Source organism: Brachybacterium sp. sponge (genome assembly GCF_001613775.1).
In the GTDB taxonomy this organism is placed as follows: domain Bacteria; phylum Actinomycetota; class Actinomycetes; order Actinomycetales; family Dermabacteraceae; genus Brachybacterium; species Brachybacterium conglomeratum.
In genome coordinates this window covers 566693-679068 of record NZ_LRMP01000002.1, presented here as the reverse complement: position 1 = coordinate 679068, position 112376 = coordinate 566693, and the positions used below count along the sequence as shown (strand labels likewise).

At 73.2% G+C, this 112376-nt stretch carries 101 protein-coding genes and 3 tRNA genes (2 of these 104 running past the window's edge); 29 read left to right on the top strand and 75 right to left on the bottom strand.

Features of this window, described 5'->3' with window-relative positions; translation table 11 throughout:
• Positions 1 to 587 carry the end of a L,D-transpeptidase family protein gene (locus A4A78_RS11100; protein WP_062949192.1) on the top strand. The gene continues 949 nt to the left of window position 1, outside the view, so the window shows 587 of its 1536 coding nt (coding positions 950-1536); the start codon falls outside the window, past its left edge; its stop codon occupies positions 585 to 587.
• A gap of 115 nt (positions 588 to 702) precedes the next feature.
• Here the strand turns inward: A4A78_RS11100 and truB are convergent, their stop codons facing one another.
• The 7 genes from truB to rimP form a co-directional block, all read right to left on the bottom strand.
• Positions 703 to 1650: a tRNA pseudouridine(55) synthase TruB gene (gene truB / locus A4A78_RS11095; protein ID WP_062949190.1), complete on the bottom strand. Its 948-nt coding sequence runs from the start codon at positions 1648 to 1650 to the stop codon at positions 703 to 705.
• Positions 1647 to 2171, bottom strand: a complete 525-nt coding sequence (gene rbfA, locus A4A78_RS11090) for a 30S ribosome-binding factor RbfA (protein ID WP_062949188.1) — start codon at positions 2169 to 2171, stop codon at positions 1647 to 1649. The genes truB and rbfA overlap by 4 nt, the downstream gene beginning before the upstream one ends.
• On the bottom strand, positions 2168 to 3277 hold the full coding sequence (locus A4A78_RS11085; RefSeq protein ID WP_062949186.1) for a TRM11 family methyltransferase: 1110 nt from the start codon (positions 3275 to 3277) through the stop codon (positions 2168 to 2170). Before A4A78_RS11085 ends, rbfA begins: the two co-directional genes overlap by 4 nt.
• Before the next feature lie 65 nt (positions 3278 to 3342).
• Complete coding sequence (infB, locus tag A4A78_RS11080; protein WP_062949184.1) at positions 3343 to 6240, bottom strand: translation initiation factor IF-2; 2898 nt, start codon at positions 6238 to 6240, stop codon at positions 3343 to 3345.
• A gap of 96 nt (positions 6241 to 6336) precedes the next feature.
• On the bottom strand, positions 6337 to 6564 hold the full coding sequence (locus A4A78_RS18360) for a YlxR family protein (protein ID WP_231881021.1): 228 nt from the start codon (positions 6562 to 6564) through the stop codon (positions 6337 to 6339).
• 278 nt (positions 6565 to 6842) lie between these two features.
• Entirely contained in the window at positions 6843 to 7829 is a 987-nt protein-coding gene (nusA, locus tag A4A78_RS11075) for a transcription termination factor NusA (protein ID WP_010551373.1), read from the bottom strand.
• Between the two features lies 1 nt (position 7830).
• Entirely contained in the window at positions 7831 to 8472 is a 642-nt protein-coding gene (rimP, locus tag A4A78_RS11070; RefSeq protein WP_062949182.1) for a ribosome maturation factor RimP, read from the bottom strand.
• 127 nt (positions 8473 to 8599) lie between these two features.
• Between rimP and A4A78_RS11065 the strand changes: the two genes are divergently transcribed.
• Positions 8600 to 9694: a DUF4439 domain-containing protein gene (locus A4A78_RS11065; protein WP_062949180.1), complete on the top strand. Its 1095-nt coding sequence runs from the start codon at positions 8600 to 8602 to the stop codon at positions 9692 to 9694.
• Positions 9695 to 9716: 22 nt separating this feature from the next.
• Here A4A78_RS11065 and A4A78_RS11060 read toward each other — a convergent pair whose 3' ends face one another.
• The gene (locus A4A78_RS11060) at positions 9717 to 11501 is read right to left on the bottom strand and encodes a proline--tRNA ligase (RefSeq protein ID WP_062949178.1); all 1785 of its coding nucleotides are present in this window, start codon (positions 11499 to 11501) and stop codon (positions 9717 to 9719) included.
• Between the two features lie 147 nt (positions 11502 to 11648).
• Here A4A78_RS11060 and A4A78_RS11055 point away from each other — a divergent pair, with 147 nt between their 5' ends.
• Together A4A78_RS11055 and A4A78_RS11050 are read left to right on the top strand one after the other, a co-directional pair.
• Positions 11649 to 13127, top strand: coding sequence for a hypothetical protein (locus tag A4A78_RS11055; RefSeq protein WP_062949176.1), 1479 nt, complete (start codon positions 11649 to 11651; stop codon positions 13125 to 13127).
• Between the two features lie 95 nt (positions 13128 to 13222).
• On the top strand, positions 13223 to 14101 hold the full coding sequence (locus tag A4A78_RS11050) for a class I SAM-dependent methyltransferase (RefSeq protein ID WP_062949174.1): 879 nt from the start codon (positions 13223 to 13225) through the stop codon (positions 14099 to 14101).
• A 27-nt stretch (positions 14102 to 14128) separates the two neighbouring features.
• On the opposite strand, the gene A4A78_RS11045 is transcribed toward A4A78_RS11050, so the two are convergent.
• From A4A78_RS11045 to rpsB, 11 genes are all read right to left on the bottom strand, one after another.
• Entirely contained in the window at positions 14129 to 14950 is an 822-nt protein-coding gene (locus tag A4A78_RS11045; RefSeq protein ID WP_231881020.1) for a DUF4081 domain-containing GNAT family N-acetyltransferase, read from the bottom strand.
• A gap of 34 nt (positions 14951 to 14984) precedes the next feature.
• A complete protein-coding gene (ispG, locus tag A4A78_RS11040) occupies positions 14985 to 16145 on the bottom strand; it encodes a flavodoxin-dependent (E)-4-hydroxy-3-methylbut-2-enyl-diphosphate synthase (RefSeq protein WP_062949170.1) in 1161 nt (386 codons plus the stop codon).
• Positions 16146 to 16340: 195 nt separating this feature from the next.
• Positions 16341 to 17684, bottom strand: a complete 1344-nt coding sequence (locus A4A78_RS11035; protein WP_062949168.1) for an RIP metalloprotease — start codon at positions 17682 to 17684, stop codon at positions 16341 to 16343.
• A gap of 2 nt (positions 17685 to 17686) precedes the next feature.
• Positions 17687 to 18892: a 1-deoxy-D-xylulose-5-phosphate reductoisomerase gene (gene dxr / locus A4A78_RS11030; RefSeq protein WP_062949166.1), complete on the bottom strand. Its 1206-nt coding sequence runs from the start codon at positions 18890 to 18892 to the stop codon at positions 17687 to 17689.
• Entirely contained in the window at positions 18889 to 19437 is a 549-nt protein-coding gene (locus A4A78_RS11025; protein ID WP_010551362.1) for a DivIVA domain-containing protein, read from the bottom strand. Before A4A78_RS11025 ends, dxr begins: the two co-directional genes overlap by 4 nt.
• Positions 19438 to 19547: 110 nt before the next feature.
• Complete coding sequence (rlmN, locus tag A4A78_RS11020) at positions 19548 to 20822, bottom strand: 23S rRNA (adenine(2503)-C(2))-methyltransferase RlmN (protein ID WP_062949164.1); 1275 nt, start codon at positions 20820 to 20822, stop codon at positions 19548 to 19550.
• Positions 20819 to 21718 (bottom strand): phosphatidate cytidylyltransferase, encoded by a 900-nt coding sequence (locus A4A78_RS11015; protein WP_062949162.1) that lies wholly within the window; start codon positions 21716 to 21718, stop codon positions 20819 to 20821. The genes rlmN and A4A78_RS11015 overlap by 4 nt, the downstream gene beginning before the upstream one ends.
• Before the next feature lie 45 nt (positions 21719 to 21763).
• Positions 21764 to 22330, bottom strand: a complete 567-nt coding sequence (frr, locus tag A4A78_RS11010) for a ribosome recycling factor (RefSeq protein ID WP_010551359.1) — start codon at positions 22328 to 22330, stop codon at positions 21764 to 21766.
• Positions 22331 to 22415: 85 nt separating this feature from the next.
• Positions 22416 to 23168 (bottom strand): UMP kinase, encoded by a 753-nt coding sequence (gene pyrH / locus A4A78_RS11005; protein ID WP_062949160.1) that lies wholly within the window; start codon positions 23166 to 23168, stop codon positions 22416 to 22418.
• A gap of 144 nt (positions 23169 to 23312) precedes the next feature.
• Entirely contained in the window at positions 23313 to 24137 is an 825-nt protein-coding gene (tsf, locus tag A4A78_RS11000) for a translation elongation factor Ts (RefSeq protein WP_062949158.1), read from the bottom strand.
• Positions 24138 to 24237: 100 nt separating this feature from the next.
• Positions 24238 to 25140, bottom strand: coding sequence for a 30S ribosomal protein S2 (gene rpsB, locus A4A78_RS10995; RefSeq protein WP_029360685.1), 903 nt, complete (start codon positions 25138 to 25140; stop codon positions 24238 to 24240).
• A 398-nt stretch (positions 25141 to 25538) separates the two neighbouring features.
• Here rpsB and A4A78_RS10990 point away from each other — a divergent pair, with 398 nt between their 5' ends.
• Complete coding sequence (locus A4A78_RS10990; RefSeq protein WP_062949156.1) at positions 25539 to 26303, top strand: murein hydrolase activator EnvC; 765 nt, start codon at positions 25539 to 25541, stop codon at positions 26301 to 26303.
• A gap of 138 nt (positions 26304 to 26441) precedes the next feature.
• Here A4A78_RS10990 and A4A78_RS18175 read toward each other — a convergent pair whose 3' ends face one another.
• The 18 genes from A4A78_RS18175 to ffh form a co-directional block, all read right to left on the bottom strand.
• Positions 26442 to 27704 (bottom strand): tyrosine recombinase XerC, encoded by a 1263-nt coding sequence (locus A4A78_RS18175; protein WP_062949154.1) that lies wholly within the window; start codon positions 27702 to 27704, stop codon positions 26442 to 26444.
• A 56-nt stretch (positions 27705 to 27760) separates the two neighbouring features.
• A complete protein-coding gene (dprA, locus tag A4A78_RS10980) occupies positions 27761 to 28987 on the bottom strand; it encodes a DNA-processing protein DprA (RefSeq protein ID WP_062949152.1) in 1227 nt (408 codons plus the stop codon).
• Entirely contained in the window at positions 28984 to 30516 is a 1533-nt protein-coding gene (locus A4A78_RS10975; RefSeq protein ID WP_062949150.1) for a YifB family Mg chelatase-like AAA ATPase, read from the bottom strand. Before A4A78_RS10975 ends, dprA begins: the two co-directional genes overlap by 4 nt.
• A gap of 1 nt (position 30517) precedes the next feature.
• Positions 30518 to 30964 carry a YraN family protein gene (locus A4A78_RS10970; protein WP_082835298.1) on the bottom strand — a complete coding sequence of 149 codons (447 nt, stop codon included), beginning with the start codon at positions 30962 to 30964 and terminating at the stop codon, positions 30518 to 30520.
• 112 nt (positions 30965 to 31076) lie between these two features.
• On the bottom strand, positions 31077 to 31379 hold the full coding sequence (locus A4A78_RS10965; RefSeq protein WP_010551350.1) for a DUF2469 domain-containing protein: 303 nt from the start codon (positions 31377 to 31379) through the stop codon (positions 31077 to 31079).
• Positions 31376 to 32158 carry a ribonuclease HII gene (locus tag A4A78_RS10960; protein WP_062949148.1) on the bottom strand — a complete coding sequence of 261 codons (783 nt, stop codon included), beginning with the start codon at positions 32156 to 32158 and terminating at the stop codon, positions 31376 to 31378. Before A4A78_RS10960 ends, A4A78_RS10965 begins: the two co-directional genes overlap by 4 nt.
• Positions 32155 to 32991, bottom strand: coding sequence for a signal peptidase I (gene lepB, locus A4A78_RS10955; RefSeq protein ID WP_062949146.1), 837 nt, complete (start codon positions 32989 to 32991; stop codon positions 32155 to 32157). The genes A4A78_RS10960 and lepB (A4A78_RS10955) overlap by 4 nt, the downstream gene beginning before the upstream one ends.
• Positions 32992 to 33022: 31 nt before the next feature.
• Positions 33023 to 33592, bottom strand: coding sequence for a signal peptidase I (lepB, locus tag A4A78_RS10950; RefSeq protein ID WP_062949144.1), 570 nt, complete (start codon positions 33590 to 33592; stop codon positions 33023 to 33025).
• A gap of 28 nt (positions 33593 to 33620) precedes the next feature.
• The gene (gene rplS / locus A4A78_RS10945; RefSeq protein WP_010551346.1) at positions 33621 to 33971 is read right to left on the bottom strand and encodes a 50S ribosomal protein L19; all 351 of its coding nucleotides are present in this window, start codon (positions 33969 to 33971) and stop codon (positions 33621 to 33623) included.
• A 354-nt stretch (positions 33972 to 34325) separates the two neighbouring features.
• Complete coding sequence (gene trmD / locus A4A78_RS10940) at positions 34326 to 35054, bottom strand: tRNA (guanosine(37)-N1)-methyltransferase TrmD (protein ID WP_062949141.1); 729 nt, start codon at positions 35052 to 35054, stop codon at positions 34326 to 34328.
• 7 nt (positions 35055 to 35061) lie between these two features.
• On the bottom strand, positions 35062 to 35646 hold the full coding sequence (rimM, locus tag A4A78_RS10935; RefSeq protein WP_062949139.1) for a ribosome maturation factor RimM: 585 nt from the start codon (positions 35644 to 35646) through the stop codon (positions 35062 to 35064).
• Positions 35643 to 36635 carry a hypothetical protein gene (locus A4A78_RS10930; protein WP_231881019.1) on the bottom strand — a complete coding sequence of 331 codons (993 nt, stop codon included), beginning with the start codon at positions 36633 to 36635 and terminating at the stop codon, positions 35643 to 35645. Before A4A78_RS10930 ends, rimM begins: the two co-directional genes overlap by 4 nt.
• A gap of 43 nt (positions 36636 to 36678) precedes the next feature.
• Entirely contained in the window at positions 36679 to 36921 is a 243-nt protein-coding gene (locus A4A78_RS10925; RefSeq protein ID WP_010551342.1) for an RNA-binding protein, read from the bottom strand.
• Between the two features lies 1 nt (position 36922).
• Positions 36923 to 37405: a 30S ribosomal protein S16 gene (gene rpsP / locus A4A78_RS10920; RefSeq protein WP_062949135.1), complete on the bottom strand. Its 483-nt coding sequence runs from the start codon at positions 37403 to 37405 to the stop codon at positions 36923 to 36925.
• Between the two features lie 242 nt (positions 37406 to 37647).
• Positions 37648 to 39075, bottom strand: a complete 1428-nt coding sequence (locus A4A78_RS10915) for an Nramp family divalent metal transporter (RefSeq protein WP_062949133.1) — start codon at positions 39073 to 39075, stop codon at positions 37648 to 37650.
• Positions 39076 to 39297: 222 nt separating this feature from the next.
• The gene (locus A4A78_RS10910) at positions 39298 to 40419 is read right to left on the bottom strand and encodes an amidohydrolase family protein (RefSeq protein ID WP_062949131.1); all 1122 of its coding nucleotides are present in this window, start codon (positions 40417 to 40419) and stop codon (positions 39298 to 39300) included.
• A gap of 144 nt (positions 40420 to 40563) precedes the next feature.
• A complete protein-coding gene (locus tag A4A78_RS10905; protein ID WP_062949129.1) occupies positions 40564 to 41469 on the bottom strand; it encodes a DUF559 domain-containing protein in 906 nt (301 codons plus the stop codon).
• A gap of 324 nt (positions 41470 to 41793) precedes the next feature.
• Positions 41794 to 43407 (bottom strand): signal recognition particle protein, encoded by a 1614-nt coding sequence (ffh, locus tag A4A78_RS10900; RefSeq protein ID WP_062949127.1) that lies wholly within the window; start codon positions 43405 to 43407, stop codon positions 41794 to 41796.
• Between the two features lie 98 nt (positions 43408 to 43505).
• Between ffh and A4A78_RS10895 the strand changes: the two genes are divergently transcribed.
• The 3 genes from A4A78_RS10895 (at position 43506) to A4A78_RS10885 (ending at position 46666) form a co-directional block, all read left to right on the top strand.
• Positions 43506 to 44459, top strand: a complete 954-nt coding sequence (locus tag A4A78_RS10895) for a LysR family transcriptional regulator (protein WP_062949125.1) — start codon at positions 43506 to 43508, stop codon at positions 44457 to 44459.
• 180 nt (positions 44460 to 44639) lie between these two features.
• On the top strand, positions 44640 to 45638 hold the full coding sequence (locus A4A78_RS10890; RefSeq protein WP_062949856.1) for a putative oxygenase MesX: 999 nt from the start codon (positions 44640 to 44642) through the stop codon (positions 45636 to 45638).
• Entirely contained in the window at positions 45635 to 46666 is a 1032-nt protein-coding gene (locus tag A4A78_RS10885) for a methionine synthase (RefSeq protein ID WP_062949123.1), read from the top strand. The genes A4A78_RS10890 and A4A78_RS10885 overlap by 4 nt, the downstream gene beginning before the upstream one ends.
• Before the next feature lie 117 nt (positions 46667 to 46783).
• Here the strand turns inward: A4A78_RS10885 and A4A78_RS10880 are convergent, their stop codons facing one another.
• Genes A4A78_RS10880 through A4A78_RS10870 form a run of 3 tightly spaced genes read right to left on the bottom strand, consistent with a single transcriptional unit; the run spans position 46784 to position 50878 of the window.
• A complete protein-coding gene (locus A4A78_RS10880; RefSeq protein ID WP_062949121.1) occupies positions 46784 to 49138 on the bottom strand; it encodes an HD domain-containing protein in 2355 nt (784 codons plus the stop codon).
• A complete protein-coding gene (locus A4A78_RS10875) occupies positions 49128 to 49466 on the bottom strand; it encodes a P-II family nitrogen regulator (protein WP_010551331.1) in 339 nt (112 codons plus the stop codon). The genes A4A78_RS10880 and A4A78_RS10875 overlap by 11 nt, the downstream gene beginning before the upstream one ends.
• A complete protein-coding gene (locus tag A4A78_RS10870) occupies positions 49463 to 50878 on the bottom strand; it encodes an ammonium transporter (RefSeq protein ID WP_062949119.1) in 1416 nt (471 codons plus the stop codon). The genes A4A78_RS10875 and A4A78_RS10870 overlap by 4 nt, the downstream gene beginning before the upstream one ends.
• A 287-nt stretch (positions 50879 to 51165) precedes the next feature.
• On the opposite strand from A4A78_RS10870, the gene A4A78_RS10865 reads away from it, so the two are divergent.
• Positions 51166 to 52557, top strand: a complete 1392-nt coding sequence (locus A4A78_RS10865) for an acetamidase/formamidase family protein (RefSeq protein WP_156488607.1) — start codon at positions 51166 to 51168, stop codon at positions 52555 to 52557.
• A 68-nt stretch (positions 52558 to 52625) separates the two neighbouring features.
• Here the strand turns inward: A4A78_RS10865 and ftsY are convergent, their stop codons facing one another.
• From ftsY to A4A78_RS10845, 5 genes are all read right to left on the bottom strand, one after another.
• Positions 52626 to 54161, bottom strand: a complete 1536-nt coding sequence (gene ftsY / locus A4A78_RS10860) for a signal recognition particle-docking protein FtsY (protein WP_062949117.1) — start codon at positions 54159 to 54161, stop codon at positions 52626 to 52628.
• Positions 54162 to 54297: 136 nt separating this feature from the next.
• Complete coding sequence (locus tag A4A78_RS17800; protein ID WP_156488606.1) at positions 54298 to 54462, bottom strand: hypothetical protein; 165 nt, start codon at positions 54460 to 54462, stop codon at positions 54298 to 54300.
• Between the two features lie 108 nt (positions 54463 to 54570).
• Positions 54571 to 54996, bottom strand: coding sequence for a nucleoside-diphosphate kinase (gene ndk / locus A4A78_RS10855; RefSeq protein ID WP_062949115.1), 426 nt, complete (start codon positions 54994 to 54996; stop codon positions 54571 to 54573).
• A gap of 35 nt (positions 54997 to 55031) precedes the next feature.
• Positions 55032 to 55436: a DUF4233 domain-containing protein gene (locus A4A78_RS10850; protein WP_062949113.1), complete on the bottom strand. Its 405-nt coding sequence runs from the start codon at positions 55434 to 55436 to the stop codon at positions 55032 to 55034.
• Between the two features lie 5 nt (positions 55437 to 55441).
• Positions 55442 to 56791 carry a folylpolyglutamate synthase/dihydrofolate synthase family protein gene (locus A4A78_RS10845; protein ID WP_062949111.1) on the bottom strand — a complete coding sequence of 450 codons (1350 nt, stop codon included), beginning with the start codon at positions 56789 to 56791 and terminating at the stop codon, positions 55442 to 55444.
• A 330-nt stretch (positions 56792 to 57121) separates the two neighbouring features.
• Here A4A78_RS10845 and A4A78_RS10840 point away from each other — a divergent pair, with 330 nt between their 5' ends.
• Positions 57122 to 58735: an alpha/beta hydrolase gene (locus A4A78_RS10840; RefSeq protein ID WP_062949109.1), complete on the top strand. Its 1614-nt coding sequence runs from the start codon at positions 57122 to 57124 to the stop codon at positions 58733 to 58735.
• 73 nt (positions 58736 to 58808) lie between these two features.
• Here A4A78_RS10840 and A4A78_RS10835 read toward each other — a convergent pair whose 3' ends face one another.
• The 3 genes from A4A78_RS10835 to ileS all read right to left on the bottom strand — a co-directional run bounded on the left by A4A78_RS10835 (position 58809) and on the right by ileS (position 64448).
• Positions 58809 to 59249 carry a hypothetical protein gene (locus tag A4A78_RS10835; protein ID WP_062949107.1) on the bottom strand — a complete coding sequence of 147 codons (441 nt, stop codon included), beginning with the start codon at positions 59247 to 59249 and terminating at the stop codon, positions 58809 to 58811.
• Positions 59250 to 59409: 160 nt separating this feature from the next.
• Positions 59410 to 60870 carry an S-layer homology domain-containing protein gene (locus A4A78_RS10830; RefSeq protein WP_062949105.1) on the bottom strand — a complete coding sequence of 487 codons (1461 nt, stop codon included), beginning with the start codon at positions 60868 to 60870 and terminating at the stop codon, positions 59410 to 59412.
• A 281-nt stretch (positions 60871 to 61151) separates the two neighbouring features.
• Positions 61152 to 64448: an isoleucine--tRNA ligase gene (ileS, locus tag A4A78_RS10825; RefSeq protein ID WP_062949103.1), complete on the bottom strand. Its 3297-nt coding sequence runs from the start codon at positions 64446 to 64448 to the stop codon at positions 61152 to 61154.
• A 472-nt stretch (positions 64449 to 64920) separates the two neighbouring features.
• Between ileS and A4A78_RS10820 the strand changes: the two genes are divergently transcribed.
• Both A4A78_RS10820 and A4A78_RS10815 read left to right on the top strand, forming a co-directional pair.
• Entirely contained in the window at positions 64921 to 65181 is a 261-nt protein-coding gene (locus A4A78_RS10820) for a hypothetical protein (protein ID WP_062949101.1), read from the top strand.
• A gap of 90 nt (positions 65182 to 65271) precedes the next feature.
• Positions 65272 to 65544: a 2Fe-2S iron-sulfur cluster binding domain-containing protein gene (locus tag A4A78_RS10815; protein ID WP_053917460.1), complete on the top strand. Its 273-nt coding sequence runs from the start codon at positions 65272 to 65274 to the stop codon at positions 65542 to 65544.
• Between the two features lie 22 nt (positions 65545 to 65566).
• On the opposite strand, the gene A4A78_RS10810 is transcribed toward A4A78_RS10815, so the two are convergent.
• The 5 genes from A4A78_RS10810 to A4A78_RS10790 all read right to left on the bottom strand — a co-directional run bounded on the left by A4A78_RS10810 (position 65567) and on the right by A4A78_RS10790 (position 71275).
• On the bottom strand, positions 65567 to 65842 hold the full coding sequence (locus A4A78_RS10810; protein ID WP_231881018.1) for a hypothetical protein: 276 nt from the start codon (positions 65840 to 65842) through the stop codon (positions 65567 to 65569).
• A 211-nt stretch (positions 65843 to 66053) separates the two neighbouring features.
• Positions 66054 to 67055, bottom strand: a complete 1002-nt coding sequence (locus tag A4A78_RS10805) for an alpha/beta hydrolase (protein ID WP_082835297.1) — start codon at positions 67053 to 67055, stop codon at positions 66054 to 66056.
• 25 nt (positions 67056 to 67080) lie between these two features.
• A complete protein-coding gene (locus A4A78_RS10800; RefSeq protein WP_231881017.1) occupies positions 67081 to 68994 on the bottom strand; it encodes an ABC transporter ATP-binding protein in 1914 nt (637 codons plus the stop codon).
• Complete coding sequence (locus A4A78_RS10795; RefSeq protein WP_062949099.1) at positions 68994 to 69773, bottom strand: SDR family oxidoreductase; 780 nt, start codon at positions 69771 to 69773, stop codon at positions 68994 to 68996. Before A4A78_RS10795 ends, A4A78_RS10800 begins: the two co-directional genes overlap by 1 nt.
• A gap of 191 nt (positions 69774 to 69964) precedes the next feature.
• Positions 69965 to 71275 carry a dicarboxylate/amino acid:cation symporter gene (locus A4A78_RS10790; RefSeq protein ID WP_062949097.1) on the bottom strand — a complete coding sequence of 437 codons (1311 nt, stop codon included), beginning with the start codon at positions 71273 to 71275 and terminating at the stop codon, positions 69965 to 69967.
• Positions 71276 to 71457: 182 nt separating this feature from the next.
• Here A4A78_RS10790 and A4A78_RS10785 point away from each other — a divergent pair, with 182 nt between their 5' ends.
• The 8 genes from A4A78_RS10785 (at position 71458) to A4A78_RS10750 (ending at position 80764) form a co-directional block, all read left to right on the top strand.
• Positions 71458 to 72252, top strand: a complete 795-nt coding sequence (locus A4A78_RS10785) for an ABC-2 family transporter protein (protein ID WP_062949095.1) — start codon at positions 71458 to 71460, stop codon at positions 72250 to 72252.
• Between the two features lie 73 nt (positions 72253 to 72325).
• Positions 72326 to 73111: an ABC transporter permease gene (locus A4A78_RS10780; protein WP_062949093.1), complete on the top strand. Its 786-nt coding sequence runs from the start codon at positions 72326 to 72328 to the stop codon at positions 73109 to 73111.
• The gene (locus A4A78_RS10775) at positions 73108 to 74160 is read left to right on the top strand and encodes an ATP-binding cassette domain-containing protein (RefSeq protein ID WP_197466669.1); all 1053 of its coding nucleotides are present in this window, start codon (positions 73108 to 73110) and stop codon (positions 74158 to 74160) included. Before A4A78_RS10780 ends, A4A78_RS10775 begins: the two co-directional genes overlap by 4 nt.
• 201 nt (positions 74161 to 74361) lie before the next feature.
• Complete coding sequence (locus A4A78_RS10770) at positions 74362 to 75657, top strand: hypothetical protein (protein ID WP_062949091.1); 1296 nt, start codon at positions 74362 to 74364, stop codon at positions 75655 to 75657.
• 147 nt (positions 75658 to 75804) lie between these two features.
• Positions 75805 to 76863 (top strand): biotin/lipoate A/B protein ligase family protein, encoded by a 1059-nt coding sequence (locus A4A78_RS10765; RefSeq protein WP_062949847.1) that lies wholly within the window; start codon positions 75805 to 75807, stop codon positions 76861 to 76863.
• Between the two features lie 186 nt (positions 76864 to 77049).
• Complete coding sequence (valS, locus tag A4A78_RS10760) at positions 77050 to 79716, top strand: valine--tRNA ligase (protein WP_062949089.1); 2667 nt, start codon at positions 77050 to 77052, stop codon at positions 79714 to 79716.
• A gap of 20 nt (positions 79717 to 79736) precedes the next feature.
• Positions 79737 to 80252 (top strand): hypothetical protein, encoded by a 516-nt coding sequence (locus tag A4A78_RS10755; protein ID WP_062949087.1) that lies wholly within the window; start codon positions 79737 to 79739, stop codon positions 80250 to 80252.
• Positions 80249 to 80764: a hypothetical protein gene (locus A4A78_RS10750; protein WP_062949085.1), complete on the top strand. Its 516-nt coding sequence runs from the start codon at positions 80249 to 80251 to the stop codon at positions 80762 to 80764. The genes A4A78_RS10755 and A4A78_RS10750 overlap by 4 nt, the downstream gene beginning before the upstream one ends.
• 67 nt (positions 80765 to 80831) lie before the next feature.
• Here the strand turns inward: A4A78_RS10750 and A4A78_RS10745 are convergent, their stop codons facing one another.
• Positions 80832 to 82142, bottom strand: a complete 1311-nt coding sequence (locus A4A78_RS10745; protein ID WP_062949083.1) for a hypothetical protein — start codon at positions 82140 to 82142, stop codon at positions 80832 to 80834.
• Positions 82143 to 82405: 263 nt separating this feature from the next.
• Between A4A78_RS10745 and A4A78_RS10740 the strand changes: the two genes are divergently transcribed.
• Positions 82406 to 82882, top strand: a complete 477-nt coding sequence (locus A4A78_RS10740; RefSeq protein WP_062949845.1) for a hypothetical protein — start codon at positions 82406 to 82408, stop codon at positions 82880 to 82882.
• 95 nt (positions 82883 to 82977) lie between these two features.
• Here A4A78_RS10740 and A4A78_RS10735 read toward each other — a convergent pair whose 3' ends face one another.
• The 3 genes from A4A78_RS10735 to A4A78_RS10725 all read right to left on the bottom strand — a co-directional run bounded on the left by A4A78_RS10735 (position 82978) and on the right by A4A78_RS10725 (position 86490).
• On the bottom strand, positions 82978 to 84786 hold the full coding sequence (locus A4A78_RS10735; RefSeq protein WP_062949843.1) for a SelB C-terminal domain-containing protein: 1809 nt from the start codon (positions 84784 to 84786) through the stop codon (positions 82978 to 82980).
• Positions 84786 to 86201: an L-seryl-tRNA(Sec) selenium transferase gene (locus tag A4A78_RS10730; protein ID WP_156488623.1), complete on the bottom strand. Its 1416-nt coding sequence runs from the start codon at positions 86199 to 86201 to the stop codon at positions 84786 to 84788. Before A4A78_RS10730 ends, A4A78_RS10735 begins: the two co-directional genes overlap by 1 nt.
• A gap of 194 nt (positions 86202 to 86395) precedes the next feature.
• Positions 86396 to 86490: transfer RNA gene (locus A4A78_RS10725), tRNA-Sec, on the bottom strand.
• Between the two features lie 97 nt (positions 86491 to 86587).
• On the opposite strand from A4A78_RS10725, the gene selD reads away from it, so the two are divergent.
• Positions 86588 to 87583 (top strand): selenide, water dikinase SelD, encoded by a 996-nt coding sequence (gene selD, locus A4A78_RS10720; protein WP_369816763.1) that lies wholly within the window; start codon positions 86588 to 86590, stop codon positions 87581 to 87583.
• Between the two features lie 22 nt (positions 87584 to 87605).
• On the opposite strand, the gene nrfD is transcribed toward selD, so the two are convergent.
• From nrfD to A4A78_RS10680, 7 genes are all read right to left on the bottom strand, one after another.
• Positions 87606 to 88721, bottom strand: a complete 1116-nt coding sequence (gene nrfD, locus A4A78_RS10715) for an NrfD/PsrC family molybdoenzyme membrane anchor subunit (protein ID WP_062949079.1) — start codon at positions 88719 to 88721, stop codon at positions 87606 to 87608.
• Positions 88718 to 89719 (bottom strand): 4Fe-4S dicluster domain-containing protein, encoded by a 1002-nt coding sequence (locus A4A78_RS10710; protein ID WP_062949077.1) that lies wholly within the window; start codon positions 89717 to 89719, stop codon positions 88718 to 88720. The genes nrfD and A4A78_RS10710 overlap by 4 nt, the downstream gene beginning before the upstream one ends.
• Entirely contained in the window at positions 89716 to 93012 is a 3297-nt protein-coding gene (gene fdnG, locus A4A78_RS10705; protein ID WP_231881016.1) for a formate dehydrogenase-N subunit alpha, read from the bottom strand. Before fdnG ends, A4A78_RS10710 begins: the two co-directional genes overlap by 4 nt.
• A 60-nt stretch (positions 93013 to 93072) precedes the next feature.
• The gene (locus A4A78_RS10695) at positions 93073 to 93417 is read right to left on the bottom strand and encodes a chorismate mutase (protein ID WP_062949071.1); all 345 of its coding nucleotides are present in this window, start codon (positions 93415 to 93417) and stop codon (positions 93073 to 93075) included.
• Positions 93414 to 94754, bottom strand: coding sequence for an ATP-dependent Clp protease ATP-binding subunit ClpX (clpX, locus tag A4A78_RS10690; RefSeq protein WP_062949069.1), 1341 nt, complete (start codon positions 94752 to 94754; stop codon positions 93414 to 93416). The genes A4A78_RS10695 and clpX overlap by 4 nt, the downstream gene beginning before the upstream one ends.
• A gap of 36 nt (positions 94755 to 94790) precedes the next feature.
• The gene (locus A4A78_RS10685) at positions 94791 to 95939 is read right to left on the bottom strand and encodes a bifunctional glycosyltransferase family 2/GtrA family protein (protein ID WP_197466668.1); all 1149 of its coding nucleotides are present in this window, start codon (positions 95937 to 95939) and stop codon (positions 94791 to 94793) included.
• A 101-nt stretch (positions 95940 to 96040) separates the two neighbouring features.
• The gene (locus A4A78_RS10680) at positions 96041 to 96979 is read right to left on the bottom strand and encodes a phosphodiester glycosidase family protein (RefSeq protein WP_062949063.1); all 939 of its coding nucleotides are present in this window, start codon (positions 96977 to 96979) and stop codon (positions 96041 to 96043) included.
• Positions 96980 to 97170: 191 nt separating this feature from the next.
• On the opposite strand from A4A78_RS10680, the gene A4A78_RS10675 reads away from it, so the two are divergent.
• The 3 genes from A4A78_RS10675 (at position 97171) to A4A78_RS10665 (ending at position 100287) form a co-directional block, all read left to right on the top strand.
• Positions 97171 to 97854 (top strand): DUF4956 domain-containing protein, encoded by a 684-nt coding sequence (locus A4A78_RS10675; protein ID WP_062949061.1) that lies wholly within the window; start codon positions 97171 to 97173, stop codon positions 97852 to 97854.
• Positions 97841 to 98686, top strand: a complete 846-nt coding sequence (locus A4A78_RS10670; RefSeq protein WP_062949059.1) for a VTC domain-containing protein — start codon at positions 97841 to 97843, stop codon at positions 98684 to 98686. The genes A4A78_RS10675 and A4A78_RS10670 overlap by 14 nt, the downstream gene beginning before the upstream one ends.
• Before the next feature lie 119 nt (positions 98687 to 98805).
• A complete protein-coding gene (locus A4A78_RS10665; RefSeq protein WP_062949057.1) occupies positions 98806 to 100287 on the top strand; it encodes a carbohydrate-binding domain-containing protein in 1482 nt (493 codons plus the stop codon).
• Positions 100288 to 100447: 160 nt separating this feature from the next.
• Here the strand turns inward: A4A78_RS10665 and A4A78_RS10660 are convergent, their stop codons facing one another.
• The 4 genes from A4A78_RS10660 to A4A78_RS10645 form a co-directional block, all read right to left on the bottom strand.
• Positions 100448 to 102112, bottom strand: coding sequence for a cell wall metabolism sensor histidine kinase WalK (locus tag A4A78_RS10660; RefSeq protein ID WP_062949055.1), 1665 nt, complete (start codon positions 102110 to 102112; stop codon positions 100448 to 100450).
• Positions 102109 to 102876: a response regulator transcription factor gene (locus A4A78_RS10655; protein ID WP_062949839.1), complete on the bottom strand. Its 768-nt coding sequence runs from the start codon at positions 102874 to 102876 to the stop codon at positions 102109 to 102111. Before A4A78_RS10655 ends, A4A78_RS10660 begins: the two co-directional genes overlap by 4 nt.
• A 30-nt stretch (positions 102877 to 102906) precedes the next feature.
• On the bottom strand, positions 102907 to 103575 hold the full coding sequence (locus tag A4A78_RS10650; protein WP_062949837.1) for an ATP-dependent Clp protease proteolytic subunit: 669 nt from the start codon (positions 103573 to 103575) through the stop codon (positions 102907 to 102909).
• An 82-nt stretch (positions 103576 to 103657) separates the two neighbouring features.
• The gene (locus A4A78_RS10645) at positions 103658 to 104233 is read right to left on the bottom strand and encodes an ATP-dependent Clp protease proteolytic subunit (protein ID WP_062949835.1); all 576 of its coding nucleotides are present in this window, start codon (positions 104231 to 104233) and stop codon (positions 103658 to 103660) included.
• 399 nt (positions 104234 to 104632) lie between these two features.
• Between A4A78_RS10645 and A4A78_RS10640 the strand changes: the two genes are divergently transcribed.
• Positions 104633 to 105469, top strand: coding sequence for a C40 family peptidase (locus A4A78_RS10640; RefSeq protein ID WP_062949053.1), 837 nt, complete (start codon positions 104633 to 104635; stop codon positions 105467 to 105469).
• 58 nt (positions 105470 to 105527) lie between these two features.
• Here the strand turns inward: A4A78_RS10640 and A4A78_RS10635 are convergent, their stop codons facing one another.
• The 3 genes from A4A78_RS10635 to A4A78_RS10625 form a co-directional block, all read right to left on the bottom strand.
• Positions 105528 to 106196 (bottom strand): dihydrofolate reductase family protein, encoded by a 669-nt coding sequence (locus A4A78_RS10635; protein ID WP_062949051.1) that lies wholly within the window; start codon positions 106194 to 106196, stop codon positions 105528 to 105530.
• 143 nt (positions 106197 to 106339) lie between these two features.
• Positions 106340 to 107878 carry a trigger factor gene (gene tig / locus A4A78_RS10630; protein WP_062949049.1) on the bottom strand — a complete coding sequence of 513 codons (1539 nt, stop codon included), beginning with the start codon at positions 107876 to 107878 and terminating at the stop codon, positions 106340 to 106342.
• A gap of 85 nt (positions 107879 to 107963) precedes the next feature.
• A tRNA-Pro gene (locus A4A78_RS10625) sits at positions 107964 to 108037 on the bottom strand.
• Positions 108038 to 108175: 138 nt separating this feature from the next.
• On the opposite strand from A4A78_RS10625, the gene A4A78_RS10620 reads away from it, so the two are divergent.
• Positions 108176 to 108249: transfer RNA gene (locus tag A4A78_RS10620), tRNA-Gly, on the top strand.
• Between the two features lie 108 nt (positions 108250 to 108357).
• Here A4A78_RS10620 and A4A78_RS10615 read toward each other — a convergent pair.
• Both A4A78_RS10615 and A4A78_RS10610 read right to left on the bottom strand, forming a co-directional pair.
• The gene (locus tag A4A78_RS10615) at positions 108358 to 109002 is read right to left on the bottom strand and encodes a response regulator transcription factor (protein WP_062949047.1); all 645 of its coding nucleotides are present in this window, start codon (positions 109000 to 109002) and stop codon (positions 108358 to 108360) included.
• Positions 108999 to 110099: a sensor histidine kinase gene (locus A4A78_RS10610; RefSeq protein ID WP_231881015.1), complete on the bottom strand. Its 1101-nt coding sequence runs from the start codon at positions 110097 to 110099 to the stop codon at positions 108999 to 109001. Before A4A78_RS10610 ends, A4A78_RS10615 begins: the two co-directional genes overlap by 4 nt.
• Before the next feature lie 119 nt (positions 110100 to 110218).
• Between A4A78_RS10610 and A4A78_RS10605 the strand changes: the two genes are divergently transcribed.
• Both A4A78_RS10605 and A4A78_RS10600 read left to right on the top strand, forming a co-directional pair.
• Complete coding sequence (locus tag A4A78_RS10605; RefSeq protein ID WP_062949042.1) at positions 110219 to 110974, top strand: ABC transporter ATP-binding protein; 756 nt, start codon at positions 110219 to 110221, stop codon at positions 110972 to 110974.
• The gene (locus tag A4A78_RS10600) at positions 110971 to 111768 is read left to right on the top strand and encodes an ABC transporter permease (protein ID WP_062949040.1); all 798 of its coding nucleotides are present in this window, start codon (positions 110971 to 110973) and stop codon (positions 111766 to 111768) included. The genes A4A78_RS10605 and A4A78_RS10600 overlap by 4 nt, the downstream gene beginning before the upstream one ends.
• Before the next feature lie 70 nt (positions 111769 to 111838).
• Here A4A78_RS10600 and A4A78_RS10595 read toward each other — a convergent pair whose 3' ends face one another.
• Positions 111839 to 112294 (bottom strand): DUF1801 domain-containing protein, encoded by a 456-nt coding sequence (locus A4A78_RS10595; RefSeq protein ID WP_062949036.1) that lies wholly within the window; start codon positions 112292 to 112294, stop codon positions 111839 to 111841.
• Positions 112295 to 112325: 31 nt separating this feature from the next.
• On the bottom strand, positions 112326 to 112376 hold the 3' portion of the coding sequence (locus A4A78_RS10590) for a VOC family protein (RefSeq protein ID WP_062949034.1). It continues 381 nt past the right edge of the window; 51 of the gene's 432 nt are visible here — the last part of the coding sequence; its start codon lies off the right edge, out of view; it ends in the stop codon at positions 112326 to 112328.

The window sequence follows — 112376 nt, the reverse complement described above, 5'->3', positions numbered from 1 at the left end:
CCGACGCCGTCGCCGATGAGCTGATCACCGCGCTGAAGGGCACCACTCCCCTGGAGGCCGCCTTCGAGACCAAGAAGCTCGAGGCCGAGGTCGACAAGGTCGACGCGCCGAAGGACGAGGAGGAGAAGGACGAGGAGAAGTCCTCGGACGACGAGAAGAAGGACGAGGAGTCGAAGGACGAGGAGCCCGCCGCCGAGCCGACCGGCGAGAAGTGGATCGACGTCGACCTCACCAACAAGACGGTCACCGCCTACGTGGGCGACACCCCCGTCTGGGGCCCGCGCTCGATGGTCGACGGCAAGGAGGGCAACGAGACCCCCACCGGCACCTACGAGATCTACCTGCGCTACGACCGTCAGGACATGACCAACGCGGCGTACTACCCCGAGGGCCATCCGAAGTACTACTACACCCCTGACGTCCCCTGGGTGCAGTACTTCCACCACGGGTACGGGTTCCACGGCGCGCCGTGGCGCTCCTCCTTCGGGTACTCCGGCTCGCACGGCTGCATCAACCTGCCGGTCTCCGATGCGAAGTGGCTGTACGACTGGGCCAGCATGGGCACCAAGACGGTGGTGCACCGCTGAGCGGTCCCCGCTCCCCCGCACGGCAGTGAGAGAGGGCCCCTCCCGGGAACGGGAGGGGCCCTCTCTCCGTGCGAGCCCTGGTGCGGCGATCCCCGCCCACGGGGGGCGCGGCGGCTCAGCGGCGGGTGTCCTCGGGCACGACGAGCCGGGGGTGCCAGTCCCGTCCCTCGCGCTGCAGGACGGCCACCAGGCGGCCGGCCGTATCGAGGGCCGCGACTGAGGCGTCCTCCGGTCCGGCGTGCGCGGGATGGGGCCGGGAGGGCGCTCGCAGCTCCTGCGCGGAACGGATCCGCTTGCCCGTCCCGAGCGCCGCGGCCTCGTCCTCCGAGACCTCCAGCACCGGCAGCACGCGCGCGGCGATCTCGCCGAGCCCGTGCAGGGGCAGGTCCACGTCGTCGCCCTCCCCGCGGGCGGGGACGTGCACGCCGTCCTCGACCACGAAGGGGCCGACGGCGGTGCGGCGCAGCGCGGTGAGGTGCCCGCCGACGCCGAGGGCGGCGCCGAGGTCGCGGGCGAGGGCACGGACGTAGGTGCCCGAGGAGCAGTCGACCACGGCCTCGAGGTCGAGGTGCCCGTCCCGCTCGGTGCGGGAGAGGATCTCGAAGCGCGGCACGCGCACGGGCCGGGCGGCGAGCTGCACGTCCTCCCCCGCGCGGGCGCGGGCGTAGGCGCGCTTCCCGTCGATCTTGATCGCGCTGACCGTCGAGGGGACCTGCTGGATGTCGCCGCGGAGCCCGTCGAGGGCCTCCTCGAGGCGGGCGGCCTCGATCCCGGTGGCATCGACCCGCTCGCCCAGCGGCTCGCCCTCGCGGTCGTCGGTCGTGGTGGCGCTGCCCAGCCGGATCGTGGCGAGGTAGGTCTTGTCCAGGCCGACGAGATGAGTGAGCAGCCGGGTGCCCTGCCCGACGCCGAGCACGAGCAGGCCGGTGGCCATCGGATCGAGGGTGCCGGCGTGGCCGACCTTCTTGGTCCCCAGCAGCCAGCGCACGCGGGCGACCACGTCGTGGCTGGTGCGGTCCTCGGCCTTGTCGACGAGAAGGATGCCGTGGGGTGCGGAGGTCACGCCCGCTCGTGCCCCGGGGCGGCGCCCTCGTCGTCGTCGAGGTCCTCGACGTCCAGGTCCTCGTCCTCCAGGTCCGCGTCGTCGAGGTCCTCGTCCTCCTCGTCGCGGGGCTTGCGGTAGGGGTCGGCCTCGCCGGCGTAGGCGGCGCCCTCCTTGGAGCGGGCGAGCTCCGCGTCGCGGCCGCGGGCCTCGCTGAGGAGGTCCTCGATGACCCGCGCGTTCTCGGGCACCGCATCGGCGATGAACTCGAGGGTGGGGGTCAGGCGCACGCCGGTCTGTCGGCCGACCTCGCGGCGGAGCATGCCGGTGGCGCTGTGCAGCGCGGCGGCGGTGCCCTCGCGCTCCTCGTCGGTGCCGAAGACGGTGTAGAAGACGGTGGCGTGCTGGAGGTCGCCGCTGACGCGTACGTCGGTGATGGTCACGAAGCCGAGCCGCGGGTCCTTGACCCGGGTGTCGAGCATGGTGGCGACGATGACCTTGATGCGGTCGGCGAGCTTGAGAGCGCGGGGGTTGTCGTTCATGGGATGGGATCCTCCTGGTCGGCGCCGAGAGCGGCGAGCTCCTCGGCGCGGGGATGGTCGAAGGGGACCGCGAGCAGGATGTCACGGTCGATGGACTGGTCGACGCGGTGGCGGAAGGCGCCGTCGGCGCTGAGCACGCGCAGCCCGGCGTCCGCGAGCACCGCGCTCGCCTCGGCATGGTCGAGGGTGCGACGGTTCACCGCGAGCGCGACCCCGGCGCCGTCGCGCAGCAGCGAGCGCCACCCGGGCGCCGCCTCGCGCAGCACCTCGAGCGGGGAGCGCTGCCAGGCGCCGCCCGCGCGGGAGCCGTGCTGGACGCCGTAGGGCAGGTCCCCGACGAGCGCGTCGACGGAGCCGCCGGGCAGCACCTCGCCCAGTCGGGTGGTGTCGCAGCCGAGCAGGGTCAGGCGCTGCCCTCCGCCGGCGCGCAGGGTCTGCTTGTCGGGGGCGAGCTCCGCCTCGGTCCGGCTGCCCAGCTGCTCGCCGTGCACGGTGAGCCGCGTGGTCTCCAGGGTGTGCTTGAAGCGGTGGGTGCGCAGCCAGGTGCCGAGGAACGCCCGGTAGGCCTCCACGTCCTTGCGGTCGATCTCCGCGCCGACGGGGCTGAGCCCGAGGCGCAGCGCCCGGTTCAGCGTGGTGCCGCGTCCGCACAGCGGATCGAGCAGGTCGAGGGTCCCGTCGAGGATCCCTGCGCGGCGGGTGGACAGGGCCGCGGCGAGGTTCACCAGCAGGGCGGTGAACTGCTCGTTGGTCTTGCCGGTGTAGCGCAGGGTGGTCTCGAGGTCGGAGGGGTGGCGCAGCACGGCGGGCAGGGTCCGGGGGCGCAGCAGCGGCCGGTCCTGGTCCTCGGGGTCCTCCTGCTGCACGTCGAGCACGCCGAGGGTGCCCGAGAGCATCGCCAGCAGCGCCTCGGAGCGCTCCCCGCTCGCGGCGCCGCGCACCTCGAGCCCCGCCATCCCGCCGACCTCCCGGTCCCGCAGGGCGGGCACCGCACCGAGATGGGCGCCGAGCACCCAGTGCGCCTCGGCGCGCGAGAGCGCCCCCGCGGCCTGCGCGTAGACGCGATTGGCCGAGGGGGCGCGGAGCAGGAGGGACACCTCGCTCATCGTGGTCTCCTCCCCCGCCGGCGCGGCCGGGCGCCCCGGCGAAGGGGTGCCCGGCCGTCGCAGGATCAGCTGCGGGGCTTCTCCTGCATCTCGTAGGTGGTGATGAGGTCCTCGAGCTGGAGGTCGTTGAAGGACCCCAGGTTGATGCCGCACTCGTAGCCCTCGCGGACCTCGGTGACATCGTCCTTGAAGCGTCGCAGACCGGCGATCTCGATGTTCTCCGCGATGACCTTGCCGCCACGGGTGATGCGCGCCTTGGCGCCGCGCTTGATGAGGCCGCCGCGCACGATCGAGCCGGCGATGTTGCCGAACTTGGAGGAGCGGAAGATCTCGCGGATCTCCGCCGAGCCGAGCTCGACCTCCTCGTACTCCGGCTTGAGCATGCCCTTGAGGGCCTGCTCGACCTCGTCGATGGCGTTGTAGATGACCGAGTAGTACTTGATCTCCACGCCCTCGCGGTCGGCGTACTCCGCGTTCAGGCCCTCGGCCCGGACGTTGTAGCCGATGATGACCGCGTCCGAGGCGACGGCGAGGTTGATGTTGTTCATCGTGATCGCGCCGACGCCGCGGTCGATGATCCGCAGGTCCACGCCCTCGCCGACATCGATGCCCAGCAGCGACTCCTCCAGGGCCTCGACGGCACCGGCCGCGTCGCCCTTGAGGATGAGGTTGAGGGTCTCGATCTTGCCGTCGGCGACGTGCTTGTTGAGGTCCTCGAGCGAGATGCGCTTGCGGGCCTTGGACAGCGAGGCGGCGCGCTTGGCGGCCTCCCGCTTCTCGGCGATCTGACGGGCGGTGCGCTCGTCCTGGGCGACCAGGAAGGAGTCACCGGCGCCGGGCACCGAGGTGAGGCCGAGGACCTGCACCGGGCGGGACGGACCCGCCTCGGTGACGTTCTCGCCGTTCTCGTCGAGCATGGCGCGCACTCGGCCGTGGCCGATCCCGCACACGATCGCGTCGCCGACCCGCAGGGTGCCCTGCTGGACCAGCACGGTGGCGACCGGGCCGCGTCCCTTGTCCAGGTTCGCCTCGATGGCCACGCCGCGCGCGTCCTTGTCGGGGTTCGCCGAGAGCTCGAGGGCGGCGTCCGCGGTGAGCAGCACCGCCTCGAGGAGGTCGTCGATGTGCAGGTTCTCGCGAGCGGAGACGTCGACGAACATCGTCTCGCCGCCGTACTCCTCGGCGATCAGGTTGTACTCGGTCAGCTGCTGCCGGATCTTCTCCGGATTCGCCTCGGGCTTGTCGATCTTGTTGACCGCGACCACGATCGGCACGTTCGCCGCCTGGGCGTGGTTCAGCGCCTCGATCGTCTGGGGCATCACGCCGTCGTCCGCCGCGACCACGAGGATCGCGATGTCGGTGACGTCCGCACCACGGGCACGCATGGCGGTGAACGCCTCGTGGCCCGGGGTGTCGATGAAGGTGAGCTGACGCTCGGCGCCCTCGTGCTCGACGTCGACCTGGTACGCACCGATGTGCTGGGTGATGCCGCCGGCCTCACCCGCACCGACCTTCGCCTTGCGGATGGTGTCCAGCAGGCGGGTCTTGCCGTGGTCGACGTGACCCATGACGGTGACGACCGGGGGCCGCGGCATGCGGTCCTCCTCGTCCTCCTCGGCGAGCTCCGCGTCGAGATCGATGTCGAACTGCTCGAGCAGCTCGCGCTCCTCGTCCTCCGGGGAGACGATCTCGATCTTGTAGCCGAGCTCATTGCCGAGCAGCTCGAAGGTGTCCTCGTCCAGCGACTGGGTGGCCGTGGCCATCTCGCCCATCGCGAAGAGCACCGTGATCAGCGACGCGGGGTTGACGTCGATGCGATCGGCGAAATCGGACAGCGAGGCGCCGCGGCGCATGCGGATGGTCGCGCCGTTGCCGCGGGGCAACGAGACGCCGCCCGGGGCGGGAGCCTGCTGCTGCTCCCATTCCTGGCGCTTCGCGCGCTTCGACTTGCGGGAGCGGGCCGGCTTGCCGCCGCGCCCGAAGGCGCCCTGCGTCGCGCCGCGACCGCCGCGACCGCGGGGGCCGGGACCGCCGCCACCGCCCGGACGACCGCCCGGACCGCCGCCACCGCCGGGACGTCCGCCCGGGCCGCCGCCGCGACCGCGGCCGCCGCCCTGGTTGGCGTCGGCGAGGCCGCCGTGGGAGTGCTGGCGCATGATGCCCGGGGTGGGCATGCCGGGACGGGGACCGCCCGAACGCGGCGCGCCGCCGGGACGGGGAGCGCCCTCGCGGGGAGTGCGACCGCCCTGCTCGGCGCCGGCGCCGCCGCCCTGGCCGGGACGCGGCGGACGCTGGCCCGGACGGGGCATGCCCTGCGAGGTGGCGAAGGGGTTGTTGCCGGGACGGGGACCGCCCGGGCGCGGGCCGCCCTGGCCGCCGCCCTGACCGGGCTTGCGGCCGGGACGGGGCATGCCCTGCGAGCTGGCGAAGGGGTTGTTGCCGGGGCGCGCGGCGCCGGGGCGCGGCGCGGGGCGCTCGTTCCCGGGCTTGGGCGCGGACGACTTCTCGCCGCCGGGCTTCGGCGCCGGGGCACCGGGCTTGGGGGCCGGGGCGCCGGGCTTGGCCGAGGGAAGGGGTGCCTCCGCCGCGGGCTTCTCCGCGGCGGGCTTCTCCGCCGCGGGCTCGGCAGGGGCCGCGGCCTTCGGGGTCGGCGCGGCGGGGCCGGGCTTCTGCGGCGCGTTCTGGGGGCCGGGCTTCTGCGCGGCGGGGGCCTCGGCGGCGGGCTTCTTCGCGGCGGGCTTCGCACCGGGCTTCGGCGCGGAGCCCGGCGTGGGGGCGCCGGAGGTCTTCTTGGGGGCGCTGTCGGCCGCCGGGAACTCCTGGCGCAGACGACGGGCGACGGGTGCCTCGATGGTCGAGGAGGCGGAACGGACGAACTCGCCCATGTCCTGCAGCTTCTGCAGGACGACCTTGCTGGGCTGTCCGAGCTCCTTGGCGAGCTCGTGGACGCGGACCTTAGCCACTTTTCTCCTGTCTCGGTCCGGCCGACAAGAGGGCTCGGACCATTAGTTCCTGAGGGTGCTCATGAGTGAGTACTCATCGGATGTCCATGGGTGCTTCTACCTGTTCCACGTACGGGTGGGTTCGAAGGCCTCGAGGTCCCGGGCGAGGAGCCCGGTGTCGACCCTGCCGCGGAAGGACCGGGCCGGGCCGCCTCGCCGCAGGGCGAGGTCGAGACATGATGCGTCGGGGTGGAGCCATGCCCCGCGGCCGGGCGCCGATCCCGTGGGATCGACGCGGACGCGTGGGACGACGCCGTCGGGAGCGGACTCCCGGACCAGTCGCACCAGCTGCTCGCGCTTAGCCGCCTGGCGGCAGCCGACGCATGTGCGCTCGGGGCGGTGTGCGGTGGAGCGTGCGATGACGCGACCTCCTCCGTTCCGAGCGCCTCCGCCCGGACGGGAGGGCGGTCGACGGGGGTCGATCGCGGTCTCCACTGGGCGAACAGCCTCCCCAGTGTAGCGGACGGGTGCGTCCCGGGCCGCAGCGGGGAGGCGTGCGACACACCTCGGCGTCCCGCGGGCCCCGGCGGGGGCTCGGCGTCGGACGCCGCGGTGCGCGGCGCTCAGCCCTCGGCCGGCACCTCTCCCCCGCCCTCGGGGCGGATGTCGATCTTCCAGCCCGTGAGCTTCGCGGCCAGGCGGGCGTTCTGCCCGTCCTTGCCGATCGCCAGGGAGAGCTGGTTCTCGGGGACCACGGCGCGCACGGCCCGGCCCACCTCGTCGATCACGGTGACGGAGGAGACCTTCGACGGGGAGAGGGCGCCGGCGACGTACGCCGCGGGGTCCTCGTCGAAGTCGACGATGTCGATCTTCTCGCCGCCGAGCTCGTTCATCACCGAGCGGACGCGCGCGCCCATCGGGCCGATGCAGGCGCCCTTCGCGTTCACGCCCGGGACCGTGGCGCGCACCGCCATCTTGGTGCGGTGGCCGGCCTCGCGGGCGAGCCCGGCGATCTCGACGGTGCCGTCGGCGACCTCGGGCACCTCGAGCGCGAACAGCCGGCGCACGAAGTTCGGGTGCGAGCGCGAGAGCATGATCTGCGGGCCCTTCGGGCCGCGGCGGGCCTCGGTGACGTAGGCGCGCAGCCGTCGGCCGTGGGAGTAGTCCTCCCCCGGCACCCGCTCGTGCGGGGGCAGGACGGCCTCGACCTCGCCGAGGTCGACCAGCACCATGCGCGGGTCGCGGCCCTGCTGGATGATCCCCGAGACGATGTCGTCCTCGCGGTCGGCGTAGGTGCCCAGCACCGCGTCGTCCTCGAGGTCGCGGATGCGCTGGAAGATGACCTGGCGCGCGGTGCTCGCGGCGACGCGGCCGAAGTTCTCCGGGGTGTCGTCCCACTCCTCGAGGACTACGCCGTCGGCGTCGCGCTCGCGGGCGATGACGGCGACCTCGCCGGTGCGCTCGTCGATCAGCACCTCGGAGTCGCGGACCGGATGGTCCGTGTGCAGGTAGGCGGCGTGCAGCGCCGAGCGGATCGCGTCCAGCAGCACGGGCAGGCTGATCTCGCGCTCGCGCTCGAGGGCCCGCAGGGCACCCATGTCGATGTCCATCTCAGCTCTCCTTCGTCGCGGTGGTCCCCGCGGTGGTCTCGGCGGTCGTGGTGTCCGGGGCGGCGGGGCCTGCCCCGGGGAGGTCGGCGGCGGCGTCGGCCAGCAGCTGCTCGAGGTCGTCCGGCGGGTCGAACTCGACCTCGACCCGCGCCGCGTCGAGCTCGTCGATCCGCAGCGCGAGGCGCTCGGCGGTGCCGGCGGGGAGCTTCCGGGGCCGGCCGCGGTCGTCCCGGCCGGGCTCCTGGCGCAGGTGCAGGGTCTCCCCGTCGACGGCGAGGAGCCGGGCGCGGTGCTCGGTCCCGGCGGCGGTGCGCAGGGCGAGGAGACGGCCGCGGCTGCGGCGGAAGTGGCGGGGCGCGGTGAGGGCGCGCTCGACGCCGGGGGTGGTGAGCTCCAGCAGCACCGGCTCGGGGCCCAGCAGGGAGTCGTCGGCGTCGATCCGGGCCGACAGATCGCGGGAGGCCTCGGCGACGGTGTCGAGGTCGGCGCTGCCGAGCTCGTCCTCGGGCAGGTCCACGACCAGGCGCAGGCGCGGCATCCCGCCCTCGCGCCCCAGCTCGACCTCCTCGAGCACGAGCCCGTGGGCGTCCAGCACGGCGGCAGCGGCCTCCCGCAGGTCGGTGTGGTCCTCGAGTGCGCTCATGGACTGATCGCCTCCTGCTCATATGGGTGACTTCGCCGCCCGGGACGTGCCCCGGAGCGTCGGCACCAGGATAGTGTCCGCGCGGCGTCCGCGCTGTCCCGGGGCGCGCAGATGCGAGAATCCTCCCGTGCCCGACTCCCTCCGCCCCTCCGATCCCCCGCCCCTGCTCGGCCGGCGGCGACTGCTGCGCACCTCCGTCCTCGCCCTCGCGACGGGAGCGCTCGGCGCGGGGACGCTCGGCGGCTGCGGACGGATCGCCCTGGGCGGCCCCGAGGAGTACACCCCTCCCCCACCGGGCATCGACGACCTCTACCGCCGGGACCTGCTGGCCATGCTCGAGCGGGCGATCGCGGGCGCCGAGGCGCTCACGAGCACCTCGAGCGGCGGGGACCCGGCACTGGCCGCGGACCTCACCGTGCTCGTCGCGGCGCTGCCGGTGCAGCGTCGCGCCCTGCTCACGGGGGCGGAGCAGGAACGGGAGGTCGAGGCGTCCGAGGACCCCGATCCGGAGGCGACCACGGCGCCCGCCCTGACGGACGTCCCCGACGACCTCCCCGCGCTGCTCGCCGTCCTGGTCGAGCTGCGGGACCTCGCGGCCGACGCCTCCCGCCAGGTCTCCGGCTCCCTCGCCCGTGCGACCTCGGCGCTCGCCGCGCACTCGGCCTGGATCGCGCTGCGCCTGCGCACCTCCTCGGGGACGGGAGAGGTGCCCGCCTCCCCGTCGGCCGAGGACCTCGTGCCGCGCCGCGACGTGCCCGCCACGGATCCGCCCTCGATCGGGGCGGAGGAGGACTACCGCAGCGCGATCGAGCGGGCCCAGCAGGAGGAGTGGTACGCGGGCTACGTCCACGAGGTGCTCGCCGCGCGCTCGGAGGACGAGGAGCGGGAGGCCCACCTGGCGCGGACCGAGCTGCACCGCACCCGTGCCGAGCAGCTCGTCGCCGTCGCCGAGGAGGACGGCGCACCCGTGGTGGTCCGTCAGGCGGTCTACGGGCTGCCCGGCGGTCAGCTCGACGAGGCCACCGCCGGCACGCTCCCGACGACGCTCTCCCAGGGGCTACTGCTGGACCATCTCGCGCTCGCGGGCGCAGCGCCCTTCGAGCGGCGGCCGCTGTCCATCGGGGCGGCCCTGGCCGAGGCGGAGCTGCTGGCCGGACGGGTCGACCGGATGGACCCGCTGCCGGGCCTGGTCGCCGAGGACCCGCCGCCCGCGGACGGCTGAGCGCCGCCGCGGACGGACACGGTCAGGCCCCGCGCACCTCGGCGAGGACGGCTTCGACGACCTCCGCCGGCGAGACCTCGCGGATCGTGCCGCTCGCCCGGTCGCGCACCTCGACGGTGCCCTCGGCCAGGCCCCGCCCGATCACCACGGAGGTGGGCACGCCCAGCAGCTCGGCGTCCTTGAACTTCACGCCCGGGGAGACCTTCGGCCGGTCGTCGTAGAGGACCTCGAGGCCGCGCGCCTCGAGCTCCGCGGCGGCCCGCTCGGCCTCCTCGAAGACGGCCGCGTCCTTGCCGGTGGCGACGATGTGCACGTCGGCCGGGGCGAGCTGCCGCGGCCAGACCAGGCCCTTTTCGTCATGGTTCAGCTCGGCGACCGCAGCGACCGCGCGGGTGACGCCGATCCCGTAGGAGCCCATGGTCACCACCACGGACTTGCCGTTCTCGTCGAGGACCTTCAGCCCCAGCGCCTCGGCGTACTTCCGGCCGAGCTGGAAGATGTGCCCCATCTCCATGCCGCGGGTCAGGCGCAGCGGGCCCGAGCCGTCGGGCGCCGGGTCGCCGTCGCGCACCTCGGCCGCCTCGATGGTGCCGTCGGAGGTGAAGTCGCGGCCGTAGACGAGGTCGTAGGCGTGCTTGTCCTTCTCGCCGGCGCCGGCGACCCAGGAGGTGCCGGGCACGACGCGGGGGTCCACGAGATAGCGGATCCCGGACGGCGCCTCCAGGCCCAGGCCCTCGGGGCCGATGTAGCCCTTCTTCAGCACGGGATGCGCGGCGAAGTCCTCGTCGGTGAAGGCGGTCGCGATCGCGGGGGCGACGGCGGCCTCGAGGCGCTTGGGGTCGACCTCGCGGTCACCGGGCAGCGCGATGACCAGCGGCTCGGTGGTGCCGTCGGGGTGGGTGAGGAGGTAGACGAGGTGCTTGAGCATCTCGTAGCGGGTCCACTGCCCGTCCTCGGCGACGCGGCCCTTCCCGGGGAACGCCCCGTTGGAGAAGTCGGTGAGCTTCGCGATGGTGCTCGCGCCGGGTGTGTCCTCCAGGTGCATCGCGGGCAGGGCCGCGATGGCGGCCTCGTCCAGTGCCTCCGGGGGCAGGGTGGTGACGGCCTCGACGTTCGCGGCGTAGCCGCCGTCGGAGACGACGAAGGTGTCCTCGCCGACCTCCGTGGGGTGGAGGAACTCCTCGGAGCGGGAGCCGCCCATAGCGCCGGCGTCGGCCTGGCAGATCACGGTGGGCAGGCCGATGCGCTCGAAGGTGCGCTGGTAGGCCAGGCGCTGCTTCTCGTAGGAGGCGTCGAGCCCGGCATCGTCCACGTCGAAGGAGTAGGCGTCCTTCATGATGAACTCGCGGGTGCGCAGCAGGCCCGCGCGGGGACGCGCCTCATCGCGGAACTTGGTCTGGATCTGGTACAGCATCGCCGGGAGGTCCTTGTACGAGGAGTACAGGTCCTTCACCGTCAGGGTGAACATCTCCTCGTGGGTGGGGGCGAGGAGGTAGTCGTCCTCGCGACGGTCCTGGAGCCGGAACAGCGTGGGCCCGTACTCCTCCCAGCGGCCGGTCGCCTCGTAGGGCTCGCGCGGCTGGAGCGCGGAGAAGAGCACCTCCTGGCCGCCGATCGCGTCCTGCTCCTCGCGCACGATCTGCTCGACCTTCCGCAGCACCTTCAGGCCCAGCGGCAGCCACGTGTACACCCCGGCGGCGGAGCGGCGGATGTAGCCCGCGCGCACCAGCAGCCTGTGGCTGGCGACCTCGGCGTCGGACGGGTCCTCCCGCAGGGTGCGGACGAACAGCGTGGACAGACGGAGCATGGGGCGGCCTTTCGGGATGCGAGGGGGCGCGAGCCGGCGATGGGCCGCGCGGGGCCATGCTACTGGTCGGCGCGGTCCCGGCGGGGCGAGGAGTGACGCTGCGGACGTGCATGCGGCACTGCGGCGGCCCGTCGGTACGCTGACGGCATGCAGCGACGACAGCGGCAGGCCACCGCCGCGGCGGGAGCGGCGCGCGAGGCACGAGGAGGACCGGCGGGCGCCGGTCCCCCGAGCCGACGGCGGCTCCTGCGCGGCGCGGGCGCCGTCGCCGGTCTCGGCGTGCTCGGGGCGCTCGGCACCGGCGCGGTCGCGGCAGGGCGCTCGACCTGGAGCGCCGTCGACCCGCGCACCGAGATCCCGCTGCACGCCGGGACCGTCGCCGTCGGCGCCGACGGCGAGCGGGTGCTCGTCGGCGGCCGCGCCCCTGACCTCGCCCTGAGCCCCGGCACCCGGCTCGCCGCCGCGCTGCCGGAGCACTCGCCCGCCCGGGACCGCGCCGCGGAGTTCGTCGCACGGATCGCCGCCTGGCGCGAACGGCTGCGCACTCGGCTGACGGAGGGCGGCGGCTCCGCCACGGGGGTCGGCAGCTCCCCCGCCGGGGCCGAGGTCTCCGCCGCGGGGACGAGCAGCGACGCCGGGGACGCCGACCTGCTCGTCGACCTCGCGGACACCGCGCTCGCGGACCTCTGGGTGCTCGACGACGACCTGCCCGCCCCCGTCGCCGGCTGGACCGCGAACTGGCGGTACGTGTGGCCGCGCGATGCGGCGTTCTGCGCCGTCGCCCTGGCCCGGATCGGCGCGGTCGATCGCGCCGCCGACGTGCTCGCCCATCTCCAGGACCTCCAGCAGGCCGACGGCTGGTTCGAGGCGCGCTACGTGCCCGGCACCGACCGCGCCCCCGACCGCCGCGCCCCGCAGTTCGACGGGACGGGGCTGCTGCTGTGGGCGAGCGCCGAGGCGGTCGCCGCCGCGGGCGCCGAGAGCGGGGCCGTCGCCGACCGGCTCGCACCGCTGGTGACGACCTCGCTCGCGGCGCTGCACCACGCCACCTCCGGCGGGACCGCGCTGCCGCCCGCCTCCCCCGACTACTGGGAGGTGCGCGAGGGCGCCGCGACCCTGTGGGGCGCGGGAGCGACCCTCGCCGGGCTGCGCGCCGGGGCGGAGCTCACCGGCTCCACCGGCGCGGTGGAGTCCGCGCAGGTCTTCGCGCACCTGCTCGAGGGGACCTTCGGGCACGGCGGCTGGCAGCGCTATCGCGACGGCGGCGGCGCCGACTCCGCACTCGCCCTGTTCGACGCGACGGGCCTGCACGACATGATCGATCCGGCACGCCTGAGGGCGCTGCGGAGCGAGCTGTCCCGGCCCGCCGGCGGCATCGCGCCGGGCGCGGCCTGGAAGCAGGACGGGATCAGCTGGACCCCGTCGACCAGCCTGCTGGGCCTGGGCCTCGCCCGGGCCGGGGAGCACCGGGCCGCCCGCGAGGTCCTCTCCTGGCTCGCCGCGCACCGCACCGAGCAGGGCTCCCTGCCCGAGAAGGTGCTGCACGACGGCCGCCCGGCCCAGGTCGCGCCGCTGGCCTGGACCGCCGCGAACACGCTGCTGGCCCTCGACGCGCTCGCCGCCTGAGCAGCGCACCGACGCGCTCGCGCTCCGCGCCGCGCACCGGGGCGGCGCGATAACTCGCTGGCACCCCGGCCCGGGCGTGCCCTAGCGTGCCCGGCATGGACACCACCGGCACGCCCCACCGCACCGGCGCCGACGACGCACCGGCACGACAGCGCCTCTTCGAGGACAACCGCACCAACTGGGACGACCGCGCCGCGCTCCACGTCGCCTCCGGCTACGGCATCGAGGAGCTCGTGGCCGACCCCTCGCTGATCAGCCCCGAGGTCGCCCAGGACCGCGGACGGCTCGGGGACCTCACCGGCCTCGACGTCGTCCACCTCCAGTGCCACCTCGGCACGGACACGGTGAGCCTCTCCCGGCTCGGGGCGCGCCGGACCGTCGGCGTGGACCTCTCCCCCGGCTCCCTCTCCCGTGCACGGGAGATCGCGGACCGCGCCGGAGCCGGGATCGAGTTCGTCGAGGCGAACGTGTACGACGCCCGGGAGGCGGTGACGGGCGACTTCGACCTCGTGTACACCTCGATCGGGGTGCTGTGCTGGCTGCCCGACGTCGCGGCGGGGGCACGGGTCGTCGCCTCGCTGCTGCGGCCGGGCGGCCGCTTCCTGATCCGCGACGACCACCCGATGTTCATGGCGGTGGGCGACGACGTCTCCGACGGGCTGAGGATCGAGCAGCCCTACTTCCAGCGGGAGCAGCCGATGACCTGGGACCAGGAGGGCAGCTACGTCCCGGTCCCCGAGGGCACGCCCCGCATGACCCACACCGTGAGCCACGAGTGGAACCACTCGATCGGGGAGATCCTCACCGCGCTGCTGCAGGCCGGCCTGGTGCTGGACTCCTTCGAGGAGGTCCCGTTCGCGGCCTGGTGCCCGTGGCCTGATCTGATGGTGCGCGAGGGCGACCGCTACCGGCTGCGGGACGACCCGGACCGGCTCGCGCTGCAGTACGTGCTCACCGCCCACCGTCCCGCCTGAGCCGACGGGTCGCACAGCGCGGCGCGCTCAGAAGAGCAGCGTGGTGAGCTCCCCGACCTGGCGGAAGCCGGAGGCGGCGTAGGCGCGCCGGGCCGGCTCGTTGAAGTCGTTGACGTAGAGGGAGACCTGCGGGGCGTGGTCGCGGCGCACCTGGGCGACGAGCTCGGCCATCGCGGTGCGGCCCAGCCCGTGGCCGCGACGGTCCGGGCGCACCCACACGCCGTGGATCTGGGCGACGGGGCCGAAGAGCGCGCCGACATCGGCCTTGAACAGCACCTCGCCCTCCTCGACCACCACATAGGTACGACGCTGCCGGATCAGCTCCCCCACCCGGTGACGGTAGGAGCGGCCGCCGTCACCGAGCAGCGGGTCGATCCCGACCTCCTCGCGGAACATCGCCACCGCGGCCGGGAACACGGCCGCCGCGTCCTGCGGCTCGGCGGCCCGCAGCCCGGCGCCGGGCAGGGAGGGCATCAGCGCCGGCGGGTCCGCGAGCAGCAGCGGCTGGCTCCAGCGGTGCTCGCGCACCTCCCGGTCCCAGGAGCGGCCGAGGGTCTCCCACAGCCGTTCGATCGCGGCCCGCTCCCCCACCACCGAGCTGGCCCGGCGCGGCCTGCCCGCCAGATGCGTCCCGAACTCGTCGAGCGCGCGCGGGGTCGCGGACAGCGGCGAGAGGTTCACCCCGTGCCAGAGCACGCCCTCGGGCAGGCGGTCATCGCCCACCAGGGAGAACTCCTGGGCGAGAGAGGCGGAGCGGGCGGTCTCCCGCAGCCGGGCCCCGCCGAGCGCGTTGGTGACCGGGTCCCGCAGGGCGAGATCCAGCGCCGCGTCCACCGTGCCGGGGCGCACTGCGCGCAGGCGCCCGCCCCGCCGGAACACGGCCTCAGCCCACGGAGACGGAGGGGGCGCCGCCGGCGGGCACGTCCTCGCCCATCTCGGCGGCGATGCGGTTCGCCTCGGCGAGCAGGGTCTCCACGATGTCCGCCTCCGGCACGGTCTTGATGACCTCGCCCTTGACGAAGATCTGGCCCTTGCCGTTGCCGGAGGCGACGCCGAGATCGGCCTCGCGCGCCTCGCCGGGGCCGTTGACGACGCAGCCCATGACGGCGACGCGCAGCGGGACCTCGAGGTGCTTGAGGCCCTCGGTGACCTCGTCGGCGAGGGTGTAGACGTCGACCTGGGCGCGGCCGCAGGAGGGGCAGGAGACGATGTCGAGCTTGCGCGGCTTGAGGTTCAGCGACTGCAGGATCTGGTTGCCGACCTTGACCTCCTCCACCGGCGGGGCGGAGAGGGAGACGCGGATGGTGTCGCCGATGCCCTCGCCGAGCAGAATGCCGAAGGCGACGGAGGACTTGATGGTGCCCTGGAACGCGGGGCCCGCCTCGGTGACGCCGAGGTGCAGCGGCCAGTCGCCCTCCGCGGCGAGCTGGCGGTAGGCCTCGACCATGATCACGGGGTCGTTGTGCTTGACGGAGATGCCGAAGTCGTGGAAGTCGTGCTCCTCGAAGAGGGACGCCTCCCACTTCGCGGAGGCGACGAGGGCCTCGGGGGTGACGCGGTCGCCGGTCATCATGCGCTTGTCGATCGAACCGGCGTTCACGCCGATGCGCAGCGCGGTGCCGTGGTCCTTCGCGGCCTTGGCGATGTCCTTCACCTGGTCGTCGAAGCGGCGGATGTTGCCGGGGTTGACGCGGACTCCCGCGCAGCCCGCCTCGATCGCGGCGAAGACGTACTTGGGCTGGAAGTGGATGTCGGCGATCACCGGGATCGGGGACTTCGCGGCGATCGCGACGAGCGCGTCGGCGTCCTCCTGGCGCGGGCAGGCCACGCGCACGATGTCGCAGCCGGCCGCGGTCAGCTCCGCGATCTGCTGGAGGGTCGCGTTGATGTCGTGCGTCGGAGTGGTGGTCATCGACTGCACGGTGATCGGCGCGTCGCCGCCGACGTACAGGTCGCCCAGCTTCACCTTGCGGGTCGTCCGCCGGGGGGCGAGGACCGGCGGGGGCGTCTTGACGGAGGGGATGCCGAGGCTCACGGAAGTCACCCCTCCATTATGGACCGCCGACGGGCTCCGGCGAGGCGAGGTGCGACACCTCCACCGCTCCTGCACGCACGACGTGGCCCGGGGCACAGCCCCGCGGGGTCCGGTGCGCGCCGCGGACGAGCCGCCGTCGATCGAGCCGACGCCCGTCGGACCGGCGCCTGTCGGGCTGGCCCCGGAGGACCGGGCGCGCTGCGGTCAGGGGAACAGCGTGATCGGCTTGACGATGTCGGCGTAGAGCAGCAGCAGCGTCATCACGATGAACACGAGCGCGACCGCATTGGTCAGCGGGAGCATCCGCGACATGTCCACGGGGCCGGGATCCGGGCGTCCCCGCAGCCGAGCGATCCGGCGTCGGATCCCCTCGAGCAGCGCCCCGGCGACGTGCCCGCCGTCCAGCGGCAGCAGCGGGACGAGGTTGAACACGAACAGCGCCATGTTCAGCGAGGCGAGCATCGAGATCATCGTCCCGACCTTCTCGCGCAGCTCGAAGCCGGGCTCGTCGGCGGAGGCGACCTCGCCGGCCAGCCGCGAGACGCCGACGACGCCGAGCGGTCCGTCCGGGTCCCGCTCGGCGCTGCCGAAGGCGGCCTGCGCCACCTCGTACAGTCGCACCGGGAGGGTCACCACGATCTGTCCGGTGCGCACGAAGGCGTCCCACGCCATCGCGGGCACCTCGGTCGGGGACTGCGGGACGAGGTCGGGGGTGCCGGCCACGCCGAGGAACCCGACCTCCTCGGTGACCAACCTCCCGTCGGCGTCGCGCACCGCGGCGCCGGCCTGGTCCAGGACGGGCCGGGCGTCGATCACGAGGGTCGCCTCGAGCGGGATCTCCCGCCCGTCGCGCTCGACGACGACCTCGATCGTGCGGTCGTCCGCGGCGCGGACGGCCTCGGTGACGTCCTCCCAGCGCGTGATCGGGGCGCCGTCGATCTCGCGCAGCACGTCGCCGGGACGGATCCCGGCCTCGAGCGCGGGGGCCGGGGGCCGTCCCTCGCAGGAGACGTCCGCCGGCGCGTCGGCCGGTACCACGCACTCGGAGACGCTCTGCACCGTCGGCGTCACCGAGGGCAGGCCGATCCCGCTGACCAGCACCACCATCAGCAGCACGGAGATGAGCAGGTTCATGGCGGGCCCGCCGAGCATGACCACGAGCTTCTTCGGCACCGACAGCGCCACGAAGGTGCGGTGGGCGTCCTCGGGCCCGTACTGGGCGGACTCGTACGCCTTCGCGTCCTCGGACATCTCCGTCATCTGCTGGAGCAGGCCGGTGGAGTCCTCGCGGATCGTGCCCTCGGGCTCGCCCTTATGCGGCGGGTACATGCCGATCATGCGGATGTAGCCGCCCAGCGGGATGGCCTTCAGCCCGTACTCTGTCTCGCCGCGGGTGCGGGAGAGGACCGTCGGCCCGAAGCCGATCATGTACTGGGTGACGCGCACCCCGAACAGCTTCGCGGGGACCAGGTGCCCGATCTCGTGCAGCGCGATCGAGAGGGCGAGCCCCGCCGCGATGACGAGGACGCCGAGCGCGAACAGCAGCATGCTCAGCGCGCCCGGGCCGCGAGGAGCTCGGCCGCGGCGGCGCGCGCCCAGGACTCGAGCTCGAGGAGGGCCTCGACGCCGTCGGCGCGCTCCGCGCGCGGCCGCGTCGGGAGCTCGAGGACCGCCCGGATCAGCCCGGTGATGCCGAGGAAGTCGAGACGCCCGTCGAAGAAGGCGTCGACCGCCTCCTCGTTGACGGCGTTGTACACGGCCATCGCTCCCCCGCCCTCGCGGTGCGCGGCGCGGGCCAGCGCGATCGCGTCGAAGATGTCCTCGTCCACGGGCTCGAAGGTCCAGGCCTGGGCGGCGGAGAAGTCCAGCGGGGCGGCGAGGCCGGGGAGCTTCTCGGGATGGGCGAGGGCCCAGCCGATCGCGTGGCGCATGTCCGGCGGGCTCGCCTGGGCGATGGTGGAGCCGTCGACGAGCGTGACCATCGAGTGGACGATCGACTGGGGGTGGACGACCACCTGCACGCGCTCCTCCGGCAGGTCGAACTGGAAGCAGGCCTCGATCACCTCGAGCGCCTTGTTCACCAGGGTCGCGGAGTTCGTGGTGATGACCCGGCCCATCGACCAGGTGGGGTGGGCGAGCGCCTGCTCGGGGGTGACGCCGTCGAGCTCGGCGCGGGTGCGGCCGCGGAAGGGCCCTCCGGAGGCGGTGACCACGAGGTGGTCGATCTGGTCGTGGCGCACCCCGGCCAGGGCCTGCGCGATCGCGGTGTGCTCGGAGTCCACGGGGAGGATCTGCCCGGGCGCGGCGGCGCCCGTGACCAGGTCTCCGCCGACGACGAGGGACTCCTTGTTCGCCAGCGCGAGCCGGGCCCCGGAGCGGAGCGCGGCGAGGGTGGGCAGCAGGCCGACGGAGCCGGTGATCGCGTTGAGGACCACGTCCTGCGCGCCGAGGGACCCGGCGAGCTCGACGACCGCCTCGGCGCCCGCGCTGATCCGCGGCGCGGGGAGTCCGGCGGCGGAGCAGGCCGCCTCGACGGCCTCGCGCACCGCGACGACCCGGGCGGGGTCGGAGACGACCAGCTCGGCGGGGCGGTGCGCGAGCACCTGCTCTGCGACGAGGCCGGGCCGGGTGCCGCCGACGGCGAGGCCGTGGAGGGTCGCGACGTCCCCGTAGCGGGCGAGGACGTCGAGCGCCTGCGTGCCGATGGAGCCGGTGGACCCCAGCAGGACCAGGCGCCGGGGGGCGGCGCCGGTCACGGCACGGAGGCCATCACGTCCGCGACATGGTCGAGGTACACGTCGACCACGGCCTCGCGGTAGCCCTCGGGGCCGCGGCGGCGGCCGAAGGCGGCGCGGCGCACGTCGTCCACGCTCATCGGGTGGCCGTCGGTGAAGTAGGCGACGAGCTGGTCGCACAGGGCGTCGACGTCGCCCTTGTCGTAGGCGGGCTCGCCCTGCGCGGCCGGGGCGAAGCGGTCGCCCGCGGGGCGCTCGAGCCGCTCCTTGAGGGTCTCGGCGCGCTCGGTGAGCTGCGCGACCCATGCCTCCTCGCCCTGGGCGGCGATGGCGTCGTCGCGGGCCTGCAGCGCGAACGCGTCGGAGAGGCGGTCCAGCGCCTCGTCGACCACGCGCATGTCGTAGCCGCCGCGCTCGGTGCCGAAGCTCGCCGCGGTGATGTCGGAGCCGTCGAAGGACGGGTCGCGGCCCTCGTAGGCCTTGCGGGCGCGGGAGAGGAACTCGTCGACCTCGCGCATGTCGTATCCGACGCTGAAGCGCGAGACACGCTCGAACGATGTGCTCACCTGGTGGTCCTTCCTCGGTGCTGTCGGTGTCCCACTGTAGCGGCGCGGGAGAGGTGTGTCGGGGAGGCGTGCAGGGCGCCTGCGGTCCCGGACGGGGCCGGGTCGCAGCGTCAGTCGGCGACGGCCGAGGCGACCGTCTCGACTCGGGCGACGCGCGCCTCGCGGTCCTCGCGGTGGGCATCGGACTCGATCACCTCGGCGGCGAGCTGGCCGCAGGCGCCGTCGATGTCGGAGCCGCGCGTGTCGCGGATCGTGGCGGAGATGCCGTTGTCCCGCAGGATCTCCACGAAGCGCTTCTCGACCAGGGGATCCGAGGCGGTCCACTTCGAGCCCTTGACGGGGTTCAGCGGGATGGGGTTGACGTGGATCCAGTGCGCCCCGCCCTTGGCGATCAGCCGGTCGGCGAGCAGCTGGGCGCGGTGGGCCTGGTCGTTGATGTCCCGGATCAGCGCGTACTCGATGGAGACCCGTCGGCCGGTGGTCTCGAAGTACTCCCAGGCCGCATCGAGGATCTCGTCGACGTCGAAGCGGGTGTTGATCGGCACCAGCTCGTCGCGCAGCGCATCGTCCGGGGCGTGCAGCGAGACCGCGAGGGTGACCGGGATCTTCTCCGCGGTGAGCTTGCGGACCGCCGGGGCGAGGCCGACGGTGGAGACCGTGATGTGGCGGGCGCCCATCCCGAAGCCCTCCGGGGCCGGGGCGTTCAGCCGCTTGCAGGTGGTCGCGACGGGGCGGTAGTTCGCCAGCGGCTCCCCCATGCCCATGAACACGATGTTCGAGACGCGGCCGGGGCCGCCGGGCAGCTCGCCGCTCGCGAGCATCCGGTTCGCGATCCGCACCTGCTCGAGGATCTCGGCGGTGGAGAGGTTGCGGGTCAGGCCCATCTGCCCGGTCGCGCAGAAGGGGCAGTTCATGCCGCAGCCCGCCTCCGAGGAGATGCACAGGGTGACCCGGTCGCTGTAGCGCATCAGCACGGACTCGACCATCGGGCCGTCGAACAGCTTCCACAGGAACTTCTGCGTCGCGCCGTGGTCCGCGCTCTGGCGCGAGACGACGCTCAGCAGCGGCGGGAAGAAGCGGTCCACGAGCTGCTGGCGGAGGTCCTTGGGGATGTCGGTGAGGTCCTCGGGATCCGTGGTGAAGTGCTCGAAGTAGTGCACCGAGAGCTGCTTGGCGCGGAAGCCGGGCAGGCCCATCTCCTTCACCGCCTCGATCCGCTCCTCGAGCGTGAGATCGGCCAGGTGCGCCGGCGGCTTCCCACGACGGGTGGGACGCAGCTGCAGCTGGCCGGGGGCGAGGGCGACCTTCTGCCCGGGGACGGCCTCGCGGGAGAGGTCGGGGTTGCTCGTCCCTGCGGCAGGGGTGCGAGGCGGGGTCTCGTTCATGGCAGCAGTACCTCCAGCATGACGTAGGTGGTGGGGGCGGCCAGGAGGATCGAGTCCACCCGGTCCAGCACGCCCCCGTGGCCGGGCAGCAGGTGCCCCATGTCCTTGATCCCGAGGTCCCGCTTCAGCAGGGACTCGGCGAGGTCCCCGCAGGTGGAGACCACGACCAGCACCGCACCGATCGCGACTCCCACCCACCAGGGAAGCTCGAGCGCGAGCACCGCGATCAGGGTGACCATCGCGGTGCCGAGCACGAGCGAGCCCGCGAAGCCCTCCCAGCTCTTCTTCGGGCTGATGCCGGGCGCCATCGGGTGGCGGCCGAAGAGCACCCCGGCGATGTAGCCGCCGACGTCGTTGCCGACGGGTCCGAGCACGGCGAGCAGCACCAGCATCGCTCCCTGGTCCCGCTGCATCAGCAGGAGCAGGAAGCAGCCGAGGAACGGCACCCAGGCCAGGGCGAACACTCCCCCGGCGACGTCGCGCAGGGCGGTCAGGCCCATCGACTCGCTGACCCGCCACAGGATCAGCACGCAGACCGCGGCGGCGGTGGAGAGCATCAGCCCCTCCGCCCCGAACACGACCGTCGAGACGACCATCCCGATCACGCCGACCAGCAGCGGCACGGCCGGGACCTCGAGCCCTCCGTGGGCGAGCGCCCGGGTGAGCTCGAGCACCGCGGCGACCATCGCGATGGCCGCGACGACCGGGAACGCCTGCGGCACCACCAGCACGGACAGCGCCAGCACCGCCACCAGCGCGAGGCCGACGCCGATCGCGGCGGGGAGGTTCCTGCCGGGGCCGCGCCGCTTGGCGTGCTCGCCTTCCGGCGCGACAGCGACCGCCTCGACGGAGGTCGAGGCGGTCGCTGCGGCGGAGTCCGGCGCGGAGGTGCTCATCGCGGAGCGCTCACGGTCTGCACGGCGGGGTGGTGGCTCCGCGACTCAGACGGTCTCGAGCTCGGTCTCCTTGAGGGCGAGCGCCTCGTCGACCTGCTCGATGAACTTCTTGGTCAGGGCCTCGAGGTCCTTCTCGGCGCGTGCGCCCTCGTCCTCGCCGATCTCCCCGTCCTTCACCAGCTTCTCGATGGCCTTCTTCGCATTGCCGCGGGAGCCGCGGATCGCGATACGGCCGTCCTCGGCCTTGGTGCGGGCGAGCTTGACGTAGTCGCGGCGGCGCTCCTCGGTCAGCGCCGGCAGCACCACGCGCAGGGTGTCGCCGTTGTTGGTGGGGTTCACGCCGAGATCGGACTCGCGCAGGGCGGTCTCGGTCGCGGACATCGCCGTCTTGTCGTAGGGGGTGACGATGACGGTGCGGGCCTCGGGGAACTGCAGCGAGGCCAGCTGGTTCAGCGGGGTCGGCGCGCCGTAGTACTCGACCGTGATCCCCTGGAACATCGCGGCGCTCGCCCGGCCGGTGCGGATCGCGGTGAACTCGTCCTTGGTCACCTCGACAGTCTTGGTCATCTTGGACTGGGCGTCCTTCAGGATGCTCGCAGTGTCGTCGCTCACGGGGTGCTCCTCGGTTGTCGAAGGGTGTTCGGGTCCATTGTCCCGCACGTCGCGGCGTCCGGGCGCCGCGACCTGCGGGCCGGTGTCACTTGGTGACGACGGTGCCGATCCGGTCGCCGCGCATCGCCCGGGTGATGTTCCCCGGGGTGTCGAGGCCGAAGACCATCATCTGCTGGGCGTTGTCCATGCAGAGGCTGAAGGCGGTGGAGTCCACGACCTTGAGGCCGCGCTGGAGCGCGTCGCCGTAGGTGACGTGCTCGAGCTTCGTGGCGTCGGGGTTGGTGCGGGGGTCGGCGTCGTAGACGCCGTCCACGCCGTTCTTCGCCATCAGGACCTCCTCGCAGCCGATCTCGAGCGCGCGCTGGACGGCGACGGTGTCGGTGGAGAAGTAGGGCATGCCGGCGCCCGCGCCGAAGATCACCACGCGCCCCTTCTCCAGGTGGCGCACCGCGCGCAGCGGGATGTACGGTTCGGCGACCTGGCCCATCTCGATCGCGGTCTGGACCCGGGTGGAGACCCCGCGCTGCTCGAGGAAGTCCTGCAGGGCCAGGCAGTTCATGACCGTGCCGAGCATTCCCATGTAGTCCGCGCGACGGCGGTCCATGCCGCGCTGGGACAGCTCGGCGCCGCGGAAGAAGTTGCCGCCGCCGACGACGATCGCGCACTGGACGCCCTGGGCCACGCCCTCGGCGATCTCCGCCGCGATGCGGGAGACCACATCGGGGTCGACGCCCACGGCGCCTCCGCCGAAGGCCTCGCCCGAGAGCTTCAGGAGGACGCGTCGCCCGTCCTGTCGCTTGGGCAGAACAGGGATGGGGGACGTGAACGTCTGGGTCATGGGAGGGGTCCTTCCGCGCGGGGTCCTCGGCGATGATACCGGCGCGGCCCCGCACCGATGGTGCGGGGCCGCGGGGCGGTGGCCACGCTCACGTGGCCGGCGGGCGGGGAGGGCGCGCAGCGCGCCCGGCCCGGCCCGGTGGCGTCAGTTGCCGACGCGGAAGCGGACGAAGCCGGTGACGGTGCCGCCGGCCTCCTCGACGACCTGGCCGACGGACTTCTTCGGGTCCTTCGCGAAGGCCTGGTCGAGCAGGACGTTCTCCTTGTAGAACCCGTTCAGGCGGCCCTCGACGATCTTGGGGATCGCCTTCTCGGGCTTGCCCTCGTTCTCGGCGGTCTCCTGCGCGATGCGGCGCTCGTTCTCGACGAGCTCGGCGGGGACCTCGTCGCGGTTGAGGTACGCGGGGGTGAACGCGGCGATGTGCATCGCGACGTCGCGCGCGACCTCGGCGCCGGCCGCGTCGGTCGCGACCAGCACGCCGACCTGCGGGGGCAGGTCCTTGTTGGTGCGGTGCATGTACTCGGTGACGGCCTCGCCGGAGACGCGGCCGATGCGGCGCACCAGGATCTTCTCGCCCATGGAGGCGCCGGCGTTGGTCAGCGCCTCGCCGAAGGGGGTCTCGGCGAGCTGCTCGGGCTCGGTGGCGCCGGACTCGACGGCGGCGGCCACGGCCTCGTCGCCGAGCGCCACGAACTTGTCGTTCTTGGCGACGAAGTCGGTCTCGGAGTTGAGCTCGACGAGGGTGCCGGTGCGGCCCTCGGCGCTGTCGCGGATGTCGAAGGCGATGAGGCCCTCGGAGGCGGTGCGGCCCTCGCGCTTGGCGATGCCCTTGAGGCCCTTGACGCGGATGACCTCGACGGCCTTGGCCTTGTCGCCGTCCGCCTCGTCGAGCGCCTTCTTGACGTCGAGCATGCCCGCGCCGGTGGCCTCGCGGATCTCCTTGATGTCTGCTGCCGTGTAGTTGGCCATGTTCCTCTTCCTTGTGGGAGCTGCTTCGGGAGGTGGCGGGAGGCGATCGGCCTCCCCGTGGAGGGGCCCGGGACCGACGTGTCGATCCCGGGCCCGCGGATCACTCGGCGGCGGGGGCCTCGGTGGAGGTCTCCTCGGAGGACTCCGCGGCGGGGGCCTCCTCGGCGGGCTTCTCCTCGGCGGCGGCGACGGACTCCTCGGCGGGAGCGTCCTGGGACTGGACCTCGGACTGCTTGAGCAGCTCCTGCTCCCACTCGGCCAGCGGCTCGGCGTCCACGGCGGAGACGTTCTTCTCGCCGCCGGTGGACTTGGCGTGACGCTCCTGGAGGCCGGCGGCGACCGCGTCGGCGACCACGCGGGTCAGCAGCGTGACGGAGCGGATCGCGTCGTCGTTGCCCGGGATCGGGTAGGTGATCTCGTCGGGATCGCAGTTGGTGTCCAGGATCGCGACGACGGGGATGTTAAGCTTCTGCGCCTCGTCGACGGCGAGGTGCTCCTTGTTGGTGTCCACGACCCAGAGGGCGGAGGGGGCCTTGCCCATGTCGCGGATGCCGCCGAGGGTCTTCTCGAGCTTGTCCTTCTCGCGACGCATCATGAGCAGCTCCTTCTTGGTGCGGCCGGAGGAGGCCACATCGTCGAAGTCGATCTGCTCGAGCTCCTTGAGGCGGTTGACGCGCGCGGAGACGGTCTGCAGGTTGGTGAGCATGCCGCCCAGCCAGCGCTGGTTCACGTAGGGCATGCCCACGCGGGTAGCCTGCTCCTGCACGGACTCCTGCGCCTGCTTCTTGGTGCCGACGAACAGGATGGTGCCGCCGTGGGCGACGGTCTGCTTGACGAAGTCGTAGGCCTTGTCGATGTACGACAGGGTCTGCATGAGGTCGACGATGTAGATGCCGTTGCGCTCGGTGAAGATGAAGCGACGGACCTTCGGGTTCCAACGACGGGTCTGGTGACCGAAGTGGACGCCGCTCTCCAGGAGCTGGCGCATGGTGACGACTGCCATGATGGTGTCCTCTGTTCTCCGGTCCTGGGCTCGCACGGCGCGCCCGAAGGCGTCCGCGGTCATCGCGCAGGACCTGCTTTCTCGGTTGTTCCCCCGCCACCGGTCGGTGCGGGGCCTGGTGCCCGGGTGCCGGCCGCCCTGCACCTGCCTCCGCACGGGGCGGGGACGGGAAGGACCGATGGCCGACGAGCCCTGGTGGGCACGCGAAGTCATCCGGACGGACCGGATGCTGAGTGGAGTCTATCGGACGCCGCCGCCTCATCGCGCGCGTCCTGCGTCACCTCCGTCCCGGCGAGTCCTCGCCGGGTCCTCGTGCGACCTCTCCTCCACAGACCCCGTGATTCCACCGTCGCCGGGCGGGGCTCGCCGGGCCGCGGCGGGGCGCGGACGATGCCGACATGATCCCCTCGCCGGCGCCTCCACCCTCTCCCCCGCCCCTGTCCCTGCCCGCCTCCCCGGCCGCGCGGGTGCTCGCGCTGCTGGTGCTGCTCCTGCCGGTGCTCGTGATGCCGTCCGCCGCGGCACGGGCGGACGGTCCGCGCTGGCAGTGGCCGGTTCCGCCGCCGCACGAGGTGATCGCCCCCTTCGACGCGCCGGCGACGCCCTACGGCCCCGGTCATCGCGGGATCGACATCGCGGTCCCGGGCGGCGGCGAGGTCCGGGCGGTCGAGGGCGGGACCGTGCGGTTCAGCGGGTCGGTCGCCGGGCGCGGCGTCGTCTCGGTGGTGCATGCCGACGGGCTGATCTCGACCTACGAGCCGGTCGACGGTGGGGTGAGCGCCGGGGACCCGGTCGGGGCCGGTCAGGTGCTCGGCACCCTCGAGGGCTCCTCGCCCGCCTCCCACTGCGCCGGTCGGGACTGTCTGCACCTGGGTGCTCGACGGGGCGAGCTCTATGTCGACCTGCTGCTGCTGCTCGGCGGGCGCGGGCCGAGCGTCCTGCTGCCCTGGGCGGGCGGCGCCTCCGGGGGCGGTGCGGGAGCGGTCGGGCCGGGGGCTTCCCGCGACGCCGGGGCAGGGCCTGCGGGGACGGCGGCGGGGGCAGGAGCGAGTGCGGGGCCTGCAGCAGGGGCGGGAATGCCGTCCCGGGCGGTCGCTCCGGTCAGCGCTTCGGTCGGCGCTCAGGTCACACGGCACGGGGCGCGGGCGGTCGCCCTGGCCTGACCGTGCCCGGGACCGCCGGGGCGGCACGGCCCGGGACCGTCGGGACCGCGGGGGCCGCCGAGGCTCCCGGGCCCAGGACCGTCGGCGATGGTGGCGCACCCGGCGCGACATGCGCGGGCGCGGCGCGTCTACCGCAGATCAGGCGCGCGGATGCGCCTGCTCGACGGTGCTGCGCAGGCGTTCTGCGCTGACGTGGGTGTAGATCTGCGTGGTTGCGAGCGAGGAGTGCCCGAGGAAGTCCTGGACGCTGCGGAGGTCCGCGCCGCCCTCGACGAGGTGGGTGGCCGCGCTGTGCCGCAGGGTGTGCGGGGTGACGTGGCGGGCGATCCCGGCGCGGGCCGCGTAGCGGTCCACGAGGGTGCGCACGGCGCGGTCCCCGAGCCTCCCGCCCCGCACCCCGAGGAAGAGCGCCCGCCCCGGCGCCTTCGCTCGGCGCGCCGCCGAGGTCCCGGCCCGGCCGTTCCCCGAGGCCTGTGCCGTGCCTCCACCGGCGGCGGTCGCTCCGGCGAGCACCGGCCTGCCCTCCGTCTCCCAGCGGCGCAGCGCCTCCAGGGCGGGGACGCCGACGGGGACGATCCGCTCCTTGTCGCCCTTGCCGCGCACGCGGACGGTGCCCTGGGCCATGTCGATCCCGCCCAGGTCGAGGGCCACGAGCTCGGAGACGCGCAGACCGGAGGAGTAGAGCAGCTCGAGCACGGCGGCGTCGCGCAGCTGCACCGCGCGCTGGACGGGATCGACCTCGGACGGCTCCTCGGCGGGCGCTCCGCCTGCGGCGGTGCCCTCCCCTGCCGTGTCGCCCGCCGTCGCGGTCCCGTCCCGCGTCACGGCGCCGTCCCTGGTCGCCGTGCCGCCCAGCGTCGCGGCGCCGGCCGACATCGGAGCGCCGCCCTGTGTCGAGGTGCTGCCCGGCGTCGGGGTGCCGCCTCGTGCCGGCGCGGCGTCCTCGGAGTCCGCGTCGGCGCCCGGTGCCGGGACGTCGCTCCTCCTCGGTGCGGGCTCGGTGACGATCCCGTCGAGGAGCGCGCCGGCCTGCTCGTCGGTGAGGACGGTGGGCAGGTGCCGGCCGCGGCGGGGCGCGCGGAGCCGGCCGCCGACGTCGTGCGGGATCCTGCCGGTGGAGGCGAGCCAGGTGGTGAATGTCCGCGCAGCCGCGGCGGAGCGGGCGAGGGTGCTCGCGCCGGCCCCGGTCTCCGCGCGGGCACCGAGCCAGGAGCGCAGCGCTGTCACATCGAGCTCGGCCGCGGCGATCCGCTCGACCTCCCGCAGATGCGCCAGCAGCGCCGCGGCCTCGCGGCGGTAGGCCCGGACGGTGTGCTCGGACCTGCCTCGTTCGAGGTCGAGATGGGCGGCGAAGGCGTTGACGATCTGCTCGTCGGTCTCCGTCGCGCGCTCCGTGCTCATCCCGTCATTCTCGCCCATCGTCGCGGCCGGGGGCAGCGCTCGCGCCAAGCCGGCCGTCAGCCGGTGCGGCGGGTGCGCCGGATCCGCTGCCCTCCCTGCTCGATCAGGCCCAGCAGCTCGAGCCGGGCCAGCGCTGCCCCGACCTCCCGCGGGGCGAAGCCGATCTCGTCCGCGAGACGCCCCGGGGAGATGCCCGAGCGGGGCGGCACGGCATCGAGCACACGCCGATCCGCTGGTGAGAGCAGATCGAGCTCGTCCTGGCGGGCGAAGCTCCCCTCCCCTGCGGCGGGGCCTCCGGGCAGCAGGTCCAGCAGCTCGGCGGGTTCGGTGACGAGCACCGCGCCGCGTTCGCGGATCAGGCGGTGGCAGCCGGCGCTGGCCGCGGAGGTGACCGGACCGGGCACCGCTCCGACCGGTCGGGAGAGCTGATCGGCGAGCCGCGCCGTGGACAGCGCCCCGGAGCGCCAGGCCGCCTCGACGATCACCACCGCTCGGGACAGGGCGGCGATCAGCCGGTTGCGGGCCAGGAACCTCCACCGTGTGGGGGCGGTGCCCATCGGGGCCTCGCTGAGCAGCAGATGCTGCTCGCGGATCCGCTCGAGCAGCTGCGTGTTCCCGCGGGGATAGAGGCGGTCGAGCCCGCCGGCGAGGACGGCGAGGGTCGCGCCGTCCTGGGCGGCGAGCGCCCCGCGGTGCGCCGCGGCGTCGATGCCGTACGCGCCGCCGGAGACGACGGTCCCGCCGGCGCCCGCGAAGGCCGCGCCGAGGGAGGAGGCGACATCCTCCCCGTAGGGGGTCGAGGCGCGGGAGCCGACGAGCGCCGCGGCGCGCTCCCCGGCCAGTCGGTCGAGCCGGCCGGGACCCTGCACCCACAGGCAGTGCGGGGCGGTCTCCTGGAGGTCGTCGAGGGCGCTCGGCCACTCCTCGTCCCCGGGGATCAGGACCCGGATCCGCCGCCGGTCGGCGTCCTCCAGCACGGCCTCGACGTCGACGGCGGCGAGCCGGCCGCGCCAGCGCTGGAGGGCGCGGGAGGCGCGGGCGTCGGGCGTGCCCGTGCCGGGGTCGGCGGCCTCGGCCGGCACCTGTCCGTCCAGCGCGGCGAGCAGCTCGGTCGGCGTCGCCTCGCGCGCCAGCTCGAGCGCGGCGCGGGGTCCGAGTCGTTCCCGGGCCAGCAGCGCGACGGCGTCGGAGGGCTCGGCGAGCAGGGACCAGGTGAGCCGGGCCCGGCGCTCGGTCTCGTGGGTGATGTCGGGGTTCTCGGGTCCGTCGGGGTTCTCGGTCATCGGACGTCCGCCTGTCGCAGGGTGAGGGCCTCGCCGATGTGCAGGGCGTCGGGCCGGTCGGCGCCGCCGAGGTCGGCGAGGGTCCAGGCCAGGCGCAGCACGCGGTCGTAGCCGCGCAGGGTCAGCCGGCCCTGGCTGAGGGAGTGGCGCAGCAGCGCGAGGTCCACCGGGGCGGGGGCGAACTCGGTGCGCAGCAGCGGGCCGGGCAGGTGGGCGTTGGTGCTCCAGCCGCGTCCCTCGTAGCGGCGGGCCTGGCGGGTGCGGGCCCGGCCGACGCGGGCGGCGATCGCGGCGCTGGGCTCGGCGGGCTCGGTGCCGCTGAGGTGGAGGTCCACCGGTCCGACGTCCACGCGCATGTCGATCCGGTCCATCACGGGGCCGGAGAGCCGGGAGAGGTAGCGGCGGCGCTGCAGCGGGGTGCAGGTGCACTTCTCGCCCTTGCCCCAGGCGTTCCCGCAGGGGCAGGGGTTCGCGGCCAGTACCAGCTGGAAGCGGGCCGGGTAGCGGGTGACCCCGCGTGCCCGGTGCAGGGTGATGTCCCCGGTCTCCAGGGGTTCGCGCAGCGCCTCGAGCACGCGGGCGGAGAACTCAGGCGCCTCGTCGAGGAAGAGCACCCCGCAGTGGGCACGGGAGATCGCGCCGGGCCGGGCGAGTCCTCCTCCCCCGCCGACGATCGCGGCGGCGGTGGCGGTGTGGTGGGGGCTCTCCAGCGGCGGGGTGCGCAGGAGGCCGTCGCGGGCGTCGAAGCGGCCGTCGAGCGAGTGCACGGCGGAGACTTCCAGGGCGTCCTCGGTGCTGAGCTCGGGCAGGATGCCGGGCAGGCGCGCGGCGATCATCGTCTTGCCGGCGCCGGGCGGTCCCTGCAGCAGCAGGTGGTGGGCGCCTGCGGCGGCCACCTCCGCGGCACGGCGGGCCTGCTCCTGGCCGATCACGTCGGCGAAGTCGACCGTGCTGCCCGCGCCCCGCTCCACCGCGGCGCCCGCGGGCAGCGGCTCGCGGGCGGGGGACGGCGGGACGTCCGCGCCGAAGCGATGCAGGAGGGTGGTGAGGTCGGGCGCCGCATCGACCTCGATGCCGCCCACGAGTCGGGCCTCGGCGAGGTTCGCCTCGGGGACCACGGCGCGGGAGAGCCCCAGGCCGCGGGCGGCGAGCAGGGCGGGCAGCACCCCGGGGATCGGACGCAGCCTCCCGTCCAGCCCGAGCTCGCCGAGCAGCACGGTGTCGGAGGGGACGTGGGTGAGCAGGTCGCCCTGCGCGTCGAGGACCGCGAGCGCGATCGCGAGGTCGAAGCCGGAGCCGTGCTTGGGCTGCCAGGCCGGGGTCATGTTCACGGTGATCCGGCGCTGAGCGAGGCGGAGGCCGCTGCGGGCCGCGGCGGCGCGGACCCGGTCCTTGGCCTGGAGGGTGGAGGAGTCCGGCAGGCCCACGAGCGAGAACGCGGGCAGGCCCGGGGAGACGTCGGCCTCGACCTCGACCAGGGTGCCCTCGAGGCCGGTGAGGCTGATCGAGAGGGTGCGCGCCTGGCCCATCTCAGTACACCCCTTCGAGGTGCTCGAGGGAGAAGACCCCGTCCAGGTGGGCGTACACGGCGATCACGTCGATCCGCACGTCGCGGTGCGGGGTCGAGCGCTCCATGAGGTACTCCCCCGCCAGCCGGCGCAGCCTGCGCAGCTTCGCGGGGGTGACGGCGGCCTGCGGCACCCCGGTGACGAAGGAGCGGCGGGTCTTGACCTCGACGAAGACGAGGGTCGTGTGCGCGAGGGCGACGATGTCCAGCTCGCCGTGCTCGAGCCGCAGGTTCCGCTCCACGATCTGCCAGCCGCACGCCACCAGGTGGTCGGCGGCGAGGTCCTCCCCGGCGCGTCCGAGCTCGAGGGTGGTCATCTCCCGCACGCGGGGCGGTGCCGGGGCCGGGCGGGGCCTGTCGGTGGGGCGGGAGGCGGGCGGGGTGCCGGGGACGGGAGCGAGGCTGTTCATGCCCGTCAGCCTCGCCGGAGCGTCCCGGGCGGGGAAGCGGCCCCGAGATCCTGGGGACGACGGGGCGCTGTGGAGGAGAGGTCGCGCGGCGTCGGAGGGCCGCGCCCCGGGCTCAGGGCAGGGAGATGTCCTGCTTGTTGAGCTCCTCGATGTTGACGTCCTTGAAGGTCACCACCCGCACCGAGCGCACGAAGCGGTTGGAGCGGTAGATGTCCCACACCCACACGTCCGCCAGGCGCAGCTCGTAGAACACCTCGCCGCCGCCGGAGCGGACCTGCAGGTCCACCTGGTTGGCGAGGTAGAAGCGGCGCTCCGTCTCCACGACGTACGTGAACAGGCTGACCACGTCGCGGTACTCACGGAAGAGCTGGAGCTCGAGGTCGGACTCGTAGTTCTCGAGATCCTGGCTGCTCATCGGCGCTCCTCCTCGTCCTGCGGGCTCCACGGGCCCTCCCACAGTACGCCAGCGGAGCCGGGCGTCGGGCCGGTGCCCGCGGCGGGTGCCGGACCGGGGCGGGCGGTGCGGGCGGCGGCAGGCGCGGAGCCGAGTCGCCAGCTGCGGCGATGGTGCTCGTGCACGCCGATCCGGTCGATCGCCGCGCGGTGCACCGCGGCGCCGTAGCCCTTGTTCGAGACCCAGCCGTACTCGGGGGCCTCCGCGTCCAGCTCGACCATCCGCGCGTCCCGTGCGACCTTCGCGAGGATGCTCGCCGCGGACACGCTCGCGCAGTCCCGGTCGGCGGCGACCCGCAGCTGGACCAGCGGCGCGGGGCGCTCCGCGGCGGTCAGCGCCGGGGTGAGCACGTCCGCGTCCCCGTCGAGCAGCAGCGCGTCGGCCTCGACACCGAGCCCCTCGAGGGCGCGCAGCGCGGCGCGGGTCAGGGCGGCCATGATCCCGATCTCGTCGACCTCGTACGCCTCCGCCCAGCCCACGGCGCCGGCCAGCGCCGACTCGCGGATCGGGGCGACGAGCGCCTCGCGGCGGCGGGCGGTGAGCTTCTTGGAGTCCCTCACCCCGTCGGGCAGAGGTGCGACCTCGCCGTCGGTGATCTCGAGGGCGACCGCGCCGACGGCGACGGGGCCGGCGAGGGCGCCTCGGCCCACCTCGTCCAGCCCCACCACGACTCGGCGCCCGCGGCCCGCGCGGCGGGCGAGCTCGCGTTCGAGGTCGAGGGTCGGTGCGGGGGCGGTCACGGCTGGTCGGGCACGTCGGCGAACGCGTCCGACCCGTCCCCGAGGCCGGTCCAGCGGCTCGCGGGCCAGAACACGACCTCGGCGCGGCCGGTGATGTCCGACTCGTCGACGAAGCCGCCGTCGCCCTGCACCTCGTGCCAGGCGGAGTCCGCGGAGGCGTAGCGGTTGTCGCCCATCACCCAGACCTTGTCGTCGGGGACGGTGACGTCGAAGGCCGCCTGGCAGGCGGGGGTCTCCGGGTTGATGTACGGCTCGTCGAGGGTGGTGCCGTTGACCTGCAGGGCGGCGCCCTCCTCCTCGCACATCACGTGATCGCCGGGCAGGCCGATCAGCCGCTTGACCAGGTGGTCCTGGGAGGGGTCGGGGGCGAGTCCCACGAGGGACAGAGCCATCATGACCCGCACCCGGGGGGTGGGGTTCTCGGTCGCGTCGCCGGGGATCCAGTCCGCCGGGTCCTCGAAGACGATGACGTCGCCGCGCTCGAGGTCGAACACCCCAGGGCTGAGCTTGGAGACGATGATCTTGTCGTCCTCCAGCAGCGTGGGGTTCATCGAGGCGGAGGGGATGTAGAACGGCTGGATCAGGAAGGTCTTCACGAGCACGGCGATGACCAGCGCGACCACCATGGTCACGAGGGTGTCCAGCCACAGCGGCATCCGCTGCCTGCGGCGGTGGGTGCGACCCTCGGCGTCGGGGCGGTCCGGCGACGCGGGGCGGTCGTCGCCCTGCGGGGCGCTGCCCTCGGACGCGGTCGTCGCGGGCGCGGCGTCCTCGGCGGGAGCGGGGTCCCCGGTCGGGGAGCCAGCTCGGCGGTTCTCGTCGGACGCATTCATCGCGGCAAGGATAGCCGCTGGGGGCTGGGAGTCAGAGGGAGCCGCCACGAGGTGGTGGCCACACGATCCGCTCGACCCTGCCGACCACCCGATCCACGGGGATCATCCCGCCGCCGGGGGCGCCGAGCAGGTGTCGGGAGTCGGTGGAGTCGGGACGGTTGTCGCCGAGCACGAACATGCGCCCCTCGGGGACGACGAGGTCGAACTCGGTGGTGCTGGGGGCCGTGCCGCCCGGCAGGTAGGGCTCCTCCAGCGCCTCGCCGTTCAGCAGCAGGGCGCCGTCGTCGCCGCAGCAGGCGATGGAGTCGCCGCCGACGGCGATCACCCGCTTGACCCAGTAGCGGTCGCCGTCCTCCGCCGACGGGGCGAAGTATCCCCTCCCGTCGAAGACGACCACGTCCCCGCGCTCGGCCTCGCCGGCGCTCGTGCGGTCGGCCAGGAGCACGTCCCCGGCCTCGAGGGTCGGGGCCATGGAGGCCGACGGGACGCGGAAGGGCTGGACCACGAAGTGCCGCAGGGCAAGCACCGCGAGCAGCGCCAGCACGACGCAGACGGCGACGGCCACCACCGGGTGGGGCCGTCGCCGTCTCGCCGCGCTCACGCGGGTGATCCTGGGATCCGGGAGCGGATCAGGAGTGGTCGCGCTTCTCCTTGATGCGGGCCTTCTTGCCCGTGAGGTTGCGCAGGTAGTACAGCTTCGCGCGGCGGACGTCACCGCGGGTGACGACCTCGATCTTGTCGACCGTCGGGGCGTGCACGGGGAACACGCGCTCCACGCCGACGCCGAAGGAGATCTTGCGGACGCGGAAGGTCTCGCCCACGCCGTGGCCCTGGCGGCCGATGACGTAGCCCTGGAAGACCTGGATTCGGGAGCGGTTGCCCTCGATGACCTTCACGTGCACCTTGACGTTGTCGCCGGCGCGGAAGGCGGGGACGTCCTCGCGCAGGGACGCCTTGTCGAGCTCGTCGAGCTTCTGCATGTCTCTCTCCTGGCCTCCGCCTCAGGTCGTCGGCCTCGTTCGTCGGGCCGCCTCGCGGGCGACCCGTCATGAACCGTCGATCCGGCGGGGAGCTGGCTCCCCGTGCCGGTGTGCTGGGCCTCTGGCGGCGACTCCCATCGCCACGGACCTGCCCGACCGCGTGATGCGCCCTCCCCTGAGGCAGAGAGGCGCGCGGTGCGCACGAGGGGTCATTCTGCCAGCGCACGGGATCGAGCGGCAAGCCCGCGCGGGGGCGTTCGTGCCGGTGATCACCGTGGAGGGCTGTCGGATCGCTCACGTCCGGGGCGCGGGCGCGGCGTCCTCGGAGCGCCGGACGGCGGCCGGACGGCGCTCTCAGGCCTCGTCGAGCAGATCGGGGCGGCGCTGCCGGGTGCGCTCGAGCGACTGCTCGCGCCGCCAGGCGGCGATCTTCCCGTGGTCGCCGGAGAGCAGGATCGCGGGCGCCTCCCGCACCACCCCGGCCGGGTCCTCCCAGCGGGCGGGGCGGGTGTAGAGCGGGTACTCGAGCAGCCCGTCGGAGTGGGACTCCTCGACGAGGGACTCGGCGTTGCCGACCACGCCCGGGACGAGCCGCACCACGGCCTCGGTGATCGCGAGGACCGCGACCTCGCCGCCGTTGAGCACGTAGTCGCCGAGGGAGGCGAGGTGGACCTCGCAGCCGATGTCGGCGAGGTGCTCGTAGACCCGCTCGTCGATCCCCTCGTAGCGGCCGCAGGCGAGGACCAGCCATTCGCACTCGGACCATTCCTGGGCGGTGGCCTGGGCGAAGGGGGTGCCGGCGGGGTTGGGGAAGATGATCAGCGGCTCGGTGTCGGCGCCGAGCGCCGCCTGTCCCTCGGCGCGCACGGCGGCGAAGGCCTCCGCCCACGGCTCGGGCTTCATCACCATGCCGGCACCGCCGCCGAGCGGGGTGTCGTCCACGGTGCGGTGGCGGTCGTGGGTCCAGCTGCGCAGGTCGTGGACGTGCAGGTCCACGAGCCCGTCGCGTCGCGCCTTGCCGATGAGGGAGAGCTCGAGCGGGGCGAGGTACTCGGGGAAGATGGTGAGGACGTCGATGCGCACGGCGGGCTCAGCGCTCCGTCCGGGCAGGGCCGGAGGTCTCCGGCTCGGGGCCCTGCTCGTCCTCGGGCAGCGCGTCGAACAGCCCGCCGGGCGGGTCGGCGATGACGACGCCGGCCTCGAGGTCGACCTCGGGCACGAGCTGCTCGACCAGCGGCAGCTGCACGCGTCGCCGGTCGGGGGTGCGCACGACGAGGAGGTCCTGCGCCGGGTAGTGGTCCACGCCCGCGACCACGCCGAGCTCGCGACCGTCGACGTGACGGACGGCGAGGCCCTTGAGCTGCGCGGGATACCAGGCGTCGGGGTCCTCGGCGGCCTCCTCCTCGGCGTCGACCGCGAGCTCGAGGTCCACCCCGCGCAGCGACTCGGCGTCGGTGCGGTCCGTGACCTCCTCGAAGCTCGCGTACCAGCGCTCCTGCTGGAGGCGGGTGCGGGCCACGGTGAGGGTGCGGGAGCGACCGGCGACCTCGACCTGGAACGCGGTGCCGGGGCTCAGGCGCTCCTCGGGCTGGTCGGTGCGCAGGACGAGGGCGACCTCGCCGCGCAGGCCGTGGGCGCGGCCGATCGTCGCGACGATCACGTCGAGGGTGCTCATGAGGTAGCTCCGTTCGAGAAGGCGGGAAGGGCTGCGAAGTGGGCGGGAGAGCCGTCGGCCGGGCCGTCGGCAGCTGCCGGGGCGGAGGGATCTGCCGGGGCGGGGGCGCCGACGACGGCGTCGCCTCCCTCCTCGGCGGGCGCCGGGGCGTGGTAGCCCTGCGCGGCGCAGGCGGTCGAGAGCTGGTCGAGCGGGTCCTGGAGCCCGTCGGACCAGGTGTCGCCGTCCAGGGCGTCGGCGAAGGGGGCGCGGACCTGCTCGAGGGCGGTGCGCACGGCGTCGTCGTCCACGACGGTGATCTGCGCGTCCAGCAGCTCGGCGGTCGCGCGGAGGTCGTCGGTGCGGTCGGAGGGGACCTCGCGCGGGGAGAGGCCGACGAGCTTGAACATGTTGGAGGTCAGGACGTTCGAGTTCGCGAAGTGGGTGAGGGTGCCGGGGGTGTCGAAGACGTCGGCGCAGACGAGAGCGGCGGGCTTGGTGCCTGCTTCCCCTCCCCCGGCGGCCCAGAGCGCCGCGGCGGAGACGTCCTGGCAGGCGGCGGCGACGCCTTCGAACGCGTCGGCGAAGGTGTCGCGGTCGGCCTCGGCGCCGCGTTCGGGCTGGGTGCGGAACCAGTCGGCCAGCTCCGTCGCGGCCGCTCGAGCACCCTCGGGCGCGTCGGCGAAGAGGTCCTCGACGTCGTCGCCGGTCATGGCGTAGAAGCCGGGATCGGAGGGGCCGACCTCCGGTGCGCTCCCGGCACGGTCGAGGACCTCGCGGGAGAGCGGCCGCGCATACTCGGGGTCTCCCCAGAAGCCGGTGCAGGCCGCGGTGAGGGCGGGATCGGCGTCCGCCTCCTCGGACGCGGCCGACGGCGCCTCCGGCTCCTCGCCGGGGCCCTCGGTCGCACAGCCGCCGAGCGCGAGGACGAGGGCAGCGCCGGGGAGGGCGGCGCGGTGTGCGCGGGCTCGACCCCCGGACGACGAGGAGCGGCGCTGCCGGGACCTCACGGTCCGCTCGGCAGCGCCGCTCCTCAGGGGCCTGCGGGGCACCTCAGCGACGGTCGACGTCGACGATGTCGACCCGCACGTCGTCCTCGGAGAGGGCCGCGGTGACCGTGCGCAGTGCACGGGCGGTGCGGCCGGACCGGCCGATGACGCGTCCCAGGTCGGCGGCGCCGACCCGGACCTCGAGCAGCGGGCCGCGACGCGTGGACTTCTCCGTGACGCGCACGGCGTCGGGGTCATCGACGATGCCGCGTACCAGATGATCGAGCGCTTCGGCGCGGGCGCTCATCTCAGGCCTCGTCGGTCGCCGCGGCCTCGGCGTCCTCGGTGGTCTCGCCCTCGGCCGGAGCCTCCTCGGAGCCGGCCTCGAGGGTCTCGGACTCCTCGGACTTCTCGGACTCCTTGGCCTTCTTCGCGCCCTCGCGGGACTCGGAGGCGGCCTTGTCGGCCTCCGCGATCCGCTCCTCGGCGGTCTGCTTGGCCTCGGCGGTCTGCAGGGAGCCGGCGGCGTCGCCCTCGCCCTTGAACTTCGCCCAGTCGCCGGTGACCTTCAGCAGCGCAGCGACCTGCTCGGACGGCTGCGCGCCGACGCCCAGCCAGTACTGGGCGCGCTCGGAGTCGATCTCGATGACCGAGGGGTTCTCGGTGGGGTGGTACTTGCCGATCTCCTCGATCACGGCGCCGTCGCGCTTCTTGCGCGAATCGGCGACCACGACGCGGTAGAACGGTGCACGGATCTTGCCCATGCGCTTCAGACGGATCTTGACAGCCACGTGGGTGGACTCTCCTTCAGGGATGTTCGGGTGAGTCCCGCCGCAGCCTGTGGGGTGATGCGGGCGCTGACGGTTCTCGGGGTGTCGCTCCCGGACGGGTAGAGGGCCGGCCCGGACGCATACAGCGCACGATTATGCCAGGGATCCCCTCCCCCGTTCCACCCCGCGTCCTGTGCGGCGGGGCACAACGGTCCGAAGGGCGGGGCCGACCTCGGCGCGCCGGGCAGACGGGGCCGTCGGCCTCAGCCGGAGAACGCCTCGATCAGCTGGTTCGCACCGAGCACCACGAACAGCAGCGTCACCACCCCGAGCGCGATGTTCAGGATCGGCCCGTTGCGCCACCGGTGCGGCATGTGCGACGAGTTCATCAGCACCAGCAGCGTGATCGCGAGGAAGGGCATGAAGAACGCGCCGAGGACACCGTAGGCGATGATCACCTGCACCGGCTTTCCGAGCAGGAGCAGCAGCATCGGTGGGAAGGTCAGCCACAGCACGTAGAAGCGGTAGTACTTCCCGCCGATCCCGCGGTCGGGATGCTCCTCGGCCTTGCCGCGCACGTGCCCCCAGAAGTCCGCGAACATCACCGAAACGCCGTTCCACACTCCGAGCACGGAGGAGAAGGACGAGGCCCAGAAGCCGATCAGGAAGATCCAGCTGAAGGCGGTGCCGTAGCGGGAGGCGAGCACCTCGGCGAGGTCGAGCAGGCCCCGGTCACCCTCGTCGATCGCGATCGAGGAGGAGTACAGCAGCTCCGCGCCGACGACCAGCATGGCGATCACGAAGATGCCGGAGATGACGTACGCCATCGCGTTGTCGATCCGCATCACCCGCATCCACCGCGGCGTCGACCACCCCTTCTCCTTCAGCCAGTAGCCGTAGGCGGCCAGCGTGATCGTGCCGCCGACGCCTCCGGCGATGGACAGCGTGTAGACGAGCCCTCCCTCGGGGATGCGGGGCACGAGCCCGCCGAGCACCTCGCCGAGGTTCGGGAGGGTGACCACGGCGGCGCCCACGACGGTCAGGAACATCAGGCCAACGAGCACCGCGACGATCTTCTCGAGCGCGTGGTAGCGCCCCACCCAGACGAGCCCCGCGCCGATCAGCCCGGAGAGGATCGCGTAGACGATGAACGGCATGTCCGCGATCCAGCCGATGCCCCCGAGCACGGGCAGCTGCGGGACGAGGGCCGCGAGCGGGAGGGCGGAGGCGCTCATCGCTGTCGCGCCGTACACGAAGCCCCAGATCATGATGTACGGGCCGAAGTACCAGGAGGTCCAGCGGCCCACGCGGCGCCAGCCCTCGAAGATCGAGTGGCCGGTGGCGAGGGTCCAGCGCCCCGCTCCCTCGACCAGCACGATCTTGATGATCACGCCGGCGACCGCGGCCCACAGGAGCGCGTAGCCGTAGCGGGAGCCGGCGACCAGGGTCGCGACGAGGTCGCCGGCGCCGATGCCGGTCGCGGCGACGACGAGGCCCGGGCCGACGAGCTTCCAGCGCGGCGGCGCGCCCTGGGCGTCCTCGGCGGCGGCACCGGCTTCGGCGCCGGCGCCGGGATCCTGCGGAGCATCGGACGGGCCGTCCGCGGCGGGGTCGGGAGCGGAGCCGCGCACGGCGCGTCGTCGGCCGGCGGGCTGCGATCCGGTGGGCTGCTCTGCGTCGTCGGGGTGCATCCAGGCACGATAACGGTCGTGTGCCCTGGATCACCGCGTGACGCGGTCGAACGGCGCGAGGTCGTCCGCTCTGCCTGGTTCGGGCCCTGCGGCCGGCGCCGCTCGGACGGCGGGGTTCCGTCCGTCGGCCGGGCCAGACCCGTCCCGCTCGTCCGGCCGCCCGGCTCGGCCGGCTCGGCCGGCCGCGACGATTCCTGTCGGTAGGCCGCTCGGACGGTCAGGTCACGCGACCACTCGACCGCCGAGCACCACGTGGCTGCGCTCGCGCAGGATCCGATGGTCCTCGCGCGGGTCGGAGGGGGCGACGAGCAGGTCAGCCGGGGCGCCGTCCTCGAGCCCGGGGACGCCGAGGAAGCGGCGGGGTGCCCAGGCCGCGGCCTCGAGGATCTCGATCGCGGAAAGCCCGGCGGCGTCGAGCTCGTCGAGCTCGTCGTGGATGATGCCGTGGCCGAGCACTCCCCCGGAATCGGTGCCGACCAGCAGCGGGACCCCGGCGTCATGGGCGTCGCGGGTGCGGTCGTAGCGGTCGGCGCGCAGACGGCGCATGTGCGCGGCATAGGCGGGGAACTTCTTCTCGCCCTGGGAGGCGTAGGTCTCGAACTCGTCGACGTTCACCAGCGTGGTCACCACCGGGATTCCCGCCTCGGCGACACGGCGGATCGTCTCGTCGGTCAGGCCCGTGGCGTGCTCGAGGCAGTCGAAGCCCGCGTCGAGCACGAGCGGGAGGGTCTCCTCGTCGAAGGTGTGGGTGGTAATCCGGGCGCCCGCGGCGTGGGCGGCGTCGGCCGCGGCGACGAAGTCCTGCGCCTCCCAGCACGGGGTCAGATCGCCGACGCCGCGGTCGATCCAGTCGCCGACGAGCTTGACCCAGCCGTCCCCGCGGCCGGCCTCGCGGGTGACGGCGGCGGGCAGGTCTTCGGGCTCGAGCTCGTCGGCGTAGCCGATCAGGTAGCGGCGGGTGCGGGCGAGATGGCGGCCGCAGCGGATCAGCCGCGGCAGGTCGTCCTGCTGCTGCAGCGGGGAGTTGTCGATGATCGAGCCGGCGTCGCGGATCAGCAGCACCCCGGAGTCGCGGTCGACGAGGGCCTGCTCGCGCGCCTCGGCCAGGGTGGTGCCCCCTCCCCCGTCGGCGATGCCGAGGTGGCAGTGCAGATCGGCGAGTCCGGGGATCACGAAGCCGTCGATCTCGCGGACCTCCGCGCCGGCGGGAAGCTCGGGCTTCTCGTGGTGGATCCGGCCGCCGACGACCCAGGCGCCGTCGACCTCCTCCTCGGCGCCGAGCAGGATCGGTCCGCGCAGGCGGAGGATCGGTGCGGTGGCCTCGGCGACATCGGTGGTGCTCATGCCGCCGAGCCTATCGATCCGGGACCGGGACCGAGGCGTCCCACCGGGTTCGGCCTCGAACAGCGGGGCACGGCACGTGCAGCTGGACTCGGCCAGAGCGACAGGCGTCGGCGTCGACGGAGAAGTTCAGCCCCATGTCGATGACTACGCGGCCTCTGCACCCCACGCGGCATCGAGGCGAAGGAAGAAGTCGGTCGGCTCGTGGAGGTCCTCCGCGTGCACCCGGATGACCGTCCACCCCTCGGCGGTCAGCACGGCGCTCTTGTGGTGATCGTGCTTCACCCGGTCAGGGCTCGTCAGGTGGTCGCCGCCGTCGTACTCGATGGCGATGCGCCGATCCGGATAGGCGAGGTCGGCGTAGTAGACGATGCCGGTCGTGGGGTCGACCACCTCGTGGTTCATCGCGGTGACGGGCCGTCCGCACCGCATCAGCAGCAGATGCATCTGAGTCTCCTGCGGAGACCAGACGCGCTCCCGGGCCAGCGCGACGGCGTCCCTCAGCCGTGATGCCCCGCGGCCGCGTGCCTTGCCGGCCCGCTCTCTCACCTCGGTCATAGGGATGCGCCATGCAGTCCCGAAGCGGTCCGCGACCAGCGAGTCGACGGCGATGACGAGCTCGTCGAGCGTGAGGCCGACGGCGATCTCCTGCAGCGCTGTCAGCGGATCGACCATGGTCACGCCGTGGAGGTCGACGGTCGGGGACGCGGCGCGCCGATGGACGACGAGCGTCTCGCTGCGCCGCGGGGAGCTGCCCTCGCTGGTGCTCAGGTGCACGCGCGCACCGCCCTCTCGTCGAGCCCGCCGGGGCAGACGGACACCGAACAGCTCGGCGGCGGTCGCCCCCGAGACGACCGACGGGCACCCGAGGAGCTCCTGAGCCGCGAGGACCACCCGTCGAAGGTCGGCCGGGTGGTCGGTGCGCGTGTAGAAGGTAGGGAGCACGCGGGTCATCGCGGGCGAGTGGAGATGGCGCCGGTGCATCCCGTGCTCGAGGAGCCACTCGCGTCGGTACACCTCGCCCCGCTGCAGATCCTCCGGTCTCAGTCCCATGGCCGGGACCGTAGCTCTCTCACGTCACCCGGCACCGGCTCCGGTCGATGCTGGGGACGACCACGCTGTGGGGAGGAACGGTCGTCCCGCACGGAGCTCGCGGATCGCGTCAGTGCCGGCGTGCCCCTGGCCGACTCTGTGCAGTTGTTCGACGGGAGGTACCGGAAAACCGGTACCGGGCGTCGAACAACTCCGCGTAACTGGTACCGGGCGTCGAACAACCCGGCGTGACCGGTACCGGGCGTCGAAGTGCCGGGCGGAACTGGTACCGGAGGTCGAACTGCCAGCCGGCGCCGCGCCCGGAGGGCACTCAGCGCCGCGGGGTCACTTGCCGCCGAGGAGCTTCTGCATCTCGGGCGGGAGCTGGCTGGGGTCGAAGTCGGACAGGTCCGGCTGACCGCCACCCTGGCCGCCCTTCGCGGCCCCCGCGCCGAAGGCGGAGCCGCCCTGGCCACCGCCCTCCGCGGCGCGCTTGGCGGCCTCGGCCTGCTCGCGCGCGGCCTTGGCGGGGTTCTTCGACTTCGACTTCTTGCCCTGGGGGCGCTGCGGGGCCTGCCGGCCGCGAGACTTCTTGCCCATGCCCATGCCGGGACCGCCGGGCATCCCCGGCATGCCTCCGCCGCCGCCGCCGGCCATGCCGCGGCCCATGGTGCGCATCATCTGCTGGGCCTGCTTGAACCGCTCGAGCAGCTGGTTGATCTGCTGGACGGTGGTGCCGGAGCCCCGGGCGATGCGGTTGCGGCGCGAGCCGTTGATGATCTTGGGGTTGCTGCGCTCCTCGGGGGTCATCGAGCGGATGATCGCCTCGATCCTCCCGATCTCGGACTCGTCGAAGTTGTCCAGCGCCTCGCGGTACTGCCCCATGTTCGGCAGCATGCCGAGCATCTTCTTGATGCTGCCCATGTTCTTGAGCTGCTGCATCTGGTTCAGGAAGTCGTCGAGGGTGAAGTCCTCGCCCGAGGCGAGCTTCGCCGCGGTCTTCTCGGCCTCCTTCTGGTCGAAGGCCTTCTCCGCCTGCTCGATCAGGGTCATGACGTCGCCCATGTCGAGGATGCGCCCGGCCATCCGGTCCGGGTGGAAGCGCTCGAAGTCGTCGAGGCTCTCGCCGGTCGACGCGAAGAGGATCGGGCGCTCGGTGACGCCGGTGATGGACAGCGCCGCACCGCCGCGCGCGTCGCCGTCGAGCTTGGAGAGGACCACGCCGGTGAAGCCGACGCCGTCGCGGAACGCCTCGGCGACCCGGGCGGCGTCCTGGCCGATCATCGCGTCGACGACGAAGAGGGTCTCGTGAGGACCCACGGCGTCGCGGATGTCCCGCGCCTGCTGCATCATCTCCTCGTCGATGCCGAGGCGGCCGGCGGTGTCGACGATGACCACGTCGTGCTGCTGGAACTGCGCGGTGGAGACGCCGTTCATCGCGACCAGGACCGGATCGCCCACGCCGTTGCCCGGCTCGGGGGCGAAGACGGGCACGCCCGCGCGCTCGCCGACGATCTGCAGCTGGTTCACGGCGTTGGGGCGCTGGAGGTCCGCGGCGATCAGCAGCGGCGTGTGGCCCTCGGACTTCATCCACTGCGCGAGCTTGCCGGCGAGGGTCGTCTTGCCGGCGCCCTGGAGGCCGGCGAGCATGATGACCGTGGGCGGGTTCTTCGACCAGTTCAGGTCGCGGGCCTCGCCGCCGAGGACCTGCACCAGCTCGTCGTTGACGATCTTGACGACCTGCTGGGCGGGGTTGAGCGCCTTGGAGACCTCCTCGCCGAGGGCGCGCTCGCGCACCGCGGCGGTGAAGGTGCGCACCACGGACACCGCGACGTCGGCGTCGAGCAGGGCTCGACGGATTTCGCGGATCGTCTTGTCGACGTCCGCCTCGCTGAGGCGGCCGTGGCCACGCAGGCCCTTGAGCGACTCTGTGATGCGGTCGGAGAGGTTGTTGAACACGAAGCGCTTCCCCTTGGTCGGTCGGACCGCACCAGTGTAGAGGCTGGGCCGCGCACTCCCGAGCCCTCCCCCGGCCCACGGTGAGCTAACCTGCACCGATGGCACGCGGGGGCGTCGGGACGGCGCACGGGATCACACTGCAGCAGCTGCGCTACTTCGTCGAGGTCGCCGCAGAGGGGTCGATCACCGCGGCGGCGGACCTGCTCCAGGTGTCGCAGCCGACGATGTCCGCCGCGATGAAGGACCTCGAGCGCCGGGTGGGGCGCGTGCTGCTGCGCCGCTCCGTGCGCGGTGCGGCCCTCACCGAGGACGGCATCGAGTTCCTCGGCTACGCCCGCCAGGTGGTCGAGCAGGCCGAGCTGCTCGAGCACCGCTATCTGGGACGCCCTCCGGCCCGCCGCCTGCTGGCGGTCTCCGCGCAGCACTACTCCTTCGTGGTCGAGGCGTTCGTGCGGATGGTGAAGGCCTCGGGGGCGGCGGAGTACGCGTTCACGCTGCGCGAGACCCGCACCGCGGACATCATCGAGGACGTGCGGACGCTGCGCAGCGAGCTCGGCGTCCTCTACCGCAGTGACTTCAACCGCAAGGTCATCGACAAGCTGCTGCGCGACTCCGAGCTCGTCTTCACTCCCCTGTTCCTGGCGAGCCCGCACATCTTCGTCGCCCGCACGAACCCGCTGGCCTCCCGCCGACGGGTCACTCTCGAGGACCTCGAGGGCCTGCCCCGGCTCACCTTCGACCAGGGCACCGACAACTCCTTCTACTTCGCCGAGGAGATCCTCTCCACGCGCTCGGCCGCGCAGGACATCCGGGTCAGCGACCGGGCCACGATCTTCAACCTGATGATCGGGCTGGACGGCTACACGATCTCCACCGGCATCGTCTCCGACGACCTGGACCCGTCCATCGTGGCCGTGCCGCTCGAGGTGGACGAGCGCATCGAGATCGGCTGGATCGGGCATGCCTCCGCGCCGCTGACCGGTCAGGCGGAGCGGTTCGTCGCCGAGATGCGCGAGGTGGTCGCGAGCTTCGGGGTCGAGCCGCTGTCGTAGCGGCCGCTCCGCCGCCGCCGGAGCCCCTGCGACCGGGCCGTCCCCGCCATGGCGAGCGCCCCGCCGACAGGACCGATCCGCCACCATAGGCGCCATCTATGAAGAGACCCCAAGTGTCGTGATGACACTATGGTGGGTGGTCCTGCGTACGCTCGCCCCACCACGACGACCGGGGGCATGATGACGACCGACTTCTCCTTCAGCATCCGCACGACCCGCTTCGACGAGGACTACGTCCCCTCGAGCGGCTCGCGGATCACCACGAACTTCGCCAACCTCGCCCGCGGGGAGCATCGCCGCGAGAACCTCCGCCGCGCCCTGCGCATGATCGACGAGCGCGCGAACGAGCTCGCGGGCGGCGGGGACCGCTACGCCGTGGAGCTCGACATCGTCTCGGCGGACCTGCACCTGGGCGCAGGGGCGGAACCCGCCGACGGCGGTGAGGGGCTCCCGCTGATCGAGATGCTCGACGTGCGGATCCTGGACCGCGCGACCGGCGAGCGCCTGCCGGGGATCACCGGGAACAACTTCTCCTCCTACGTGCGGGACCACGACTTCAGCGTGCGCCTGCCCGCCCATCAGCAGGCCGCGGGCGACGCGGGATCCGGCGGCGGCGTGCCGGAGGACTTCGGCGTGCTGCACGGCAGGCTCTTCCGCCGCTTCATCTCCTCGGACGCCTATCGCGAGCGCTTCGCCGGACCGCCCGTGGTCTGTATCAGCGTCTCTACCAGCCGGACCTATCGCCGCATCGGCGCGCCGCATCCGGTGCTCGGCGACGAGTACGAGGCCGACGGCTCCTCCCTCACCGATCTCTACTTCGCGCGGATGGGGCTGCAGGTGCGGTGCTTCAAGCCCCGCGGCGCCGTCGCCCCGCTGGCGTTCTACTTCGAGGGCGATCTGCTCGCCGATCACTCCGACCTGGCGCTCATCGGCACGATCGCCACGATGGAGACCTTCCAGCGGATCTATCGCCCCGAGATCTACAACGCCCGCGAGAGCGCCGGGGAGGTGTACCGGCCGAGCCTGGGCAGCACCGACCACGCGGACACGGGGATCGTGTACGACCGCGAGGAGCGCAGCCGTCTCGGCGTGACCCAGGGCAGGTTCATTCAGGAGCGGCTGATCGCGCCGCACCAGGAGCACCTCGAGCAGTGGCTGGCCGAGGAGGTCGTCCGATGAGCACCCTCCTCCCCACCTCGATCGTCGGCAGCCTCCCCAAGCCCTCGTGGCTCTCCGAGCCCGAGACGCTCTGGTCCCCCTGGCGCCTCGAGGGCGCAGAGCTGGACGAGGGCAGGCGCGATGCGCTGCACCTCGCCGCGGCCGAGCAGGCCGTCGCCGGCCTCGACGTGATCAGCGACGGGGAGCAGACCCGCCAGCACTTCGTGACCACCTTCATCGAGCATCTCAGCGGCGTCGACTTCGCACGTCGCGAGACGGTGCGCATCCGCGACCGCTACGACGCGAGCGTCCCGACGGTCGTCGGTCCGGTGCGTCGTGAGCGGCCCGTCTTCGTCGACGACGCGGCCTCCCTCCGCACGCGGACGGACAAGCCCCTCAAGTGGGCGCTGCCCGGCCCGATGACCATGATCGACACGCTGTACGACGCGCACTACGGCAGCCGCGAGGAGCTCGCCCGGGAGTTCGCGGCCCTCCTCAACCAGGAGGCGCGGGAGCTGGAGGCGGCGGGCGTGGACATCATCCAGTTCGACGAGCCCGCCTTCAACGTCTTCTTCGAGGACGTGCGGGACTGGGGCGTGGAGGTCCTCGAACGGGCGGCCGAGGGGCTGCGCGCCGAGACCGTCGTGCACATCTGCTACGGCTACGGCATCAAGGCCAACACCGACTGGAAGGCGAGCCTGGGCACGGAGTGGCGCCAGTACGAGGAGACCTTCCCGCTGCTGCGCGACTCGGTGATCGACACGGTCTCCCTCGAGAGCCGCGGCTCGCACGTCCCGATGGAGCTCGTCGAGCTGCTGCGCGGCAAGAAGGTGATGCTCGGCGCGATCGACGTCGCCGATCCGCAGGTCGAGACCCCCGAGGAGGTCGCCGACACCCTCCGCCGGGCCCTCGCCTTCGTGGAACCGGAGAATCTCTGCCCGAGCACGAACTGCGGCATGGCGCCGCTGTCCCGCACCGTCGCGCAGGGCAAGATGCGGGCGCTCGCCGCGGGGACGGCGCTGCTGCGCGCCGAGCTCGCGGGGGGCTGAGTCCGCGCCGCCGCGGGGCGGGCGGAGGGAGCCGGACCCGGCGAAGGGCGCCGACCCCGCGTCGCGACGGAGCCTGCGCCGCGGCCCAGCCTGCGCGGCGACGCCGACCCGGCCGGCTCAGGTCGAGGCGGCGTCCATCAGGGCCGCGACGATCCGGCCGACGGTCGGCGGGTCCAGGGCGCGGCCGTGCTGATCGGTCAGGTACAGCACGTCCACCGCGCGCCGGCCGAGGGTCATCACGTGGGCGCTGCGCACCTGCAGCCCGTGGACAGTGATCGTCTCGGTGACGTCGGCCAGGAGGCTGGGACGGTTGCGGGCGTTGACCTGCACGACGGTCGCCTCGCGCGAGGCGCCGGGCAGCAGCGTCACCACCGGGGCGTCCTCGGTGGTCCGCAGCGGCGGGGCCGGCGGGAGCTCGAGCACCCGTGCGTCGGCCCGGTCCCGGTGCGCCAGCTCCCGGTCCAGGGCCGAACGCACCACGGAGGGGTGCGGGAGGTCGGCCTGGGTGCCGGTGACCCACCAGGTGTTCACGGCGATCCCGTCCTGGGTGCTGACCACGGCGCTGTGCACGTCCAGGCGCAGCCGCACCAGCACCCGCGCCATCGCCGCGAAGACCCCGGCGCCGTCGGGGGCGCCGAGACAGAGCTGCGAGATCGGCTCGTCGTCCAGCGGGGCGGGGTAGATGACCTGGGCGCTGTCGCTGCGGCGCACCGCGGCGAGCACCGCCTCCTGGGCGGAGCGCTGCGGGGCCAGCCGGGTGCGGGGCGCGGTCTCGGTGCCGCGCAGCGCGTCGCGCCCGAGGTCGGTGAGGTGGTCGACGAGGTCGGCGCGCCAGGTGGACCAGGCCGAGGGGCCGGCGGCGATCGCGTCGGCCTCGGTCAGGGCGCGCAGCAGCTCGAGGGTGTCGAGGTCCTCGTCCACCGCCCGCAGCAGCTCCCGCAGGGTCGTGGGGTCGGCGAGGTCGCGGCCGGTGGCGAGGCCCACCAGGGTCAGGTGCTCGCGCACGAGGGTCGCGATCGTGCGGGCATCGGCCCTGTCGAAGCCGAGGTGCCGAGCCGCGGTCTCGGCGAGCGGCGCGCCCTCGGCGGCGTGGTCCCGCGCCCCGGGGCGCTTGCCGAGGTCGTGCAGCAGGGCGGTGACCAGGAGCAGGTCGGGTCGGCTGACGCGGGACAGGAAGCGCTGCGCCTCGAGCACGGTCTCGATCTGGTGGCGGTCCACGGTGAAGCGGTGCACGGCCGAGCGCTGGGGCCGGTTGCGGATCTCGGCCCAGCCCGGCACCCAGCGGGAGAACACGCCCTTGACGTCGAGGGCCTCGTAGGCGTCGGCGAGGTGCTCCCCGGCGAGGGCGTCGACGAGCACGTCGCGCTGGGCGGGCAGCAGGGGCGCCACGGGCTCCTGCGCCATGCGGACGAGGGTCGCCTCGGCCAGCGGGAGCCCCGTGGTGGCAGCGTGCCGCACCGCGGCCACGTCCCGCAGCAGGTCCCGGGAGGACGGGTCGACGGACACCTCCCCGGCCTGCACGATCACGCCGTGCCCGAGCCGCTCGAGGGCGGGACGGCGCGCGGTGCCGACGCCGCGGGTGGCGCTGCCGCCGGGCGCGATCGCGGCCTCCGCGGCGCGCACGGCTCGGTGCAGCTCCCAGGTCACGGCCCGGGCGGCGTCGGCGAGGACAGCGTGGTGGTCGTCGGCGGTGGCGTGCCCGGTCAGCGCCGCGACCGCGTCCTGGTCGGCGCGGCCCAGGCGGGTGCCCGAGGCGCCGGTCACGGCCTGCAGCGCGTCGCGCGCGTCCCGGAGGGTGCGTGAGGCGGCGTCGACGACCTCGTGGTCGTGGTCGGCCAGCCAGCTCTCGGCGAGCGCCCGGATCACGGTGATGTCGCGCAGCCCGCCGCGGTCGGACTTGAGGTTCGGCTCGGTGGCGTGGGCGAGGGAGCCGTAGCGCCGGTCGCGGTCGGCGGCGAGGTCGACCACCTCTCCGACCCGTCGGCGCGCCTCGCGCCGCCATCGGGCGCGGACCCGGGCGGCGGTGTCCTCGACGAGATGCGCGTCCCCGGCGATGTGCCGCAGGTCCAGCAGCGCGATCGCCGTGCGCAGGTCGGCGGCGGCGACATGCTCACACTCCTCGGGGCTGCGCACCGAGTGGTCCAGGGAGGTGCCGGAGTCCCAGATCGGGTACCACAGCGCTCCCGCGAGCGCGGCGGCCTGCTCGGCGCCCACCCGGGCGGGGTCCACGAGCAGCACCAGGTCGAGGTCGCTCGCGGGACCGAGGGAGCGCCGGCCCAGCGAGCCGATCGCGGCGAGCGCCGCGCCGCCGTCCCGGGGCACGGCCTCGCCGGCCCGCTCCCACAGGGTGCGCAGCCAGTCGTCGACGAGGTCGGACTGGGCGAGCCTGCGGGAGGGACCGGCGGAGGGGTCCGCGAAGCCCTCGTGGAGCACCTGGGTGATCCGGCGGGAGGAGAGCTCCTCAGAGGGCATCCGCCCCCCGTTCCCCGGTGCGCACGCGCACCGCGGTGCCGACGTCGGTGGTCCAGATCTTCCCGTCGCCTATCCTCCCGCTGCGGGAGGCGGCGAGGATCAGGTCGATGATCGCGGACTCGTCGCTCTCCAGGGCCAGCACCTCGACCTTGATCTTGGGGATGGTGTCGATGGTGTACTCCGCGCCGCGGTAGACCTCGGTGTGGCCGCCCTGGCGGCCGTAGCCGGCGACCTCGGTGACGGTCAGGCCCGTCACCCCGTACTCGCGCAGGGAGTCGGTGACGTCCTGCAGGGCGTGCGGCTGGATGATGGCGGTGATGAGCTTCATCGGGGCTCTCCTGCGACGGCGGGACGGGTGGACGTTTCGGCGGCGTCCGCGCCGGGTCCGGCGGCCTCGCGGACCGGGCCGGGCCCGTCGACGGGGGCCGGGTTGCGGGGCTCGGGACCGGGGTCCCGGGGCGAGAAGGCGGGGGCCGAGGAGCGTTCCCTGCGCGAGGCGAGGGCGCCGACCAGATCGTATCCGGCCTCGGCGTGATGGGTGATGTCGATCCCGGCGCGCTCGTCGGCCTCGGGGATCCTCCATCCCATCGTGTACTTCAGGACCAGGGCGATGGCGAGGGTCAGCACCGCGGAGATCAGCATGGCCACGATCGCGACGAGGGTCTGGACCAGCAGCAGGCTCACGCCGCCGCCGAGGAGGAGACCGCCGTCCACGGCGAGGAAGCCGATCCCGATGGTGCCGACGAGGCCGCCGACCAGGTGCACGCCGACCACGTCGAGCGAGTCGTCGACGCCGAAGCGGTACTTCAGGCCGACGGCGAGTGCGCAGGCGAGACCTGCCGCGAGACCGAGCACGATCGAGGTGAGCGGCGTGAGCGCGGCGGCGGCCGGGGTGATCGCGACCAGGCCGGCGACGACGCCCGAAGCCATGCCGAGCGAGGTGACGTGCTTGTCGCGGATCCGCTCCACGAGGGCCCAGCCGAGCATGGCGCCCGCCGTGGCCACCGTGGTGTTGACCCAGGCCAGGCCCGCGGTCCCGTCGGCCGTGCCGGCGGAGCCGCCGTTGAAGCCGAACCAGCCGAACCACAGCAGGGCCGCGCCGAGCATGACCAGCGGCAGGTTGTGGGGCTTCATCGGCTCCTTGCCGAAGCCCTTGCGCGCTCCGACAACCAGGGCGAGCACGAGACCGGCGACGCCGGCGTTGATGTGGACCACGGTGCCGCCGGCGAAGTCGACCGGCTCGGCGATCGCGGCGAAGGGGCCGTCGCCGCTGAGCAGGCCGCCGCCCCAGACCATATGGGCCAGGGGTGCGTACACGATCAGCACCCACAGCGCGGCGAAGACCAGCCAGGTGCCGAGCTTGACGCGGTCGGCGATCGCGCCGGAGATCAGGGCGGTGGAGATGATCGCGAAGGTCATCTGGAAGCCTGCGGCGACGAGGAAGGGCACGCCGCTCTCGGCGAGGATGGACTGGTCGTCGGTGCCGGCCAGGCCCAGGAACTCCAGCGGACTCCCGAACAGGCCGCCGACGTCGGTGCCGAAGGCGATCGAGTATCCGGCGACGGTCCAGGCGATCGCGACCACGGCGATGGCGCTGAAGGACATCAGCATCATGTTCAGCACGGTGCGGGCACGCACCATGCCTCCGTAGAAGAGGGACAGGCCGGGGGTCATCAGCAGCACGAGCGCAGCGCTGGTGAGGATCCAGGCGGTTGCCCCCGTGTCGAGGGTGAAGTCCATGGCGGCTCCAGTCAGAGGAGGGCCGGCGGCCGGGATCGAGGTGCCGACCTGCCGTACGGCCGGGCGGGCCGTGCCCTCAGAGTGCGGGCTCAGCCGGGGATCGCCTAGGCGGGAGGGTCGCCGTGACCGTTCCGTGACCGGATGTTCCGGGACATGGAACGGGGCAGGACACGCGCCGGGCCCGCCGCCTAGCGTCGGCCCGACGGCACCCGCCGAGCCCTCCGCAGCGTCGCGGGAGCACTCCGCTCCGCCCCTCGGCGGACGACCTCGAGGAGACGATCCCGCCCGTGACCCCATCGACGACCCCGCTGCCGACCGACGACCTCTCCTCGGACCGCTTCGCGCGGCATGCCGCCTCCACGCTCCGACGCGGGGTGGGCCGACGGCAGATGCTGCAGGTCGCCGCGGCCCTGGGGGCGAGCGGCGCGCTGATGTCGGCCTGCGCCCCGTCGTCCGGGGAGCCCGCGACCGGAGATCCGACGCCGTCCTCCGGGGCCGGGCAGATCCTGCAGCCGGGACGAGGAGAGATCCCCGGCGACCACTACCTCGGTTCGGAGACGGACCAGGTGATGTGGGGCTATGTGCCCACCGTCCACTCCGATCCGGTGCTGACCGTCGGCTCCGGCGAGACCGTGACGATCGATGCGGTCTCTCACGAGGGGATCCTCGAGGACCAGGGGCGGGACCCGCGGGAGTTCTTCGGCGCGCACGGCGTGGAGGCCGGCTCGGTGCTCGAGGACGCGATCGCGATCGCCGCCGACTACGACCGCACCGCCCGCGACTTCGCCGCCGACGGCCCTCACGTGGTCACCGGACCCATCGCCGTCGAGGGCGCAGAGGTCGGCGACGTTCTGAAGATCGAGACCCTCGAGGCGGTCCCCCGCGTCCCCTACGGCGTGGTCTCCAGCCGGCACGGCAAGGGAGCGCTCGCGCTCACCGCCGACGGCGCCGCGCCGGAGGGAGCGTCCCTCGAGCAGGTGATGCCGGCGGCGTCGACGGACGGCCGGGGCACGGCCGACCCGATGGCCTGGGGCAACGTCTCGGTGTTCACCCCGATCGAGGACGGACACGGCGTGATGTCCTACGACGGCGGGGCGGCCAGGTTCCCGCTGAGACCCTTCATGGGCATGATGGGCGTCGCCCGCGCCGAGGCCTCCTCCCCCACGGACCCTTCCGCCAACTCGATCCCGCCGACCCTCGGGGGCGGCAACATCGACATCCGGCTGCTGGGCCCCGGCTCCACGTTCTACCTGCCGGTCCATGCCCCCGGCGCCCTGTTCTACGTCGGCGACCCGCACCATGCGATGGGCGACGGGGAGGTGGCGCTGACCGCCATGGAGGGCTCGCTGCGCGGCACCTTCCGGCTGACGGTGTGCAAGGAGGGCGAGGGGGACGCGCCGCGGATCGCGCACCGCTATCCCTTCGCGGAGACCGCCGACGCGTGGATCCCGATCGGGCTGTCCGATCCCGACGGCTCGGTCGACGGCCAGGGCAGCGACCTCGACGTCGCGCTGCGCACGGCCGTCGTCAACGCGCTGGAGTTCCTGGAGCAGGAGCTCGGCATGGACCGCGCGATCGCCTACGCCTATCTCTCCGCCGCCGCGGACTTCACGGTCTCCCAGGTCGTGGACCGCACCGTCGGGGTGCACGGGATCATCGCGAAGAGCCACTTCGCCTGAGACGCGGGACGGCCCGGGCGATCGCTGGGGATCGCCCGGGCCGTCGGGGTGCTGCGGGGCCTGGTCGTTCAGCCCTCCAGCAGCGCGTCGACGAAGCCGTGCGGGTCGAAGGGCGTGAGGTCGTCCATGCCCTCGCCGAGGCCGACCATCTTCACGGGCACGCCGAGCTCGCGCTGGACGTTGACGACGATGCCGCCCTTGGCGGTGCCGTCGAGCTTGGTGAGCACGATGCCGGTGATGTTCACGGCCTCGGAGAACACCCTCGCCTGCTGCATGCCGTTCTGGCCGGTGGTGGCGTCGATGACGAGCAGCACCTCGGCGACCTCGTCGCCGTGCAGGCCCTTCTCGGCGACCCGGCGCACCTTGCCGAGCTCGTCCATCAGGCCCTTCTTGTTCTGCAGGCGGCCGGCGGTGTCGATGATGACCACGTCCACCTCCTGCTCGATGCCCTTCTTCACGGCGTCGAAGGCGACGGCGGCGGGGTCGGCGCCGTCGCGGTCGGCGCGGACGGTGTCCACGCCCACCCGGGAGCCCCAGGTCTCGAGCTGGTCGGCGGCAGCGGCGCGGAAGGTGTCGGCCGCGCCGAGCACCACGGTGCGGTCCGCGGCGACGAGCACGCGGGCGAGCTTGCCGACGGTGGTGGTCTTGCCGGTGCCGTTGACGCCGACCATGAGCAGCACGGAGGGGACCTCGGTGCCGTCCTCGGCGGTGCGGCGGGTCGCGGCGAGGCGGCGGTCCAGGTCCGGGTCGACGAGCGCGACGAGCTCCTCGCGCAGCACCTCGCGCACGGCGGCCACGTCGTCGGTGCCGAGCACCTGGATGCGCCGCTTGAGGTTCTCGAGCATCTCGTCGGTCGCGGCCGGGCCGAGGTCGGCCATCAGCAGCGTCTCCTCGATCTCGTCCCAGGTCTCCTCGTCGACCGTGGAGCGGGTGAGGAGGGTGAGGATGCCGCGGCCGAGGGCGCCGGAGCGGGAGAGCCGCTCGCGCAGCCGCAGCATGCGGCTATCGGGTGCCTCGGGGGTCTCGATGACGGGGCCGGCGGGGGCGGTCGCCGTGCCGTCCTCGGCAGGAGCCTCGGGCTGCGCGGTCCCGGCCTGCGCGGTCTCCGTCGGGGCGGTCTCCGTCGGAGCGGCGGTGTCGGTCCCGGCGGTGTCGGATTCCGCTGTGCCGGGCTCCGCAGTGCCGGGACCGGCTGTGTCGGCCGGTGCCGTCCCGGCGGGGGCGTCGACAGGTGCGGACGCGGCGGGGGCCTCGGGCGCCTCCTGGTCGAAGGGGACATCCTCGGCGGGGGCGGTCTTCTCGGCAGGAGCGGCACCGTCCGGCGCCTGCTCGCCCGCGGCGGGCCGCTCGGCGGTCTTCGGGGCCGGGGCGGAGAGGGTATCCTCCCAGGTCGGGGCGGCGGGGCGTTCCTTGACCGCGGTCGCGGTGCCGGTGGTGGAGCCGGGCTCGCTCCTCGAGGAGTCCTCATTGCCCCGCTGCTCGTCGTGGTCCTTCGAGGAGGACGAGCGGCCGCGGCTGCGGATGTAGGCCCAGGCACCGACGCCGAGCACGACGACACCACCGCCGCCTCCGGCGATCAGGGCGAGTAGGGCATCGGGATCCACGGGTCACCTCCGAGGTCGGGGAAGCCGGCGATGCGGCGAGGACAGCTGCCAGTCTAGGGCCGTCGCCGGGCCGTCCCTGCGTGAGTCCCGGATCCGGGCGCGACCTGCATCGCCGGGGCCCGATAGACGGGGCAGGTCAGCCGCGGCCGGTGCGGGAGGTGTGGCGCGGGTGCTCCGCGGCCGTGCCGTCCTCGTCCTCGCGCGAGAGGCGCAGATGGGGCATCGCGACGGCTACCAGGATCACGACGGCCAGGACCACGGCGAGGATCAGGAAGAGCACGACGACGAAGGGCAGCTGCATGCCCATATTGTGCACCGACGACGGCGCGGTGCCCGGGAGCGTCCTGGACGGCGCGTCACCGGGGACCGCGGGGACCGACGAGCCTGCACGGCCCGCCGATCGCAGGGCTCAGCCGAGCTCCGGGAACCAGATCCCGATCTCGCGCGCGGCGGACTCCTCGGAGTCGGAGCCGTGGACGAGGTTCAGGATGACGGGGAGGTCCTGCTCGCAGGCGAGATCGCCGCGGATCGTGCCGGGCGCGGCCTCGGTGGGGTTGGTGGCGCCGGCCAGGGAGCGGAAGCCCTTGATGACATTCACGCCCTCGACGACGAGCGCGACGAGCGGGGCGGAGCCCATGTACTCCACGAGGCCGGGGTAGAAGGGCTTGCCCTCGTGCTCGGCGTAGTGGGCGGCGAGCTCCTCGGCGGTGGCGGTGCGCTGGGCGAGGGCGACGATGTCGTATCCCTTCGCCTCGATGCGGCGGACGATCTCGCCGCGCAGGCTGCGCTGGACGGCGTCGGGCTTGAGCAGGACGAGAGTGCGCTGTGCGGTCATGGGATTAGGGTACCCACAGGTCAGCCGTGGCCATGTCAGCGCTCGTCCGTCCCGTCGGAGGCCAGCAGCCTCGCGTCCACGGCATCCTTTTCGCGGTCCAGCTGGCGGCCCTTGACGATGCCGTAGGCGAGCATCGCCGCGAAGCCGAGGCCGATCACCCACATCGCCCCGACCTGGAGACCGAGCAGGATCGCCGGGATCTGGAGGGCGAGGGCGAGCCAGTAGGCCCAGGCGCCGCGGCTGAGCAGCCCCCCGTTCAGCAGCAGGGCGATCGCGGTGACGAGTCCCCAGGTCCAGGTCAGGGCCCGGTCCTCGGGGGCGAGCTGATGGGCGACGAGCACCGCGAAGAAGACCACGAGCGCCTCGCACACCAGCACCGTCGCGGTGATCATCCGCTGTGCGCCGTGGGAGCGGGTGGAGGGGGTGAGGTCGAGATCCATCTCTCTCACACCTCCTCGGGGACGCCGAGCAGGTCGCGGACCTCGGCGGCGAGGGTGACGGACCCGGCGACGACCACGCCGCCGAACTGGTCGCCGTCGGCCTCGGCGAGGTCGACCGCGATCTGGATCGCGTCGGGCAGGCTCTCCTGCTCGAGCACCCGGTCCTCGTCCTCGAAGATCTCGCGGGCGATGTCGGCCAGGCGGTCCGCGGGGATCGCGCGGGGGGAGCTGGAGCGGGTGATGACCACGGCGTCCAGCAGCGGCTCGAGCACCTCGAGGATGTCGTCGGCCTCCTTCTCCCGGAGGATGCCGACCACGCCGATGGTGCGGGTGAAGCGGAAGTTCTCGCGCACGGTCGCGACGAGGGTCAGGGCGCCGGCGGGGTTGTGCGCGGCGTCCAGCAGCACCGTCGGCGCCTGGCGCACCACCTCGGCACGTCCCGGGGAGGTGACGCTCGACAGCGCCGCCTGCAGCAGCTCGCCGTCCAGCGGGGAGGTGCCGCCGCCCAGCAGCGCCTCCGCGGCGGCGACGGCGAGCAGGGCGTTGCGGGCCTGGTGCTCGCCGAGGAGGGAGAGGAACACCTCCTCGTAGCGGCCGGCGATCCCCTGCAGCGAGAGCATCTGCCCGCCGACGCCCGGGGTGCGGGCGAGCACGCCGATCTGCTGCCCCTCGACGGAGGCCTCCGCGCCGAGCTCCGCCACGCGCTCGCGCAGCACGTCGGCGGCGTCCTGGTAGGGCTGCTCGGCGAGGACCGCGATCGCCTCGGAGGTGAGGATCCCGGCCTTCTCCCCCGCGATCTCGGCGATCGTGTCGCCGAGGTACTCCTGGTGGTCCAGGGAGATCGGGGTGATCACTGCGACGTCGGGGTCGACCGCGCCGGTCGCGTCCCAGGTGCCGCCGAGGCCGGTCTCGACCACGGCCACGTCCACGGGGGCGGAGGCGAAGGCCTGGAAGGCCATCGCGGTGAGGTACTCGAAGTAGGTCAGCGGCGGGCCGCCGGCGGCCTGCGACTCGGCGTCGACCATCTGCGCGAAGGGCTCCACGTCGCGGTAGGCCTGGAGGAAGCCCTCCTCGTCGATGGGCGCGCCGTCGATCGCGATCCGCTCGGTGGGCGAGTGGAGGTGGGGGCTCGTCGTGCGGCCCGTGCGCAGCCCGGCCTCGCGCAGGATCCGCTCGAGGATCCGGGCGGTGGTGGTCTTGCCGTTGGTGCCGGCGATGCGGATCGAGCGGTAGGAGCTCTGGGGGTCGCCCATCAGCTCCATCACCCGGCGGATCCGGCTGAGGTCCGGCTCGATGCGGTTCTCCGGGGCGCGCTCGAGGAGCGCGGCATAGACCTCCCGCAGCTCGGGGGACATCGCCGGACGGGAGGAACCCGGGCGGGGAGAACTGGGCACTGCGGCTCCTGGATGCGGGGCGGGACGGGCCGGATCAGTGTACGAGGGGCGCCTGGGACCCGGGACCGGGCGACCCCGGGGACCGGACGACTCCGGGGCACGGGCGACGAGGGCCGGACGGCCGGGGCCCCGGGGCGACCGGTCCTCCCCACGTCGCGGTCCTCCACAGCCCGCCCCTTCCCCGCTCGTGCGCCGCCGCGGCCTCCCTAGCCTGACCGCGAGCGCCGACGCCGTCGGGGCGAGGGACGCCGGGCCACGGGCCCGGCGGGGCGAGGGAACGGGAGGGACGGCATGGGGGACGGGGCCGACGAGATGCTCGGCATGGACACGGAACGGTGCCGCCTGCAGACCGACCGCATGGAGGCGGCCGCCGACCGGGTCGCGGGGCTGTGCAAGGGAATCGACGCCGCCGTCGGCGCCGCGACCTGGCACGGCCCGGACGCCGACGCCTTCCGGCTCCGCTGGTCCCTGCTGTCCCGGGGCCCTCTGCGCGAGGCCGGTGAGCGGCTGGGGCTCCTCGCCCGCCGGCTCCGCGTCGAGGCCGTGGCCCAGGAGCGGGCGTCGGCGGCCGACGGGCACGGCGCGACCTCCCCGGGCCGTGCGCTCGCCCCCACCGGAGCAGGAGGACGTCTCCTCACGGGCCCTTCCGCCGCGGCGCCTCTCCCCCTCCTCCGTGCTCCGGCACCCGCCGCCCTCGTCTCCGACGCCCTCGGCGCCGGCGTCGCGCTCGGCACCGCGGACCTCACCGGCGTCGTGGTCGGACTCGGCGGCGCCCCGGACGGGATCGACCAGGTCCGGGACGAGCTCGGGCACCTCGGCAGAATGTTCGAGGACTGGGCGGCGGGCGGGGACGCCCCCACCCTCGCCCAGCTCGGCGCGAGCACCCTCCTCCTCAGCGGCGCGATCGCGCTCGCACCGGCGGAGACCGTGACGGACACCGGCCTCCTCGACCCGCGCACCGACGTCACCGTGCACGCCGTCGTGGAGGTCCCCTCGAGCACGGCTCCGCGCAGCCTCGCCGACCTCGTCGCGGCGAACGACGAGGCCCGCCGACCGCTCGCGGGAGTCCCCGGCGACGCCGAGCGGGACGGTGCCGCGGCGGGGCGAGTGCGGATCCAGACCGTGCGAGGCCGGGACGGGGGCGAGGCGTTCATCGTCCACGCCCCGCCGACCGGGGGCGCGCCGATCTGGGATCCCGATTCCTGGGGGCCGCAGGGGAACTCCGCCGGCTGGGACTCGAACCTGCGGACCATGGCCGGGCAGGAGTCCGCGGCGATGGCCGATATCCGCACGGCGATGGCCGCGGCAGGGATCCCCGACGGAGCGCGGGTGATGATCGTGGGCCATTCGCAGGGCGGGCTGACAGCCGCGCATCTCGCGGCGGACCCCGGCGTCAACCGGGCCGACGGAGCACCGGGCAGCTACGACATCACCCACAGCTTCTCGGTCGGGTCCCCCGTGGGGACGGTGGTGCCGGCGCAGGCCTCGACCAGCACGGTCAACGTCTCGCACAGCTCCGCGCTCGAGCCGTCCCTGCTGCTGCGGCATCCCGCGACCTGGCCGGCGCCGCTGCGGATCGCCGATCCGGTGCCGCTGCTGGACCTGGCCGGGCACCGGGTCGACGGCAGCCGCGTCTCCTCCCCCGCCGTCCGCGAGGTGGTGCTCGAGGCGCCGGCTCCCGCTCTCGGCGGGGCCTCCCCGCTCGAGAACGCCCATGAGTCGGTGCTGCGCACGGAGCAGGGCGTGGACCCGACCGGCGGCTATCACGGCAGCCTGCAGGCAGGGTCCGGGACCGACCCTGTGCTCGCCGCGCTGCAGGAGGACCTGGAGGGCGTCTACCTGGGCGACGGAGTCACGCTGGTCGAGGACGTCGTGGTCGAGGTGGGCAGGGAGGATCTCCGGTGAGCACGGAGCAGGACCGGGCTCCGCCGGCGGAGGACTCGGGCGGGCGCCGCGCGCCGATACCGCGGGCCCCGGCTCAGGTCAGCCCGTATCTCGCGTAGAGAGTGCTCGCGGTCACCCGGTCCAGGCGGTAGTCCTCGACGGGCATGTCCGGGTCGAGGCCCCGGACCGTGAACTCCTCGGCCCCGCCGATGAAGCCCATGATCCCGCCGACGGTGATGTTCCCGTCGTCCTCCTCGCCGTCGTGCAGCGTCGTCACGACGGCGCGCATGGCCTCGTCGTAGATCTCGAACGCTACGTCACGATCGTCGCTGCCGAGGTCGATCCTGCCGTGCAGCAGACGCTGGAACGTCCCGCTGAGGGAGCTCTCGAGCTCGCATCCGTTTACTCCTTCGACGTCGAGCACGGCATCGGTGACCCGACGGGTCCGCAGGCTCCCGGAGCAGCCGGCCAGCAGCGATGCGACCGCGATCCCCGCCCCGAGGAGCGCCGCTCGCCGCCCGATCCTGCCATCCATGGCCTCCCCCTTCGCGCCGTCGGCCCCCAGGATCTCACCTGACGGTCGAGCTGCCGCCGGCGAGCTCGCGCACGGGCACGTCGGCTGCCGCGTGAACGGCACTGCGACGGGCCCGATCGCGGACGCCGTCACCGCACGCGGGCGCCGCGCTCCGTCCCGCTCAGGCGACCTTCCAGCGGTAGACGAAGGCGGCGACGGCGTCGCGCTTGATCGGCTCGTAGGGGCGGAAGGTGCCGTCGGACCAGCCGTTGGCGTACCCCTGGGACGCCATCCAGCTGATCTCCTTGTAGAAGACCTCCGAGCCCCGGTTCACGTCCTTGAACGGGGACCGGGTCGGCGCGGTGTATGCGGGCGCACCTGCTGCGCGATAGAGGAAGGCGGCCATCGCGTCGCGCTTGATCGGCTCGTACGGACGGAAGGTGCCATCGGACCAGCCCCGCGCCAGCCCCACCGAGTGCGCCCAGGTGATCTCCTTGTAGAAGATCGTGTCCTTCGAGTTCACGTCCTTGAAGGGCGAGACCTTCGGCGGGGTGAACGCGGGCGAGCCCGCCGCCCGGTACAGGAAGGCGATCACGGCGTCGCGCTTGATCGGGTCGTAGGGGCGGTAGACGGCGCTCGCGCCGCTCCCCCACCCCGTGGAGTAGCCCATGTGCTTCATCCAGGCGATCTCGGTGAAGAAGATCGTGGTCTCGTAGGGGACGTCCGCGAAGGGGTCCGCGGGCTTCTTCCCGAGCGGCGCGGCGACCGGGTACCGCGAGGTGCTCGCGCCCGTCGGGGAGCCGAACCACTGCGAGTACAAGCGGTAGAAGTTGCGGTTGCCGTAGGTGGCGCAGACGTCGTCGGCCACGGCCGCGGAGCCCGCGTCGAGGGTCGCCTGGGTGGGGGTGAAGGGGGTGTAGTTGTACAGCGCGGCAGTGGCCCGGTTCGAGATGGTCACCTTCCCGTAGCCGCAGAAGGCGAAGGGGCTGTACTGGATGTCGTAGCTGCGGCCAGCCTGGTAGCGGTAGCCGCGAGCCGGGTCGCCGTACGCCTGCAGGCGCACCCCGGCGTTGTAGATCTGCTGGGCGAAGCCGGCATACCTCGGGTCGCAGGTCTGGAAGTCGGGGCAGCCGAAGCCGAGCGCCTCCCGCAGCATCTTCGGCGTCGCGTTGCGGGTGGTGACCAGGCCCTGCTCCTTCTGGAGCATGGTCAGCAGCACCTTGGGGCTGATGCTGCAGGCGCGGGCGACGTCCGCGATGATCGTCCCGGCACTCGCCGCCTTCTTCGCGGGGATCGCGGCGCAGTAGGCGTCCTTCGACCGCTGCGGGGTGTCCATGGCGAGGTCCTTGAGGCAGTCGGCGCCGTCGGTTCCGCGGGTGCAGCTCGCGCCCTTCTGGTCGAGGAACGCGTCGACCTGCGCGGCGGTCATGGAGGTGCCCGCGAACATCTGCGCATCGCTGATGAGGGTGCCGGGCACGAAGCCGCCCAGGCCCGCGGGCGGGGTGCGGGCCTCTGAGCCGGGGGCCGCGCCGAGGACGCCGGCGGACGCGATCAGCACGGCGAGCACGAGGAGCGCGAGACGCCGACGAGCCCGCGTCGGAGCGGTCGTCGAGGAGGACCGGGCGGGGGCGGGCGTGGACATGCGCTCTCCTGGGGATGGGGGATCCCCAGCTGGATCCCTCACCATGATACGTCCGACAGTTGCCCAGAAACCTTCCCTGACCAGCCGATACGCAGTCGTGACCCGAACCGGGCCGTAAATCGTCACGAAGCGGGCGAACTGACGTCCGCCGCTGTGATCGGGACGCGCGGGGGGGGGCCGACGGGACAGCTCGGGCGAGCTGCCGGGACGGCGCGGGCGGGCTGCCGGGACGGCGTGGGAGGGCCGACGGGGCGGCGCTCCTCGCGCCGCCCCGTCCCGCCTTAGGCCCGCTGCACCGAGACGGTGACGGTGCCGCCGGTGACCTTCTCGCTCGCCTCGTGCGCGCCCTCGGCGGGCCGCGCGGGGACCTCGAGCTCGAGCGCGAGGACCTCCCCGGCGACCAGCTCGCGGTGGGCGGCGACCGCCGCGACGACGGGCTCGTCGCCGTCCACGGTCAGGCGGATCCGGTCGGAGATGTCCAGCCCCGCCTCGCGGCGCGCGGACTGGATCGCGCGGACCACGTCACGGGCGGTGCCCTCCGCCTCGAGCTCGTCGGTGAGGCGGATGTCGAGGGCGAGGAAGTCGCCGCCGCGCAGCACGCCGACGGTCCGGCCCTCGAGGGCGGCGCTCTCCCCGGCGACGAGGTCGAGGGAGTACTCGCCCTCCTCCAGCGCGATCCCGCCGGAGGTGACGGTGCCGTCCTCGGCCACGGACCAGTCCCCGGTCTTCGAGCCCTTGATCGCGCCCTGCATCTGCTTGCCCAGCCGCGGTCCGGCGGCGCGGGCGTTGACGGTGAGCTTCTGCTCCACGCCCATGCCCTGCGCCTCCTCGCTGGTGACGTCCAGCAGGCGCACGTGCTTCACGTTCAGCTCGTCGGCGATGATCGCCGTGAACGGCTCGAGCGAGGCGGGATCGTGGTGGACGACGGTCAGCTCGGCGAGCGGCAGGCGGGCGCGCAGGCCCTCCTTCTTGCGCAGCGCGTTGCCGGCGCTCGCGATCGCGCGCACGTCGTCCATCTGGGCGACGAGCTGCTCGTCGCGGGGGAAGAGGGAGTCGTCGGGCCAGTCGGTCAGGTGCACGGAGCGGCCGCCGGTGAGCTCCTTCCAGATCTCCTCGGTGACCATCGGCAGCAGCGGCGCGGCGACCTGCAGCAGGGTCTCCAGGCAGGTGGCCAGCACGTCGATGGCCTGCGCATCGCCCTCCCAGAAGCGGTCGCGGGATCGGCGCACGTACCAGTTGGTGAGCATGTCCAGGTGGTCCTGGATCTGCTCGGCGGCGTCGGCGATCGCGAGCTCGCGGAAGGAGGCCCGCACCCCGCGCACCAGGTCACCGGTGCGGGAGAGGAGGTAGCGGTCCATCACGTCGGTGGACTCGTGCCGGGCTTCGCCGCGATGCCCCGTCGGCCGGCCGGAGGCGTCCTTCTCCCCCGCCGCGTTGGCGTACAGCGCCAGGAAGTACCAGACGTTCCACAGCGGCAGCACGACCTGGCGCGTGGCGTCGCGGATCTTCGGCTCGTCCACGACCAGGTTGCCGCCGCGCAGGATCGGCGAGGACATGAGGAACCAGCGCATCGCGTCGGCGCCGTACTTGTCGAACATCTCGCGCACGTCGGGGTAGTTGCGCAGCGACTTGGACATCTTCTGCCCGTCCTCGCCGAGCACGATGCCGTGGCAGATGACGGAGGTGAAGGCGGGACGGTCGAACAGCGCGGTGGACAGCACGTGCATGACGTAGAACCAGCCGCGGGTCTGCCCGATGTACTCCACGATGAAGTCCGCGGGGTTGTGCGCCTCGAACCAGTCGCCGTTCTCGAAGGGGTAGTGCACCTGCGCGAAGGGCATGGAGCCGGAGTCGAACCAGACGTCGAACACGTCGGTGACGCGGCGCATCGTGGACGTCCCGGTGGGATCGTCGGGGTTCGGGCGGGTGAGCTCGTCGATGTAGGGGCGGTGGAGGTTGACCTCGCCGTGCTCGTCGCGCGGGAGGGTGCCGAAGGCCTCCTCGATCTCGGCGAGGGAGCCGTAGACCTCGACGCGCGGGTGGTCGGGGTCGTCGCTCTTCCACACCGGGATCGGGGTGCCCCAGTAGCGGTTGCGGGAGACGGCCCAGTCGCGGGCGCCCTCGAGCCACCTGCCGAACTGGCCGTGCTTGACGTTGCCGGGCACCCAGTCGATCTGCTCGTTCAGCTCGAGCATCCGCTCGCGCTGGTCGGCGACCTTCACGTACCAGGAGGAGACGGCCTTGTAGATCAGCGGGTTCCGGCAGCGCCAGCAGTGCGGGTAGGAGTGCACGTAGCTGGTCTCGCGCAGCAGGCGGCCCTCGCGCTGGAGGTTGCGGATGATCGGGCGGTTCGCCTCGAACACCTGCAGGCCCGCGATCTCGTCGAGCTCGGTGCCGCGGAAGTAGTCATGGAACTGCGCGCCCTCGTCGACGGAGACGATGACGGGGATGCCGTAGGCGGCGTTGACCTGCTGGTCGACCTCACCGTAGGCGGTGGCCTGATGGACCACGCCGGTGCCGTCGTCGGTGGAGACGTAGTCGGCGACGGTGACGATCCAGGCGTTCTCGGTGCCCCACTTGGCGCGGTCCTCGGAGTAGACCGTCCACAGCGGCTGGTAGGTCATGTGCTCGAGCTCGTTGCCCGCGTAGCGGCGCTCCTCGATCGCGGCGACGGCGTCCTCGGCGCTCTCGTAGCCGAGCTCCTTGGCGTGCGCGCCGACGAGCGCGGCGGCCAGCAGGTAGCGGCCCTCGCCCGCGGCGGCGCCGTCGGCGGTGCCGAGCGGGCCGGCCGGCAGCACCGCGTACTCGAGCTCGGGGCCGACGGCGAGGGAGAAGTTGGTGGGCAGGGTCCAGGGCGTGGTCGTCCAGGCGAGCGCCTTCACGCCCGCCAGTCCCAGCTGCTCGGCCTTCTCGCCGGTGAAGGGGAAGGTGACGGTGACGGTCTGGTCCTGGCGCTCCTGGTAGACGTCGTCGTCCATCCGCAGCTCGTGGGCGGACAGCGGCGTCTGGTCCTTCCAGCAGTACGGGAGGACGTAGTAGCCCTCGTAGGCGCGGCCCTTGTCGTGCAGGGTCTTGAACGCCCACAGGACCGACTCCATGAAGGTGACGTCGAGGGTCTTGTAGTCGTTCTCGAAGTCGACCCAGCGGGCCTGGCGGGTGACGTACTCCTCCCACTCCTTCGTGTACTTCAGCACGGAGGCGCGGGCGGCGTTGTTGAAGGCCTGCAGGCCCATGTCCTCGATCTCGGACTTCTCGGTCATCCCGAGCTCCCGCATCGCCTCCAGCTCGGCGGGCAGGCCGTGGGTGTCCCAGCCGAAGCGGCGGTCGACCTTCAGCCCGTCCATGGTGCGGAAGCGCGGCACGACGTCCTTGACGAAGCCGGTGAGCAGGTGGCCGTAATGGGGCAGGCCGTTGGCGAAGGGCGGGCCGTCGTAGAAGACGAACTCCTCGGCGCCCTCGCGCTGGGCGATGGAGGCGCGGAAGGTGTCGTCGGTGCGCCAGAACTCCTGGATCGCGTTCTCGAGCGCGGGCAGGTGCGGCGAGGGGACGAGGGGGTCTCCGGAGACCGGATAGACCATGGGACAACCTCCGAGGCGGAACAGGGGCGGCGGGCGGGCGGAATGCTGCCCGAGGACGCTCCCGGCACGGGCCGGCGGCGCGGTACCACCTCGGTTGATGCCGCTCGCGCCGGCGCTGCCGACGCGGGGGCCTCCCCTCGTTCCTCAGCTGTGACGGGCTGGTCCCGGCGGGTTCTACTGGGCGCGGCACCTGTCCTCGCGGACCGTGCTCGTGCTGTTCTTCCCGCGGCTCTCCGGTGATGGCCGGGTCGATGCCGATGGCCTGCAGTGTACCCGGGCTCGCCCGCGCGGTCACGACCGCCCCGGGGGAAGAGACGCGAGGAACAGCCGCGCCGGGGCCGCGGGGCTCCGCAGCTCCCGGCACTTCCCGGGTCCCAGCACATGCGGTCGGGATCCTCAGCCGCCTGCCAGGTGGGCCGGGTCTCATGATCACGGCGGCCCCACCGGGGACGCCGTGGACGAAGGAGACGACATGGACGACGACATCCCTCACCGACGATCGCGCCTGGGCGCATCGACCCTCTCGGCGGCGGCGCTGCTGGTGCTGACCTTCGGCCCGTCCGCGCTCGCGCTGAGCCCCTCGACCGCCGCCTCCGCGGCCGCCGTGCCGCCGCGCGTGGTGGTCTCCGCCCCGGTCGCGGCCGCGGCCGCGATACAGACGACGCGCTCGCAGGACGAGGAGGACGCCGACGGCACCGACGCCGCCGCGTCCACCACCGCCGAGGAGGCGTGAGTCACCTCCTTCGATGGTGACAGTCGTGGAACACTGGTCCTTCCACGGAACCGCGCGCCGCTCGGCGCGGTCGACGCAGAAGGAGCGAGGATGTCGCTGTTCGGAGAGCCGTTCACCGCCAAGTGCCTGAAGTCGGGGGTCACGGTCGAGGTCGGGGAGGGTCAGTCCCTGCTCCAGGCGCTGCTCGACGCCGGCATCCCGATGGACTACTCCTGCGAGGGCGGGGTGTGCGGCACCTGCGTGGTGCCGCTGGTCTCCGGACAGGTCGAGCACATGGACGAGTTCCTCATGGACGACGAGCAGGACAGCCAGATGATCACCTGCGTCTCGCGCGGCGAGGGTGAGATCGAGATCGACGTCTGAGACGACGCGACCGCCCGCTGCCTCACAGGCGCGGGCCGGCCACCCACCAGGCGAGGCCGACGACGCCCATGAGCGCCGCGGCGCCGAGCACCGCCAGCGGCATCGGCAGCACGGGCCCGACCACGAGCAGCACGAGCACGCCGGCGGCGGCGAGCGCCAGCATCGTCACGAACAGCGCGGGCCGTCCCGAGACGGGCTTGCCGCCCCGGCCGGTCGCGGGGTCCTGGCCCGACATCGCGTTCCGACCCGTCACAGCGCGCTGCCGCCCCATCGCATCCTCCGGGAGCATCGTGGTCATGCGATGGCCCTCTTCCCCTGGTCGTGCCGTGCCCTGGTACGGGCGCGGCGCGGGCTGCGCCGCCTGAGGGCACGATCCTCCCCCGGTCCGCACGGCGCGCACATCCCGCGCAGGGAGGACTCCCGCCTCCGCCTTTGGTAGTAGGCGCGCCCGCGATGGTCAGGCACGGAGGCGATGCCCCGCGCTGCTCCTCGTCGGTGCGCCTGCGCGCTCAGCCCGTGTGCCGAGCGATCATCCGTTCCACCGCGGTGACCAGGTCGTCCAGCGCCGGATCCTCCACCGGGAAGTGCCCGCCCTCACGCAGAATCACGGTGTCGGCAGGTCCGGGGACGGTGCTGAGCGTGCGGGCGCTGAGCGTGAGCGGGGTCCAGGCGTCGTGCTCGGGCTGCAGTAGCGTCACCGGTACGGGGACCCGGCGTGCCGCCTCGTGCGGGTGCTCGAGGTAGGAGCGCCAGAACCCCAGCGGCATCCGCGCCCCGCCGCCGCGCGGGTCCTCGGCGCAGAGCGTCCCGAGCGCGGGATCCCGGCCCATCCGCGAGAGGTCCGCGAGCCGGGAGACGGGCAGCGCCCGGCGCGCGACCGCTCCGCGCACCAGCGGGAGCAGCCCCATCGCGGCGGTGCCCGCGCCGCCCCAGCGGGTCATGCGGGATCGGGCCTCCGGCACGGCGGGGTCCAGCAGGCAGGTCGCGGCGACGGCGGCGACGAGGCCCTCGTGCCGTGCGGCGAGCTCGAGGGCGAGCATCCCGCCGAGGCTGCCACCGAGCAGGAGCAGCGGCCGCCCGTCATTATCCTCCTCGACGAGTTCGCCCAGCATCCTGATCCAGTCCTGGTAGCGCAGCGTGCGCCGGTCCCGCACCGGGGAGCGGCCGTAGCCGGGGAGGTCGGGTGCGAGCACGTCGATCCCGCGCTCGGCGAGCTGCGAGGCCACGGGCCACAGCGCGGCGGCGTGCGCGCCCGCGCCGTGCACGGCGAGCACCCGCACCGGCGAGTCCGGGCGCCGCGCCCGCAGGCGTCGGACGGCGTCCGGGCCGCGCCACGGCCACAGGTCCGCCTCGGGCTCGACCATGCGGGCACGGCGCGGGGCGGAGAGGAAGCCCGCATAGGGCGCCACGTCCTGGTGCACGACGGCGGGGTCCAACGCCTGCTCGGGATCGTCGCTGCGAGGCCAGGGGTCCTGCGACGCCCCGTCCCTGCGCACGTGCTCTCCGGTCATGGCGTCTCCTCTCGGGCGTCCGCGCTCAGCGGGCGCCGGGGTCGGGACCGACGGGTTCCGGGCTCGGCTCGTCGCCGCGTCGGGCGTCCTGCTGATCCTCCCGGGCGTCCTGCCGGGCGAGGTCCGCGAACACGCCGCCGCGCGCGAGCAGCTCCTCGTAGGTGCCGCGCTCGACGATCCTCCCCCGCTGCATCACGACGATCTGGTCGGCGTGGCGGACGGTGGAGAGGCGGTGGGCGATCGAGACGGTGGTGCGTCCGCGGGCGACCGCGTCGAGCGCCCCGGACATCGCCCGCTCCGTGGCGACGTCGAGCGCCGAGGTCGCCTCGTCCAGCAGCAGCACCGGCGGGTCGCGGAGGATCGTGCGGGCGAGCGCGAGGCGCTGCTTCTCGCCGCCGGAGAAGCGGTAGCCCCGCTCCCCCACGACCGTCGCGTAGCCGTCCGGGAGGGCGGCGATGTGCTCGTGGATCTGGGCGATGCGGCACGCGGCGACGAGCTCCTCGTCGGTGGCGTCCGGTCGGGCGAAGCGCAGGTTCTCGGCGATGGTGGCATGCAGGAGGTAGGTCTCCTGGGTGACCACGCCGATGCTCGTGGCCAGCGAGGACAGCGTGATCCCCCGCAGATCGTGGCCGTCCAGGGTGATCCGGCCGTCGGTCGGCTCGTAGAGCCTCGCCATGAGATAGCCGGTGGTGGTCTTGCCCGATCCGGTCGCTCCGACGAGGGCCGTGTGCTTCCCCGCCGGGACCACGAGGTCCAGGTGCGCGAGCGCAGGCTCCTCGGCGCCGGGATAGGCGAAGGTGACGTCCTCGAAGCGGATCTCGCCGCGCACGCGGGCCGGGTCCAGGGAGATCGCGCCGTCGGCGTCGGCGATGAGGATCGGGGCGTCGAGGTACTCGAAGACCCGCGTGAACAGGGCGAGGGAGCTGTTGACCTGGGTCGCGACCCGCAGCAGGCCGTTGATCTGCGGGAACAGGGAGGACTGCAGGGCGATGAAGGCGACGAGGGTGCCGATGGTGATGCCGCTGCCGTCGGGGTCGGCGAACAGGAGGTGACCGCCCAGGAAGTAGGTCAGCGCCGGGAACAGCGCCATGATCGTGGTGAACACGGCCATCTGCCAACGCCCGGCCATCTGGGAGCGGACCTCGAGGTCGGCGAGCTCGCGGGAGTCGTCGGCGAAGGCGCTGCTGAGCGTCTCGGTGCGTCCCATCGTCACCCCGAGCAGGATCCCGGAGACGGACAGGGACTCCTGGATCCCGGCGGAGAGGTCCGCGGCCTTCTCCTGCCGGGTGCGGACGATGGTGCGGCGGCGCCGGCCCACGCGCCGGTTCATCCAGACCGCGAAGGGCAGGGCGATCAGCGAGAACAGCGTGAGCCGCCAGTCCATCGCGATCATGGCGACCAGCGCCATCGCGACCCCGGCGCCGGAGGAGACGATCTGGGTCATCACGGAGGTGACCACGGACTGCATCGAGCCGATGTCGGAGAAGATCCGCGACTGGATCTCGCCGGTGCGGGTGCGGGTGAAGAAGCCCAGCCCCATCCGCTGCAGGTGGGAGTAGACCGCCACGCGCAGGTCGTGCATCACCGACTGTCCCACGCGGGCCGAGAGCATCGACTGGGTGACGCCGAGGGCGCTCGCGACCACGGTGACGGCGATGAGCCCGCCGACGGACCAGGCGAGCACGTCGGCGCGCTGCTCGGGCAGGGCCACGTCGACGATCTCGCGGATCAGGAACGGGGAGACCACCCCGGCGGCCGCGGCGAGGACGATCAGCGAGAGCACGGCGGCGAGGGTGCCGCGGTAGGGGCGGAACAGGCCCAGCACCCGGCGCACATCGGGCTTCTGCCCGGGGGCGAGCTTCAGGTCGCCGCCGCTACGGCCCCCGCCGCCTCCCATCCCGCCGCCCATGCCGCCGCCGGGCATGCCGCCGTGGACCATCAGAGTCCCTGGTGGCGGGCCACCCGGTGCGCCGCGGCCTGGGCGAGGGGGCGCACGGTGACCAGGTCGAGGTTCACGTGGTGCGGGGCGTTCAGGGCGTAGGAGACGACGTCGGCGCAGTCCTCCGCGGTCAGGGGCTGCTCGACCCCGTCGTAGACGGCGTCGGCCGCCTCCTGGTCGCCGAGGCGGACGAGGGAGAACTCCTCGGTGCGGACCATGCCGGGGGCGACCTCGATGACGCGCACCTTCTCGCCGTTCAGCTCGAGCCGCAGGGCGGCGGCGAGCATGTGCTCGCCGGCCTTGGCGGCGTTGTAGCCGGAGCCGCCGGGATAGGGCTCGTGCCCGGCCACCGAGGTGACGAAGAGGAGGTCGCCGCGGCCGCTCGCCCGCACGGCGGGCAGCAGCGCGCGGGTGACGCGGACGGCGCCGAGCACGTTGATGTCGTACATCCGCTGCCACTTCTCGAGGTTCGCCTCGGCGGCGGTCTCGACGCCGAGGGCGCCGCCGGCGACATGGACGACGGAGTTCAGGCTCCCGTCGAAGAGCTCCTCGACGCGGGCGACGAGCGCGGCGACGGACTCGTCGGAGGTGACGTCCACGGCGAGGACCTCGCAGCCGGTCTCGGCGGCGAGCTCGGCCAGGCGCTCCTCACGGCGGGCGACGGCCAGGACCCGCCAGCCGTCGGCGACCAGGCGGGCGGCGGTGGCGCGGCCGATGCCGGAGGAGGCACCGGTGACCACGGCGGTGAGCGGGACGTCGGCAGCGCTGTGAGCAGTCATAGTGCCGAGCCTACGTCGGCCCGCGCGGCGCGAGCACGGCCGTCCCGTCGGCCGCGGGGACCGCCGTCGACGGGGCCGCCGGCGCGGCCATGGCGGCAGGGAGGTAGGACGCGGCCGGACGACAGGAACGGCCGCGATGACAGGAGCGGCCGACGGCGATGCCGTCGGCCGCTCCTGCGGGATGCGGGGCCTCAGACCCCGTGGACCTGCTCGTGCGTCCCGGCGGCGAGGTCGCCCTCGACCCGGCCCTTCGAGAGCCGGGTCATGACGGCGGCGATCGCGCCGTCACCGGTGACGTTGGTGGCGGTGCCGAAGGAGTCGATCGCGATGTAGGCGGCGATCATCAGGCCCACGGCCGCCTCGTCGAAGCCGAGGATCGAGGAGAGCACGCCGGCGGCGGCCATGATCGCGCCGCCGGGCACGCCGGGCGCCGCGATCATCACGATGCCGAGCATGAACACGAAGCCCAGCAGCGCCGGGACGTTCAGCTCCATGCCGGTGACGATCATGATCGCGACCGCGAAGGTGGTGATCTTCAGGGTGGAGCCCGCGAGGTGGATCGTCGCGCACAGCGGGATCACGAAGTCGGCGATCGCGTCGGGGATGCCGTTGCGCTTGGCGCACTCGGCGGTGACGGGGATGGTCGCGGCCGAGGAGCTGGTGCCCAGCGCCGTCATGTAGGCCGGGAGCATCCGGCCCAGCATCCGCAGCGGGTTCTTCCCCATCGCGAGGCCTGCGACGCCGTACTGGGCCAGCAGCACCACCACGGTCATCGCGAAGACCAGCAGGATCACGGCGAGGAAGGTGCCGATGACGGTCCAGATCTGGCCGTTCATCGTCAGGCCCAGGAACATGCCGAAGATGTACAGCGGCAGCAGCGGCACGATGATCGCCTCGATGATCCGCACGATGATGGTGCGCAGCTGCTCGAAGGACTCCTGCAGGGCACCCTTCTTCACGAGGGTCAGCCCGATGCCGAGGCAGAAGGAGAGCACCAGCGCCGTCATCACCTCGAACACCGGCGGGATCTCGATGTCGAAGTAGGCCGCGATCGCGGAGTCCTCGGGGTTCTCGAGGGCGCCGATGCTCGCGCCGTCCAGCATCCGCGGCAGCAGCACCAGCGAGATCCCGAGCGCGAACAGCCCACACAGCACGGTGGAGAGATAGGCGATGCCGGTGGTGGCGGCGAGCATCTTCCCGGCGCCGCGGCCGAGCTCGGCGATCGCCGGGGTCACCAGGCCCACGATGATCAGCGGGATGAGGAAGCCGAGGAAGCCGGAGAACACGCCGTTGAAGGTCGTGAAGACGCGGGCGATCGACTCGGGCATCACCAGGCCCAGCAGGATCGCGAGCACGATCGCGATGAGGATCCGGGGCAGGAGGCCGAAGCGGGGACGACGGGGAGCCGCGGAGGGGGTGGCCGCGGCGGGGTCAGCGGCACCGTGCACCGCCGCGGGATCCTCCGCGGCGGAGTCGACGGCGCTGTCGAGATTCGAGTTCATGAGGGTCCGGTTCGCTGAGGAGGGACGGGGACCGGGACAGCGTAGACGGCCGATGCTCGCGGGCGCGCCCCCGGGAGAAGGGCCTCCCGGTCCATGGGGACGCCGACGGGATCGACATGCAGGCCCGCGCCTCGGCCGCTCCTCCCTTGTGGCACGCCCCACAGCGCACTAGGGTTGATCGAGTGCCTGCTCACGGACGGATCGCCGCTGCCGCCTTCCGCCAGTACTCCACCTACCGGATGGCGACCGCCGCGGGCATCTTCACCAACACCGTCTTCGGGTTCATCCGCGCCTCGATCATGTTCGCCGCGATCGGAACGGCGGGCGGCGAGCTCGGCGGGTACACGATGCTGCAGGCGGCGACCTATGTGTGGCTGGGCCAGGCGCTGCTCGCCCCGATCGAGGCCTTCGGCACGCGGGAGGTGTCCCAGCGGGTCCACCAGGGCGACATCGCGGTGGACCTGCTGCGCCCCGTGGACCTGCTGAGCCTCCACTACGCGCAGAAGCTCGGCCGTGCGTCGTTCCTGCTGCTGGCCCGCGGCATCCCTCCGCTGGCGGTGGGCGCCCTGGTGACCGGGCTCGCCCTGCCCGAGCAGCCGCTGTCCTACCTGCTCGGCGCCCTCTCGCTGCTGCTCGCGATCACGGTCGCCTTCCTCGCCGACATGATGGTGAACCTCGCCGCGTTCTGGCTGGTGGAGACCCGCGGACTGACCGTCGTCTACAACGCGACGATGAACCTGCTCTCGGGCTTCCTCATCCCGATCGTGTGGTTCCCGGACTGGCTGCTGGCGATCGCGCGGGCGACCCCGTTCCCCTCGATGATCCAGACCCCGATCGACACCCTCTCGGGCCGCGTCGCGCCCGCGGAGGCGCTCGGGCTGATCGGCGTGCAGATCGGCTGGACGGCGGTGCTGGCGCTCGCGGCCTGGGCGATGCTGCGCGCCGGCACACGGAGCCTGGAGGTGCAGGGTGGCTGAGCGGGAGAGGCCGGGCGCCGCGAGCGCAGGGAGCCGGACGGGGGCGCAGGACCGCCCCGTCTCGACCGCGCGCATGGTCGCGACCCTCTACGGCTCGCGCCTGCGCTCGCAGGCGAGCTTCCGCACCAGCTTCCTCGCCGACGTGCTCGGCCAGGTGCTGATCGTGGGCACCGAGTTCCTCGAGCTGTGGGTGATCCTCTCCCAGGTCGGGGTCCTCGGCGGGATGACGCTCTCGCAGGTCGCGGTGGTCTACGGGCTCGGCGCGCTCGCCTTCGGGATCGGCGACATGTTCTTCGGGGAGATCGACGGGCTCTCGGCGCAGATCCGCTCCGGGCGCCTGGAGACGCTGCTGATCCGTCCGGTGCCGCTGCTGCTGCAGATCTCGAGCCTGGACCTCTCTCTGCGCCGCATCGGGAGGATCGCGGTGGGGCTCGGGATGTACGTGACCGCGCTGGCCATCGCGGGCTTCTCCCCGACCCCGGCGCTGCTGCTGCTCGCCGTGCTGGCCCCGTTCGCCGGGGCGCTGATCTTCGGGGCGCTGTTCACGATGGCCGGAGCGCTGCAGTTCTGGCTGGTGGACGGGCGCGAGTTCGCCAATGCCTTCACCTACGGCGGCAACTACGTCGCCACCACCCCCGGCGCCGTCTTCGCCCTGCCGATGCGTGCCTTCTTCACCTTCGTGATCCCGGCGACCCTGATCGCCTACGCCCCCGCCCTCGCGCTGCTGGGTCTGCCCGGCCCCGCCCTGGTCCCGTCCTGGACGGGCTGGATCGGCCTGCCCGTGGCGGTCCTCGCCTGGACCATCGCCCTGGTGCTCTGGCGTGCGGGGGTCCGTCGCTACACAGGAGCAGGTGGATGACCTCTCACCCCGTCCCGTCCCACCCGATCCCGTCGGACCCGTCGGCCGCCCGCAGCCCCGACGTCGAGTCCTCCCCCGCGCTCGAGCTCGCGCAGCTGCGTCGTGACTACGTCGTGCGCGCCGCCGCCCCGGGCTCCCGCCGGCGCCGGCGGCAGCGGGTGCGCGCGGTCGACGAGATCTCGCTGCGCATCGAGCGCGGAGAGGCCGTCGGCTTCGTCGGCGCGAACGGCGCCGGGAAGTCCACCACCATCAAGATGATCACCGGCATCCTGCAGCCCACGGCGGGCACCGTGCGGGTGCTGGGGCGCGACCCGGTGCCGGAGCGTCGGCGACTCGCCCGCGAGATCGGGGTGGTGTTCGGGCAGCGCTCGCAGCTGTGGTGGGACCTGCCGCTGCGGGACAGCTACCGGATCCTCGGCGCGATGCACCGCCTGACCGACCGGGCCCTCGCCGCGCGGCTGGACCGGCTCGTGGAGGGGCTGGACCTCGCCGCGTTCCTCGACCGGCCGGTGCGTCAGCTGTCGCTCGGGCAGCGGATGCGCGGGGAGGTCGCCGCGGCGCTGCTGCACTCCCCTGCCCTGGTCGTCCTCGACGAGCCGACGATCGGGCTGGACATGGTCTCCAAGGAGGGGCTGCGTCGCTTCCTGCGCGAGGACCGGGCCGAGCGCGGCACCACCCTGTTCCTCACCACCCACGACATGGGCGACGTCGAGCGGCTGTGCGACCGGATCGTGGTGGTCGCCTCCGGGCAGGTCGCCTACGACGGCGCGCTCGCCGGCTTCCGGGAGCGGCTCGGCTCGCCGCGCGAGCTCGTGCTCGACCTCGCCGCACCGCGCATCGAGGAGCTCGCGCTGCCCGAAGGGGCGCGGACCCTCGCGATCGAGGCGGAGGGGATCCGCCACCGGATCGCGTTCTCCGGGGCGGAGCTGACCGTGCCGGCGCTGCTGACCCGGATCGGCACCCAGGCCGAGGTGCAGGACCTCTCCCTCACCGAACCGGCGGTCGAGGACCTCGTGCGGCGCATCAACGCCGGGGACCGTCCGGGCTGACGACGGCGGGCTCGCCGGCGCCATCCTCCCCGGACCGGTCCGGCCGACGCCGCACCGGGCGCGCCCCTTCGTTCATGCGAGGACACACCGCGCTCCGCGACCTGCGCTGATGCACACTGGTCCACGGGGGATACTGAGAGATCCCGTCTCCCGCCCGGCAGTTCCCGCCGCGGCAGGGCACGGCGCGAGAGAAGGAGGACCATGGCCCGCTCCTACGCCACCGTCGGACAGATGCTCACCTACGCCGTCGAGCGCACGGTCAACGCCCCGGAGAGCGCCGAGCGCACCGAGCGGCCCGTGCGCGCCGACGCGATCCTCCGCCACATGCTCGAGTTCGTGCTGATGGCCCCGCGCAGCCGCCGTGCGTTCCTGCGCACGGTGCTCCGGACCGAGCGCGCCACCGGCAGCATCGTCGCCGCGCCGCGCCTGCACCGCCGCTCCCCCGACCTGGTCGCCGAGATCCTCCCGACCTCCCCGGAGTCCGATGACGGCGCCCGCCTCGGCATCGTGGTGAGCACGGAGGGGCTGCTGCGCACCACCCAGCTCGAGAAGCACCTGGCCGCGCTCGGCACCTCGGCGCACCATCTGCTGCTGGCGGTCTCGCGACGCAGCGACCTCGTCGGCGGCGAGGAGCAGCTGCCCGAGCGGGTGCAGGCCACGAGCTGGCGCTCGCTCGCCCGGCGGATGTCGAAGGCCGATCCCGGCCATCAGGCGCTGTGGGAGACGATCGGGGAGATCGGCGAGAACTCGGGTCGGCCCATCGTGCAGTACCCGGTGGAGGCGAAGCGGCTGCTGACCAAGAAGTCGGTCGCCCGGGAGTTCCGCGGCCACCTCGACGTCATGCACCGCGCCTCCCGCGACCTGCTGGGCACCAGCCCGCACTTCTCGACCCGGCGCGGCCAGACCGACGCGCACCTCCAGGCGGGGGTGCGCCTGCACCGCACCGGCCTCGAGTTCGGCGAGGTCGAGCAGGGCACGCCCGTGCACCTCCAGCGCGCCGGCCACGAGCCGATGCCGCTGGGCATCGGCCTGCCCCGCACCGACGAGGAGAGGGCGGAGGCGACGGAGCGCCTGGAGACCCTCGCCCGCCGCACGGCCTGGCGCACCGACGAGGGCGCGATGCCCGCGCCGCAGGAGCTGATCGGCGCCCCCGCCTCCCCGGAGGTGGAGGGGGCGCGCCTGCTGCTGTGGGCGGTGCTGAACCCGATGCTGCTGCGGGACCGCGGCTTCGATCTCGCGCCCGCCCGACGACAGCCGGCGCTGACCGCGACCACGATGGGGCTGCGCCTGCTCCATCGCGGCGACGAGACCGGGACCACCTACCGGATCTGGGTGGGCGGCGAGCGGGACTGGACCCATCTGATCCCGAAGGTGACGCGCGAGGCGACGGCGGACCGGCCGGAGGAGACCTATGCGGTGGCGCCCCGCAAGAGCCAGTCCACCGCGGACTTCGTCTGGGAGGTCCACCGGGCGCTGCGCTCGCTGACGATCCCGTGATCTCGCGGCCCGTGCTCGTCGGCCCCGTGCCCCGTCGGCACGGCGGCTCCGCATGGCCGGTCGGCGTGGCATGACCCGTCGGCCCCGCCGCGCCGTGCAGGGATGCGCGAGGATGGGGCCATGGATGCTTCGAGCGAGACCCCGGTGATGCACGGCGAGTACAAGGTCCGCGGCGGCAAGCTCGTCGCCGTCGACGTCACCGCCCAGGCCGGCCGGATCGCCTCCGCGCACGTGTTCGGCGACTTCTTCCTCGAGCCCGATGAGGCGCTCGAGGACCTGAACGCAGCGCTCGAGGGCATGGCGACCGACGCGACCGCCGCCGAGCTCGGCGCCGCGATCACCGACCGGCTCGCCGCCCGTCCCGAGCCGGTGCAGATGATCGGCTTCGACGCCGAGGCGGTCGCGATCGCGGTGCGGCGCGCCCTCGGGCACGCCTCGAGCTGGGACGACCTCACCTTCGACGTGATCCCGCCCGTGGTCCTGCCTCCCGTGATGCACGTGGCGCTCGACGAGGTGCTGCCGAAGGAGGTCATCGCCGGGCGGCGCCGCCCCCACTTCCGGATCTGGGACTGGGACTCCTCGCTGGTGGTGATCGGCTCCTACCAGTCGCTGCGCAACGAGATCGACGCCGAGGGCGCCGCGAAGCACGACATCGGGGTGGTGCGTCGCATCACCGGCGGCGGCGCGATGTTCATGGAGCAGGGCAACTGCATCACCTACTCCCTCGTGGTGCCGACCTCGCTGGTGGAGGGGCTGAGCTTCGAGCAGGCCTACGCGTATCTCGACGACTGGGTGATGGGCGCGCTCGCGGAGATCGGGGTGAAGGCCCACTACGTGCCGCTGAACGACATCGCCTCCGAGCAGGGCAAGATCGGCGGCGCCGCCCAGCGCCGCTTCGCGGGCGGCGTGCTGCTGCACCACGTGACGATGAGCTACGACATCGACGCCGACAAGATGGGCGAGGTGCTGCGGATCGGCCGCGAGAAGCTCTCCGACAAGGGCACCCGCAGCGCGAACAAGCGCGTGGACCCGATGCGCTCCCAGACCGGTCTCGCCCGCGAGCAGATCATCGACGGGTTCCTCGAGTACTTCCGCGCCCGCTACGACACCGTCGACTCGGAGTACACCGAGGACGAGCTCGCGAAGGCCCGCGAGCTGGTGGAGACGAAGTTCGGCACCGAGGAATGGACCGCGCGGGTGCCGTGAGCGTCGGCTGCGTCGCCGACGGGCTCATGGCGGCATCAGATGGTGCATATGCCCGACCGTGCCGCCACGGACCCGCTCAGGCCATCGGCCGCTCGGCTCGGGAAGCAGGGAAGGCCGTGGCGCGAGAGCGCTCACAGTGCTGACGCCTGCGTTGCACGGGGGCGCAGACCTGGAACAATGACCCCCATGACCGACACCGCATCGCGCCCTGACGCCCAGACCTCGATCCCCGATCGCCCCTCCCTCGAGGGCCTCGAGGAGAAGTGGGACGGCGTATGGAGCGAGCAGCAGCTCTACGCCTTCGACGAGGACACCACCCGTGACCAGGTGTTCAGCGTCGACACCCCGCCGCCCACGGCCTCGGGCTCGCTGCACATCGGCCACGTCTTCGGCTACTCGCAGGCCGACATGATCGTGCGCTACCAGCGCATGCGCGGCAAGAACTGCTTCTACCCGCTGGGCTGGGACGACAACGGCCTGCCCACCGAGCGCCGCGCCCAGAACTACTACGGGGTGCGCTGCGATCCCTCGCTCCCCTACGACCCGGACTTCACGCCCCCGATGGAGGGCGGCTCGAACAAGTCCTCCAAGGCCGCGAACCAGGTCCCGATCTCCCGCCGCAACTTCATCGAGCTGTGCGAGAAGCTGACCACGATGGACGAGAAGTCCTTCGAGGAGGTCTTCCGCACCCTGGGCCTGTCGGTGGACTGGAACCACAGCTACCAGACCATCAACGCCCACTCCCGCGCCACCTCGCAGCGCGCCTTCCTCGAGAACCTCGAGGCCGGGCAGGCGTACCAGTCCGAGGCTCCCACCATGTGGGACGTCACCTATCGCACCGCCGTCGCGCAGGCCGAGCAGGAGGACCGCGACCGCGAGGGCGCCTACCACCGCATCGGCTTCACCCGCCCCGATGGCGAGAAGGTCTTCATCGAGACCACCCGCCCCGAGCTGCTCCCTGCCTGCGTGGCCCTGGTCGCCCACCCCGACGACGAGCGCTACCAGGACCTGTTCGGCACCACCGTCACCTCTCCCCTGTTCGGGGTGGAGGTGCCCGTGAAGGCGCACCCGCTGGCCCAGGCGGACAAGGGCGCCGGCATCGCGATGATCTGCACCTTCGGCGACTCCACCGACGTGATCTGGTGGCGCGAGCTGGAGCTGCCCACCCGCTCCGTCGTCGGCCGCGACGGCCGCTTCCTGCCCGAGGCGCCGTGGATCTCCACCGACGAGGGCCAGGCCGCCTACGCCGAGCTCGCGGGCCTGACCGTGTTCAGCGCGCAGAAGCGCGTGGTCGAGATGGTCACCGAGTCCGGCGACCTCGTCGGCGAGCCGAAGAGGATCTCCCACCCGGTGAAGTTCTACGAGAACGGCGACAAGCCGCTCGAGTTCGTCACCTCCCGCCAGTGGTACCTCACCAACGGCGGCCGCGACTCCTCCGAGGGCGGGCTGCGCGACGAGCTCATCGCCCGCGGCAAGGAGCTGACCTGGCACCCCGCCTACATGGAGTCCCGCTACCGCAACTGGGTCGAGGGCCTGGCCGGCGACTGGCTGATCTCCCGCCAGCGCTTCTACGGCGTGCCCTTCCCGGTCTGGTACGGCGTGGGCGAGGACGGCGAGACCGACTACGACACGGTGCTCACCCCGTCCGTCGACGAGCTCCCGATCGATCCGACGATCGACGTGCCGGCCGGCTTCACCGAGCAGCAGCGGGACCGGGCCGGCGGCTTCGTCGCCGACCCCGACATCCTCGACACCTGGGCGACCTCGTCCTTGTCCCCGCAGCTCGCGGGCGGCTGGAACTCGGACCCCTCGCTGTTCGAGAAGGTCTACCCGATGGACCTGCGCCCGCAGGGCCACGACATCATCCGCACCTGGCTGTTCTCCACGGTCGTGCGCTCCCACCTGCAGCAGGACGCGCTGCCGTGGAAGCACGCTTCGATCAACGGCTGGATCCTGGACCCCGACCGCAAGAAGATGTCGAAGTCCAAGGGCAACGTGGTCACCCCGATCGGCCTGCTGCAGCAGCACGGCTCCGACGGCGTGCGCTACTGGGCGGGCCGTGCGCGACAGGGCGTGGACACCGCCTTCGACGAGGGGCAGATGAAGATCGGCCGACGCCTCGCGATCAAGATCCTCAACGCCTCGAAGTTCGCGCTCGGCTTCGGCGAGGCTCCCGCGGACCCGTCGGGTCGTCTCGCCGCCGACCCGGCGGTGGTCACCGATCCGCTGGACCGGGCGCTGCTCGCCCAGCTCGCGGACGTGGTCGACCAGGCCACCACCGCGTTCGAGGACATGGACTACGCCCGCAGCCTCGAGGTCGCCGAGCCCTTCTTCTGGGCGTTCTGCGACGACTACATCGAGCTGGTCAAGGAGCGCGCGCACGGCAACTCCCCGGACGGCGAGGCCGGTGCCGCCTCCGCGCGGGCCGCGCTCGCGATCGCGCTCGAGGTGCTGCTGCGCCTGTTCGCGCCCGTGATCGTCTTCGCGACCGAGGAGGTCTGGTCGTGGTGGCGCGGCGGCTCCGTGCACACCCAGCCCTGGCCGGAGTCGGCGCCGCTGCGCGAGGCCGCCCAGGGCCAGGACTCCTCGCTCGTGGACTCCGTCGCCCAGGCAGCGATCGTGGTGCGCCGCATCAAGTCCGACGCGAAGGTCTCCCAGAAGACCCCGATCCTCGCCGTGACCGTCGAGGCTCCCGAGGCGGCGCTCGCGCATCTCGAGGCCGCCGCTGCGGACCTCACGGCGCTCGGCCGGATCGAGAGGCTCGAGCTGGTCGCCGGGACGGGCGAGGAGATCACCACCCGCGACGTCGAGCTCGGCGAGCCGCCGGTCAAGCAGCCGCGCAACCAGGGCTGAGCCCGGACGACAGGGACCCGATGATGCCCACGACCGTCCGCGCCGGCTCGAGCTCCTCGCTCATGTGGGCCGGCGCGGGCGTCGTCTTCGTCGGCGTGATGACGACGCTCTACGCCGTGGCGCTGGTCGTGCAGGGCGAGCTGCTCGGCGCCGTGCTGACGGTGCTGTTCGGGCTGCTGGTGATCGCCGCCGGGGCGGCCCTGTTCCTGCTGGCGCGCCGCGCCTCGGCGCGCGTGGACCACCGCGGTGTCACCTGGTCCACGATGCTGGGGGCGCGGGGCTTCGTGCCGTGGGAGCAGATCCATCACGTCTCGGTGCCGGGGATGGGCGAACCCGGCGATGCGGTGCTCCTGTGGCTCCACGACGGCTCGGTGGTCCCGGTCGCACCTCTGCGGAAGACGCAGAGCGCCGACGACTGCACGGGCCCGCACCCGTGGTACCTGAGAGCGGGGTCCACCGTGGTCCGGGCGCACCAGCAGTGGCTCGCCGCGCATGCCGCACGAGGGCGCGCCGGAGGAGGGCACGGGCTGTCATGAGCAGGTGCCGCACGTACCGTTCCGGCGTCAACCGGATGTTCCTGTGGATGGGCGTGGCCCTCGTCGTCGTCGCGGTGCTGCTCTTCGGCGTGGTGCCGGTGCTCGGCTGGGCCCTCACACGCAGCCCTTCCCTGCTCGGGATGCTGCTCGGCCTGCCGCTGTTCGGCCTCGCCGGGGCGGTGATGGCACTGGTCGGGGCGCGGCGCCGCGTGCTCGTCGGCACGGACAGGGTGACCTGGTACGGCGTGCTCGGGGCCCCGAGCGTAGTCCTGTTCTCGGAGGTCGCCCACGTCGAGGTGCCCTCGGGGCGCCGGGGCCCCCGCGCCGTCGCGCTGCATCGCCGCGACGGCAGGGTGCAGGTGATCGGCGCGCTGGCCATGTCCTCGGGAGAGGGCGGCAACAGCGCGGACGGCGCCTACCGGGAGGCGGCGAGCGACCTCGTCGCCTCGCATGCCCGGTGGTGGGCGCTGGCCCGGGGCCCTCAGCAGGGCTGGATGCCGGAATGGCGCTGAGCCGCCGCAGCTGACCGCCGGCGCTCGGTGCTGGGTGCGACGGCGATCCGGCCGACGGCGACGCTGCTCAGAACGGCCACTTGTCGGAGACGAAGTCCGTGGCCCCCTGGAATGCACCGGAGGCGTCGCCGATCGCGTCGTCGATGTCGTAGTCGCCCGGGGTGAAGGTGTTCACGATCTGGTTGGGATGGAGAGCCACGGTGGTGGAGCCGCCGAGCCCGAGCTCCTTCGCGATCGATCCGGCGACGCTGACGGAGATCTCGTCGGTGGAGATCGTCTGCCCCGCGCCCGCCCCGACCCCGTAGCCGGCCTTCTCGCTGATCGAGGTCGAGCCCGAGAGCCAACCGCCGGGCGAGGTCGCCTCGAAGGTCTGGGTCGCCTGCGCCCCGGCGAAGGCCCGGGCGTCGAAGCCCTGGCTGAAGCCGTTGACCTGACCGTCCTCGTTGCGCGTGACGTGCGAGTACGCGTTCGCGCTGGCGTTCGCCCCGGCGTACAGGTCCTGCCTGATCGTCCCCGAATTGCCGAGCGGCCCGTCGACGGTGGCGTACTGCGAGGAGTAGGCGCCGAGCCCGGCGCGGCCGCCTGCGGCGACGCCGTCCGGTCCGAGGGTGCCTCCGGCCTCCGCGTAGCCCTCCGCGCCCACCCGGGCGCCGGCCTGGATCCCGGTCCCGAGAGGCCCTTCGAGGCGATCGTCGATGCCGATCTCCGCGCTCCCCCGCCCGCCGAGGGTCCCGGTCACGTTGCCGTACGGATCGGTGGTGACGTTGGTGCCGAGGCTGTAGTCATACCCCGCGTACCCGTCGAGGAATCCGAAGCTCTCGTCGATCTCGCGCCCGTCCCACAGCGAGTCGCCGCCGGCGATCTGCTCGCCGATCGGTCGGTCGTCCCCGTACTTCGCGCCGCGCGAGGTGAAGCCGGGATCGCCGAAGAACTCCTGCGGCCCGTCGCCGTCGCCGCCGGTGAACCAGTCCTCGAGGTCCTTGCGGAGGTGGTCGATGACGCCCGGGGTGAGGGGCAGTCCGGGGATCGGCGCGGGCAGCGGCATCAGCGGGCCCGGGAAGGGCATCGGGAACAGGTCGCGCAGGACGTCCAGCAGGCCGCCCCCGTCCCCGGCGGAGGCCTCGTCCTGCTCCTCGGCGTGGCGGCGGATCTCCTCGCCGCGGCCCTGGAGGTCCTCCGCCTTCGCGCGCAGGCCGGGCGCGATCACCCCGTGCCAGAGGGCGCGGAACGCCATCGCGTCCGGTCCCATCCACGGCACCGAGTCGATGAGCCTCGTCGCGGCGTCGGTGATCTCGTCGACCGTCCGCGATCCCTGCTCGAAGGCGGTCCCCTGCTGCCGCATCTGCTCCGTGTCGCCGCCCTGGAAGCCCGCCACCATCTCTCCCCCGAAGTCCTCGTCGCGCGACCGGACCGTGTCCGGTCCTGCCCCTGCCCCTCTGCTGCTGTCGACCGAGCCGGGCACGGCGACGCTGATCAGCCTAGGCAGGCCGCACGGCACCGACCATGGGGAGTACTCCCCATCGGCGGGCCCCGGGGCCCGCCGTGCTGCCGCGACGGCGAGGACGAGAGGAGCCCACGCTGAGCTCGTCGCCCCGCGCTAGGGTGGTCGGGCCCTCGTCCTCGACCCGCAGGGAGATCCTCGTGCAGGCCACGATCCGCAGCGCCGGTGCTCGGGTGAACGTCGTCGTCGGCCCCATGGTCGCCCTGATCGGCGTGGCCGCTCTGCTCGCCGGGGCCGTCCTGTCGATCGCGCTGGAGACGGCCTGGTTCATGATGTTCCTGATCCCCGCGGCGATGGGGATCGGCGCCGGACTGCTCCTCCTCCGCGGCGCCCGCCGGTCCCGCCTGCAGATCGACCCGGAGGGCTTCACCTGGTGCGGATTCGTCGGCGCGGAGCAGTCGCTGCGCTGGCAGGAGATCCACCAGCTGCTGCCGCCCCCGCCCACGAGCCGACGGGTGGTCGCGATCGCGCAGCTGCGCGACGGCCGCCAGGTCGAGGTGCGGGCCCTGTGGGAGTCGCCGACCTCGCCGGCCGCGCTGCTCGGGCCCTCGGACCACAGCCGCGCCCAGAACGCCCTGCTCGGCGCGCACCGCGCCTGGCTCGCCGGCCACCGCTGACGCCCGCGGCGCGGCAGAGCCCGCCCCTGGAGGTCAATGCTCCACCGGGCTGTGGCCGAGGCGGGCGGTGCACCCGGGCGCGTCACGGCCCGCGCTCAGCGCACGATCTCCCGGTGCCCGGCGTCCACGCGACGGGTCCAGCCGCGGCCGTCGAGATGCTCGAGCAGCGGGATCGCGACGCGGCGCGTCGTCCCCAGCGCCTGGCGGGCCTCGCTGGTGGTGAAGGGCTGCTCGAGCCGGGCCAGCTCCCGCATGGCGAGCGCGGGCGCGGCGGGCAGCAGCACGACCTCGTCGGGCAGTCGCAGCAGCCGGCCCTGCGCTGCGGCGGCGGCGAGCTCGCGGGCACCGAGGCGGAGGGCGGCGAGGTCCTCGGCCTCCGGGGCGCGGAAGGGGGTCTCGGCGAGCCGTCGTTCGAGCTGTGCGACCCCGGACTCGGCGGCGCCGAGTCCTGCGGCGGCGGACGGGTCCTTCACGCGGCCGGCCTCGAGCGTGAGGCCGGCGGCGGCCACGACCGCGTCGAGCAGCTCCGGGGCGGGCAGCGCCAGCGCGTCGGCGGCGGCCTTGCGGGGCAGGCCGGCGGAGAGCGGATCGGCCTGAACGGCCTCGGCGACGAGGACGGTCAGCCTCTCCCGCCAGTCGGCGAGCGCCCGAGCGTCGACGAGCTGCTCGCCGCGGCGCTCCACCCCGTCGGGCAGCTCCTCGGGGACGGCGAGGCCGAAGCGGCGCAGCACCTGCTCGCTCACGGCGCCGCGGCGTGCGACCTCCCCGGCGAGGTCCCCGCCCGCGGGCATCGACTCGAGCACGGCCTGTCGCCGGCGGCCGTCGCCGCGCCGCGCCAGGGCGGGCGGGTCGACGTCGAGGACGCGAACCCCGCTGCGCACAGCGTGGCTGCCGCTGCCGCGCAGCACGAGCGCGTCCCCGACGGCCAGCGGCAGCGGGCGTTCGAGGGTGAGCCGGGCATGCTCCTCGCCGAAGGGGCGCACCCGCGCGGTGACCTGGGCGGTGCCGAGGTGGGCGATCAGCTCGCCCGGGGCGCCCGCGAGGTCCTCGCCGGTGGTGCGGCGCACGTCGACCTGGGTGCTGAGGTGCCACGCCCCGGGGGTGATCAGCGCGTCGCCGCGACCGACCTGCTCCGCGTCGACACCGCGGAGGTTCACCGCGGCGCGGCTGACGGGGCCGAGCTCGGCGAGCCCTCCGCCGCGGGACTGCAGACCGCGGACCTGCACCTCGGTCCCCTCACCCCCGGGCTCCGCACCGCCGTGCGTGCCGGTCAGCTCCAGCCGGTCCTCGCGGCACAGGGTGCCGGCGGCGAGGGTCCCGGTGATCACGGTGCCGGCGCCGGAGACGGTGAAGGCACGGTCCACCCACAGCCGCACCCGCTGCCCGAGGTCGGGACGGCGTGCAGCGGCGACGAGCTCATCGAGCTGCACGCGCAGCGCGTCCATCCCCTCCCCGGTCACGGCGGAGACCGCGAGAGCGGGCGCGGCGGCGAGTCCGGTGCCGGCGAGCTCCGTGCGGGCCTGGGCGATGACCTCCGGGACCCTGTCGGGAGCGAGGTCGGCGCGGGTGATCACGAGCAGGCCCTGGTCGATGCCGAGGGCGGCGACGGCGTCGCGATGGTCGCTGGACTGGGCCTGCCAGCCCTCGTCGGCCGCGACGACGAAGCAGACGATGGGGGCGGGGCCGATGCCGGCGAGCATGTTGCCGAGGAACCGCTCGTGGCCGGGCACGTCGACGAAGGAGACCTCCTGACCGGAGGGCAGGACGGTCCAGGCGAAACCGAGGTCGATCGTGAGGCCGCGCCGCTTCTCCTCGGCGAGGCGGTCCGGCTCGATGCCGGTCAGCGCGCGGATCAGGGTGGACTTGCCGTGGTCGACGTGCCCGGCGGTGGCGATGACCTGCATCATCGCGCGAGATCCTGCTCAGCATCCTGCGCGGAGGCGCGCTCGGGGCGACGGCGGTCCTCGCGGACGCGCAGCCGTTCCCTTGCCGCGGCGACGGCGCCGACCAGCGTGTCCTCGTCCTCGGCGGGCACGCAGCGCAGGTCCAGCAGGCACGCGCCGCCCTGGACGGTGCCGACGACGGCCGGGTCCCCGGTGCGGAGCTCCGCGGCGAGCTCCTCCTCGAGCGCGATCGCCCAGCCGGGCAGCGGCACCTCGGCCCCTCCCCCGCCGCCGACGCGGCCGTCATGGGCGATAGTTCGGCCGCCGAGCCGGGCGGCGAGCGCGTCGGTCCGCTCCCGCAGCGTGTCCGGGTCGGTGCGCAGCGCCGTGAGGACGGGCGGGACGGGTCCGGCGAGGGTCGCCTCGATCGCGGCGAGCGCGAGCTTGTCGGCGCGGACCGCACGGGCCAGCGGGTTGCGGGCGAGGCGCGCGATCACCTCGCGTCGGCCCAGCAGGATCCCGGTCTGAGGACCGCCGAGAAGCTTGTCGCCGCTGGTGATGACCACGTCGGCGCCCGCGGTGAGGGCCGAGGCGGCATCGGGCTCGTCGGGCAGCACGGGCTCGGGGCGCAGCAGTCCCGAGCCGAGATCGGCGATCAGCGGCATCCCGTGCTCGTGCGCGAGCGCGGCGAGCTCGGCGATCCCGACCTCGCTGGTGAAGCCCTCGATGCGGTAGTTGCTGGTGTGAACCTTGAGGATCGCGCCGACGGACGACTCGTCCGCGGGAGCCGGCCGCGCGCCCGGTCCCGGGGCGGCGGCGCCCTGCTCCCCGCCGGTCCCGGCCGTGAGCGCGTCGCGATAGTCGCTCGCATGGGTGCGATTGGTGGTGCCGACCTCCCGCACCCGCGCCCCGGCGGAGGCGACGAGCTCCGCGAGCCGGAACCCGGCCCCGATCTCGACGAGCTCCCCGCGGCTCCACAGCACCTCGCGGCCCGCGGCGAGCGCCGTCGTGGCCAGCAGCAGGGCGGCCGCGCCGTTGTTCACCACGAGCGCATCCTCCGCCGCGGGGCAGGCGGCGAGCAGCGCGGACCGCGCTCCGGCGCCGCGGCGGGAGCGGGCGCCGGTGGCGAGGTCGAACTCGACGTCGGTGTACCCGGCGGCGTCCTGGACCGCCTGCCGGGCCGCGGGCGAGAGCGGGGCCCGGCCGAGGTTGGTGTGGACGATGACGCCGGTCGCGTTCAGCACGGGGCGCAGCGTGGAGGCGCTGTGCTCCCCGAGGGAGGCGAGCACCGCGGCGGTCACGTCCTCCGGGGCGATCTCGCCGCGGCGGGCCTGGTCCTGGGCGGCGCGGACCAGGTCGTGCACCACGCGCTCCCCCATCGCGCCGCTCGCCGCGGCGACCTCGGGCAGGGCGAGCAGGCGATCCGTGCGCGGGATCCGCCGACGGGGGTCCCCTGCGCCGGGGCCTGACCTGCCGGGGCCTGCCGTGCCGGGGCCCTTCGCGTCGTGGCCGATGGCGCCGTGGCCTCCCCGGCCCGGGGTCGTCGTGCCCTCGGCGTCGCTCGGGGACTGGGGCACGGGACCTCCTGCGCACGGGATCGGAGCGTCCGCCCGGCGGCGGACGGCAGAATTGGCGGAGGCGGACGGGAATCGAACCCGCCAGACCGAGATGCTCGGTCTCACCAGTTTTGAAGACTGGGGCGCCCACCAGGACACGTACGCCTCCGCGGGCGACGATATCACCGCCGGACCTGGGACGACGCTCGCCCTCCCCAGGCGGCCCGGGCTAGGGTCGGGCCATGAGCGACTCCCCCATCCAGCCCCTGGCCCGCCCCGAGATCCGCCTGACCACGATGGCGCACGGAGGCGGCTGCGCCTCGAAGATCCCGCCGGGCGAGCTCGAGGAGGTCGTCTCCTCCCTCGCCGGGCAGCAGTACGACCAGGTGATCGTGGGCCTGGACGACGGGGACGACGCCGCCGCCGTGCGGATCGGCGGGCCCGACGGCGACACGGCTGTGCTCTCCACCGCGGACTTCTTCACCCCCGTGGTCGACGACGCCCACGACTGGGGCCGGATCGCGGCCGCGAACGCGCTCAGCGACATCTACGCGATGGGCGGCGACCCCGTGGTCGCGATCAACCTCGTCGGCTGGCCCCGCGAGGTCCTGCCCTACGAGCTGCTGCAGGAGGTGCTCGCCGGCGGTCTCGCGATCGCGACGGAGGCCGGGGTGCCTGTCATCGGCGGGCACTCGGTCGACGATCCCGAGCCCAAGTACGGCATGGCCGTCACCGGCACCGCCCGCCCGGACCGTCTGCTGCGCAACGACGCCGCGGAGGCCGGCCTGCCGATCTCGCTGACGAAGCCGCTCGGGGTGGGCCTGCTGAACAACCGCATGAAGTCCACCGGCGAGGTCTCCGCCGCCGCGATCGAGGTGATGACGACCCTGAACCGGGATGCCTCGAAGGCGGCTCTCGCCGCCGGGGCGAGGGCCGCGACCGATGTGACGGGCTTCGGCCTGCTGGGCCACCTGTACAAGATGGGCCGCGCGTCCGGGGTCGGGATGATCCTGGACCGGGCCGCGGTGCCGCTGGTCGACGGCGCGGCGGAGGCGCTGCGGGACGGGTTCGTCTCCGGCGGGACGCGACGGAACCTCGAGTGGGTGCGCCATGCGGTCCAGGCCGGCCCCGGAATCGACGAGGACGATCTGCTGCTGCTCGCCGATGCGCAGACCTCGGGCGGCCTGCTGGTGATCGGCGAGGTGCCCGGCTATCCGGTGATCGGCGAGACCGTCGCGGGCGAGGGCATCCAGGTCCGCTGAACGCGCCCGCGGGTCCGCCCGTTCAGCCGGCGGTGGTGATCGAGTCGTCGGTGATGCCGGCGGCGCGGCGGGCCGCCAGGCGCGCCTTCTGCGGCTCGATCACGCGGCGCGGGTCCTTCACGGACTCGAGCCCGGCGTTCAGCACCCCGAAGCGGGTCAGCGCCGAGGCGGTCAGCAGCGCGGCGCCGCTCGCCGCCGCGATCACGCGGCTGCGCCCGCCGAGGAGGGTGCCGATGCCGCCCGCGATCGCGAGGCGCTCCGCCCAGGTCAGGAGCTTGCCCGGCGTCCCGGTCTCGAGCGGCTCCCGCTCCAGGGGATGCATCGACTCCTTCATCAGGTGCATGCTCGCCACGTCCCCGGCGACCCCCGCGGCCGCGAGGAGCCGGGCGGGACCGGCCTCGGCGACAGGGGTGGTGACCATCGCGGCACCGCCGGCGGCGAGGCTCGCGGAGGAGGCGAAGAGGTAGGAGAGGTGGCCGCGGCCTGCCTCCCAGGTGGGGACCACGGTGTTGCCCAGCAGCGCACCGGTGTACGAGGCGAGCAGCGGGGCGAGGGCGACCTGGCCGAGGGAGGCCGGCCCCTCGGCGGCCCTGAGCAGGGGGCGCAGCGCCCCGAGCGGGAGCTTCTCCCCCGCCAGGCGGTCGACCTCGAGCGCGCCGAGCACGCCGGACAGCGAGGCGAAGCCTCCCACCACCCAGGTGCCGAGGCTCATGGGGCTGGTGACCTTGACCGTGCGCATCATGTTCAGGAACCGCTCGGGGCGGCCGAGATCCTCGATGAGCGCCAGCGTGCCGACACCGACGGTGCCGAGCGCCGTGAGGCGCGCATTGCGCCGCAGCAGCGGGCGATCCGTGCACTGCGCCCCGAAGGCCAGCAGGCCCGAGCCGCCGGCGACGCCGCCGAGGAACAGGTAGACGGCGATCGGGGCCTTCCACGGCGGGGCCTTGACCACGGGCCGACCGTAGTAGGAGTCGTACTGCTCGGACCGCTCGATCTCGACGTCCTCGACGACCGCGCCCTCGCGGGAGCCGTCGCCCATCCCGACCTCGCCGAGGCCGCGGCGGCGTCGGCGCTTCCCTCCGCCGCGCCGGCGGGGCTTCTCCGGCGGACGGTCCGCGTCGTACTCGGTGATGCTCATCGACGCGCCCCCAGGAAGGACAGCGCGACGGCCGCGACCATGCCCGCAGCCGCGATGCCGGTGCGGGCGTAGAGCTTCGGCAGCGCCTTGGTGGGCACCTGGGGGTCCGGCGGGAGGCCGTACACCTCGGGCTCGTCCAGCAGCAGGAACACCGAGCCGGTGCCGCCCACGCCGTCCTTGGGGTTCGCGCCGTACAGCCGCGCCTCGGTCATGCCGCGCTCGTGCAGGTCGGCGACCCGCTGCTTCGCGTCGGCGGTGAGGTCCGGGTGGTCGCCGAAGGTGATCGACTGGGTGGGGCACGTCGCGGAGCAGGCGGGCTGCTCGCCGTCGACGAGCCGGTCGTAGCACAGCGTGCACTTGCTCGCGGTGTTGCGGCGGGGGTCCTCCTCCTCGCGCACGGCGAACGGGGAGACGGTGCCGTCGTCGCGGCGCTCGATGACGCCGAAGGGGCAGGCGCTCACGCAGGTGCCGCAGCCGTTGCACACGTCCTGCTGCACCACGACGGAGCCGTACTCGGAGCGGAAGATCGCACCGGTCGGGCAGACGTCCAGGCAGCCGGCGTTCGTACAGTGCTTGCACACGTCCGACGACATCAGCCAGCGGAACTCGGGGGTGTCCGGCGGGGTGCGGTCCACGCCCGAGAGGTCACCGGCGGGGGTCGCGCCGCGCTTGCCGGAGGACTTCGGGCCGATGCCCGGCATGCCGAGGCTGACGAGCTTGCGCCCGGACTCCCGCGCCTCCTCGATCCGCTCCTGGCCCTGCTCGACGAAGGCGACGTGGCGCCAGGTGTTCGCGCCGAGCGCGCCGGTGTTGTCGTAGCTCGACCCGAGGATCTCGAGGTTGCCGTCGATCGGGTTGCGGTTCCACTCCTTGCACGCCACCTCGCAGGCCTTGCAGCCGATGCAGATGGAGGTGTCGGTGAAGAACCCCTTGCGCTCGTGGTCGTGGTCCCATCCCGCGTCCGCGGAGGGTCCTTCCGGTCCGGCGAGCAGGCTCATCGGTTCCTCATCTCCTTCATCGACGGCTCCCCCGTGGGCACGGCCGAGGCCTCCTCGGGTCCGCGCACCTCATGGGCCGTGGCCTCGACGGCCGGGCCCGCTCCGGGCGCGCCCTCGGCCCCGTCGACCTGCGGGTGCAGCGCGGGGATCAGACCGGCCCTGCGGCGGTACTCCTCCACCAGCTCGGCGCGGCCCGCCCCGCGGGGGCGGCGGCCCGGCAGGATCGTGCACGAGTTGTTCTTGCTGTTCTGGATCTGCGTGTTGGCATCGAGGTTCATCCCGATCAGGTCGTTCGCGCCGTCACCCTGCACGACGGCCGACTCACCACGGCCCCAGTGGAAGGGCAGGCCGATCTGGTGGACGGTGCGCCCACCCACCTGCAGCGGGGTCATCCGCTCGGTGACCAGGACCTTCGCCTCGATCGCGTTGCGCGCCGAGACGATCGTGGCCCAGCCGTACGGCTCGAGGCCCAGCTCCTCGGCGAGCTCCGGGGAGACCTCGCAGTACATCTCCGGCTGGAGCTCGGAGAGGTAGGGCAGGAAGCGGCTCATGCCGCCCGCCGTGTGGTGCTCGGTGATCCGGTAGGTGGTGAACACGTACGGGTACACCTCGCCGCCCGCGCCCATCGCGCCCGGGGAGCTGAGGTTGTCCTCGTCCCGGAAGGTGACGCGCGTGGGGTTGGACTGCTGCTCGTACAGCGGGTTGCGGATGTTCGACTCCGGCGACTCGTAGTGCGTCGGCATCGGGCCGTCCACCATCCCGGTGGGGGCGAACAGCCAGCCCCGCCCGTCGGCCTGCATGATGAACGCATCCGTGCCGGCCAGCGCCGCGGCGCCGCCCTTGCTCGGATCGCCCGGGTCGTCGGGCCGCTTGGTCGGCGGGAAGTCGGGGACGTCCCTGCCGGTCCACGTCCCGGCCTCCTCGTCCCACCAGACCCACTTCTTCCGCTCGCTCCAGGGCCGGCCCTCGGGGTCGGCGGAGGCGCGGTTGTAGAGGATCCGACGGTTCGCGGGCCAGGCCCAGCCCCAGTCGGCGGCGGTCTCGTCCTGCTCCTGGCCGGGGGTGCGCCTGCGGGCGCGGTTCACGCCGCCCGCGTTGACGCCGGCGTAGATCCAGCAGCCGCCCATCGTGGAGCCGTCGTCCTTCATCTCGCCGAAGGAGGCGAGCGGCTGCCCGGCCTTCTCCCCGGCCAGGTGCTCGCCGTTGATCTCGGCGAGGACGGCCTCCGCATCGGGCTCCCCGTGCTCGTTGACGGGGTAGTCCCAGGTCAGCTCCAGGATCGGCTGATCGCGCGGGTCGGTGGAGCCGGTGAGCTTCTCCCGCACCCGACGTCCCAGCTCGTACATGAACTCGAGGTCGCTCCTGGCGTCGCCCGGCGGCTCCACGGCCTGGTCGCGCCACTGCACCATGCGCTGGGTCTGCGTGAACGACCCGGCCTTCTCGGTGTGGTTCGCGGCCGGCAGGAAGAACATCTCGGTGCCGATCTGCTCCGGGGAGAGCTCCCCGGACTCGATCTCCGGACCGTCCTTCCAGAAGCTGGCCGACTCGATCATGTAGAAGTCGCGCACCACCATCCACTTCAGGTGCGTCAGGCCCAGGCGCTGCATGCGCCCGTTGGCCGAGCCGACCGCGGGGTTCTGGCCGAACAGGAAGTACCCGTCGACGCCGCCCTCGAGCATCCGCATCAGGGTCTGGTAGGTGCCGTGCGCGCCGGTGAGCCGGGGCAGCTTGTGGAAGCCCCAGTCGTTCTCGGCGGTGGCGTGCTTGCCCCACCAGGCCTTGAGCAGGTTGATCGTGTAGACGTCGGCGTTGGCCCAGAAGCCCTTCTGCTCCTTCTTCCCCATCGCGCGGGTGTACTCGTGGAAGTCGTCCTGCCCGGCCTTCGGCATCGGCAGGTAGCCGGGGAGGATGTGGTAGAGCGTCGGGATGTCGGTGGATCCCTGGATCGTGGCGTGCCCTCGCAGCGCCATGATGCCGCCGCCGGGGCGGCCCACGTTGCCCATGAGCAGCTGGAGGATCCCGGAGGTGCGGATCATCTGCGCGCCGCCCTGGTGCTGGGTCCAGCCCAGCGCGTAGGCGAACATCGTCGTCTTCTCCCGGCCCGAGTTCTCCGCGATGGCGTCGGCCAGGTACGCGAAGTCCTCCGGGGAGATGCCGCAGGTCTCCTGCACCATCTCCGGGGTGTAGCGCGCGTAGTGACGCTTCAGGATCTGGAACACGGTGCGGGGGTGCTGCAGCGTCTCGTCGCGATCGGGCAGGCCGCGCGTGACCATGTCCGGGTCGCCGGCGTACGCCCAGGTGGAGTTGTCGTAGGTGCCGGTCTCCGGGTCGTAGCCGGAGAACAGCCCGTCGAGGTCCTCGGGGTCGCCGTACGCCTCGGAGATGAGCGTCGAGGCGTTGGTGTACGCCTGCACGTACTCCTTGAAGTACAGCTCGTTCTCGAGCACGTGCCGGATCACGCCGCCGAGCAGCACGATGTCCGTGCCGGTGCGGATCGGGATGTGCCGGTCGGCGTTGGCGGAGGTGCGCGTGAACCGCGGGTCGACGTGGATGACCCGGGAGCCGCGCTTGCGCGCCTCGATCACCCATTGGAAGGCGACCGGATGGGCCTCGGCCATGTTCGAGCCCTCGATGACGATGAGGTCAGCGTTGGCGAAGTCCTGCACCGTGTTCGTGGCACCGCCACGACCGAACGAGGCTCCCAGACTGGGAACCGTGGCGGAGTGTCATATGCGGGCCTGGTTCTCCATCTGGATGGCGCCCGCGGCGGTGAAGAACTTCTTGATCAGATAGTTCTCCTCGTTGTCGATGGTCGCGCCGCCGAGGCTCGCGATGCCCATCGTCCGCCGGAGGGGGTTGCCCTGCTCGTCCTCGTCCTCCCAGTGCTTCCGGCGCGCCTCGAGGAAGCGGTCCGCGATCATGTCCATCGCGGTGTCGAGGTCGAGGTCCTCCCACTCGGTCCCGTAGGGGCGGCGGTAGCGGACCTTCGTCTGGCGCAGGTAGGAGTTCGCGAGCTGCTCGCTCGCGGCACCCTTCGGGCACAGCCGACCCCGGGAGACCGGGGAGTCCGGGTTGCCCTCGATGTTGATGACGCGTCCGTCCTTGTGGAAGACGCGCTGGCTGCAGCCGACGGCGCAGTACGGGCAGACGCTGTCGGTGACACCGTCCGCCTCCGCGGTGCGCGGCATCGTGCTGCGGGTCCGCGGGGACGTGACGGCGGTGCCGCGTCCCGTCGGATCCGCCCCGCGAAGCTGCCGGATCACCGGCCAGTCGAGGAACGTCTTTCGAGCCATGTCCCGGATGCTATCAGCGGTTTCGGCCCGAAGGGCGTGTTCGACGAGGTCCCGGCCGGGTCAGGCCCCGGCGGCGCCCTCGTCGCGGATCCGCTCGTGGTGGCGGATCACCTCGGTGACGATGAAGCGCATGAACGCCTCGGCGAAGGTGGGGTCCAGCCCCGCGTCGTCGGCGAGGGAGCGCAGACGCTCGATCTGCTGCTGCTCGCGGTCCGGGTCCGCCGGCGGCAGGCCGTGCTCGGCCTTCAGCAGGCCCACGCGCTGGGTGTGGCAGAAGCGCTCGGCGAGCAGGTGCACGAGGGCGGCATCGATGTTGTCGATGCTGCGCCGCTCCTCCCCCAGCAGCTCCCGGGCCCGGGCGACGTCCGCCTCGCGCGGCGCGCCCGCGTGACCGGATGCGCTCATGCGGTGCGCTCCTGCCGGCCGCTGTCGTGCTCGCGGTCCGCGTCCTTGCCGGTGAGCATCAGGGGCGCCCGCCCCTCGGTCACGACGCCCTCGGTGATGACCACCTTGACCACGTCGTCCCGCGAGGGGACCTCGAACATGACCGGCTGGAGGGACTCCTCGAGGATGGCGCGCAGGCCGCGCGCACCGGTCTCCCGTTCGACCGCCTTGTCCGCGATGGCCTCCAGGGCGCTGCGCTCGAAGTCGAGCTCGACGCCGTCCAGCGCGAACATCTTGCGGTACTGCTTCACCAGCGCGTTGCGCGGCTCGGTGAGGATCGTGATCAGCGCCTCCCGGTCGAGGTTCGAGACGCTGGTGATCACCGGCAGGCGGCCGATGAACTCGGGGATCAGGCCGAACTTCAGCAGGTCCTCGGGCAGCAGCTTCGAGTACAGCGCCTCCTGCGCGAGCGGGGAGTGCAGCTCGGAGCCGAAGCCGATCCCGCGCTTGCCGATGCGGGAGCCGATGATGTCCTCGATGCCGGCGAAGGCGCCCGCCACGATGAACAGCACGTTCGTCGTGTCGATCTGGATGAACTCCTGATGGGGGTGCTTGCGCCCGCCCTGCGGCGGCACCGCCGCGACCGTGCCCTCGAGGATCTTCAGCAGCGCCTGCTGCACGCCCTCGCCGGAGACGTCACGGGTGATCGAGGGGTTCTCGGCCTTGCGGCCGATCTTGTCCACCTCGTCGATGTAGATGATGCCGCGCTCGGCCTTCTTCACGTCGTAGTCCGCGGCCTGCAGGAGCTTCAGCAGGATGTTCTCGACGTCCTCGCCGACGTAGCCGGCCTCGGTCAGCGCGGTGGCGTCCGCCATCGCGAAGGGGACGTCGAGCATCTTGGCGAGGGTCTGGGCGAGATAGGTCTTGCCGCAGCCGGTGGGGCCCACCAGCATGACGTTGGACTTGGAGACCTCGATGTCCTCGTGGTCGTCGCTCGCCTCCTCGGCGAGGGTCGCGGCGGCGCTCTTCGCGTTCGGAGCCGCCTGCGCGGCGTCCTGCGCACGCACGCGCTTGTAGTGGTTGTAGACCGCGACGGCGAGGGCGCGCTTGGCGGGCTCCTGGCCGACCACGTACTCCTCGAGGAAGTCGAAGATCTCGCGCGGGGCGGGCAGCGGGGCCTGCTCCTCGGCGGCGGGCTGAGCGGCCTGGATCTCCTCGGCGATGATCTCGTTGCACAGCTCGATGCACTCCTCGCAGATGTACACCCCCGGCCCCGAGATCAGGCGCTCGACCTGCTTCTGCGACTTGCCGCAGAAGGAGCACTTGAAAACGTCCCCGTTCTCGCTCGTACGTGCCACAGCTGTCCTCCTCCTCGGCGCTCAGGTCCGTCAAGACTACCCGTCACGCCGCCGTGGGACCGCGCAGGCTCGCTGAAGGCTGAACGAGAGCGTCGCCATGACGAGATCCGCGACGATCTTCGCCGGCAGCACCGGAGCTCCGGCAGACACCAGGAGCTGGGTGATCGTCGCGCCGCCGGCGACGACGGCGAGGGCCAGCAGCAGGTATCGCGCCGCGGCGCGCCACCAGGGCGCCGTGTCGTGGAACACCAGACGCCGGTTGAGCACGAAGTTCACGGCGGCGGAGCAGGCACGGGCCAGCACCACCGCACCCGCCACCGGCAGGCCCGCCGCCACCAGCAGGGCGAACAGCCCCACATCGAGACCTGCGCAGAGCGCACCGGAGGCGAGGAACGCACCGACCGGGCGCATCACGCGCAGCGAGTCCCGTACGGGGCGGAAGCTGCTGGTGGGGTTGCCCTCCTCGTAGACGGCTCTCACCGGAACGGTCCTGACCCGCGGCGTCCCGCGGTCGGCGGCCATGGCCATGAGGGTCCTCATCTCGTACTCGTAGCGGTCACCGGGCTGGTCGAGCATCCACGGGATCGCGGCCGCAGGAATGCCGCGCAGCCCGCTCTGGGTGTCGGGGAGCCAGCGGCCGGTGAGCACGGCCGCCAGGAGCGTGCTCGCTCGGTTCCCGACGCGGCTGCGCAACGGCATGTCCGCGCCGAAGACCCGCACGCCGAGCACGAGAGCGGGCCGTCCGTCGGCCATCGCGGGGCCGGTCCCGGTGCCGGCGGCCGTGCCCGTCGCGCCGCTCCCGGCCCCATAGCCGGTGCGCCCCTCGCGGCCCGCCCGTGGGACCGTCCCGCGGGCGACGGCACGGATGTCCTCGGGCAGGTGCTGTCCGTCGGCGTCGGCCGTCACGATCGCGGCCCCGGGGAAGCGCTCGGCGATCAGGCGCACCCCCTCGCGCAGCGCCGCGCCCTTCCCGCGGTTGAGGGGCAGGCGGTGCACGAGCGCGCCCCGGGAGGCGAGAGCGTCGAACAGCTGGTCGTGGAGCCCGTCAGGGCCTTGCCCCGAGCCGTCGTCGATCACCACGACCCCGTCGACCGGGTCGCCGTCGGCGGCGGCCGCAGGAGCGGTCAGCAGCTCGTCGACGAGCCCGAGCAGCGCGGGGCCGGGGTTCAGCACCGGGATCAGCACGATCGCCCTCGGGGCCGACGCGGTCCCGGACCCGCGCGGACTCGCGGTCCCGCGCGCGCTCGCGGCCCCTGCCGAGGTCGAGGTTCCGCCGTGCACGGGGCTCATCCCGCCACGTACAGGATGTCGGAGGTGGCGCGCTCCTCGGTGCCGCCGCGGGGACGGTTGACGAGCTCGCCGTCGAACAGCATCGTCGAGGACCCGCCGCCGTCGAGGTTGTAGCCGGTCACGCATCCTTCGTCCAGCGGCAGCGCTCCGAGCTCCGGCAGGGTGACGCCGCGCGAATAGCCCTCCGCGCGCCCGTCGACGACCATCAGCACGAGGTCGCCGTTCTCCCGTGCGCCGACGGCGGTGCGGGGCTGCCGCCCCTGGATCGAGTGGTTGCCGATGTTGGTGTCGATCTCGATGTCCTCGATGCCGTCGGGCACCGCCGCGTCGACGACCACCGCGGGGCCGAAGGAGAGCACGTTCCAGGCGCCGTCCTCGAGCAGCTCCTGCGCGGAGGTGGTGGTCTCGTCCACGACCTCGACGCGCCCGTCGGTGTACATCACCAGCGCGTCCCGGGCCGGCTCGTCGCGGTGGACCACCCCGTTGCGCAGCACGATCCCGGTCGAGCGGAAGCCGTAGTAGTCGCCGTTGATCGCCAGCACGGCGCCGTGCGCGGAGGCGATTTCGGAGGGCAGCTCGGTGATGTTCTGCCCGAAGGTGTCCTCCGCGAACGCGGCCCGGACCACCCTCGCATCGGTCACCGCGACGGACGCGACGAACCAGGCCAGCGCCTCGTCGCCGCTGCCCGAGGTGCGCGAGGAGAGGGAGATCGAGGCGGTCCCGGACTCGTAGGTGGTGGCGGTGGTGACGGCCGAGGCGCTGTCGACCTCCACCACGGCGTCCTCGTCCTCGAGGGCGGTGACATCGGTGGCCTGGGCCTTCTCGCGCAGGAAGCGGTCATAGGCCCAACCGGCGGAGGCGGCGGTGCCGACGGCGAGCGCGGCGCCGCCGCCGAGCAGCGAGCGGCGGGTGTGGGAGCGGGTGCGTGTGTCCATGTCGGCACCCTCGCCTGCGGACCTTTCGCCACCTCCTGGAGAACCTTTCGATCCGCTGTGATCCCTGCAGGTCAGGCTCTTGGCGAAGCGGAAGGGCGGCGAAAGGTGAACGAAAGGTCCGCCCTCCAGCCTTGTCCTCGTACCGCCCGGGGCAGCCGCCCCCGGCCCGCACCCGACGAAGGACTCCCCTCATGAGCACCGCACTCCTCCTCCAGGCGCTGGACCTGGTCCTGATCTCGCTGCTGGTCGGCGCGATCTACTGGCCGCGACACCGCCGGCGCGACCTCGTCGTCGCCTACATCGGCGTGAACGTGGGCGTCCTCGCCGTCGCCGCGGTCCTCGCCGACTCCACCGTGACGGCGGGTCTGGGCCTGGGACTCTTCGGCGTGCTGTCGATCATCAGGCTCCGCTCCGACGAGCTCAGCCAGGGCGAGATCGCCTACTACTTCGCCTCGTTGGCGCTGGCCCTGGTGGCCGGCATCGCGGTGACGCCGGTGTGGCTGAGCATCGCCTTCATGCTGCTGATCGTGGTGGCGCTCGCGGTGGTGGACTCCCCCGCCCTCATGTCCCGGCACCACCGCACCGACCTGGTCCTGGACCGGGCCCTTCTCGACGAGGAGGAGCTGCGCCTGCACCTGAGCCATCTCCTGGACGCCCGCATCACCACGATCGACGTGCACGAGATCGACCAGGTGCGCGACACCACGACCGTGACCGTCGGCCACCAGGACCAGCGCTGGTCGAAGGCCTCCCCCGCCGCGTCCGGGGCGATCCCCGAGGCCGAGGCACCGCAGCCCTCCGCGGACGCCCCGCGTAGCCTCGAGCAGACCGCCCCGCTCGTCCTCGGACGGGGAGGCTCCCATGCGCGGCACTGATCTCGCGACCGGCGCTCGCCCCCTGGACGTGCGGGGCCTCGCGACCATCGACCTCCCGGGCCTCGAGTCTGCGGCGGCACGGATGCTGCGGGTGGACCGCAAGTACCTCCTCCCCGCCCGGGAGGCGCAGCGACTGGTGGGCCATCTCGCCGCCGGCACCCGGGTGCTCGAGCACGAGGGACGCACCTCCTTCCACTGCGCCTCGGTCTACTTCGACACCGCACCGGCAGGGACCGGGGAGAGCTACCGGGCGGCCGCCACCGGACGCCGCCGCCGCGTGAAGGTCCGCACCCGCTGCTATCTCGACTCGCACCGCGCCTGGCTCGAGGTCAAGTCGCCCACCGGGCGCGACGAGTCGGAGAAGCGCCGCCTCCCCCTCGACTGGGACGCGGTCGGACCCGGACTCGGCGCGCCGGGAGACCCCACGGCGCTCCCGCTCGGCCCCGCAGAACGCGACGAGCTCGGGCTGACCCTGTCCCAGCTGGGCAGCCGCGTGCTCCCCGAGGAGCTGCGGGGCGTGCTGCGCACCTCCTACACACGCACCACTCTCGCCCTCCCGCGAGAGGGCGCCCGGATCACCGTCGACACCGGCCTGACCTGGACCGATCCGGCCTCCTCCCGCGAGCTGAGCACCCCGATGGTGGTGGTCGAGACGAAGACCGGACAGTCCCCGTGCAGCGCCGACCGGCACCTGTGGAGGCTCGGCCACCGCCCCGTGCGGATCTCGAAGTTCGCCGTCGGCCTGGCCCTGCTGGGACTCGACGAGGGCGCCGCCGCGGACAACCGCTGGCGCCGCACCCTCCGCACCCTCCAGAGGACGGGGCAGCCGTGACCCGCCCCGCACCCCGACGCCGCACTCCGACCACCTCCACCCCGACCGCCTCTGCCACGCCCATCGCACCCGCACCCGCACCCGCACCCGCACCCGCACCCGAGGAACAGGACACCGCCATGCACACCGACCGCAGCACCGCCCGTCGCACGCCCATCCACGCCGACACCGCCGCCGGGACCGCCGCCGCCACCTCCCCGACCCGGAACCGCCCCCGGTTCGGCAGCCGGTTGCGCCGGCTCTCGATCGGCGCCGTCTCCGCCGCGGCCGTCGTCACCCTGGCGGCGTGCTCGGTGGGCGCCGGTGCGGCGCTGTCGGGCTCCGACGCCTCCACCACGACGACCACGACCGCGCAGAGCGCCTCCACCTCGAGCACCCTCGCCTCGATCGACACGCACTACGACGCGGACGACCTGACCTGGTCCGAGGACGAGGTCAGCACCGTCTCGCTCTCGGACGACGACTCCACCTCCGACTCCGACGCGGTCACCGTGGACGGCTCGACCGTGACGATCACGGCCGGCGGCGTGTACCGCCTCTCCGGCAGCCTCTCCGACGGCTCCGTCGTCGTCGCCGCCGGGGACGAGGAGAGCGTGACGCTGATCCTCGACGGGGTCGACATCACCTCCACCACCGGCCCGGGTCTGTCGGTGACCTCCGCCGACGAGGTCACCCTCTACACCGCCTCCGGCACGGAGAACTCGATCGCCGACGGCAGCGGCTACGAGGTCGCCGACGACTCCACCCCGGTCGCCGCGATCGCCTCGGCCGCCGACCTCACCCTGGCCGGGGAGGGCTCGCTCGACGTCACCGGCAGCACGAACGACGCGATCAGCTCCCGGGACGGGATCGTGATCGTCTCGGGCACCTACACCCTCACCGCGGCGGACGACGCGGTGCGCGGCCAGGACTACGTCAGCGTCCTGGACGGCGATCTCACGATCCAGTCGGGAGGCGACGCTCTGAAGTCCGACAACACCGAGGACGCCGACCGCGGCTGGGTGCTCGTCAGCGGGGGCACGCTCACGATCGACGCCGGGGATGACGGGATCACGGGCGAGCAGGCCGTCGAGGTCGCCGGGGGAACGGTCGACATCACCTCCTCCGTCGAGGGCATCGAGTCGGCCGCGCTGACGATCAGCGGCGGCGAGGTCTCGGTGGTCGCGAGCGACGACGGTCTCAACGCCACCGCCGCGGACGCCGCCGAGGAGGAGTCGACGGAGACCACCGCGAGCGACAGCTCGACGAGCGAGGACGCCTCGACCGACGACACGGCGTCCGGCGCGCCGGCCGGGCCCGGCGGCGGCTCCGAGTCCGATGACGGCTCGACGGCGACGATCAGCGGCGGCACTCTCACGATCCGGGCCGGGGCCGACGGCATCGACTCCAACGGCTCCCTCTCGATCACGGGCGGGGATCTCACGATCGACAGCGCCTCGAACGGCGGGGAGGGCGCGATCGACGTCAACGGCACCGCCGAGATGACCGGCGGCACCCTCACCGCCAACGGCGCCGAGGTCACCGATCTCGAGGAGGTCAGCACCATGACCGGCGGCGGCATGGGTGGAGGCCAGGGCGGCGGTCAGCCGCCCACCCGCTGATCGCCCCCGCCTCTCCGGGACCCCGCGGGCGCCGCGCCGCCGCGGGGTCCCGTCGCGTCCGCCCGGGCCCGGGCGGCGCCTCCTTGTCGGGAACGGGCGGCGCCTTGTCGGGGCCGGGCGGCACCTCCTTGTCGGGAACGGGCGGCGCGTCCGCGTCTGCTCAGTCCGCGGGCTCGAAGCGCACCCGCACCCGGGTGCCGTTGCCCGGGGCGGAGCGGACCTCGACGTCGGCGCCGTCGGCCTCGGCCAGCGCGCGGACGAGCGCCATGCCGAGCCCTGCTGATCCCTGGTTCTCGAGACGCGCCCCCTCGTGGTCCTGCGCCGCGTCCCCGGCGCCGGAGGGATCGCGGTCCGAGCTGTCGGCGTCCAGCGGGTGCGGCGCACCGGAGCTGCGGGAGGGGTCCGCCCGGGAGAAGCGGTCGAAGATGCTCGCGAGGGTCTCCGCGTCCATCCCCGGACCGTCGTCGATCACCTCGAGCACCACGCCGTCCCCGTCGCGGTCCAGCCGCACCTCGACGCTCGTGCCCGCCGGGGTGTGCTTGACGGCGTTGGACAGCAGGTTCGCGAGGATCCGCTCGACGTGGCCGGGCGCGGCGAGCACCCGCGCCTCCCCGTCGGGGAGGTCCTCGAAGTCCGTCAGGACGCTGTGCGAGGTCGCGGCGGTCTGCGCGTCCATCGCCGCGTCCAGCGCCAGCTCGTCCAGCGCCACCGCGATGCGTGCGGGGCGCTCGGCCTGCTCGAGCCGGTTCAGCAGCAGCAGGTCCTCGACCAGGCGGGCCATGCGGGAGGTCTGGGCGCGCACCCGCTCGAGCGCCCGGGCCCGTTCGTCCTCGTCGCGCAGCGCGGGGCCGCGGAGCAGGTCGAGGTAACCGCCCATGATCGTCAGAGGGGTGCGCAGCTCGTGGGAGGCGTCGGCGACGAAGCGCGCCATGGTCTGCTCGTTGCGGTGGCGGGCGGCGAGCGCCTCGTCCACGTGGTCCAGCATCGCGTTCAGGGCACGGGAGACGCGTGCGACCTCGTCGGGTCCGCTGCTGGTGGCGGGCCGCACCCGGATGCGCGTCCCCGCGGCGTCAGCGGCGAGGTCCTGGTCGCTCACCGCATCGGCGACATGCGCGACCTCGACCAGCGGGCGCAGCGAACGGGAGATCAGCAGCAGGCCGACGGCGGTGGCGAGGACCGCGGCGCCGATCCCCACGGCCACCAGGGTGAGGTCGAGCCGTCGGACCGTCTGCTGCTGCTCCTCGACCGAGACGCCCACCAGGATCGTGCCCCCGTCACGGGAGTCCACGGACTGCACCCGGTAGGTGCCGATCCCGAGCTCCACCGTCCGCGGCGCGGCGGCCTCGGGCGCCGCCTCGCGCAGGACCTTCGCGTCCTCCTGCGTGAGGTCGTGCACGGCGCCCTGGGCGTCGACCCAGCCGCCCTCGGTGGCCGTCCCGTCCTCGTCGAGGACCGCCGCGAGGGTGTACTCCCCCTGACCCGGGCCGCTGAGGAAGCCCGGTGCGGAGGAGTCGCCGCCGCCGTCCGAGGGCGCACCGGCGGACGGCCCGGAGTCCCCGCCCCCGTCGGCCGGTGCGCTGGTGGCGTCGGGCTCCCCCGCGCCGCGGCCGCCGGTCGGTCCGCCGCCGTCCCCGAACAGCCCCGGGTCGTAGCCCGCGGCGCGTTCGATCGCGCGGGTCAGCTCCTGATCCGTCTGGGCGGTCAGGCGGTGGGAGACCGAGACGTGGGTGACCACGCCGATCAGGGCGACGGCCAGGAGCACGGCGACCAGCACCGTGAGCGCGAGCAGACGCCGCAGCGGGGTGCGGGTCCGGCCCGTGCTCATTCCGCGGCCCGCAGCATGTAGCCGGCGCCGCGGACGGTGCGGATCATCGGCGCGCGGCCCGCGTCGATCTTCTTGCGCAGGTAGGAGATGTACATCTCCACCACGTTGTCCCGCCCGCCGAAGTCGTAGTGCCACACCTTCTCGAGGATCAGTGACTTGGACAGGACCCGATCCGGGTTCTCCATGAGGTACTCGAGGACCTGGTACTGGGTGGCGGTGAGCTCGATCGGCTCCCCGGCCCGGGTCACCTCGTGCGTGGCGCGGTCCATGACGAGGTCCCCGACGCGGAGGGTGTCGTCGTCGGCCGCGGTGATGCCCGAGCGCTGCACGAGACGGTGGAGGCGGAAGACGACCTCCTCGGCGGTGAACGGCTTGGTGACGTAGTCGTCGGCGCCCGCGGCGAGGCCGCCGACACGTTCGACCGGCGCGTTCATCGCGGTGAGGACCAGCGCAGGGACCTCGGGGTGGAAGGCGCGGATCCGGGCCAGAGCGGTGAGCCCGTCGACGCCGGGGACCATCCGGTCCAGCACCAACGCATCCGGGCGCAGGTCACGGGCGGCGCGCACGGCCTCGAGGCCGTCGCCGACCACGCGCACGTCCCAGCCCAGCATCACCAGCGGCAGCCGGACCAGCTCCGCGATCGCCGGCTCGTCCTCGAGCACGAGCAGCCTGATCGGGGTCCCGTCGAGGCGGCGCAGCTCCGGCAGGGAGCGCAGCAGGGCGGTCACGGAGGAGTCCGTGCCGCCCTGCTGCGGGGTGCTCATCGGGTTCACCGACGGATCGTCGCCGACGCGTCAGCGCCCGAGCGCCGGACGCGCCTCCTTGCGGGAGGCGAGCACCTGGTCGACCAGGCCGTACTCGAGGGCGCCCTGCGCGGTGAGGATCTTGTCGCGCTCGATGTCGGCGCTCACCTGCTCCTTGGTGCGGCCCGAGTGGTGGGCGAGGGTCTCCTCCAGCCACTCGCGCATGCGCATGATCTCGTTGGCCTGGATCTCGAGGTCGGAGGCCTGGCCGCCGCCGCCCTCGCCGCCCATCGCGGGCTGGTGGATGAGGATGCGGGCGTTCGGCAGCGCGAGGCGCTTGCCCGGCGCGCCGGCCGCGAGCAGCACGGCGGCGGCGGAGGCCGCCTGGCCGAGGCACACGGTGGTGATCTCGGGCTTGATGTACTGCATCGTGTCGTAGATCGCGGTCAGCGCGGTGAACGAGCCGCCGGGGCTGTTGATGTACAGCGTGATGTCGCGATCGGGGTCCTGGGACTCCAGCACGAGCAGCTGCGCCATGACGTCGTCGGCCGAGGCGTCGTCCACCTGCACGCCGAGGAAGATGATGCGGTCCTCGAAGAGCTTGGTGTAGGGATCCTGGCGCTTGAAGCCGTAGGCGGTGCGCTCCTCGTACTGGGGCAGCACGTAGCGGGAGGTCGGCATCTGAGCGGCGGCGGTGGGCTGCGCGCCGGCCTGGGCCATGGGCAGCGCGCCGATGGTGCGGGGATCGAAGGTCACGGGGTCTCCTGGTCTCGAAGGTGTCGGAAGGTTCTGGAGGGGGCGATCAGCTGTCGGTGCCGCCGCCGCCCGTGACGTCGCCGGAGCCGGCGACGATCTTGTCGATGAAGCCGTACTCCAGTGCCTCCGCCGCCGTGAACCAGTGGTCGCGGTCGGAGTCGGCGTGGATCTGCTCGACGCTCTTGCCGGTCTGCTCGGCGATCAGCTCGGCGAGCTGGTTCTTCATCGAGAGGATGAGGTCGGCCTGGATGCGGATGTCGGTGGCGGTGCCGCCGAGGCCGCCGAGCGGCTGGTGCATGAGCACGCGGGTGTGCGGGGTCGCGTAGCGCTTGCCCTTCGTGCCGGAGGAGAGCAGGAACTGGCCCATCGAGGCCGCCATGCCCATGCCGACGGTCACGATGTCCGGCTTGACGAACTTCATCGTGTCGTAGATGGCCATGCCCGCGGTGATCGAGCCGCCGGGGCTGTTGATGTAGAGGTAGATGTCCTTTTCGGGGTCCTCGGCGGCCAACAGCAGGATCTTGGCGCAGATCGCGTTGGCGTTCTCGTCGCGGACCTCCGAGCCGAGCCACACGATGCGCTCGCGCAGAAGGCGCTGGTAGACGTTGTCGTCGAGGCCCATCGGGGAATCGCCGGCCGCGTCACGGGGCGCGGAGGGCTGGCTGCTCTGCGGGGTCTGAGAGGTCACGGGGGCTCCTTGATCGCGGGAATCGTCGATGCGTCGACTCTAGGCGCTGGGCGGGAGGGTGACGGGCCCTGTTCGCCGCAGGCGCACTGGCGCGGCGCCGGCGCGCCTGTGGCGGCCCGCCCCCGGGATCGTCAAGGCGGGGCGAGAGTCGGTCACGACTTCCTGCCTATGTGTAAAAAAGAGACAAAAAGCGTTCTCCGGGTCTGCCAAGCACCTTCAGAACGGGCCGGAGATCCTCCTACCGTGAAGTCACCAGCCCGACCCCAGAGGTCGCGACATCCCGCAGGAATGCCCCCGACCCCCGGTCGGGATCGGAAGGAACTCCCGCTCACCATGGCTCAGCACAACTCCCACCGTCTCCCCGGCCGCGCCCAGCTCCCCACCCGCCAGGCCGGCACCGCGGCCCGCGGCCTCGGCGGCGCCGCCGTCCTCGGCACCGTCGTCCTCGGCACCGCCTTCACCGGCGCCTCGGCCCAGGCCGCGCCCGCCACCCCGAGCGCCCCGGCCGCTCCGGCCACCGCCGCTCCGGCCACGGCCGACGCCGCCCCCTCGGTCGCCCCGTCGGCCGCCCTGAACTCCACCCAGAAGCTCCGCTGGGGCTCCCGCGGCGGCGCCGTGCAGGAGCTGCAGTCGGCGCTGAACGCGAACGGCGCGGGCCTCGCGGTCGACGGCGTGTTCGGCAAGCGCACCCACGCGGCGGTCAAGGACTACCAGTCCTCCAAGGGCCTCCAGGTCGACGGGGTCGTCGGCCCGAACACCCGCGCCGCCCTCAACGGCGGCGTCTCCACCGGCGGCGCCTCCGCCCCCTCCTCGAGCGCTTCGAGCTCCTCCTCCGGCTCCTCCAGCACCATCGTGAACGCGGCCCGCTCCGCCGTGGGCACCCCCTACTCCTGGGGCGGCTCCTCCCTCGGCGGCATGGACTGCTCGGGCCTCGTGAACTACGCCTACAAGGCCGCTGGCATCTCGCTGCCGCGCACCTCCGGCCAGATCGCCAACGGCGGCCGCTGGATCTCCCAGTCGCAGGCCCAGCCCGGCGACATCGTCGCCTGGTCCGGCCACGTCGCGATCTACGCCGGCAACGGCCAGATCATCGACGCCTCCGGCTCGAAGCAGCGCGTCGTCGAGCGCTCCATCTGGGGCAACCCGATCGGCTTCGTCACCTACCGCTGAGCCACCGGCTCCTCGGTCCACGGCCCGGCTCCCCTCGCGGGAGCCGGGCCGTTCCCGTTCATCCGGCCCCTGGTCCTTCGGCCTCGTCTCCACTCCCCGCCGTCCCGCGCGGACGGTAGAGACGGCCGAGTCCTGCCTCCGCGCCCGGGATCGGCCCGACCAGCTCCCAGTCGATCCGCCGCCCGCCGGGCACCGAGAAGGCGCGCGTCCCGTCGCCGAGCATCACCGGTGCGGAGAAGATCTGCAGCTCGTCGACGAGGTCGAGCTCGAGGGCCTGGCGGGCGATGTCGGCGCTGATGATCTGCACGTCCTTGCCGTCCGCGAGCTCGTGGGCGCGACGGATCGCCTCGGCCACGTCGACGTCCAGGGCGGTCACCGAGGGATCGCCGGCGAGCTCCTCGGGCCGATGGGTCAGCACGATCTCGACCCCGTCCCAGGCCCCGCCGTAGGCCTCGGAGGTCAGCTCGCCGCGCTCGGCCGCCTGTGCGACCGCGGCGTCGTAGCCGCGCCGGCCGGAGATGATCACGCCGACGGGTTCGGCGAGCCGCGCCACGACCTCGCCGTCCATGGGCGGGCAGGCCTCGAGCCAGGCCATGTCGTGCTCGGGCCCCGTGATGAAGCCGTCGAGCGAGGCGGTGAACCCCCAGGTGACCCTGCCCTGCGGGGCCTGCGTGCCGGCCGTGGCCGCGGCGGGGTCGTCGGGACTCTCGGGTCGGTGCGGTGCCATGGGTCGCTCCCGGGCGTCGGCGGTCCCCGGCGCTCGCCGGGACGGGCAGTCTCCCACCGACGCCGACGGGCCGCCACCCCCGGAAGGGGTGACGGCCCGTTCGATCTGCCGTGCGGGGGCGGGGCCCCGTCAGCGGCGGAGGGTCACTCGGCGGTCTCGTCCGCGGCGGCCTCGTCCTTCGCCGACGCCTTCTTGGCGGCCGGCTTCTTGGCGGGGGCCTTCTTGGCCGGAGCCTTCTTCGCGGCGGGCTTCTCGGCCTCCGCGTCCTCGGCGGACTCGTCGGCGGCGGCCTCGTCGGCCGCAGCGGCCTTCTTGGCGGGAGCCTTCTTCGCCGCGGCCTTCTTGGCCGGAGCCTTCTTCGCGGCGGGCTTCTCCTCGGCGTCCTCGGCCTGCTCGGCGTCGTCGGCCTCCTCGGCCTTCAGGCCGAGGTCGAGCACGTCGCCCTTCGCGTTCTTGACGGTGACGTCGGCGAGGACCACGTCGAGCGCCTTGGAGCGCTGCACCTCGGCGAAGATCTGCTCGAGCTGGCCGGACTGGGCGAGCATCTGCAGCAGCTGGTTCGACTCGATGCCGTACTGCGCGGAGAGCTGCGTCATGTAGCTCATGAGGTCGTTCTGGTCGACGTCGACCTGGCGGGTGCCGTTGATCTCGTCGAGCACGAACTGGGCGCGGATCGCCTTCTCGGTGTCCTCGCGGATCTCCTCGCCGTGCGGGTCGCCGGCCTCCTTGCCCTCGTTCTGCAGGTGGGAGAGGATCTCGTCCTCGACCAGCTGCTCGGGCACGGGGATCTCGAGCTCCTCGAGGAGCTTCTCGAGCAGGGCGTTGCGGGCGAGCGCCACGCGGTTGCCCTCGGCGTCCTTCTCGGCCTGGACCTTGAGGTCCTCCTTGAGCTCGTCGATGGTGTCGAACTCGGAGGCCATCTCGGCGAACTCGTCGTCGGCCTCGGGCAGCTCGCGCACCTTCACGGACTGCGCGGTGACCTTGACCTGCGCCTCCTCGCCCGCGCGGTCGCCGCCGGCGAGCTTCGAGACGAAGGTGGTGGTCTCTTCGGCGGACAGGCCGATGAGCGCCTCGTCGAGGCCCTCGAGCATGTTGCCCTCGCCGATGCGGTAGGAGACGCCCTCGACGGACTCGATCTCCTCGTCGTCGATGGTGGCGATCATGTCGAGGGAGACGAAGTCGCCGTCCTCGGCCGGGCGGTCCACGCCCACGAGGGTGCCGAAGCGCTCGCGCAGCTCGTCCAGGCGCACCTGGACGGCGTCGGCGTCGACCTCGGGCTCCTCGATCTCGACCTCGTAGGAGGCGAAGTCGGGCAGCTCGATCTCGGGGCGGACGTCCTGCTCGACGGTGAAGAGCAGGTTGCCCTCCTCGGAGCCGTCCAGGCCCGGCACCTCGGTGACCTCGACCTCGGGGCGGCCGACGGGCTTGAGCTCAGCCTCGGCCGCGGCCTGCTGGTAGAAGTCGGGCAGGGCGTCGTTGACGGCCTCCTGCATGATCGCGGGGCGGCCGAAGCGCTGCTCGACGAGCTTGGAGGGGACCTTGCCCTTGCGGAAGCCGGGGATCTGCACCTGATCGGCGATCTTCGTGGTGGCCGCCTCGACGGCGGGCTTGAGCTCGTCGAAGGGCACCTCGACGGTGAGCTTCACCCGGGTGGGGCTGAGCTTCTCGGACTCGGTCTTCACTGGTCAGGTCTCCCTGTAGATGGACATCGGATGGACGTTTCTGGTGGCGCCCCGGAGCTCGCGCGGCGGCGACCCGGCGGCGGAGTCGGGGTGACAGGATTTGAACCTGCGACTTCCCGCTCCCAAAGCGGGTGCTCTACCAAACTGAGCTACACCCCGGAGGGCAACCCAGGGGATATTACCCGTTCCGCCCGTGCGGCGGCGGGGAGCGCCCGGGGCCCTGTGAGCAGATGCATGTCGTCCCGGCCACGCCGGATGTGCTCGGACGGCTCTGATCTGGTTCAATAGGGGCCGCATGCGGGCGTAGCTCAATGGTAGAGCCTCAGTCTTCCAAACTGATTACGCGGGTTCGATTCCCGTCGCCCGCTCCAGCATCCGGGCCGCATCCTCCCTGCTCAGGGAGATGCGGCCCGGTCGCGTCCGGGGCTCGTGCCCGCCCGCTCAGCGCGCCGCCGCCCGCTTCCGTCGTACCACCCTGCTCATCCCAGCAGCCCCTCGCGCAGCGCCCGGAGCACCGCGCTGGTGCGGTCCCGGGAGCCGGTCTTCTGCAGGATCACCGAGAGGTGGTTCTTCACGGTGCCCTCGGCGAGATGCAGCACCTCGGCGATCTCCCGGTTGCTGCAGCCCTCCGCCACGAGCCGCAGCACCTCGATCTCCCGCGGGGTGAGCGCCTGGAGCGGCGCCTCCTGCACCTCCCGCTCCTCCACCCCGTCGCGGAGGGCGCGCAGCAGCGAGTCGGTGACCGAGGGGGACATGAGCGTGCCGCCGTCGGCGAGGACGCCGACCGCATGGGCGAGCCGCGCGATGGTGACGTCCTTGAGCAGATAGCCGCGTGCCCCCGCCCGCAGGGCGCGCAGCACCAGCTGGTCGTCGTCGAAGGTGGTCAGGACCAGCACCGGCACCGCGCTGCCCTGCTCGCGCAGCTGCTCGAGCGCCCAGATGCCGTCGTGGCGCGGCATGCGCAGGTCCATGAGCGCGACCTCGGGCGCGTGCTCCTCGATCGCCGCGACCGCCTGCGCACCGTCCTCGGCCTCCGCGACCACCTCGATGCCGGCGACCTCGAGCAGGGTCCGGATCCCCTCGCGCACGAGGGCCTGGTCGTCCGCGACGATCACCCGCGTCATGAGCCGGCCAGCCGTCCGCGCACCATGAAGCCGGGCCCCGGGTCGATGGTGATCTCCCCGCCGAGCTGCTCGAAGCGCTCGCGAAGTCCCCGGAGCCCGTTCCCGAGCGCCAGCTCCCCGGCCCCGGCGCCGTCGTCGCGGGCGAGCAGCACGATGTCGCCGTCCTGGGCGCTCACCTCGATCCGCAGTCGCGTGGCCCCGGCATGGCGCAGCGTGTTGGTCACCGTCTCCTGGGCGAGGCGGATCAGGGCGATCTGCTCGCTTTCCCCGAGGCTCAGCCCGGGATCGGTCTCGATCTCGACGTCCAGCCCGGGCAGACCCTCGACCATGCCGCGCAGCGCGGTGCCGAGGTCCGTGGGCCGCTCCCGCATCTCCCCCACCGTCGTGCGCACATCGCCCAGCAGCTCCCGGGCCACCCGGTCGGCGCGCTCGACCTGGCGGGCGGACTCCTCGCCCTCGAGGTGGCGGGCGGCCTCGAGGCTGAGGGTAAGGACCGTGAGCTGGTGCCCGATGAGGTCGTGCAGCTCGCGCGAGATCCGCAGCCGCTCCGCGGTCCGTGCCGACTGCTCCAGCAGGACGGCCGCCGCGCGCAGCTCGACGTGGGCGCGGGCGAGCTCCGTGCGCATCCGCACCTCGCGCAGCAGGGTCGCGGTGCTGAAGGCGCTCGCGACCTGGATCAGCAGATAGAACGCCGAGAGGACCAGCGTCTCGATCGTGTCGCCGTGGGCGAGCTGGACCGAGGCCGCGACCACCCCCGTGTTCAGCACGATGATCACGGCGGTGGCCGGCGCCGGGACGACGTACACGCTCGCAGCGGCCGTCAGCACCACGAGCACCTGGATCAATCCGCCTCCGGCCGTCGAGAGGATCAGCGCCCAGGAGCACAGCACCGCGACCGCGAGCGAGGCACGCTCCCACCACGGCCGGCCGACGACCCCCATCGCCCCGAAGCCCAGCAGGTACGCCACGAGCAGCACGAGCCACAGCGGTCGCGGGAGGGCGGAGTCGATCACACCCAGCAGCGCGGGCAGGGAGACGCCGACGGCGACCACCAGCATCACCGCCCCGGCCCAGCCCTCCGTCCTCAACCACGGCATGGTCCCAGAGTAGGGAGATGGCTCGACGACCACCCGTGCCGATCGTCATGGTCCGCGGACCTCGCACCGGTGACCGGCGGCACCGGCGCCGCGCACGGTCCCCTCCCTAGCGTCGAGGCATGGACGGACACAGCGGACAGGACCCGGCGGTGCGGATCGTCGGGCTGCGCAAGAGCTATCGCGGACGCCCTGCCGTGGACGGGCTCGACCTGGAGGTCGAGCGAGGAGAGACCTTCGGCGTCCTCGGCGCGAACGGCGCGGGGAAGACCACGACGGTCGAGCTGGTCGCCGGACTGCGCCGTGCGGACGCCGGACGGATCTCCGTGCTCGGCCTGGACCCGGTGCGCGACCGCGCCGCCCTGCGGCAGGTGCTCGGGGTCCAGCTCCAGGAGAGCTTCCTCCACGGCGCCCTCGCCGTCGGCGAGCTCGTGGACCTGTACGGCAGCTTCTACCCCTGCCCGCGCCCTCGCGAGGAGCTGCTGGACCTGGTGGAGCTGCGCGAGCAGGCGGCGACCCGCTTCGAGCGCCTCTCCGGAGGCCAGCAGCAGCGGGTCTCGGTGGCGCTGGCGATGATCGGCCGGCCCAGGGTGCTGATCCTCGACGAGCTCACCACGGGGCTGGACCCGTCGGCGCGCAGGCGCATGTGGCGCACCCTCGAGACGCTCCGCGGCGAGGGCACGACCATCCTCCTGGTCAGCCATGCGATGGACGAGGTGGAGCGCCTGTGCGACCGGATCGTGCTGCTCCGGGCCGGACGGGGGATCGCCGCGGGCACTCCCGCCGAGGTCACCGCCGCCGCGGGCGCCGCGTCCCTCGAGGACGCCTTCGTCGACCTCACCGGGAGCTCGCCCCACGCACAGGAGACCCTCCGATGACCGCCGCCCAGGACACCGCCTCCCCTGCCGCACCCGCGCCGCGCCCCCGACGACCCGGCGCGCGGGCGCTCATGATGATGGTCCGCGCCGAGGGGAGGATGGTCGCCCGCGACGTGGCGGGACTGGTCACGCCCTTCGCCCTCCCGCTGCTGATCCTGCTCACGAGCGCCGCGGGCGCGAGCCGCCAGGAGATCGTCGCCGGTCGCACCGTGCTGGACCTGTACGTGCTGCCGCTCGTGCTGGTGATGGTGCTGGCGTTCGTGGGCGTGCTGAACATGCCGAGCTTCCTGGCCTACTACCGCAAGTCGGGGATCCTGCGCCGCCTCGCGGTGACCCCGGCCTCCCCGGTGCTGGTGCTGCTCGCCCAGACGATCGTCTCGGCGGTGCAGGCGGCGCTCGGGATCCTCGTCGCCGCCGCCGTGGCGGCCCTCGCCTTCGGCGCGAATCCCCCGCTGCACCTGGGGGCGGCGCTCCTCGCCCTGGCCCTCACCGCCGCCGCGATGTACGCGACCGGGATGATCGTCGCCGCCGTCGCCCCGTCCCCGAGCGCCGGGACCGCCATCGGGCTGCTCGGCTTCCTGGGTCTCGGCGCGCTCGGCGGCATGTTCGGGGGCCGCGACTCGCTGCCGGGGCCGCTCGCCGAGATCGGCGCGCTGCTCCCCTTCGGCGCGGGGGTGGATGCTCTCGCGGCGGCGTGGGCGGGCCAGCCCCTGCCCGGCCAGGCCCTGGCCGCGCTCGTCGGCGCCGTGGTGGTCGGGACGGTCGTGGCCGGGGCGCTGTTCCGCTGGGAGTGAGGGGTGCCGCGGGGCCCGGCACGGGGCGTCGCCGCCGTCGTGCCGGGCCCCGTGCGCGAGGCGCCGCCGATCAGTCGCCGAGGGCGCGCGTGACGAGCTGTGCGATCCGCTCGGCGGCGGCGTCGTCCACCTCCGCGACCGCGAAGGCCGTCGGCCACATGCTGCCTTCGTCGAGGCGGGCGGCGGCGTTGAAGCCGAAGCTGGAGTAGCGCTCGTCGAACTTCGAGGACGGGGTGAAGAAGCACAGCACCTCGCCGTCGAGGGCCCAGGCGGGCATGCCGTACCAGGTGCGGGGATCGAGCTGCGGGGCGACGAGGGAGACGATCTCGTGGACGCGCTGCGCGTCGCGGCGGTCGCCATCGGGCAGCCCGCCGATCAGCTCCTCGAGCTTCGTGCGGTCGGTCTCGCGCTTCTTCGCCCCGCGGCCCTGGGCCTTCTCGGCGCGGATCTCCTCGGCGCGGGCGCGCATCGCCTCCTTCTCGGCGGCGCTGAAGGTGCCGGGGGTGTCGTCGGCGTCTCTGCTCATGCTGGTCCTCCTGGGGTCGGGCTCGGGTCGTTCAGTCGGCGGTCTGCTGGATGCGGATGAGGTTCCCGGCGGGGTCGCGCAC

What these genes read in the sequence shown, in the direction of transcription:
- A4A78_RS10650 (WP_062949837.1), bottom strand. Translation starts at nt 103,575, where the DNA reads ATGGCCCAGGCCGGCGCGCAGCCCACCGCCGCCGCTCAGATGCCGACC.
- A4A78_RS10870 (WP_062949119.1), bottom strand. Translation starts at nt 50,878, where the DNA reads ATGGACTTCACCCTCGACACGGGGGCAACCGCCTGGATCCTCACCAGC.
- A4A78_RS10925 (WP_010551342.1), bottom strand. Translation starts at nt 36,921, where the DNA reads ATGAGCGCCCGCGCCGAAGCGCTCGATCATCTGGTACGCGGCATCGTC.
- A4A78_RS10665 (WP_062949057.1), top strand. Translation starts at nt 98,806, where the DNA reads ATGCACACCGACCGCAGCACCGCCCGTCGCACGCCCATCCACGCCGAC.
- valS (WP_062949089.1), top strand. Translation starts at nt 77,050, where the DNA reads ATGACCGACACCGCATCGCGCCCTGACGCCCAGACCTCGATCCCCGAT.
- rimP (WP_062949182.1), bottom strand. Translation starts at nt 8,472, where the DNA reads ATGAGCGCACTCGAGGACCACACCGACCTGCGGGAGGCCGCTGCCGCC.
- A4A78_RS10910 (WP_062949131.1), bottom strand. Translation starts at nt 40,419, where the DNA reads ATGAGCACCACCGATGTCGCCGAGGCCACCGCACCGATCCTCCGCCTG.
- A4A78_RS10830 (WP_062949105.1), bottom strand. Translation starts at nt 60,870, where the DNA reads ATGTCCACGCCCGCCCCCGCCCGGTCCTCCTCGACGACCGCTCCGACG.
- A4A78_RS10795 (WP_062949099.1), bottom strand. Translation starts at nt 69,773, where the DNA reads ATGACTGCTCACAGCGCTGCCGACGTCCCGCTCACCGCCGTGGTCACC.
- A4A78_RS10990 (WP_062949156.1), top strand. Translation starts at nt 25,539, where the DNA reads ATGATCCCCTCGCCGGCGCCTCCACCCTCTCCCCCGCCCCTGTCCCTG.
- A4A78_RS10805 (WP_082835297.1), bottom strand. Translation starts at nt 67,055, where the DNA reads ATGACCGGAGAGCACGTGCGCAGGGACGGGGCGTCGCAGGACCCCTGG.
- A4A78_RS10655 (WP_062949839.1), bottom strand. Translation starts at nt 102,876, where the DNA reads ATGAGCACCCCGCAGCAGGGCGGCACGGACTCCTCCGTGACCGCCCTG.
- A4A78_RS11060 (WP_062949178.1), bottom strand. Translation starts at nt 11,501, where the DNA reads ATGCTCCGTCTGTCCACGCTGTTCGTCCGCACCCTGCGGGAGGACCCG.
- nrfD (WP_062949079.1), bottom strand. Translation starts at nt 88,721, where the DNA reads ATGAGCATCACCGAGTACGACGCGGACCGTCCGCCGGAGAAGCCCCGC.
- A4A78_RS10605 (WP_062949042.1), top strand. Translation starts at nt 110,219, where the DNA reads ATGGACGGACACAGCGGACAGGACCCGGCGGTGCGGATCGTCGGGCTG.
- A4A78_RS10840 (WP_062949109.1), top strand. Translation starts at nt 57,122, where the DNA reads ATGGGGGACGGGGCCGACGAGATGCTCGGCATGGACACGGAACGGTGC.
- A4A78_RS10635 (WP_062949051.1), bottom strand. Translation starts at nt 106,196, where the DNA reads ATGGCACCGCACCGACCCGAGAGTCCCGACGACCCCGCCGCGGCCACG.
- ndk (WP_062949115.1), bottom strand. Translation starts at nt 54,996, where the DNA reads ATGACCGCACAGCGCACTCTCGTCCTGCTCAAGCCCGACGCCGTCCAG.
- dprA (WP_062949152.1), bottom strand. Translation starts at nt 28,987, where the DNA reads ATGACCGAGAACCCCGACGGACCCGAGAACCCCGACATCACCCACGAG.
- A4A78_RS10710 (WP_062949077.1), bottom strand. Translation starts at nt 89,719, where the DNA reads ATGAGCCTGCTCGCCGGACCGGAAGGACCCTCCGCGGACGCGGGATGG.
- A4A78_RS10640 (WP_062949053.1), top strand. Translation starts at nt 104,633, where the DNA reads ATGGCTCAGCACAACTCCCACCGTCTCCCCGGCCGCGCCCAGCTCCCC.
- A4A78_RS10815 (WP_053917460.1), top strand. Translation starts at nt 65,272, where the DNA reads ATGTCGCTGTTCGGAGAGCCGTTCACCGCCAAGTGCCTGAAGTCGGGG.
- A4A78_RS10750 (WP_062949085.1), top strand. Translation starts at nt 80,249, where the DNA reads ATGAGCAGGTGCCGCACGTACCGTTCCGGCGTCAACCGGATGTTCCTG.
- A4A78_RS10770 (WP_062949091.1), top strand. Translation starts at nt 74,362, where the DNA reads ATGGCCCGCTCCTACGCCACCGTCGGACAGATGCTCACCTACGCCGTC.
- tsf (WP_062949158.1), bottom strand. Translation starts at nt 24,137, where the DNA reads ATGGCCAACTACACGGCAGCAGACATCAAGGAGATCCGCGAGGCCACC.
- A4A78_RS10970 (WP_082835298.1), bottom strand. Translation starts at nt 30,964, where the DNA reads ATGAACAGCCTCGCTCCCGTCCCCGGCACCCCGCCCGCCTCCCGCCCC.
- A4A78_RS10755 (WP_062949087.1), top strand. Translation starts at nt 79,737, where the DNA reads ATGATGCCCACGACCGTCCGCGCCGGCTCGAGCTCCTCGCTCATGTGG.
- A4A78_RS10595 (WP_062949036.1), bottom strand. Translation starts at nt 112,294, where the DNA reads ATGAGCAGAGACGCCGACGACACCCCCGGCACCTTCAGCGCCGCCGAG.
- A4A78_RS10850 (WP_062949113.1), bottom strand. Translation starts at nt 55,436, where the DNA reads ATGGATCTCGACCTCACCCCCTCCACCCGCTCCCACGGCGCACAGCGG.
- rpsB (WP_029360685.1), bottom strand. Translation starts at nt 25,140, where the DNA reads ATGGCAGTCGTCACCATGCGCCAGCTCCTGGAGAGCGGCGTCCACTTC.
- lepB (WP_062949146.1), bottom strand. Translation starts at nt 32,991, where the DNA reads ATGAATGCGTCCGACGAGAACCGCCGAGCTGGCTCCCCGACCGGGGAC.
- A4A78_RS10890 (WP_062949856.1), top strand. Translation starts at nt 44,640, where the DNA reads ATGACGACCGACTTCTCCTTCAGCATCCGCACGACCCGCTTCGACGAG.
- A4A78_RS10975 (WP_062949150.1), bottom strand. Translation starts at nt 30,516, where the DNA reads ATGGGCCAGGCGCGCACCCTCTCGATCAGCCTCACCGGCCTCGAGGGC.
- A4A78_RS10660 (WP_062949055.1), bottom strand. Translation starts at nt 102,112, where the DNA reads ATGAGCACGGGCCGGACCCGCACCCCGCTGCGGCGTCTGCTCGCGCTC.
- A4A78_RS11055 (WP_062949176.1), top strand. Translation starts at nt 11,649, where the DNA reads ATGCAGCGACGACAGCGGCAGGCCACCGCCGCGGCGGGAGCGGCGCGC.
- A4A78_RS10615 (WP_062949047.1), bottom strand. Translation starts at nt 109,002, where the DNA reads ATGACGCGGGTGATCGTCGCGGACGACCAGGCCCTCGTGCGCGAGGGG.
- A4A78_RS11050 (WP_062949174.1), top strand. Translation starts at nt 13,223, where the DNA reads ATGGACACCACCGGCACGCCCCACCGCACCGGCGCCGACGACGCACCG.
- A4A78_RS10885 (WP_062949123.1), top strand. Translation starts at nt 45,635, where the DNA reads ATGAGCACCCTCCTCCCCACCTCGATCGTCGGCAGCCTCCCCAAGCCC.
- A4A78_RS11035 (WP_062949168.1), bottom strand. Translation starts at nt 17,684, where the DNA reads ATGCTGCTGTTCGCGCTCGGCGTCCTCGTCATCGCGGCGGGGCTCGCC.
- A4A78_RS11085 (WP_062949186.1), bottom strand. Translation starts at nt 3,277, where the DNA reads ATGAGCGAGGTGTCCCTCCTGCTCCGCGCCCCCTCGGCCAATCGCGTC.
- A4A78_RS10895 (WP_062949125.1), top strand. Translation starts at nt 43,506, where the DNA reads ATGGCACGCGGGGGCGTCGGGACGGCGCACGGGATCACACTGCAGCAG.
- A4A78_RS10820 (WP_062949101.1), top strand. Translation starts at nt 64,921, where the DNA reads ATGGACGACGACATCCCTCACCGACGATCGCGCCTGGGCGCATCGACC.
- A4A78_RS11015 (WP_062949162.1), bottom strand. Translation starts at nt 21,718, where the DNA reads ATGAGCACCTCCGCGCCGGACTCCGCCGCAGCGACCGCCTCGACCTCC.
- A4A78_RS10670 (WP_062949059.1), top strand. Translation starts at nt 97,841, where the DNA reads ATGCGCGGCACTGATCTCGCGACCGGCGCTCGCCCCCTGGACGTGCGG.
- A4A78_RS10790 (WP_062949097.1), bottom strand. Translation starts at nt 71,275, where the DNA reads ATGAACTCGAATCTCGACAGCGCCGTCGACTCCGCCGCGGAGGATCCC.
- A4A78_RS10675 (WP_062949061.1), top strand. Translation starts at nt 97,171, where the DNA reads ATGAGCACCGCACTCCTCCTCCAGGCGCTGGACCTGGTCCTGATCTCG.
- A4A78_RS10845 (WP_062949111.1), bottom strand. Translation starts at nt 56,791, where the DNA reads ATGTCCCCCGAGCTGCGGGAGGTCTATGCCGCGCTCCTCGAGCGCGCC.
- A4A78_RS10600 (WP_062949040.1), top strand. Translation starts at nt 110,971, where the DNA reads ATGACCGCCGCCCAGGACACCGCCTCCCCTGCCGCACCCGCGCCGCGC.
- A4A78_RS10965 (WP_010551350.1), bottom strand. Translation starts at nt 31,379, where the DNA reads ATGAGCAGCCAGGATCTCGAGAACTACGAGTCCGACCTCGAGCTCCAG.
- A4A78_RS10765 (WP_062949847.1), top strand. Translation starts at nt 75,805, where the DNA reads ATGCACGGCGAGTACAAGGTCCGCGGCGGCAAGCTCGTCGCCGTCGAC.
- A4A78_RS10775 (WP_197466669.1), top strand. Translation starts at nt 73,108, where the DNA reads ATGACCTCTCACCCCGTCCCGTCCCACCCGATCCCGTCGGACCCGTCG.
- rplS (WP_010551346.1), bottom strand. Translation starts at nt 33,971, where the DNA reads ATGCAGAAGCTCGACGAGCTCGACAAGGCGTCCCTGCGCGAGGACGTC.
- ileS (WP_062949103.1), bottom strand. Translation starts at nt 64,448, where the DNA reads ATGGTCTATCCGGTCTCCGGAGACCCCCTCGTCCCCTCGCCGCACCTG.
- A4A78_RS18175 (WP_062949154.1), bottom strand. Translation starts at nt 27,704, where the DNA reads ATGAGCACGGAGCGCGCGACGGAGACCGACGAGCAGATCGTCAACGCC.
- A4A78_RS10695 (WP_062949071.1), bottom strand. Translation starts at nt 93,417, where the DNA reads ATGAGCGCATCCGGTCACGCGGGCGCGCCGCGCGAGGCGGACGTCGCC.
- rimM (WP_062949139.1), bottom strand. Translation starts at nt 35,646, where the DNA reads ATGAGCACCCTCGACGTGATCGTCGCGACGATCGGCCGCGCCCACGGC.
- A4A78_RS10735 (WP_062949843.1), bottom strand. Translation starts at nt 84,786, where the DNA reads ATGCAGGTCATCGCCACCGCCGGGCACGTCGACCACGGCAAGTCCACC.
- A4A78_RS10745 (WP_062949083.1), bottom strand. Translation starts at nt 82,142, where the DNA reads ATGGTGGCGGGCTTCCAGGGCGGCGACACGGAGCAGATGCGGCAGCAG.
- A4A78_RS10680 (WP_062949063.1), bottom strand. Translation starts at nt 96,979, where the DNA reads ATGGACACACGCACCCGCTCCCACACCCGCCGCTCGCTGCTCGGCGGC.
- A4A78_RS10915 (WP_062949133.1), bottom strand. Translation starts at nt 39,075, where the DNA reads ATGCACCCCGACGACGCAGAGCAGCCCACCGGATCGCAGCCCGCCGGC.
- A4A78_RS10905 (WP_062949129.1), bottom strand. Translation starts at nt 41,469, where the DNA reads ATGGGACTGAGACCGGAGGATCTGCAGCGGGGCGAGGTGTACCGACGC.
- A4A78_RS10800 (WP_231881017.1), bottom strand. Translation starts at nt 68,994, where the DNA reads ATGGTCCACGGCGGCATGCCCGGCGGCGGCATGGGCGGCGGGATGGGA.
- A4A78_RS10610 (WP_231881015.1), bottom strand. Translation starts at nt 110,099, where the DNA reads ATGCCGTGGTTGAGGACGGAGGGCTGGGCCGGGGCGGTGATGCTGGTG.
- A4A78_RS10810 (WP_231881018.1), bottom strand. Translation starts at nt 65,842, where the DNA reads ATGACCACGATGCTCCCGGAGGATGCGATGGGGCGGCAGCGCGCTGTG.
- A4A78_RS10835 (WP_062949107.1), bottom strand. Translation starts at nt 59,249, where the DNA reads ATGGATGGCAGGATCGGGCGGCGAGCGGCGCTCCTCGGGGCGGGGATC.
- rlmN (WP_062949164.1), bottom strand. Translation starts at nt 20,822, where the DNA reads ATGAACGAGACCCCGCCTCGCACCCCTGCCGCAGGGACGAGCAACCCC.
- A4A78_RS10875 (WP_010551331.1), bottom strand. Translation starts at nt 49,466, where the DNA reads ATGAAGCTCATCACCGCCATCATCCAGCCGCACGCCCTGCAGGACGTC.
- rbfA (WP_062949188.1), bottom strand. Translation starts at nt 2,171, where the DNA reads ATGAACGACAACCCCCGCGCTCTCAAGCTCGCCGACCGCATCAAGGTC.
- A4A78_RS10880 (WP_062949121.1), bottom strand. Translation starts at nt 49,138, where the DNA reads ATGCCCTCTGAGGAGCTCTCCTCCCGCCGGATCACCCAGGTGCTCCAC.
- A4A78_RS17800 (WP_156488606.1), bottom strand. Translation starts at nt 54,462, where the DNA reads ATGCAGCTGCCCTTCGTCGTCGTGCTCTTCCTGATCCTCGCCGTGGTC.
- A4A78_RS10645 (WP_062949835.1), bottom strand. Translation starts at nt 104,233, where the DNA reads ATGGGCCTCGACGACAACGTCTACCAGCGCCTTCTGCGCGAGCGCATC.
- nusA (WP_010551373.1), bottom strand. Translation starts at nt 7,829, where the DNA reads ATGGACATCGACATGGGTGCCCTGCGGGCCCTCGAGCGCGAGCGCGAG.
- A4A78_RS10780 (WP_062949093.1), top strand. Translation starts at nt 72,326, where the DNA reads ATGGTCGCGACCCTCTACGGCTCGCGCCTGCGCTCGCAGGCGAGCTTC.
- pyrH (WP_062949160.1), bottom strand. Translation starts at nt 23,168, where the DNA reads ATGACCCAGACGTTCACGTCCCCCATCCCTGTTCTGCCCAAGCGACAG.